The organism is Sphingomonas sp. (genome assembly GCF_035910975.1).
In the GTDB taxonomy this organism is placed as follows: Bacteria; Pseudomonadota; Alphaproteobacteria; order Sphingomonadales; family Sphingomonadaceae; genus Sphingomonas.
Map to the genome: position 1 here is coordinate 1,129,927 of NZ_JAMHWM010000029.1, position 114,139 is coordinate 1,244,065.

General features: G+C 69.1%; 102 protein-coding genes and 1 tRNA gene (2 of these 103 running past the window's edge). 56 read left to right on the plus strand and 47 right to left on the minus strand.

The window, feature by feature from the left end; all coding sequences use genetic code 11:
- Nucleotides 1-18, plus strand: the final stretch of a protein-coding gene (locus VYI76_RS11855; RefSeq protein WP_326524938.1) for an ABC-F family ATP-binding cassette domain-containing protein. It extends 1,761 nt beyond the left edge of the window; the window shows 18 of its 1,779 coding nt (coding positions 1,762-1,779); its start codon lies off the left edge, out of view; its stop codon occupies nt 16-18.
- A gap of 90 nt (nt 19-108) precedes the next feature.
- On the opposite strand, the gene rbfA is transcribed toward VYI76_RS11855, so the two are convergent.
- The 7 genes from rbfA to rimP all read right to left on the minus strand — a co-directional run bounded on the left by rbfA (nt 109) and on the right by rimP (nt 6,700).
- A complete protein-coding gene (rbfA, locus tag VYI76_RS11860; protein WP_326524939.1) occupies nt 109-516 on the minus strand; it encodes a 30S ribosome-binding factor RbfA in 408 nt (135 codons plus the stop codon).
- A 48-nt stretch (nt 517-564) separates the two neighbouring features.
- The gene (locus tag VYI76_RS11865; RefSeq protein WP_326524940.1) at nt 565-816 is read right to left on the minus strand and encodes a hypothetical protein; all 252 of its coding nucleotides are present in this window, start codon (nt 814-816) and stop codon (nt 565-567) included.
- 77 nt (nt 817-893) lie between these two features.
- Nucleotides 894-3,572 carry a translation initiation factor IF-2 gene (gene infB / locus VYI76_RS11870; protein WP_326524941.1) on the minus strand — a complete coding sequence of 893 codons (2,679 nt, stop codon included), beginning with the start codon at nt 3,570-3,572 and terminating at the stop codon, nt 894-896.
- Nucleotides 3,573-3,579: 7 nt separating this feature from the next.
- Nucleotides 3,580-4,308: a DUF448 domain-containing protein gene (locus tag VYI76_RS11875; protein WP_326524942.1), complete on the minus strand. Its 729-nt coding sequence runs from the start codon at nt 4,306-4,308 to the stop codon at nt 3,580-3,582.
- Nucleotides 4,289-4,519: a tautomerase family protein gene (locus tag VYI76_RS11880; RefSeq protein WP_326524943.1), complete on the minus strand. Its 231-nt coding sequence runs from the start codon at nt 4,517-4,519 to the stop codon at nt 4,289-4,291. Before VYI76_RS11880 ends, VYI76_RS11875 begins: the two co-directional genes overlap by 20 nt.
- A gap of 9 nt (nt 4,520-4,528) precedes the next feature.
- The gene (gene nusA / locus VYI76_RS11885; protein ID WP_326524944.1) at nt 4,529-6,154 is read right to left on the minus strand and encodes a transcription termination factor NusA; all 1,626 of its coding nucleotides are present in this window, start codon (nt 6,152-6,154) and stop codon (nt 4,529-4,531) included.
- Nucleotides 6,155-6,157: 3 nt separating this feature from the next.
- The gene (gene rimP / locus VYI76_RS11890) at nt 6,158-6,700 is read right to left on the minus strand and encodes a ribosome maturation protein RimP (protein ID WP_326524945.1); all 543 of its coding nucleotides are present in this window, start codon (nt 6,698-6,700) and stop codon (nt 6,158-6,160) included.
- A 177-nt stretch (nt 6,701-6,877) separates the two neighbouring features.
- On the opposite strand from rimP, the gene VYI76_RS11895 reads away from it, so the two are divergent.
- The 4 genes from VYI76_RS11895 to VYI76_RS11910 are packed head-to-tail and all read left to right on the plus strand — an operon-like array spanning nt 6,878 to nt 11,093.
- Nucleotides 6,878-7,840, plus strand: coding sequence for a fatty acid desaturase family protein (locus tag VYI76_RS11895; protein WP_326524946.1), 963 nt, complete (start codon nt 6,878-6,880; stop codon nt 7,838-7,840).
- Nucleotides 7,837-8,748: a class I SAM-dependent methyltransferase gene (locus tag VYI76_RS11900; RefSeq protein ID WP_326524947.1), complete on the plus strand. Its 912-nt coding sequence runs from the start codon at nt 7,837-7,839 to the stop codon at nt 8,746-8,748. The genes VYI76_RS11895 and VYI76_RS11900 overlap by 4 nt, the downstream gene beginning before the upstream one ends.
- Nucleotides 8,749-8,793: 45 nt before the next feature.
- Nucleotides 8,794-9,933 carry a PQQ-dependent sugar dehydrogenase gene (locus tag VYI76_RS11905; protein ID WP_326525110.1) on the plus strand — a complete coding sequence of 380 codons (1,140 nt, stop codon included), beginning with the start codon at nt 8,794-8,796 and terminating at the stop codon, nt 9,931-9,933.
- Nucleotides 9,930-11,093 (plus strand): PQQ-dependent sugar dehydrogenase, encoded by a 1,164-nt coding sequence (locus VYI76_RS11910; RefSeq protein ID WP_326524948.1) that lies wholly within the window; start codon nt 9,930-9,932, stop codon nt 11,091-11,093. The genes VYI76_RS11905 and VYI76_RS11910 overlap by 4 nt, the downstream gene beginning before the upstream one ends.
- On the opposite strand, the gene VYI76_RS11915 is transcribed toward VYI76_RS11910, so the two are convergent.
- Both VYI76_RS11915 and VYI76_RS11920 read right to left on the minus strand, forming a co-directional pair.
- Nucleotides 11,090-11,470 (minus strand): PaaI family thioesterase, encoded by a 381-nt coding sequence (locus VYI76_RS11915; protein ID WP_326524949.1) that lies wholly within the window; start codon nt 11,468-11,470, stop codon nt 11,090-11,092. The two genes, VYI76_RS11910 and VYI76_RS11915, sit on opposite strands and share 4 nt — an antisense overlap.
- Nucleotides 11,467-11,898, minus strand: a complete 432-nt coding sequence (locus VYI76_RS11920) for a PaaI family thioesterase (protein ID WP_326524950.1) — start codon at nt 11,896-11,898, stop codon at nt 11,467-11,469. The genes VYI76_RS11915 and VYI76_RS11920 overlap by 4 nt, the downstream gene beginning before the upstream one ends.
- A gap of 112 nt (nt 11,899-12,010) precedes the next feature.
- Between VYI76_RS11920 and VYI76_RS11925 the strand changes: the two genes are divergently transcribed.
- From VYI76_RS11925 to VYI76_RS11945, 5 genes are all read left to right on the plus strand, one after another.
- On the plus strand, nt 12,011-12,796 hold the full coding sequence (locus VYI76_RS11925) for a crotonase/enoyl-CoA hydratase family protein (RefSeq protein WP_326524951.1): 786 nt from the start codon (nt 12,011-12,013) through the stop codon (nt 12,794-12,796).
- Between the two features lie 66 nt (nt 12,797-12,862).
- Nucleotides 12,863-14,053: a thiolase family protein gene (locus VYI76_RS11930; RefSeq protein ID WP_326524952.1), complete on the plus strand. Its 1,191-nt coding sequence runs from the start codon at nt 12,863-12,865 to the stop codon at nt 14,051-14,053.
- 391 nt (nt 14,054-14,444) lie between these two features.
- On the plus strand, nt 14,445-15,188 hold the full coding sequence (locus tag VYI76_RS11935; RefSeq protein ID WP_443018931.1) for an ImuA family protein: 744 nt from the start codon (nt 14,445-14,447) through the stop codon (nt 15,186-15,188).
- On the plus strand, nt 15,103-17,214 hold the full coding sequence (locus VYI76_RS11940; protein ID WP_326524953.1) for a DNA polymerase Y family protein: 2,112 nt from the start codon (nt 15,103-15,105) through the stop codon (nt 17,212-17,214). The genes VYI76_RS11935 and VYI76_RS11940 overlap by 86 nt, the downstream gene beginning before the upstream one ends.
- Nucleotides 17,211-20,468 (plus strand): error-prone DNA polymerase, encoded by a 3,258-nt coding sequence (locus VYI76_RS11945; protein ID WP_326524954.1) that lies wholly within the window; start codon nt 17,211-17,213, stop codon nt 20,466-20,468. The genes VYI76_RS11940 and VYI76_RS11945 overlap by 4 nt, the downstream gene beginning before the upstream one ends.
- A 16-nt stretch (nt 20,469-20,484) precedes the next feature.
- On the opposite strand, the gene VYI76_RS11950 is transcribed toward VYI76_RS11945, so the two are convergent.
- The 6 genes from VYI76_RS11950 to dgcN all read right to left on the minus strand — a co-directional run bounded on the left by VYI76_RS11950 (nt 20,485) and on the right by dgcN (nt 29,656).
- Nucleotides 20,485-21,369: a LysR family transcriptional regulator gene (locus VYI76_RS11950; protein ID WP_443018948.1), complete on the minus strand. Its 885-nt coding sequence runs from the start codon at nt 21,367-21,369 to the stop codon at nt 20,485-20,487.
- Between the two features lie 67 nt (nt 21,370-21,436).
- Nucleotides 21,437-23,023, minus strand: coding sequence for an N-acyl-D-amino-acid deacylase family protein (locus VYI76_RS11955; protein ID WP_326524956.1), 1,587 nt, complete (start codon nt 23,021-23,023; stop codon nt 21,437-21,439).
- Nucleotides 23,020-25,881 carry a TonB-dependent receptor plug domain-containing protein gene (locus tag VYI76_RS11960; protein ID WP_326524957.1) on the minus strand — a complete coding sequence of 954 codons (2,862 nt, stop codon included), beginning with the start codon at nt 25,879-25,881 and terminating at the stop codon, nt 23,020-23,022. Before VYI76_RS11960 ends, VYI76_RS11955 begins: the two co-directional genes overlap by 4 nt.
- Nucleotides 25,882-25,970: 89 nt before the next feature.
- Nucleotides 25,971-27,608: an N-acyl-D-amino-acid deacylase family protein gene (locus tag VYI76_RS11965; RefSeq protein ID WP_326524958.1), complete on the minus strand. Its 1,638-nt coding sequence runs from the start codon at nt 27,606-27,608 to the stop codon at nt 25,971-25,973.
- A gap of 57 nt (nt 27,609-27,665) precedes the next feature.
- Complete coding sequence (gene dgcA, locus VYI76_RS11970; RefSeq protein WP_326524959.1) at nt 27,666-28,661, minus strand: N-acetyl-D-Glu racemase DgcA; 996 nt, start codon at nt 28,659-28,661, stop codon at nt 27,666-27,668.
- Nucleotides 28,619-29,656: an N-acetyltransferase DgcN gene (gene dgcN / locus VYI76_RS11975; protein WP_326524960.1), complete on the minus strand. Its 1,038-nt coding sequence runs from the start codon at nt 29,654-29,656 to the stop codon at nt 28,619-28,621. The genes dgcA and dgcN overlap by 43 nt, the downstream gene beginning before the upstream one ends.
- A gap of 203 nt (nt 29,657-29,859) precedes the next feature.
- Between dgcN and VYI76_RS11980 the strand changes: the two genes are divergently transcribed.
- Nucleotides 29,860-30,513: an extensin family protein gene (locus VYI76_RS11980; protein WP_326524961.1), complete on the plus strand. Its 654-nt coding sequence runs from the start codon at nt 29,860-29,862 to the stop codon at nt 30,511-30,513.
- A gap of 25 nt (nt 30,514-30,538) precedes the next feature.
- Nucleotides 30,539-31,417, plus strand: coding sequence for an LOG family protein (locus tag VYI76_RS11985; protein WP_326524962.1), 879 nt, complete (start codon nt 30,539-30,541; stop codon nt 31,415-31,417).
- A 77-nt stretch (nt 31,418-31,494) separates the two neighbouring features.
- On the opposite strand, the gene fghA is transcribed toward VYI76_RS11985, so the two are convergent.
- Entirely contained in the window at nt 31,495-32,340 is an 846-nt protein-coding gene (gene fghA / locus VYI76_RS11990) for an S-formylglutathione hydrolase (protein ID WP_326524963.1), read from the minus strand.
- A gap of 38 nt (nt 32,341-32,378) precedes the next feature.
- Between fghA and VYI76_RS11995 the strand changes: the two genes are divergently transcribed.
- A complete protein-coding gene (locus tag VYI76_RS11995) occupies nt 32,379-33,623 on the plus strand; it encodes a putative DNA modification/repair radical SAM protein (protein WP_326524964.1) in 1,245 nt (414 codons plus the stop codon).
- A 130-nt stretch (nt 33,624-33,753) separates the two neighbouring features.
- Here VYI76_RS11995 and VYI76_RS12000 read toward each other — a convergent pair whose 3' ends face one another.
- From VYI76_RS12000 to VYI76_RS12020, 5 genes are all read right to left on the minus strand, one after another.
- Nucleotides 33,754-35,391 (minus strand): ATP-binding protein, encoded by a 1,638-nt coding sequence (locus VYI76_RS12000; RefSeq protein ID WP_326525112.1) that lies wholly within the window; start codon nt 35,389-35,391, stop codon nt 33,754-33,756.
- Nucleotides 35,392-35,508: 117 nt separating this feature from the next.
- Nucleotides 35,509-36,258, minus strand: a complete 750-nt coding sequence (locus VYI76_RS12005; protein ID WP_326525113.1) for a TIGR02186 family protein — start codon at nt 36,256-36,258, stop codon at nt 35,509-35,511.
- Nucleotides 36,259-36,263: 5 nt separating this feature from the next.
- On the minus strand, nt 36,264-37,178 hold the full coding sequence (locus tag VYI76_RS12010; protein WP_326524965.1) for a sulfite exporter TauE/SafE family protein: 915 nt from the start codon (nt 37,176-37,178) through the stop codon (nt 36,264-36,266).
- A 48-nt stretch (nt 37,179-37,226) separates the two neighbouring features.
- The gene (locus tag VYI76_RS12015) at nt 37,227-38,282 is read right to left on the minus strand and encodes a hypothetical protein (RefSeq protein WP_326524966.1); all 1,056 of its coding nucleotides are present in this window, start codon (nt 38,280-38,282) and stop codon (nt 37,227-37,229) included.
- Nucleotides 38,279-39,685, minus strand: coding sequence for a glycosyl transferase family protein (locus tag VYI76_RS12020; RefSeq protein ID WP_326524967.1), 1,407 nt, complete (start codon nt 39,683-39,685; stop codon nt 38,279-38,281). Before VYI76_RS12020 ends, VYI76_RS12015 begins: the two co-directional genes overlap by 4 nt.
- A 103-nt stretch (nt 39,686-39,788) precedes the next feature.
- On the opposite strand from VYI76_RS12020, the gene VYI76_RS12025 reads away from it, so the two are divergent.
- Together VYI76_RS12025 and pbpC are read left to right on the plus strand one after the other, a co-directional pair.
- Nucleotides 39,789-45,557, plus strand: a complete 5,769-nt coding sequence (locus tag VYI76_RS12025) for an alpha-2-macroglobulin family protein (protein WP_443018949.1) — start codon at nt 39,789-39,791, stop codon at nt 45,555-45,557.
- A gap of 115 nt (nt 45,558-45,672) precedes the next feature.
- On the plus strand, nt 45,673-47,766 hold the full coding sequence (pbpC, locus tag VYI76_RS12030; protein WP_326524969.1) for a penicillin-binding protein 1C: 2,094 nt from the start codon (nt 45,673-45,675) through the stop codon (nt 47,764-47,766).
- A 172-nt stretch (nt 47,767-47,938) separates the two neighbouring features.
- Here the strand turns inward: pbpC and VYI76_RS12035 are convergent, their stop codons facing one another.
- Together VYI76_RS12035 and VYI76_RS12040 are read right to left on the minus strand one after the other, a co-directional pair.
- Nucleotides 47,939-48,454 (minus strand): RcnB family protein, encoded by a 516-nt coding sequence (locus VYI76_RS12035; RefSeq protein WP_326524970.1) that lies wholly within the window; start codon nt 48,452-48,454, stop codon nt 47,939-47,941.
- 115 nt (nt 48,455-48,569) lie between these two features.
- Nucleotides 48,570-49,022: an outer membrane protein assembly factor BamE gene (locus tag VYI76_RS12040; RefSeq protein WP_326524971.1), complete on the minus strand. Its 453-nt coding sequence runs from the start codon at nt 49,020-49,022 to the stop codon at nt 48,570-48,572.
- A 102-nt stretch (nt 49,023-49,124) separates the two neighbouring features.
- Between VYI76_RS12040 and VYI76_RS12045 the strand changes: the two genes are divergently transcribed.
- The 3 genes from VYI76_RS12045 to VYI76_RS12055 are packed head-to-tail and all read left to right on the plus strand — an operon-like array spanning nt 49,125 to nt 50,778.
- Nucleotides 49,125-49,631 carry a ubiquinol-cytochrome C chaperone family protein gene (locus VYI76_RS12045; protein WP_326524972.1) on the plus strand — a complete coding sequence of 169 codons (507 nt, stop codon included), beginning with the start codon at nt 49,125-49,127 and terminating at the stop codon, nt 49,629-49,631.
- Entirely contained in the window at nt 49,628-50,176 is a 549-nt protein-coding gene (locus VYI76_RS12050) for a YceD family protein (RefSeq protein ID WP_326524973.1), read from the plus strand. Before VYI76_RS12045 ends, VYI76_RS12050 begins: the two co-directional genes overlap by 4 nt.
- Nucleotides 50,173-50,778, plus strand: a complete 606-nt coding sequence (locus VYI76_RS12055) for a hypothetical protein (RefSeq protein WP_326524974.1) — start codon at nt 50,173-50,175, stop codon at nt 50,776-50,778. The genes VYI76_RS12050 and VYI76_RS12055 overlap by 4 nt, the downstream gene beginning before the upstream one ends.
- 20 nt (nt 50,779-50,798) lie before the next feature.
- Here VYI76_RS12055 and VYI76_RS12060 read toward each other — a convergent pair whose 3' ends face one another.
- Nucleotides 50,799-51,056, minus strand: coding sequence for a hypothetical protein (locus tag VYI76_RS12060; protein ID WP_326524975.1), 258 nt, complete (start codon nt 51,054-51,056; stop codon nt 50,799-50,801).
- Between the two features lie 111 nt (nt 51,057-51,167).
- Here VYI76_RS12060 and purE point away from each other — a divergent pair, with 111 nt between their 5' ends.
- Nucleotides 51,168-51,644: a 5-(carboxyamino)imidazole ribonucleotide mutase gene (purE, locus tag VYI76_RS12065; RefSeq protein WP_326524976.1), complete on the plus strand. Its 477-nt coding sequence runs from the start codon at nt 51,168-51,170 to the stop codon at nt 51,642-51,644.
- Between the two features lie 107 nt (nt 51,645-51,751).
- On the plus strand, nt 51,752-52,819 hold the full coding sequence (locus tag VYI76_RS12070) for a 5-(carboxyamino)imidazole ribonucleotide synthase (protein WP_326524977.1): 1,068 nt from the start codon (nt 51,752-51,754) through the stop codon (nt 52,817-52,819).
- 30 nt (nt 52,820-52,849) lie between these two features.
- On the opposite strand, the gene VYI76_RS12075 is transcribed toward VYI76_RS12070, so the two are convergent.
- The 3 genes from VYI76_RS12075 to VYI76_RS12085 form a co-directional block, all read right to left on the minus strand.
- Nucleotides 52,850-53,449: a hypothetical protein gene (locus tag VYI76_RS12075; protein WP_326524978.1), complete on the minus strand. Its 600-nt coding sequence runs from the start codon at nt 53,447-53,449 to the stop codon at nt 52,850-52,852.
- Between the two features lie 125 nt (nt 53,450-53,574).
- Nucleotides 53,575-53,877, minus strand: a complete 303-nt coding sequence (locus VYI76_RS12080) for a hypothetical protein (protein ID WP_326524979.1) — start codon at nt 53,875-53,877, stop codon at nt 53,575-53,577.
- A gap of 14 nt (nt 53,878-53,891) precedes the next feature.
- Nucleotides 53,892-56,789: a M16 family metallopeptidase gene (locus VYI76_RS12085; protein WP_326524980.1), complete on the minus strand. Its 2,898-nt coding sequence runs from the start codon at nt 56,787-56,789 to the stop codon at nt 53,892-53,894.
- A gap of 164 nt (nt 56,790-56,953) precedes the next feature.
- Between VYI76_RS12085 and VYI76_RS12090 the strand changes: the two genes are divergently transcribed.
- Both VYI76_RS12090 and clpB read left to right on the plus strand, forming a co-directional pair.
- Nucleotides 56,954-58,582, plus strand: a complete 1,629-nt coding sequence (locus VYI76_RS12090; RefSeq protein ID WP_326524981.1) for a M28 family metallopeptidase — start codon at nt 56,954-56,956, stop codon at nt 58,580-58,582.
- Nucleotides 58,583-58,642: 60 nt separating this feature from the next.
- Nucleotides 58,643-61,222: an ATP-dependent chaperone ClpB gene (clpB, locus tag VYI76_RS12095; RefSeq protein WP_326524982.1), complete on the plus strand. Its 2,580-nt coding sequence runs from the start codon at nt 58,643-58,645 to the stop codon at nt 61,220-61,222.
- Nucleotides 61,223-61,369: 147 nt separating this feature from the next.
- On the opposite strand, the gene VYI76_RS12100 is transcribed toward clpB, so the two are convergent.
- The 4 genes from VYI76_RS12100 to xseA form a co-directional block, all read right to left on the minus strand.
- Nucleotides 61,370-61,723: a hypothetical protein gene (locus tag VYI76_RS12100; protein WP_326524983.1), complete on the minus strand. Its 354-nt coding sequence runs from the start codon at nt 61,721-61,723 to the stop codon at nt 61,370-61,372.
- A 153-nt stretch (nt 61,724-61,876) separates the two neighbouring features.
- Entirely contained in the window at nt 61,877-62,758 is an 882-nt protein-coding gene (locus tag VYI76_RS12105; RefSeq protein ID WP_326524984.1) for a M23 family metallopeptidase, read from the minus strand.
- The gene (locus VYI76_RS12110) at nt 62,755-62,955 is read right to left on the minus strand and encodes a DUF2093 domain-containing protein (protein WP_326524985.1); all 201 of its coding nucleotides are present in this window, start codon (nt 62,953-62,955) and stop codon (nt 62,755-62,757) included. The genes VYI76_RS12105 and VYI76_RS12110 overlap by 4 nt, the downstream gene beginning before the upstream one ends.
- A 20-nt stretch (nt 62,956-62,975) precedes the next feature.
- Nucleotides 62,976-64,358, minus strand: coding sequence for an exodeoxyribonuclease VII large subunit (gene xseA, locus VYI76_RS12115; protein ID WP_326524986.1), 1,383 nt, complete (start codon nt 64,356-64,358; stop codon nt 62,976-62,978).
- Between xseA and purD the strand changes: the two genes are divergently transcribed.
- Complete coding sequence (gene purD, locus VYI76_RS12120; RefSeq protein ID WP_326524987.1) at nt 64,357-65,616, plus strand: phosphoribosylamine--glycine ligase; 1,260 nt, start codon at nt 64,357-64,359, stop codon at nt 65,614-65,616. The two genes, xseA and purD, sit on opposite strands and share 2 nt — an antisense overlap.
- Nucleotides 65,617-65,650: 34 nt before the next feature.
- Here purD and dxs read toward each other — a convergent pair whose 3' ends face one another.
- A complete protein-coding gene (gene dxs, locus VYI76_RS12125; RefSeq protein ID WP_326524988.1) occupies nt 65,651-67,576 on the minus strand; it encodes a 1-deoxy-D-xylulose-5-phosphate synthase in 1,926 nt (641 codons plus the stop codon).
- Between the two features lie 35 nt (nt 67,577-67,611).
- Between dxs and VYI76_RS12130 the strand changes: the two genes are divergently transcribed.
- On the plus strand, nt 67,612-68,157 hold the full coding sequence (locus tag VYI76_RS12130; RefSeq protein WP_326524989.1) for a GNAT family N-acetyltransferase: 546 nt from the start codon (nt 67,612-67,614) through the stop codon (nt 68,155-68,157).
- 9 nt (nt 68,158-68,166) lie between these two features.
- On the opposite strand, the gene VYI76_RS12135 is transcribed toward VYI76_RS12130, so the two are convergent.
- The 3 genes from VYI76_RS12135 to VYI76_RS12145 form a co-directional block, all read right to left on the minus strand.
- Entirely contained in the window at nt 68,167-68,454 is a 288-nt protein-coding gene (locus VYI76_RS12135; protein ID WP_326524990.1) for a type II toxin-antitoxin system RelE/ParE family toxin, read from the minus strand.
- Nucleotides 68,451-68,699 (minus strand): type II toxin-antitoxin system ParD family antitoxin, encoded by a 249-nt coding sequence (locus VYI76_RS12140; protein WP_326524991.1) that lies wholly within the window; start codon nt 68,697-68,699, stop codon nt 68,451-68,453. Before VYI76_RS12140 ends, VYI76_RS12135 begins: the two co-directional genes overlap by 4 nt.
- 100 nt (nt 68,700-68,799) lie before the next feature.
- The gene (locus VYI76_RS12145; RefSeq protein WP_326524992.1) at nt 68,800-69,282 is read right to left on the minus strand and encodes a Fur family transcriptional regulator; all 483 of its coding nucleotides are present in this window, start codon (nt 69,280-69,282) and stop codon (nt 68,800-68,802) included.
- A gap of 142 nt (nt 69,283-69,424) precedes the next feature.
- On the opposite strand from VYI76_RS12145, the gene VYI76_RS12150 reads away from it, so the two are divergent.
- The 4 genes from VYI76_RS12150 (at nt 69,425) to VYI76_RS12165 (ending at nt 72,613) form a co-directional block, all read left to right on the plus strand.
- Nucleotides 69,425-69,979: a hypothetical protein gene (locus VYI76_RS12150; RefSeq protein WP_326524993.1), complete on the plus strand. Its 555-nt coding sequence runs from the start codon at nt 69,425-69,427 to the stop codon at nt 69,977-69,979.
- Complete coding sequence (locus VYI76_RS12155) at nt 69,969-70,706, plus strand: hypothetical protein (RefSeq protein ID WP_326524994.1); 738 nt, start codon at nt 69,969-69,971, stop codon at nt 70,704-70,706. The genes VYI76_RS12150 and VYI76_RS12155 overlap by 11 nt, the downstream gene beginning before the upstream one ends.
- 116 nt (nt 70,707-70,822) lie before the next feature.
- The gene (locus VYI76_RS12160) at nt 70,823-71,551 is read left to right on the plus strand and encodes an SH3 domain-containing protein (RefSeq protein WP_326524995.1); all 729 of its coding nucleotides are present in this window, start codon (nt 70,823-70,825) and stop codon (nt 71,549-71,551) included.
- A gap of 105 nt (nt 71,552-71,656) precedes the next feature.
- Nucleotides 71,657-72,613, plus strand: a complete 957-nt coding sequence (locus VYI76_RS12165; protein WP_326524996.1) for a cytochrome D1 domain-containing protein — start codon at nt 71,657-71,659, stop codon at nt 72,611-72,613.
- A gap of 10 nt (nt 72,614-72,623) precedes the next feature.
- Here the strand turns inward: VYI76_RS12165 and VYI76_RS12170 are convergent, their stop codons facing one another.
- From VYI76_RS12170 to pnuC, 3 genes are read right to left on the minus strand one after another with little or no spacing between them, the layout of a single operon-like run.
- Nucleotides 72,624-73,136: an ATP-binding protein gene (locus VYI76_RS12170; RefSeq protein WP_326524997.1), complete on the minus strand. Its 513-nt coding sequence runs from the start codon at nt 73,134-73,136 to the stop codon at nt 72,624-72,626.
- Nucleotides 73,133-74,143 (minus strand): AAA family ATPase, encoded by a 1,011-nt coding sequence (locus tag VYI76_RS12175; RefSeq protein WP_326524998.1) that lies wholly within the window; start codon nt 74,141-74,143, stop codon nt 73,133-73,135. The genes VYI76_RS12170 and VYI76_RS12175 overlap by 4 nt, the downstream gene beginning before the upstream one ends.
- Nucleotides 74,107-74,676, minus strand: a complete 570-nt coding sequence (gene pnuC / locus VYI76_RS12180) for a nicotinamide riboside transporter PnuC (protein WP_326524999.1) — start codon at nt 74,674-74,676, stop codon at nt 74,107-74,109. Before pnuC ends, VYI76_RS12175 begins: the two co-directional genes overlap by 37 nt.
- 99 nt (nt 74,677-74,775) lie before the next feature.
- Here pnuC and VYI76_RS12185 point away from each other — a divergent pair, with 99 nt between their 5' ends.
- The 8 genes from VYI76_RS12185 (at nt 74,776) to VYI76_RS12220 (ending at nt 81,272) form a co-directional block, all read left to right on the plus strand.
- The gene (locus tag VYI76_RS12185; RefSeq protein WP_326525000.1) at nt 74,776-76,077 is read left to right on the plus strand and encodes an FAD-dependent oxidoreductase; all 1,302 of its coding nucleotides are present in this window, start codon (nt 74,776-74,778) and stop codon (nt 76,075-76,077) included.
- A gap of 95 nt (nt 76,078-76,172) precedes the next feature.
- Nucleotides 76,173-76,249: transfer RNA gene (locus VYI76_RS12190), tRNA-Pro, on the plus strand.
- 121 nt (nt 76,250-76,370) lie between these two features.
- The gene (locus VYI76_RS12195) at nt 76,371-77,714 is read left to right on the plus strand and encodes an APC family permease (RefSeq protein ID WP_326525001.1); all 1,344 of its coding nucleotides are present in this window, start codon (nt 76,371-76,373) and stop codon (nt 77,712-77,714) included.
- Complete coding sequence (locus VYI76_RS12200) at nt 77,711-78,292, plus strand: SAM-dependent methyltransferase (protein ID WP_326525002.1); 582 nt, start codon at nt 77,711-77,713, stop codon at nt 78,290-78,292. The genes VYI76_RS12195 and VYI76_RS12200 overlap by 4 nt, the downstream gene beginning before the upstream one ends.
- Before the next feature lie 65 nt (nt 78,293-78,357).
- The gene (locus VYI76_RS12205; RefSeq protein WP_326525003.1) at nt 78,358-78,708 is read left to right on the plus strand and encodes a hypothetical protein; all 351 of its coding nucleotides are present in this window, start codon (nt 78,358-78,360) and stop codon (nt 78,706-78,708) included.
- Nucleotides 78,705-79,781, plus strand: coding sequence for an alpha/beta fold hydrolase (locus tag VYI76_RS12210; RefSeq protein WP_326525004.1), 1,077 nt, complete (start codon nt 78,705-78,707; stop codon nt 79,779-79,781). The genes VYI76_RS12205 and VYI76_RS12210 overlap by 4 nt, the downstream gene beginning before the upstream one ends.
- On the plus strand, nt 79,778-80,299 hold the full coding sequence (locus VYI76_RS12215; RefSeq protein WP_326525005.1) for a GNAT family N-acetyltransferase: 522 nt from the start codon (nt 79,778-79,780) through the stop codon (nt 80,297-80,299). The genes VYI76_RS12210 and VYI76_RS12215 overlap by 4 nt, the downstream gene beginning before the upstream one ends.
- A gap of 187 nt (nt 80,300-80,486) precedes the next feature.
- Nucleotides 80,487-81,272 carry an esterase/lipase family protein gene (locus tag VYI76_RS12220; RefSeq protein ID WP_326525006.1) on the plus strand — a complete coding sequence of 262 codons (786 nt, stop codon included), beginning with the start codon at nt 80,487-80,489 and terminating at the stop codon, nt 81,270-81,272.
- A 19-nt stretch (nt 81,273-81,291) separates the two neighbouring features.
- Here the strand turns inward: VYI76_RS12220 and VYI76_RS12225 are convergent, their stop codons facing one another.
- From VYI76_RS12225 to VYI76_RS12235, 3 genes are all read right to left on the minus strand, one after another.
- A complete protein-coding gene (locus VYI76_RS12225; protein WP_326525007.1) occupies nt 81,292-82,002 on the minus strand; it encodes a DsbA family protein in 711 nt (236 codons plus the stop codon).
- A complete protein-coding gene (locus VYI76_RS12230) occupies nt 81,999-83,381 on the minus strand; it encodes a M48 family metalloprotease (RefSeq protein WP_326525008.1) in 1,383 nt (460 codons plus the stop codon). Before VYI76_RS12230 ends, VYI76_RS12225 begins: the two co-directional genes overlap by 4 nt.
- 80 nt (nt 83,382-83,461) lie before the next feature.
- Nucleotides 83,462-86,131, minus strand: coding sequence for an Rne/Rng family ribonuclease (locus VYI76_RS12235; protein WP_326525009.1), 2,670 nt, complete (start codon nt 86,129-86,131; stop codon nt 83,462-83,464).
- A gap of 513 nt (nt 86,132-86,644) precedes the next feature.
- Between VYI76_RS12235 and VYI76_RS12240 the strand changes: the two genes are divergently transcribed.
- From VYI76_RS12240 to VYI76_RS12255, 4 genes are all read left to right on the plus strand, one after another.
- A complete protein-coding gene (locus tag VYI76_RS12240) occupies nt 86,645-87,928 on the plus strand; it encodes an N-acetylmuramoyl-L-alanine amidase (protein ID WP_443018933.1) in 1,284 nt (427 codons plus the stop codon).
- A 69-nt stretch (nt 87,929-87,997) separates the two neighbouring features.
- Nucleotides 87,998-90,511: a penicillin-binding protein 1A gene (locus VYI76_RS12245; RefSeq protein WP_326525011.1), complete on the plus strand. Its 2,514-nt coding sequence runs from the start codon at nt 87,998-88,000 to the stop codon at nt 90,509-90,511.
- Between the two features lie 49 nt (nt 90,512-90,560).
- Nucleotides 90,561-91,688, plus strand: coding sequence for a peptide chain release factor 2 (prfB, locus tag VYI76_RS12250; protein WP_326525012.1), 1,128 nt, complete (start codon nt 90,561-90,563; stop codon nt 91,686-91,688).
- Nucleotides 91,685-92,434 carry a class I SAM-dependent methyltransferase gene (locus tag VYI76_RS12255; protein WP_326525013.1) on the plus strand — a complete coding sequence of 250 codons (750 nt, stop codon included), beginning with the start codon at nt 91,685-91,687 and terminating at the stop codon, nt 92,432-92,434. The genes prfB and VYI76_RS12255 overlap by 4 nt, the downstream gene beginning before the upstream one ends.
- A 3-nt stretch (nt 92,435-92,437) precedes the next feature.
- Here the strand turns inward: VYI76_RS12255 and VYI76_RS12260 are convergent, their stop codons facing one another.
- Nucleotides 92,438-92,827: a JAB domain-containing protein gene (locus VYI76_RS12260; RefSeq protein WP_326525014.1), complete on the minus strand. Its 390-nt coding sequence runs from the start codon at nt 92,825-92,827 to the stop codon at nt 92,438-92,440.
- Nucleotides 92,828-92,946: 119 nt separating this feature from the next.
- Here VYI76_RS12260 and thyA point away from each other — a divergent pair, with 119 nt between their 5' ends.
- The 4 genes from thyA to VYI76_RS12280 all read left to right on the plus strand — a co-directional run bounded on the left by thyA (nt 92,947) and on the right by VYI76_RS12280 (nt 95,811).
- Nucleotides 92,947-93,870, plus strand: coding sequence for a thymidylate synthase (thyA, locus tag VYI76_RS12265; RefSeq protein ID WP_326525015.1), 924 nt, complete (start codon nt 92,947-92,949; stop codon nt 93,868-93,870).
- Nucleotides 93,871-93,959: 89 nt separating this feature from the next.
- Nucleotides 93,960-94,205 (plus strand): hypothetical protein, encoded by a 246-nt coding sequence (locus VYI76_RS12270; protein ID WP_326525016.1) that lies wholly within the window; start codon nt 93,960-93,962, stop codon nt 94,203-94,205.
- Between the two features lie 728 nt (nt 94,206-94,933).
- Complete coding sequence (locus tag VYI76_RS12275) at nt 94,934-95,182, plus strand: hypothetical protein (RefSeq protein ID WP_326525017.1); 249 nt, start codon at nt 94,934-94,936, stop codon at nt 95,180-95,182.
- A complete protein-coding gene (locus VYI76_RS12280) occupies nt 95,179-95,811 on the plus strand; it encodes a trimeric intracellular cation channel family protein (RefSeq protein WP_326525018.1) in 633 nt (210 codons plus the stop codon). The genes VYI76_RS12275 and VYI76_RS12280 overlap by 4 nt, the downstream gene beginning before the upstream one ends.
- On the opposite strand, the gene VYI76_RS12285 is transcribed toward VYI76_RS12280, so the two are convergent.
- From VYI76_RS12285 to sppA, 3 genes are read right to left on the minus strand one after another with little or no spacing between them, the layout of a single operon-like run.
- Nucleotides 95,780-96,178, minus strand: coding sequence for a hypothetical protein (locus VYI76_RS12285; RefSeq protein ID WP_326525019.1), 399 nt, complete (start codon nt 96,176-96,178; stop codon nt 95,780-95,782). The genes VYI76_RS12280 and VYI76_RS12285 overlap by 32 nt on opposite strands.
- A 54-nt stretch (nt 96,179-96,232) precedes the next feature.
- The gene (locus VYI76_RS12290; RefSeq protein WP_326525020.1) at nt 96,233-96,796 is read right to left on the minus strand and encodes a GNAT family N-acetyltransferase; all 564 of its coding nucleotides are present in this window, start codon (nt 96,794-96,796) and stop codon (nt 96,233-96,235) included.
- Nucleotides 96,790-98,676: a signal peptide peptidase SppA gene (gene sppA / locus VYI76_RS12295; RefSeq protein ID WP_326525021.1), complete on the minus strand. Its 1,887-nt coding sequence runs from the start codon at nt 98,674-98,676 to the stop codon at nt 96,790-96,792. The genes VYI76_RS12290 and sppA overlap by 7 nt, the downstream gene beginning before the upstream one ends.
- 144 nt (nt 98,677-98,820) lie before the next feature.
- Between sppA and VYI76_RS12300 the strand changes: the two genes are divergently transcribed.
- The 4 genes from VYI76_RS12300 (at nt 98,821) to VYI76_RS12315 (ending at nt 105,331) form a co-directional block, all read left to right on the plus strand.
- Entirely contained in the window at nt 98,821-100,230 is a 1,410-nt protein-coding gene (locus VYI76_RS12300) for an MATE family efflux transporter (protein WP_326525022.1), read from the plus strand.
- Nucleotides 100,231-100,382: 152 nt separating this feature from the next.
- Nucleotides 100,383-100,670: a co-chaperone GroES gene (gene groES, locus VYI76_RS12305; RefSeq protein ID WP_326525023.1), complete on the plus strand. Its 288-nt coding sequence runs from the start codon at nt 100,383-100,385 to the stop codon at nt 100,668-100,670.
- A 62-nt stretch (nt 100,671-100,732) separates the two neighbouring features.
- Nucleotides 100,733-102,376, plus strand: coding sequence for a chaperonin GroEL (gene groL, locus VYI76_RS12310; RefSeq protein WP_326525024.1), 1,644 nt, complete (start codon nt 100,733-100,735; stop codon nt 102,374-102,376).
- 249 nt (nt 102,377-102,625) lie between these two features.
- The gene (locus VYI76_RS12315; protein ID WP_326525025.1) at nt 102,626-105,331 is read left to right on the plus strand and encodes an ATP-dependent DNA helicase; all 2,706 of its coding nucleotides are present in this window, start codon (nt 102,626-102,628) and stop codon (nt 105,329-105,331) included.
- Here VYI76_RS12315 and VYI76_RS12320 read toward each other — a convergent pair.
- On the minus strand, nt 105,282-105,956 hold the full coding sequence (locus VYI76_RS12320; protein ID WP_326525026.1) for an HAD family hydrolase: 675 nt from the start codon (nt 105,954-105,956) through the stop codon (nt 105,282-105,284). The genes VYI76_RS12315 and VYI76_RS12320 overlap by 50 nt on opposite strands.
- A gap of 63 nt (nt 105,957-106,019) precedes the next feature.
- Between VYI76_RS12320 and VYI76_RS12325 the strand changes: the two genes are divergently transcribed.
- From VYI76_RS12325 to VYI76_RS12345, 5 genes are all read left to right on the plus strand, one after another.
- The gene (locus tag VYI76_RS12325; RefSeq protein WP_326525027.1) at nt 106,020-107,114 is read left to right on the plus strand and encodes an ABC transporter permease; all 1,095 of its coding nucleotides are present in this window, start codon (nt 106,020-106,022) and stop codon (nt 107,112-107,114) included.
- The gene (locus tag VYI76_RS12330; RefSeq protein WP_326525028.1) at nt 107,114-107,956 is read left to right on the plus strand and encodes an ABC transporter ATP-binding protein; all 843 of its coding nucleotides are present in this window, start codon (nt 107,114-107,116) and stop codon (nt 107,954-107,956) included. Before VYI76_RS12325 ends, VYI76_RS12330 begins: the two co-directional genes overlap by 1 nt.
- Entirely contained in the window at nt 107,956-108,924 is a 969-nt protein-coding gene (locus tag VYI76_RS12335) for an MlaD family protein (RefSeq protein WP_326525029.1), read from the plus strand. The genes VYI76_RS12330 and VYI76_RS12335 overlap by 1 nt, the downstream gene beginning before the upstream one ends.
- Before the next feature lie 8 nt (nt 108,925-108,932).
- Nucleotides 108,933-109,514 (plus strand): ABC-type transport auxiliary lipoprotein family protein, encoded by a 582-nt coding sequence (locus VYI76_RS12340; protein ID WP_326525030.1) that lies wholly within the window; start codon nt 108,933-108,935, stop codon nt 109,512-109,514.
- 116 nt (nt 109,515-109,630) lie between these two features.
- On the plus strand, nt 109,631-111,322 hold the full coding sequence (locus tag VYI76_RS12345) for a long-chain-fatty-acid--CoA ligase (protein WP_326525031.1): 1,692 nt from the start codon (nt 109,631-109,633) through the stop codon (nt 111,320-111,322).
- On the opposite strand, the gene VYI76_RS12350 is transcribed toward VYI76_RS12345, so the two are convergent.
- Entirely contained in the window at nt 111,319-112,686 is a 1,368-nt protein-coding gene (locus VYI76_RS12350; protein WP_326525032.1) for an NAD-dependent succinate-semialdehyde dehydrogenase, read from the minus strand. The two genes, VYI76_RS12345 and VYI76_RS12350, sit on opposite strands and share 4 nt — an antisense overlap.
- 67 nt (nt 112,687-112,753) lie before the next feature.
- On the opposite strand from VYI76_RS12350, the gene VYI76_RS12355 reads away from it, so the two are divergent.
- The 3 genes in view from VYI76_RS12355 to VYI76_RS12365 are tightly spaced (each overlapping or abutting the next) and all read left to right on the plus strand, a layout consistent with a single transcriptional unit that may run on beyond the window.
- Complete coding sequence (locus VYI76_RS12355) at nt 112,754-112,999, plus strand: exodeoxyribonuclease VII small subunit (RefSeq protein ID WP_326525033.1); 246 nt, start codon at nt 112,754-112,756, stop codon at nt 112,997-112,999.
- Entirely contained in the window at nt 112,996-113,907 is a 912-nt protein-coding gene (locus tag VYI76_RS12360) for a polyprenyl synthetase family protein (RefSeq protein WP_326525034.1), read from the plus strand. The genes VYI76_RS12355 and VYI76_RS12360 overlap by 4 nt, the downstream gene beginning before the upstream one ends.
- On the plus strand, nt 113,904-114,139 hold the 5' portion of the coding sequence (locus tag VYI76_RS12365; RefSeq protein ID WP_326525035.1) for a hypothetical protein. Its footprint extends 148 nt past the window's final position; 236 of the gene's 384 nt are visible here — the first part of the coding sequence; it begins with the start codon at nt 113,904-113,906; its stop codon lies off the right edge, out of view. Before VYI76_RS12360 ends, VYI76_RS12365 begins: the two co-directional genes overlap by 4 nt.

A 114,139-nucleotide genomic window follows, 5' to 3' on the forward strand; every position in this document is an offset into this window, starting at 1 on the left:
GCGGAGGCTTTGAACTGACCGGACCCCGCCATCCGATCGCCCTGAGCTTGTCGAAGGGCTGCCTTTCTTCGCACGACGGGCTACGCGGACGGCAGGGTGAGCGCGAATTTAACGCGCCTTTTCTCCATCCTCGCCCAGATCCCGCGCTACCTGCTCCGAACGCAGGATCGCGTCGATATGGCTGCCCTCATCGAAGCTCTCGTCCGCCAGGAACTTGAGCTTCGCGGCATATTTCATCTTCACACGGGTAGCCACCTCGCGCTGAAGATAGGCGGTGTTGGTGCGCAACGCCTTGAGCACCACATCCTCGTCCTTGCCCAGCAACGGCTTCACGAACACGGTCGCGTGGCGCAGGTCGGGCGACATCCTTACCTCTGTGATGCTCACCATGTGGCTGGCGAGCACATCGTCATGCACGTCGCCGCGCGCGAGGATTTCCGACAGGATATGGCGCACCTGCTCGCCGACGCGCAGCGTTCGGACGGAACGGGTTTCGGGCGAACTGCTGGTAACCATCCAAACAACTACTCGTACAGCCGCCGCGGCGTGCGCGTCTGGCAGGGGTTAGAATGCGCCGCCCGCGAAATAGAAAATCGGCCCGACCAGGATGAGCCCGACCCCCATCCGGCCTTTCAACTCGGCGCCGTTCGCCCGCTTGCGATGACGCTCAGACGCTTCGAACGAGTCAAAGCCGACGGCGCCGCCACTGGATCGATTCTCGAACTCATGCTTGCGCACCGCCTTTCGATCCGAAAGTGCGCTGAAGAACAGCCAGAGTCCGCCCAGAAACATTACCGCGCCAACCGTCGACAGCATGCCAGTCTCCCAAAACTCCCATCAGGGAGAAGTATATCGATTCCTGGCTTTGTTGCAAAAGCGCCTGTCCGGCGCTTCTACAGCGTCCGCTCGCGCAGCTCGACCTCGAACGTTTCCAGATAGTCGCCGGCCCTGATGTCGGTGAAGTTCTGGCTGAACGTCACGCCGCATTCGAGCCCTGCGCGCACTTCGGCGACATCGTCCTTGAAACGGCGCAGCGAGGCGATCTCGCCGGTATAGATGATGACGTCGTCGCGGGTGATGCGCGCCTTGAGCGCCTTGCGGATGACGCCTTCGGTGACGAGCAGGCCCGCCGCCTTGCCGTGCTTGCCCGCCGAGAACACCTCGCGGATTTCGGCGCGGCCGACGACCGTCTCGAACGCTTCCGGCCCGAGTTCGCCCGCCATGCCGGCGCGGATCTCGTCGATCACGTCGTAGATCACGTCATAATATTTCAGCGCGACCTTGTGGCGTTCGGCGATCTGCCGCGCGTTGGCATTGGCGCGGACGTTGAAGCCGATGATCGGCGCGCCGGAAGCTGACGCTACGTTGACATCGCTTTCGGTGATGCCGCCGACGCCCGAATGCAGGATGCGCGCGCGGATATCGTCGGTCGAGATCTTGTTGATCGCGCCGACGATCGCCTCGACCGTCCCCTGCGTATCGGCCTTGACGACCAGCGGATATTCGATCGCCTGCTTGGCCTTCAGCGCCGAGAACATCGATTCCAGGCTGGCCGGTGCGGAGGTCGTGCGCTTCTGCGTCAGCACGCCCTGGCGATATTCGGCGACCTCGCGGGCGCGCGCCTCGTTCTCGACGACCTGCAGCTGGTCGCCCGCCGACGGCGTGCCCGAGATGCCGAGCACCTCGACCGGCATCGACGGGTCGGCCGACTTCATCGGGCGCCCCTTGTCGTCGACGATCGCCCGGACCTTGCCGCTTTCCGCGCCGACGACGAACACGTCGCCGACCTTCAGCGTGCCGCGCGTGACCAGCACGGTGGCGACCGGGCCGCGTCCCTTGTCCAGCTTCGCCTCGACGACGATGCCTTCGGCAGCACGATCGGGGTTGGCCTTCAGCTCCATCAGTTCGGCCTGGAGCTGGATCTTCTCGATCAGCTCGTCGAGACCGGTCTTCTTGAGCGCAGACACCTCGACGTCCTGCGTCTCGCCGCCCATCGCCTCGACCTGTACGTCGTGTTCGAGCAGGCGTTCGCGCACCTTCTGGGCATTGGCCTCGGGCTTGTCGATCTTGTTGATCGCCACGATCATCGGCTTGCCGGCCGCCTTGGTGTGGTTGATCGCCTCGATCGTCTGCGGCATCAGCCCGTCGTCGGCGGCGACCACCAGAACGACGATGTCGGTCACGTCGGCGCCGCGCGCACGCATCGCGGTGAACGCCTCGTGGCCCGGCGTGTCGAGGAAGGTGACCTTGGACTTGTCCTTCAGCGTGACCTGATAGGCACCGATATGCTGGGTGATGCCGCCGGCCTCGCCCTTCACCACGTCGGTGCCGCGCAGCGCGTCGAGCAGCGACGTCTTGCCGTGATCGACGTGGCCCATGATCGTCACGACCGGCGGGCGCGGCTTCAGATCGCCATCGGCGTCGGGCGCGGTATCGAGCGCGAGATCGATATCGCTGTCCGACACGCGGACGATGTTGTGGCCGAATTCGGTCACCAGCAGTTCCGCGGTGTCCTGATCGATCGTCTGCGTCATGGTGACGGGCGAGCCCATCTTGAACAGCGCCTTGACCAGATCGGCCCCACGCTCTGCCATGCGGTTGGCGAGTTCCTGGACGGTGATCGCCTCGGGCACCTGGACGTCGCGGACCTGCTTGGCCTGCGGCTCGCGCGGGCCCCCGAAGTGGCGCTTTTCCTTTTCACGCGCGCGCTTCAATGCGGCGAGCGAGCGGGCGCGGGCGCCGTCCTCGTTGAGCGCGCGGTTGACGGTCAGCTTGCCGCCGCGCCGCTCGTCGGACTTGCGATCGCGCTGCTGCGGACGGGCCGGGGGCGCGTTGCGCGGGGTCGCCTGGCCCGAGGGCAGCTGGCGCGCGGGGCCGCTCGATCCAGAGGACGACGACGACGGCGACGACGCGGCCGGCGCAGGCGTCGGCTCGGGCTTGGGCTGCGGCTTGGGGATTTCCGGGCGCTGAACGGGCGTGAAGCGGCGCGGCGCGGGGCGGCTGGAGTCGAGCGTCAGCTCGATCGGCTGCGGGGCCGGTGCCGGCGCCGGCGCTGGCGCGGGCGGAGAGGCCTCCGCCACCGGGGCCGGAGACGGAGCCGGCGTGGCCTCGGGAGCGGGCGCAGCAGGCTCGGGCGTCGCGACAGGCACGGGGGCGGCGGCCGCCTCGGCCTCCGCCTTCGCCTTTTCGGCGACGCGGCGCTTCTCGTCCTCGGCGGCCTGAACCTTGGCCTGCTCCTCGCGACGGCGCGCATCCTCGAGCGCGCCCATACGCTGCTCGTCGGCCTCGCGCAGAAGGCGGGTCTGGCGCTCCTGCGCGGTCTCTCCGGCCGGCGCACGCGGGGCTGCGGGCGGCGGAGGTGGCGGCGGCGCGGCGACAGGCTCCGGGGCCGGCGCCGGCTCGGCGACTGCACCCTGCGGACCGAGCACGCGGCGGCGCTTCACCTCGACCACCACCGTGTTCGAACGGCCGTGGCTGAAGCTCTGCTTCACCTTGCCGGTCTCGACCGTGCGCTTCAGCCCCAGCGGCGGACGCATCCCGAGTTTCGGCTTGTCGTTGTCGGTGTCGCTCATGCGCTACTCAAAGTCCTGTCTGTGCCGGCCCACGCCCTGGGTCGGCCAAAGTGTCGGGTGCCGATGGCCCCTGCGCGTCTTCGGCGCAAGGTTCAGCGGCACGTTCGGGTCCGATAAAATGCAGCCAGCGGGACAGCGCATCGCTGACCCGCCTGGCCGCCTGAGCGTCCGTCAGTCCGGCGTGTACCACATTTTCGCGGCCCAACGCCAAGGACAATGTGGTGCGCCCGATCGGCAACGCCAACCCCTTGAGGTCGGAGCCCTCCCGATCGGAGCCGACGCGCCATGCCTGGGCGAGCTTTCCGGCGCCGTCCGCGCCCGCATCGGCGGCGTGGAGCAGCAGGTGAAGCTGGCCCTTGCGGGCGGCGGTATCGATGCGTTCCGCGCCGATCACCAGATTGCCGGCCTTCGCCTCCAGCCCCAGCCGATCCAGCGCGTGGCGCTGCAGCTGGTCGGCGATCCGCGTGCCGAGATCATCGGGGATGTCGAGCGGCGCTCCCTTGAACGCCCGCGCCAGCGCGCCTTTCAGCTTGCCCTTGGCCTGGGCGGTTTCGAGTTCCGCGCGCGTCACGCCGATCCACGCGCCGCGCCCCGGCGCCTTGCCGCGCACGTCGGGCAGCACCTGGCCGTCGGGCGACACCGCGAGCCGGACGAGGCCGCCCTGCGGCCCCGCCTCGCGAGTCAGAATGCAGCTGCGCTCGGGGGCGTGTGCGGTATCATTGCGAGGGGACCGCATCAGCGTCTCCCTTCGCAACCGGCGCGCCGCGATCGGCGAGCAACTGCCCGCCGGCGCCATAGTTCTCGAGATTTAGCTCGACGATGTTCACCTGCACCGCAGCTGCGGGCTTACCCAGGCGCGCGACCATGGAGGCGGTCACGTCGGCGACGATCCCGGCCTTCTGTTCGCGCGTGGCTGGCCCCGCGAGACGGATGTCGATGAACGGCATGGCTGTGGCTCAGGCCTCCACTTCACCTTCGGCCGTTGCCGCTTCAGGTTCGTCTTCGAACCAGTGCGCGCGGGCGGCCATGATGATCTCGTTGCCCTGTTCCTCGCTGAGGCCGTATTCGCCCAGCACGCCGCCCTTGTCGCCCTCGCGCTGGGGCGCGTTCTCGGCGCGGCGGCGCGGTTCGTGGCGCTTCTTGGCGATCAGCTCGTCGGTGGCGAGGTCAGCCAGGTCGTCGAGCGTCTTGATGCCCGCCTTGCCCAGCGTCACCAGCATCGCCTCGGTCAGATAGGGCATCTCGGCCAGCGCGTCCTCGACGCCCAGGCCGCGGCGCTCCTCGCGGTTGGCCTGCTCGCGCCGCTCGAGCGCCTCGGCGGCGCGGCTTTGCAGTTCCTGTGCGAGATCCTCGTCGAAGCCCTCGATGCCCGCCAGTTCGTCGAGCTCGACGTAGGCGACTTCCTCCATCTCGCTGAAGCCTTCGGCGACCAGCAGCTGCGCCAGCGTCTCGTCGACGTCCAGCTCGTTCTGGAACATCTCGCTGTTGGTGACGAATTCCTGCTGCCGCTTCTCGCTCGAATCGGTCTCGGTCAGGATGTCGATCGCCTTGCCGGTCAGCTGCGACGCCAGACGGACGTTCTGGCCGCGGCGGCCGATGGCGAGCGACAGCTGGTCGTCGGGCACCACCACCTCGATGCGGTCGTCCTCCTCGTCGATCACGACTCGCGCGACGTTGGCCGGCTGGAGCGCGTTGACGACGAAGGTCGCGGTGTCGGGCGACCAGGGGATGATGTCGATCTTCTCGCCCTGCATTTCCTGCACGACGGCCTGCACGCGGCTGCCCTTCATGCCGACGCAGGCGCCGACCGGATCGATGCCCGAATCATGGCTGATCACGCCGATCTTGGCGCGGCTGCCCGGATCGCGCGCCGCCGCCTTGATCTCGATGATGCCGTCGTAGATTTCGGGCACTTCCTGCGCGAACAGCTTCTTCATGAATTCCGGATGCGCGCGGGACAGGAAGATCTGCGGCCCGCGGTTCTCGCGGCGGACGTTCAGGATGATCGAGCGGACGCGGTCGCCGACGCGGACCAGTTCGCGCGGGATCTGCTGGTCGCGGCGGATGACGCCTTCGGCGCGGCCAAGGTCGACGACGACGTGGCCGAACTCGACGCGCTTGGCGACGCCGATGATGATCTCGCCCTGGCGGTCCTTGAATTCCTCATACTGGCGCTCGCGCTCGGCATCGCGGACCTTCTGGAAGATGATCTGCTTGCTGGCCTGCGCCTGGATGCGGCCGAATTCGATCGGGGGCAGCGGATCGACGATGAAATCGCCGACGCTCGCGTCCTTCTGCAGCTTCTGCGCGCCCTTCAGGTCGATCTGCTTGAAATAGTCATCGACCGCCTCGACCACCTCGACCACCCGCCACAGGCGGAGGTCGCCGGTGTTGGGATCGAGCTTGGCGCGGATATCGTTCTCGCTGCCGTAGCGGTTCTTCGCCGCGCGCTGGATCGCGTCCTCCATCGCCTCGATGACGATGGCCTTGTCGATCAGCTTTTCCTTGGCGACCGAATCGGCGATCGCGATCAGTTCGGCGCGGTTGGCGGTGATCCCGCCAGACGAGGACGCGGAGGCCATGTCTTATCCCTCTACTTCGATGATCTTGTCCGCGCCTGCGGCGGACAGGGGTGCGGTTGCGGCGATCAGCCGGTCGGTGATGACCAGCTTCGCCTCGGAAATCTGCGGCAGGGTGACGGTCATCGGCACATGGCCGCGCACATCGACGGTGACGCGGTCGCCGTCGATCCCGGCCAGCACGCCGTTCAGCTGCTTGCGGCCGTCCACCTTCTCGACCAGCGTCACCCGCGCCTCATGCCCCGCCCAGTCGGCGAAATCCTTCGCGCGGGTCAGCGGGCGGTCGATGCCGGGCGACGACACCTCAAGCCGATAGGCGTGGTCGATCGGGTCGCGCCCCGCCTCTTCCAGCGCGTCGAACACGTCGGAGATGCGGCGCGACAGATCGGCGCAGTCGTCGATCGTCAGCTGGCGCGTGTCGGGGCGTTCGGCCATCACCTGCAGCGTCGGATCGGACTGGCCGCCGAACATCTTCACACGCACCAGGTCGAAGCCCAGAGCCTGCGCCTCGGGTTCGATCAATGCGGTGAGTGCGGCGATATCGGCCAAGCCAGTGTTCCCAAACGACCATGCAGCCTCGCTGCCGGCCCGTTTCGGGACCAGCCTCGGCATGTTTCACGATGTCGAGAAGGCGATGGCCATATAGGCCGAAGCGCGGCCGGGAGCAAGGGCGATCACCGCCCCCGCGGCAACGATCCGTTAACCAGTTCCTTCTAGCCTTTCTTCATGTTCCAGGCACCCATCGTCGCGGCAGGCGCGCCGCCCGTCACCCCGGCCGCGTTCCGCCAGCGCATGCTGGTTGAGACCGGGCAGCGCTATGCGACGTTCCGCAAGACGCTCGCGCCGCGTTACCACCGGGTGCTGATCGATATCGCGCTGGGCTACGCCGCGCTCGCCGGGCTGCTGGTGCTGGTCGGGCAGGCAAGCGGGTTCTGGGGCGGGCTGGCGGCAGCGTGCGCCGGGGCGGTCGGCATTGGTTTCCTCGTCGCCTATCTCCAGCTGTTCATCCACGAGGGCGCGCACTTCAACCTTTCCGCCGACAAGCGCACCAATGATCGCATCGCCGACTGGCTGGTGTGCTGGCAGGTCGGCACGTCGATCGCCGCCTATCGCGCGACCCACAGCGAGCATCACCGCCACCTCGGCCGCGTCGGCGATACCGAGGTGTCGTATCGCCACGCGCTGACCCCGCGCTTCGTTGCGGAAATGCTGTTCGGCGTCCACGCCGTCCGCGTGTTCGCCGCGCGCAAGGACCAGCCGCGCGCCCGTGCCGCCGCGAAATCCTCCACGCCGCTGCTGCGCGGCCTCTACCTCCACACCGCGATCGTCGGCACGCTGCTGGTGCTCGGCTGGTGGCCGGCGGTGCTGGCCTGGCTGGGCGGCATCGCGATCGCCTTCCCCTTCTTCGCGACGGTACGCCAGCTGCTCGAGCATCGCCCCACGCCGGGCATGGTGGACGAGGGTGATTCGGTGACCCGCCTGTTCGGCGACGGCCCGTTCGCGCGAATCTTCGGAGGGGCCGGGTTCAACCGCCACCTGCTCCACCATATCGAACCGCAGGTCAGCTACACGCGGCTCGCCGATCTCGAAGCCTTCCTAAAGACCACCTCGATGGCGGCGGTGCTCGACGCCCGCCGCGCCACCTATCTCGGCACCTTCGCCGAACTGATCCGGGAAACCCGCCGATGACCTGTCTCGCCTGCGGCAGCACCGCCACGCGCCACTGGGCGACCGCGAAGGACGTCGAATATTGCTCGACGCCGGAAAGCTTCGACTATCTGCGCTGCGCCGATTGCGACGCGCTGTCGATCAGCCCGGTGCCGCGCGGACGGCTGGGGGAAATCTACCCCGATACCTATTACAGCTTCTCGCCCGGCAAGCTCAGCGTCGCCGAACGGATCAAGCAGGCGCTCGACCGCCGTACCTTCGCCAAGCTGTTCGGCGGCGTGGCGGGCGACCAACTGTCGGCGCTGGACGTCGGCGGCGGCGCGGGCTGGCTGCTGACCCAGGCGAAGGCGGTCGAGCCGCGCCTGGCGCATACCCAGGTCGTCGACATCGACGGATCGGCGCAGGATGCGGCGCGTACCGCCGGCCATGATTTCTTCCTCGGCCGGATCGAGGATTTCGAGACGGACGCGCGCTTCGACGTGATCCTGATGCTCAACCTGATCGAGCATGTCGACGATCCCGTCGCGGTGCTGGCCAAGGTGCGCGGTCTGCTCAAACCCGGCGGGCGGGTGCTGGTGAAGACGCCGAATCACGACAGCCTCGACGCGCGCCTGTTCCGTGAGCACAGCTGGGGCGGCCTGCACGCACCGCGCCACTGGGTGGTGTTCACCCCCGAATCGTTCCGCAAGGCGGCCGCAAAGGCATCGCTGGCGGTCGAGCGCCTGTCGCTGACGCAGGGCGCGCCCTTCTGGGCGGTCAGCGCGCTCGAATGGTTGTCTCGCAAGGGCGCGGTATCGATCCGCCGCGACCGCCCGATGTGCGACCATCCGCTGTTCGGCCCGCTGCTGGCGATCTTCGGCGGGATCGACCTGATTCGCGGCCGGTTCCAGCGCACCTCGCAGATGTTCGTCGAGTTGCGCGCAACCTGACGCGCGTTAGGACGTTGCCCGGAACATGATTTCCGGGAGATGATGATGCGCCTTGCCGCCCTTGCCGTTGCCACGACGCTGATTGCCGCCTGCACCGACACGCCGGGCAATGCGCAGAACACCCCGCAGTCGCCGCACACGACGACCACCCTTCCCTTCACCGTCACCGAGGTTGCGAAGTTCACCTCGCCCTGGGCGATGACCTTCCTGCCCGACGGGCGGATGCTGGTGACGGAGAAGGCGGGGGAACTGCTGCTCGTCTCCGCCGACGGCAAGACCAGCCGGACGATCGCGACGCTGCCGGTCGATTCGGCGGGACAGGGCGGCCTGCACGACGTGGTGCTCGTGCCGGGCTTCGCGCAGAACCGACAGGTCTATCTGAGCTATTCGGTGGCGGGAGACGGCGGCAAGGGTATCGTGCTGGTCCGCGGCACGCTGACGGGCGATGCCGGCGCCGAGCAGCTGACCGGGGTGACCGAACTGTTCCGCGCGACGCCGTTCGTCGAAGGAAACGGCCATTATTCGGGCCGCATCGCGATCGCGCCCGATGGGCAGCACCTGTTCTTCACCAACGGCGAGCGCCAGAAGTTCGACCCGGCGCAGGATCCCAAGGCGACGCTGGGCAAGGTGCTGCGCCTGACGCTCGACGGCAAGCCGGCGGGCGATCCGGGCCTGACCGCCAGGGGCTTCCATCCCGCGATCTGGTCCTACGGGCATCGCAACCTGTTGGGCATCGCGTTCGATCAGGCCGGCAATTTGTGGGAACAGGAGATGGGGCCCAAGGGCGGCGACGAGGTCAACCTCGTCCTGCCGGGCCGCAACTATGGCTATCCGATCGTGTCGGACGGCGATCATTATGACGGCCGCCCGATCCCCGACCACGCCACCCGCCCCGAATTCGAGAAGCCCAAAGTGGTCTGGAACCCGGTGATCTCGCCGGGCGGGCTGATCGTCTATTCGGGCGACATGTTCCCCGAATGGAAGGGTGACCTGTTCATCGGCGGCCTGTCGAGCCAGGCGCTGGTCCGCGTCGACGTCACCGGCACTGACGCGAAGAAGGGCGACCAATGGCCGATGGGCACCCGCATCCGCGAAGTCGAACAGGGGCCTGACGGCGCGCTGTGGCTGCTGGAGGACGGCCAGCGCGGCGCAGGCGGCAAGCTGATGAAGCTGACCCGCAAATGAGGCGCGCGGGCGTCGTGCTGCTCGCCGCCGCGCTTGCCGCGTGCGGCGGCGACGGCGGCTCCGGCAATGTCGTGACGCCGACGCCCAGCCCGACGCCCGCGCCCGCGCCCTCGCCCACGCCCACTCCGTCGCCGCCGACCACCAGCGTCACCTCGACCACCGTCGCGACCTTCGCCGCGCCCTGGGCGATGGCGTTTCTGCCCGACGGCCGGATGCTGGTGACGGAAAAGGGCGGCACGCTCAATCTCGTCACCGACGCGGGCGGCAAGTCGATCGTGGGCGGCGTGCCAACCGTCGTCAGCGCCGGCCAGGGCGGCCTGCTCGACGTCGCCCTCGACCCGCAGTTCACCGCCAATCGCCGCGTCTATCTGAGCTTCACCGAAAGCGGCAGCGGCGGTACCGGGCTGGCCGTCGCGCGGGGCACGCTCAACACTGCGGCGACGGCGATCGAGGCGGTCAGCGTGATCTGGCGGCAGGCGCCGAAGGTTGCCAACGACACACGCCATTTCGGCGGACGGATGGCATTTTCGCCCGACGGCTTCCTGTTCGTGACGGCGGGGGAGCGCCATCAGGGCGCGCCGGCGCAGGATCTGGCGACCACGCTCGGCAAGATCGTCCGCCTCAATCTCGACGGGACGATGCCGTCGGGCAATCCCTTCGCCGCGACGGCCGGTGCCCGCGCGGAGATATGGACGCTCGGCCACCGCAACCCCTACGGCTTGGTCTTTACCACCGACGGCCGGCTGTTCGAAAGCGAGATGGGGCCTGAGGGCGGCGACGAATTCAACCTGATCACCCGCGGCGCCAACCATGGCTGGCGGACGGTATCCGAGGGCAATGACGGCGAGGTGCTGCCGCGCCATTCCACCCGGCCCGAATTCGCCGCGCCGCTGGTCAGCTGGACGCCGGTGATCGCGCCGGGCGGGATGATCCAGTATACGGGCACGCGCTTCGTCGGCTGGAACGGCGATTTCGTGCTGGCCGGGCTGGTGTCTCAGGGGCTGGTCCGCGTGCGGGTGACGGGCAGCACCGCCGCCGAGGTCGGCCGCATCGCGCTGGGCGCGCGCATCCGCGAAGTCGAACAGGGACCGGACGGCGCGATCTGGGTGCTGGAGGACGCCGCGACCGGCGCCCGGCTGCGCAAGCTGGCGCCGTCCTAAGGGCGCCGCAGAAGCAGGGTCAGCCGTGCCGAGGCGATCGGGCGGTCGCGATCCTCCTGCCACGCGGTCGCATCGACGCTGGCGATGCGTGTGCCCAGCCGGCGGATATCGGCGACGGCGAAGGTCGTCAGTTCGCGCCCCCCGCGCATGAAGTCGATCGTCAGGTTGACCGGCTTGATAGTGACGGTCTCGTCGGCCAGCGCGTGCCGCACACCGGCGATCGCCGCCATCTCCAGCAGCCCGCCGATCGCCCCGCCGTGGAGGAAGCCCGGCCGCCCCAGCACCGATCCGCCGAACGGCATCACCAGCCGCGGGCGCCCATCGTCCTCGCGCTCCAGCGTCAGTCCGAGCAATGTCGCATAGGGGGGCAGGATCATGCCGGGGTCACCATGAAGGTGCCCGCGACATGCGCCAGCGGTTCGGCCGGGTCGCCGTCGTGCGCCGTTCCGCGCACGAACGCGATCGAGTGCGTCAGCCGATAGCATTCTCCTCGCCCGATTACCGTCCGACCCGGAGTCGCCGCGCGAAGGTAGTCGATCCTGAGGTCGAGCGTCGCATGGGGCAGGAAACCACCGCGCTTCAGCCACACCGCCGCGCTGGTCGCCTGATCGAGCAGCGAGACGATCGGCCCGGAGGCGATCACACCGCTCGCCACGTCACCGATCTGGTCGGGTGAATAGGGCAAGGCCAGTTCGACCCAGTCCGCGCCATGAGCACGATAACCGATGCCCAACGCCGCACCGTGATGCTGTGTGTCGATGAACTTGAAGAAATGCTCGGGATCGAAGGGGCCTGCGGGGATCATCGCCGCCGCCTATCGCGCCGGCGCCCGGTTTACAAACCGGCATGTTGTGATGCCGCCCATGCGCCCGACGAAGGGGGTGGGCGATCGACGCGCGGTCGCCTAGGCTGCGGCGATGAGCGACCAGAGAGTGACCATCGCGATCGATGCCGGCGTCGCCGACGTCCGCCTGTCCCGCCCCGACAAGATGAACGCGCTGGACCCGGCGATGTTCGACGCGATCATCGCGACGATCGACCGGCTGGCCGGCGAACCGGGGGTCCGCGCGGTCGTGCTGTCGGGCGAGGGCCGCGCGTTCTGCGCCGGGCTGGACATGGCGAGCATGGCATCGGGCGGATCGGGCATCGACCTGGAAACGCGCACGCACGGCATCGCCAACCGCGTCCAGCAGGTCGCCTGGGGCTGGCGCGAACTGCCGATGCCGGTGGTCGCCGCGATCCACGGCATCGCGTTCGGTGGAGGCCTGCAGATCGCCAGCGGGGCCGATGTGGTGATCGCGCATCCCGCGACGCGCCTGTCGGTGATGGAAATGAAATGGGGCATCGTCCCCGACATGGCCGGGTTCGCGCTGTGGCGCGGCCGCGTGCGTGACGACCAGTTGCGCGAGCTGACCTATACCGCGCGCGAGTTCGACGGAGCGGAAGGGGTCGCACTGGGCTTCGCCGCGCGCACCGCCGACGATCCGCATGCCGCCGCGATGGACCTCGCCCGCGCCATCGCCAGCCGCAATCCAGAGGCGGTTCGGGCGGCCAAGCGGCTGGCGAACCTCGCGCTCGAATCCGACGCCGGAACGATCCTGGTGGGAGAAAGCGACGAACAGGCGAAACTGCTGCGATCGCCCAACCAGATCGAGGCGGTACGCGCCAATATCGAGCGGCGGATGCCCGACTTCGCCGACTGATTGCGCTTGCGGGCGGCGCGGCGCCGCGCCACATCCGGCCCGGACATCACCGGAGTAAGATTCCCCATGCGCGAAGCCGCCATCGTCGCTACTGCCCGCACCGGCATCGGCAAAGCCTATCGCGGTTACTTCAACGCGACCGAGGCGCCCGCGCTGGCCGGCTTCGCGATGAACGGCGCGATCGACCGCGCGGGGATCGACCCGACGCGGATCGACGACATCTTCTGGGGCGTCGGCAGCCAGTGGGGCGAACAGGGCGGCAACGCCGGCCGGATGGCGGTGTTCGCGGGCGGGCTGCCGCAGAGCGTGCCGGCCTTCACCCTCGACCGCAAGTGCGGCTCGGGCCTTACCGCGGTGGCGCTCGCGGCGCGCTCGATCATCGCCGGAGACATCGACGTGGCGCTGGCCGGGGGCATGGAATCGATCAGCCATACGGTGACGAAGGGCGCGCCGCGCACCAGCGTGTCGTCGGTGATAGACAAGGTGCCGCACGCGACGATGGCGATGATCGAGACCGCCGAGGTGGTCGCCGAACGCTATGGTATCAGTCGCGAGGCGCAGGATCGCTATGCCGCGGAAAGCCAGCAGCGCGCCACTGCGGCGATCGCGCGCACGGGCGAGGAGATCGTGCCGGTCACCGTCGACAAGGCGCTGTTCGACCGCGAGGGCAACCCGGCGGGTACCGAGAGCGTCACCGTCACCACCGACGAAGGCATCCGCGCCGGCACCACCTATGAAGCTCTGGCGGGCCTGAAGACCGTATGGTCCGGCGGCACGCTGGTGCCCGAGGGGCATCACATCACGGCGGGCAACGCCAGCCAGCTGTCCGACGGCGCCGCCGCGCAGATCCTGATGGACCGCGCCACCGCCCAGGCCGAGGGCAAGGAAATCCTGGGCATCTATCGCGGTTTCCAGGCGGCGGGCTGCGCGCCCGAGGAAATGGGCATCGGGCCCGTTTTCGCCATTCCGAAGCTGCTCGATCGCGCCGGGCTGTCGGTCGCCGACATCGGCCTGTGGGAACTGAACGAGGCGTTCGCGTCGCAATGCCTCTATTGCCGCGATCACCTGGGCATCGATCCTGAGAAGTATAACGTGAACGGCGGCGCGATCGCGGTCGGCCACCCCTTCGGCATGACCGGCAGCCGCCTGGTCGGCGCCGCCCTGCTCGAGGGGCGGCGGCGCGGGGTGCGCTATGTGGTGGTCAGCATGTGCACGGCGGGCGGCATGGGCGCGGCGGGGCTGTTCGAGCTGGTCTGAAGCGCGGCCCCGCCCGCGCTGGTCGCGAAAGCGACAGACCGGCGCGGCCGGCGGCGCCGAAGCGCCGTCCGACAACACGGCTTCGCCGTGTCGCGCCAGCCGCATACCTTCACCCCGCCAGAGCCCGCGCCGCGCTCGCCTCCTTCACGATATGCAGCGCCCGGGACTCGCCGCTTGCACGGCGGGAATTCGCCGGTCGGACAGTGCGAGCTGGGTCGGCCTGTCACGCACGATGGTGGGCGACAGACGCATCCCGCATCGGCGCGTCGCCGTCGGATGGATTGCCGTGATCGAATGCCTTCCCCACCGCGTTGCCGGTTGGCGCCTCGACACCGATTGACTCGCGATGGTCAAAGAGAACAAAATAAGAACTCAATGGTTTCCCGAGTCGATGTCCACGCCCCTTGCCCAGCTCCGCGAGACGATCGCCGCCATCGAGGCGCGGGGCGGCGCGGCGCATGCGATGCTGCCGTTCGGAATCGACGCGATCGACCGGAGACTCGCCGGCGGCGGCTTGCGTATCGATGCGCTGCACGAAGCGGCGGCGGCCGGGTCGGGCTGGGGCGAGGATGCCGCCGCTACCCTGTTCCTCGCCGGGCTCGCCGCGCGACGGCCGGGGCCGGTGCTGTGGGTGGTGCGCCGCCGCGACCTGTTCGCGCCCGGCCTCCATCAGGCGGGGCTGGCGCCCGAACGGCTGATCCATGCCGAGGCGCGCGACGATGCCGAACTGCTGGCGATCATGGAGGATGCCTTGCGCCACCGCGGCCTTGCCGCCGTGGTGGGCGAGGCGAATGCGGCGGGACTGGTCGCCACCCGCCGGCTGCAACTCGCGGCCGAGGGCGGCCCGGCGCTCGCGCTGCTGCTGCGCCGCCCGGCGAAGCTGGGGCAGGACCCACTCGCCACACCGTCCGCCGCCGCGACCCGCTGGCGGATCGCGTCCGCCGCGTCCGCTCCGCTGCCGGTCGCCGGGATCGGCCGCCCGCGCTGGCACGCCGAACTCGTCCGCCAGCGCGGCGGCGATCCCTTCGCCATCATCCTAGAGGCCGCCGATGAAACGGGTCGCTGCGCTCTGGCTGCCCGACTGGTCGATCGACCGGCTGCTGCGCGCCGAGCCGACGCTCGCGCCGCCGCCTGAACCGGTCGCGGCTGACATCGTCCCGCTCCACGCGCTGGCGGCGGCGGAACGCGCGAAACAGTGCGACGCCCCGCGCGACAGCGGCTGGCGCCCCGGCGCGCGCTGGGCGAAGGCGCCAGCGCCCAGGGACCAGACCCGCCGCGACATCGAGATGCAGGTCGCCGCCCTCCCCGCGCACCAGCGTCCGCCGATGCGGATGCTCGGCCGGTCGAGCGAGGCGGCCGACCACCCGTTCAAGGACCATCCGTTCAGGGCGATGCCCAGCGACGAAGTGGTACGGCCGATGCGTGAGATGGCGCGGCGCACCGAGGCGGCCGAGCGTCCGTTCCGCCGCCTGCCTGCCGACGACGGCGCGCCGGCACGCAGCCTGAAGGCGCCGGTGCCGGCGGGGCGCTATCCCGGCGACGGCTCGCATCCCGACGAGCACATGCGGCACGGATCGAACGCCCCGCACAGCGCGCCGCCGGGCGTCGCCGCCTCGCTGAAAGCAAGTCGATCGATCCCCATGCTGCCGCGATCGGCACCGGCCGCCGATGCGCAACCGATCGTCATGGTCCACAAGACCGGCAGCCGGGTGGAGGTGGCCGCGGCCTCCGCCGCCGCCCGCGCGCTGGGCATCGCTCAGGGCATGGCGCTGACCCAGGCGCGCGCTTCGGTGCCCCGGATCGTCGTGCGCGATGCCGATCCGGCCGGGGATGCCCTCCACCTCCAGGCGCTCGCCATGCTGCTCGCCCGGCGCTGGACCCCGACCGTGGCGATCTCGGGCAGCGATGGCTTGCTGCTCGACCTCACCGGCGTCGCCCACCTCCATGGCGGCGAGGTGCGGTTCGCACGGCGGCTGGTGCGGTTGCTGGAGCGCGCCGGTTTCGCCGCCCGTGTGGCGATCGCCGACACCGCCGGCGCGGCCTGGGCGCTGGCACGCGCGGCGGAGGGCGCGGTCGCCCTCTGCCCGCCCGGCGGCCACCGCGCCGCGCTCGTCCCGCTGCCGGTCGCGCTGCTCAGGATCGACGACGCCCCCGTCGCGCTGCTGCACCGGCTGGGGGTGGAGAGCATCGGCGCGCTCGCCGCCCTGCCCCGCGCGCCCACCGCCCGGCGCTTCGGCGCCGCGACGATGCTGCGGCTCGATCAGGCGCTGGGCGCCGCGCCCGAACCGCTCGCCCCGGTGATCCCTCCGCAGGACGTCACCGTCACCCAGCGCTTCGCCGAGCCGATCGCGACCCCCGAGGCGCTGGCGCACTGGATCGCCGCGCTGGTCCCCCGGCTGACCGGCGAACTGGCCGCCGCCGGCCTTGGCGCGCGCAGGCTGCTGCTGGCCGCCGACCGCGTCGACAATGTCGCGCAGGTGATGCGGATCGGCCTGTCGCGGCCAAATCGCGATCCGGCGCACATCCTGCGGCTGATCGTCCGGCGGATCGAGGAGATCGAGCCCGGCTATGGCATCGACGCGCTGCACCTCCACGTCCGCCGCGCCGATCCGCTCGGCCCCCAGCCCTTCGATCGCGATCTGGAGGATGCAGCGCCCGGGCTGGGCGAACTGATCGACACGATCGCCAATCGCGGCGCGCGCAGCTGGCGTTACCGGGCGGTCGAAAGCGACGTGCCCGAACGCTCGGTCGGGACGGTGCCCGCGCTCGATCCGCCGGCGCGCGGCGGCCTGGCCCTGAAGCGCGACGACGTGCGCACACTCGACAGGCGCGCCGCGGACCACCCGTGGCACCCGCGCTGGCCGCGCCCCGCCCGCCTGCTCGCACGGCCCGAGCCGGTCGACGGCGTGCTGGCCGAACTGCCCGACCAGCCGCCCCGGCGCTTCACCTGGCGCGGAACCTCGCACACCATCGTCCGCGCCGACGGACCCGAACGGATCGCCGGCGAATGGTGGAAGCACAGCACCGAACGCGGCGCGGTGCGTGATTATTTCCAGGTGGAGGACGAACACGGCCGGCGTTTCTGGCTGTTCCGCCGCGGCGACGGCGAACGGGCGGAAACCGGCGACCAGCGCTGGTACATCCACGGCTGCTTCGGATGACCTGGTCCGAACTCCAGGTGACGACGCACTACAGTTTCCTGCGCGGCGCATCGAGCCCGGAGGAACTGATGATCCGGGCGAGCGCGATGGGCATGCCGGCGCTGGGCATCACCGATCGCAACTCGGTCGCCGGCGTGGTCCGCGCGCTCTACGCCAGCGAACAGCTTCGCAAACAGGGCCACCACGCCCCCCGCCCCGTCCACGGCTGCCGGCTCGATCTGGTCGACGGCACGTCACTGCTGGTGTGGCCCGAGGATCGTGCCGCGTGGAGCCGCCTCACCCGCCTGCTCAGCATCGGCAAGGGCCGGGCGGACGCGCAGCGCGGCGAGAAGGGCAAATGCTTCCTCCACTGGGACGATGTCGCCACGCATGCGGCCGGGCTGGTCGCCGCGCTGGTGCCCAGGGCGCTGCCCGACGCTGTTGTGCTGGGCTGGATGGCCGATCTGTTCGCGGATCGTGGCCATGTCTGCCTGACCCACTGGCGCCGTCCGGGCGAGGCGCTGCGCCTGCACGAGATGGCGCGCGCGGCGGAGCGCTTCGGCCTGACCCCGCTGGCGACCGGCGACGTGCTATACCATGCGCCCGAGCGGCAGATGCTGCAGGACGTCGTCACTGCGATCCGCGAGAAGACGACGATCGACGACCTGGGTTATGCCCGCGAACGCAACGCCGGCCGCCACCTGACGCCGCCCGAAGAGATGGTGCGCCTGTTCCGCCACCACCCGCAAGCGCTGACGGCGGCGGAGGCGATCGTCGAGCGGTGCCGGTTCGACCTGCGCAGCCTGGGCCACCAGTATCCCGAAGAGATGCTGATGATCGCCCGCACCCCGCAGCAGGCGCTGGAGAAGCTCGCATGGCGCGCTCTCAACGCGATGTACGCCCCGAGCCCGCCACCTGATGCGTATCGCGCGCAACTCAAACGGGAATTGCGGCTGGTGGCGGGCTGGAGCTTCGCGCCGTTTTTCCTCACCGTCTATGCGATCGTCCAGTTCGCCCGCAGCCAGCATATCCTGTGCCAGGGGCGCGGATCGGCGGCCAATTCGGTGATCTGCTTCGTGCTGGGCATCACCTCGATCGACCCGATCGAACACCAGCTGCTGTTCGAACGCTTCCTGTCCGACGACCGCCAGGAGCCGCCCGACATCGACGTCGATTTCGAGCATGAGCGGCGCGAGGAGGTGATCCAGTGGATCTACAGCACCTATGGCCTTGAGCACGCCGCGCTGACCGCCGTCGTCAGCCGGTTCCGTACGCGCGGCGCGATCCGCGAGGTCGGCAAGGTACTGGGTTTGCCGGAGGACATGACGGCGGGGCTGGCCGGACAGGTATGGGGCTGGTCGAACGACGGCGTGCCCGACCGCCACGTCGAGGCGCTCAATCTCGACCGGACCGAGCCGCGCCTCGCCCTCGCGCTCGAGCTCGCCAGGGACCTGGTCGGCACCCCGCGCCACCTGTCGCAGCATCCCGGCGGCTTCGTGCTGACGCGCGACAAGCTTTACGATCTGGTGCCGATCGAGCCCGCCGCGATGATCGACCGCCAGGTGATCGAGTGGGAGAAGCTCGACATCGAGGAACTCGGCTTCATGAAGGTCGATATCCTGGGGCTCGGGATGCTGGGCTGCATGCGCCGCGCCTTCGATCTGCTCGCCGAGCATCGCGGCCTGAACCTCACTCTCGCCAGCAGGACATTGCAGGAGGAGGACGAGGCCACTTTCGAGATGATGCGCAAGGCCGACACGCTGGGCGTGTTCCAGATCGAGAGTCGCGCGCAGATGTCGATGCTGCCGCGAATGAGACCGCGCGATTTCTACGACATCGCCATCCAGGTCGCGATCGTGCGGCCGGGGCCGATCCAGGGCAACATGGTGCACCCCTATCTGAAACGCCGCGAGCAGTTGCGTGCCAACCCCCGGATCGAGTTCGACTATCCCAGCCCGAAGCTGAAGCAGGTCCTGGAAAAGACGCTGGGCGTGCCGCTGTTCCAGGAACAGGCGATGCAGGTCGCGATCCTGGGCGCAGGCTTCAAGCCGCACGAGGCCGACGGGCTGCGCCGCGCGATGGCGACGTTCAAGATGACCGGCGGGGTCGGCGAATATCGCGACCGGCTGGTGAACGGCATGCTCGCCAACGGCATCACCGAGGAATTCGCGCATCGCCTGGTCAAGCAGATCGAGGGCTTCGGCAGTTATGGCTTCCCGGAAAGCCACGCGGCCAGCTTCGCCAAGATCGCCTATGCCTCGTCATGGATGAAATGCCATCATCCCGATATCTTCTGTGCCGCCCTGCTCAATTCGCAGCCGATGGGCTTCTACGCGTCCGCGCAGATCGTCCGCGATGCGCGCGAGCATGGCGTCGATATCCGCCCGCCCTGCGTGCTGCGAAGCGAATGGGACACGATCGTCGCGGGCGATCACCTGCGCCTGGGCCTCAGGATCACATCGGGGCTGTCGAGCGCGGACGCGGGCCGCATCCTGATTGCGCGCGGGGAACGCCCATTCACCTCGGTCGGCGATGTCTGGCGCCGGTCGGGGGTGAAGGCGGCGGCGCTGGAGAAGCTGGCGCAGGCCGACGCCTTCGTCGGGCTGGGGATCGACCGGCGGCAGGCGCTGTGGGCGGTGCGCGGCCTGGGCGAGCGTCCGCCACCCCTGCTGGCGTTGCTGGAAACGTGCGAGCCCGATCCGGTGCTGACCCCGCTCACCGCCGGGCGTGAGGTGGTGGAGGATTATCGCGCGACCCAGCTGTCCCTGCGCGCCCACCCCCTGCACTTCCTGCGCGGCGAACTGGACCGGCGCGGCATGGTGACGTGCGCCGCGCTGAGAGAAATCCGCGACGGCAGGCGCGTCGAACTCGCCGGCATCGTCCTCGTCCGCCAGCGGCCGGGCAGCGCCAAGGGGGTGCTGTTCCTGACGCTGGAGGACGAAACCGGCGTCGCCAACGCCATCCTGTGGCCCGACCGGTTCGAAGCGAACCGGCGCACCGTCATGTCCTCCGCGATGCTCGGCATCACCGGTCGCGTCCAGACCGAAGGCAGCGTGATCCATGTCATCGTCGATCGCCTGACCGACCTGACCCCGCTGCTGCGCCGGGTCGGCGACATCGACCTGCCGTGCCTGACCGCGCCGGGCGACGGCGCCACCCATCCCGGCGCGCCCGATCGCGGCGATCCAGGCTGGCGATCGAAGGGACGGATCGACTATCACTGGGCGCCGCGGGACGACGGATCGATCCCGATCCGCAGCCACGACTTCCATTGAACTCGCCGCCGGGCGTTCAGGCGTCGCCGATCGTCTGTGACACCGCCTTGAGGAAATCGGTCGCCAGCGCGGTCGGCGGGCGATCGAGCAGGAACATCGCGTGCACGTCGAACGTGAGGCGCGGCTCCAGCGGGCGCATCGCGAGGCCGGGCGCGAGCGAGGCGCGGGCGGTGAAGCTGTCCACCACCGTCACCCCCAGCCCGGCACGGACGAGCGCCGTCGCGATGTAGAAGGTGCGCGCCGACACGCTGTCGTCGAACTCGATGCCCAGCCGTTCCTGTTCGTGGACCAGCAACTGGCCGATCGGTCCGCTGGCGGCGACGCTGATGAAACGGTGGCCGGCGAGCGCTTCCAGCCCCAGCCGGGCAGGGGCGTCGGGGATATCGACCTCGCGGTACAGCACCGCCAGTTCGCCGCGGCCCAGCCGCCGGCTGCCGACCGGCGCGTTGTGCGGTACTTCATAGGCGATCGCGATGTCGGTCGCGCGCTCGTAGAGCTTGCGCACCAGATCATCGTGGTGGACGGTCTGCAGGTCGAACTTGACGTTGTCGCGGCCGGGCAGGAACCGCGCGACCGCCTCCGGCAAGGCACCGAGCGCAAGCGACGGAAGCGCCGACACGCGCAGGATCGACCCTGCCCCCCGCCGCAGGTTGCGCGCACCCTGGCGCAGCGCGTGGACCCGGTCCTGGATCTGGCTCACCTCGCCGAACAGCGCGTGCGCGTCGTCGGTCGGGATCAGCCGCCCCCCGGCGCGTTCGAACAACGGGAAGCCGAGCAGCGATTCGGCATGGCGCAGCGTCTTCGACACCGACGGCTGCGATACGTTGAGCGCCCGCGCCGCGCCGCTGACCGACCCGTTCGAATAGACCGCGTGGAAGATCTCGATATGCCGCAGGTTCATGAGCGGCATCGTCGCGCGGTACGAGTCCGGCGGCAAGCCCCGATCCGGCCGCCGGACGCGCCGTTCGTCACGGCGTGCGCAGCAATATCCGGCCGTGGCGCTCGGCAACCGGCTTGCCGTCCGCGATCGCCGCGCGGCCGTTGACGAAGACATGCTCCATCCCGACGGCATAGGCATGCGGCTGCTCATAGGTCGCCGTGTCCCGCACCTTCGCCGAATCGAACACGATTACATCAGCGAACGCCCCCGGCCGCAGCATGCCGCGATCGGGTATCGCGAAGACCTGCGCGGTCAGCCCGGTCGCCGCGTGGATCGCCTGCGCCATCGGGATCACCGGCTTGTCGAGCACATAGTTGCGCAGCTTGCGCGGGAAGGCGCCATAGGCGCGGGGGTGTTCGGACGTCTTGCCGAATTCCGGCAGGCCGCCGTCGGTCGATGTCATCGTCCACGGCTGGCGCATGAACGCCTCGACGTCGCCCTCGCTCATGTTGAACGATATGGTCGGCGCGCCGCCGCGCCTCAGCATGTCGATCGCGGCGTCGAGCGGGTCGAGCTTCATCGCCGCCGCGATCGCATCCAGCCGCTTGCCCTCCAGCGACGGATCGGGCGCGAAGCGGCGGATCATCAGCGCGCCCGCGCCGCCGCGCCTGACGAGGTTCGGCACCATCTCCGCGCGGATCCTCGCCCGCTGGGCGGTGTCCTCCAGCCGCTTCGCCAGCGCGCTCGCGCCGCCTTCCTGTGCCCAGCCGGGCACCAGCGCCGCCATCAGGCTCGAACCCGACGCCGCATAGGGATATTGATCCGCCCAGATCGACAGCCCCTCGGCCCGCGCTGCTTCGATCCGCGCGATCACATCGGCCGACTTGCCCCACACCTGCGGCCCCAGCACCTTGATATGGGTGACGACGCCGGGAATCTTCGCGGCGCGCGATACCGCGATCACCTCGTCCACCGCCGCGACGACGCCGATGTCGTAATTGCCCTCATCGCGGATGTGGCTGATGTAGACGGCATGGGGGAAACGGGCCGCGGCCTTCGCCAGCCCGACGATCTCCGCCGTATCCGAATATTTGGCCGGGATGTAGAACGGGCCGTCGGACAGCCCCCAGGCGCCGGCGCGCATCGCCGTCGTCACCAGCCCTTCCATTCGGGCCTGTTCGCCCGCCGTCGCCTTGCGGTTGGCGTTGCCCATCACCGCCTCGCGCACCGCATTGTGGCCGATCAGCGGGATGACGTTGACGCCGGGAATGTTGGTCCTGAGGTCGGCGATCTGTTGCGTCAGGTCGGCCGGGCCGCCGCCGTCGGGGTTGATGAGCAGCGTGGTGATGCCCTGATGGAGCATCGGCAGCGCCGCCGCCAGCTTCGCCGTCTGGATGTTGGGCGCGGCATGCGAGTGCGGATCGATGAAGCCGGGCGCGACGATCCGCCCCTTCGCGTCGATCGTCGTCCGCGCCGTCACGCCGGCCGGCACCGTGCCGACCAGCGCGATGCGATCCCCCTTGATCGCGACGTCGGCGACGCGGCCAGGGGTGTCGCTGCCGTCATAGACGGTGCCGCCGCGGATGACGACGTCATAGTCCTGCGCGAAGGCGGGGGTGACGGTCGCGAGCAGCGCCGCGACCGGAAGGACGAACGCCTTCACCCCGCCCCTCACATCTTGATCCGCACGCCGAAGCGGTACGTCCGCCCGAGCAGGTCGTAGATCGACTGGTTGGTCGCCGGCGTCGCATAGGCGCTGCCAGCCGGCCCGGGGGCCACGACCGACGGATCGCGATCGAGCAGGTTGTTGACGCTCAGGAACAGCTGCGCCGTGCTGCCGCTGCCGAATGCCACGTCCTGGGTGATCGAGGTGTCGAGGTAGAAGGCGCCCTTGATGCTGTTGTCGTTGATCGTACGGTTGAACGCCGTGGATGTCGGGCAGCCGGTGGTGCATTCGATGAAGCTGTTGTCGTAGACACCGTCGCTGACCCCGCGGCCGATCAGGGTGAAGCTGGTCCCGCCGTTCGTATAGGTGCCCTGCACGCGGTACAGGAACTTCGGCGAAGTGCCGGCATCAGAGCCGTTCTGCCCGACGCGATCGACCGGCGTGTCGATGCCGTTGTTGAAGTAATTTTCGAGGTACCGGGTCGCCATCCCGCGCAGCGTCAGATTGCCGCTGCCGATCCGCGTGCGGTAGGATGCCTCGATATCGATGCCCCGCGCCTTCTGCTCGGCGAAGTTGAACGGGCTTTCGAACACCTGCAGGTTGTTGTTGAACGCGTTCGGCCCACGGACGATCGCGGTGCAGAACGCGGTCACGCCGGCGTTGCAGCGTTCGACGATGGTCTGCGCGGCGACCGAGCCGATCGCGCTCTCGATCTTGATTTGGTAGTAATCGACCGACAGCGCGAGACCCGGAAAGAAGCGCGGCTGCAATACCGCGCCGACGCCCCATTGATCCGCCCTTTCGGGCTGGAGCAGCGCGTTGCCGCGTGTCGTGCCAGCAAACGTCACGGTCACCGGCTGACCGGCCGCGTCACGGTCGATCAGCGTGTTGATCCGCGTCGAACCCGCCGTGTACAGCTCGCCGAGGTTGGGCGCCCGGATATCGCGCGATCGGGTCGCGCGCAGGCGCAGGTCGGGGATCGGCTCGAACGTCGCGCCGGCTTTCCACGTGGTGACATAACCCGAAGTGGAATAGTCGGTCCCGCGCACCGCACCGTTGAGGTCGAGGCCCTTCACCACCGGCACCGCGAGTTCGATATAGCCTTCGGTCACGTGATACGCCCCGAAGCTGGGCAGGAAGTTGCCGACGAACCAGCCGGTCTGGAACTCGGTTGGCACCACGCCCGACACCGCCTCGCGCCGATGTTCGCCGCCCACCGCGACGCTGACCGCGCCGGCCGGCAGGCGGAAGGCGTCGAACGACAGGTTGGCGGCATAGACGTCCTGTTCGAACTTCTGCTGGCGGAACGGGTTGCCCAGGATATAGTTGAGCGCTGCCTGGGAATTAACGTCGATGCCCAGCCGGTTGAACGGCACGCAGCCGTTTGTCGGCGCGGTCAGCGTCGAACGGCAGACGATCGTGCCTGCGGCCACGCCGATCGCGTTGCCTGCGGGCGCGAACACCGCATCCTGCGCCAGCGCGAGGCGGGCGTTGTTGGTGATGTCGCGCGCCATCTCGCGCGTGCGGCTGACGCCCTTCTGGTAATAGACGTCCCAGCGCGCCGTGCCGGCCAGCATCTCGAAGCTGCCGTTGGCGCCGACGACATAGCGTTGCAGTTCGCGCGCGGTGTCGTTCTTGCGGATCGGCAGGTCGGCGTTGGTGGTGCCCAGCGTGAACTGCGCGACCCCCAGCGTCGCCAGCTGGTTGCGCACCGCCGTCGGGATGAAGGCGTTGTCCGACCGGATCGTGACGTTGTTCTGGTTGAGCTGCACGCCCAGCCAGCCGAGGTTGTCGGACTTGGCATAGGATGCCTGGCCGAACAGCGTCACCCCTTCGAGCACCTCGAAGCTGAGGCGTCCGAACGCGCTCCTGCGGTTCTCCTCCGGGTCGAGCGACTGGAAGTCGTTGACCTGTGTCGCCTGCCAGTCGCCGCCGATCTGCCACGGATCGCGGTTGGTGCCGAAATTATACTGGCTGACCGCGCCGCCGACGCCGAACTGCGTGCCGCGCAGCGCCGTGTTCAGGATGATACCGCCGCGCGTGGCCTGGCTGAGACCCGCGCCCGACACGATCAGGCGTTCGGGCTGGCCATTGCCCGTAACCACACCGTTCACCAGCGTTGTCGCATAGGCCGGATTGGTGATGTGGTACCAGCCGCGGTCGTTCCAGTCGCGCGGAACGCCGTGAAGCCCTTCCTTCACCGACAGTTCGCCGCTCAACAGGATGTGGCCGCGCCCGTTCGCGAAGCCGGTGCCGGCGCTCAGGTTGACGCGGTAGCTTGCCGCATCGCCATAGGTGGTGATGCCGTATTCGGCCGAGCCCTTGATGCCGCTGAAGGTCTTGTCGAGGATGAAGTTGACCACGCCCGAAACCGCGTCGGAGCCGTAGGCGGCGGATGCGCCGCCGGTGACGATCTCGACGCTCTTGATGAGCCCCTGCGGGAAGGTGTTGATATCGACCAGGCCGCCCAGCGTCGATCCGACCGAACGCTGGCCGTCGAGCAGCACCAGTGTGCGGGCCGAACCCAGCGCCCGCAGGTTCAGCGCATTGACGCCCGCTGTGCCGGCCGAGATGTTCAGGTTCGAGGTGGCCGGTGTCACGCTGCCGACCAGCGACGGGATGTCGTTGACGTAATCGGCGATATTGGCCGAACCCGCCGCTTCGATATCCGCGGTGTTGAGCACCGTCAGCGGGGTCGGCGCCTGGTATCCGTCGCGCTGGATGCGGCTGCCGGTGACGGTGACCTCACCCTGGGTGGTTTCGGCATCGGGCGCGGCCGGCGGCACATCCTGCGCCATCGCGGTACCACTCGACAGCAAGGCGACGGCAAGCGCCGCGGGTGAGGCGATCCAAAGTGATCTGGTCATGTTGTTTTCCCCTTTTTTTGCTTTGATTGTCCCGGATGCCGATCATGCCAGTCGTTGCCGGCGGCATCCTCTCCCTGAAAAATCCGGTGTCAGCCGCACGTCCCCGGCTTTGGCCGGCGCGGCAGCGGGCGGCCACCCGCCGCCCCGGTCGGCTCGCCGTTCTCGATCGCCACCTGTCCGTTGACCACGACCGTGCGCATGCCCGTCGAAAAGCGCGTCGGGTGCGCATAATCCGCGCGGGGCGCGAACCGCTGCGGATCGAAGGCGACGACATCGGCGAAGGCGCCGGCCTTCAACTGCCCGCGCCCGTCCAGCGCGAACAGACGCGCGGGCACCGCGGTGCTGCGATCGATGAAGCCCCGCAGGTCGATGACCTTCTTGTCCTTCACATAGGTCGCGTACTTGCGCGCATAGGAGGCGTAGTAGCGCGGGTGGCCGCGCGAGGCGTCCGAACTCGTCACCACCCAGGGCTGGCGCATGAACGCGGCGATGTCCGCCTCGCTCTGGTTGAACGATGCGACGCCGGTTTCGCGCTGTTTCAGGATCGCGATGGCGGCATCGATCGGATCGACCCCGCGCTCCTTCGCGATCGCCTCCAGCGTCTTGCCCTCGGCACCCGTCGGACCCGAGGTGATGAGCAGCGACGCCGGCCCGCCGCGCCGGCGCAAATTGTCGGCGATCTCCGGTCGCATCCGCTTCATCGTCGCCGCATCGTCGAGCCGTTTGAGCAGCGCTGCGCGCCCGCCGTCCTGCGCCCAGCGCGGGATCAGCGCGGCGGACAGGCCGGTGCCCGACGCCGACCAGGGATATTGATCGGCATGGACGGTCTGCCCCGCCTTCTGCGCGGCCTCGACCATCGCGATGATCGCGCCCGCCTGGCCGTGGACATCGACGCCAAGCGCCTTGATGTGACCGATGTGGACCGGGATGCCGGTATCGCGCCCGATCGCCAGTGCTTCCTCGACCGCGGCCTTCAGGCCGATCGTATAGCTCGATTCGTCACGCAGGTGGCTGTCGTAGATGCCACCCTTCGCCGCCGCCGCCCGTGCCAGCGCAACCACCTCGTCGCGCTTCGCAAAGCTCTGCGGTGCGTAGAACAGCCCGGTCGACAGGCCCATCGCACCCTGGCACATCGCGTCGGAGACCAGGCCGGTCATCTTCGCCAGTTCGGCCGGGGTGGGCATGCGGTCGGCCGGGCCGATCACCTGGCTGCGCACCGCGCCCAGCCCGACGTAGCTGGCGAAGTTGATGCCGTAATCGCGGTTCGACTGGCCGAAACCCTCGTCGCCCGCGCCGGCTCCGCTCGCCATGCCGAAAGTGCGGCGGATGTCGGGATCGCCGCCGCCGTCGACACCGATGAAGGCGGTCGTCACCCCCTGCGTCAGGAACGGCAGCACCAGCCGTGCCGCGGGATCGCCCGATGCCAGCGCGTCGCCGACATGGGTGTGGGTGTCGATGAAGCCCGGCGCGACGATCAGGCCGGTCGCGTCGATCACCCGCTTCGCGCCACCGGGCGCCTTGGGGCCGACATAGACGATGCGGTCGCCACGAATGGCGACGTCGCCCCGGAACGGCGCCGCGCCGCCGGGATATATGGTGCCGCCACGAATGACGACGTCGGCCGCACCGTCCTGGGCCCCGCCCGGCGTCGCCAGCAAAGCGGCGGCGGCGAGCGCCGTCCCGATCGCGCCCGTCGCCAGCATTCCCAGCCTCTTTGCTCGCATCATCGTCTGCGACTCCCTAGCGTTGCATTGCGTTGCGGTGCGATCGATCGGCGACGCGGCTCATGACGCCGTGTCGCCCCAGAAACCGGGGGCGGGCGGCGTCAGCACGCCGCGCACGCCCTGAACGCCGCCGGGCCGGTCGGCGGCGAGCCACAACGGCCCGTCGAGATCGACGAAGGCGGATCGCGCGGCCACCACCAGCGCCGGTGCGATCGACAGCGAGGTGGAGATCATGCTGCCCGTCATCACCCCCAGCCCGGCGGCGGCGGCGGCATCGGCCAGCGCCAGCGCCGCGGTCAGCCCCCCTGTCTTGTCGAGCTTGATGTTCACGACCTGATATTTGCTCGCGAGCGCGGTCACGTCTCCGGCGACATGCGCCGATTCATCGGCGGCGATCGGCACCAGCGGGCTCAGCCCCTCCAGCGCATCGTCCTCGCCCGCCGGAAGTGGCTGTTCGAGCAGGTCGATGCGCAGTTCGGCGAGCAGCGGCTGCAACCGCTCGACCTCGCCGATCGTCCAGCTTTCGTTGGGGTCGACGATCACCCGAGGATCGGGCGCGGCGTCGCGCACCGCGCGGATTTGCGCCTCCGGATCGCTGCGATCGACCTTGATCTTGATGAGCGGCACGTCGGCCAGTGCGCGCGCCGCCGCCGCCATCGCCGGTACGGTATCAAGGCTGACGGTCATCGCCGTCGGGGTCGCCGCGACCGCCGCCCGCCCGAGCAGCCCGGCGACGCTGCGCCCGGCGAGCTTCGCTTCCAGATCCCACAGCGCGCAATCCACCGCATTGCGCGCCGCGCCCGCCGGCATCAGCGCCTGAAGCTCGTCGCGCGTCACCCCCCGCTCGATCGCATCGCGCACCGCTTCAATCTCGGCCAGCGCACCCTCGATCGATTCGCCATAGCGCGGATAGGGCGCGCCTTCGCCACGGCCCGTCACGCCGTCCGCGCCAATCTCCACCGTCACCACGTCGGCGACGGTCCGCACCCCCCGCGAAATGCGGAAGGGGACAGCTAGAGCGAAGCTGTCGCTGCGCGCGGCGAGGGTTCGAAGCATTCGGTGATCCGGTCAATGATCGGGTCGACGCCCATGGCAAACGGGTCGGTGCACGGCAGGCCGAGCGCGTCGGCGGTTTCGGCGCACAGCCTTTCCGCGGCGGCGCGCGGCATCTTGGAGGTGTTGAGCGCGACGCCCACCGCCTGCACGTGCGGGCTGGTCAGCCGCGCGACGCGCAGGTTCGCCTCCAGCGTCTCTGCCAGGCCGGGCATCGGATAGTGGGGCAGACCGCGCATGTGCGGACGCACCGGATCGTGGCACAGCACCAGCGCGTCCGCCTGTGATCCATGGAGCAGCCCGGTCGAAACACCGGCGAACGACGGGTGGAACAGCGATCCCTGACCCTCGATCAGGTCCCAGCCGCCATCGTGCCGCTCCGGCGACAGTTGCTCGATCGCGCCCGAGATGAAGTCGGCGATCACCGCGTCAAGCGGCACGCCGCCCCCGGCGATCAATATGCCGGTCTGGCCGGTAGCGCGGAAATCGGCCTTCAGGCCCCGCGCGCGCATTCCCTGTTCCAGGCACAGGGTGGCGTACATCTTGCCGACCGAACAATCGGTGCCGATGGTCAGCAGCCGGCGGCCGGCGCGGGGTTTGCCGTTGCCGACCGGAATGTCCGGGCGCGGATCGCGCACGTCGTGGAGGGTGCGGCCATGCTCCCGCGCGGCGGCGACCAGCACGGGTTCGTCGCGCAGCCGGCTATGCAGGCCAGATGCCACGTCGAGCCCCGATGCGATCGCATCGGCGGCGTCGCGCACCAGATCCTCGCCCATCGTGCCGCCAGCGTTGGCGATGCCCAGCACCAGCGTCTTGGCGCCCGCCGCGACCGCCTGGTCGAAGCCCATGCGCGGCAGGTCGAGCGTGAACGGACAATCGTCGTGGCGGAACTCGCCGACGCAATCGTCACGGCGGAACACGGCCATCCCGCGCGAGGTCTTGATACCAACCTCGTCCTGCGAATGGCCCAGGTAAAGAAGATAGGGACCGGCGATCATCGACACACCTTCGGTTCGTCTCGCCACGGTTATGGCGCAACATTACTCGCGCGGCGCGTTCGATTACGCCGGCCCGGCATAACCGCGGGCTATGCCCGGATATATTCGCCCGACTCGCCTCGTCGGCCGCACCTGCTCAGGTCGTCGCATCGCCCCACAACGTGGATTGCGCCCGACGCCCACGCCCCGCAGGATCAGCCGCGATGCGCATCCTCCCACCGCTGTTCCTGCTACCCCTGCTGTCGGCCTGCGGCGGCGGGCGCAGCGAGTTGCCCGAACGGCCGCGCGGATCGACCCCGATCACCATCAACCAGCCGCCGAGCCGCGAGACCCAGGCCTGTTTCGCCGACCTGCAGCGGGATGCCGTGCGCTTCTCCCCCCTGCCCGACCGCGATTTCGGCGGCGGCTGCACGCTGAACGGCACGGTCCAGCTGATCGATTACGGCGTGCCAACCACCAACCTCAAGGCGATGGCCTGCCCGCTCGCGCGGACGTTCGTCGGCTGGGTGCGCAACGGCGTCGTGCCGGCAGGGCGCGAGATACTGGGCAGCGAGGTCGTCCGGGTCGAGAGCATGGGCAGCTACGCCTGCCGCAACCGCGTCGGCACGTCGGCAGTGCGGCTGAGCGAGCACGCGACCGGCAACGCGGTCGATGTGTCGGCCTTCGTGCTGGCCGACGGCCGGCGCATCACGATCGAACAGGACTGGCGGAGCGCCGATCCGGCGGTGCGCGAGTTCCTCCAGACCATCCGGCGCTCGGCGTGCCGGCGGTTCCGCACGGTACTGTCACCCGACTATAACGCGGCCCATCACAACCATCTCCATTTCGACCATGGCGGCGCCGCATTGTGCCGGTGACGATTCCCCGGTAATCCCCACGAAAATGACAGACACGACAAAAGTCCCCGCGCGCGTATTTCCCCGCGCCAAGCAAGACGCCGAGACCGCAGCGCACGGCGTCCATACCCCGCAGACCACGCACCCCGCGTATCGCCTCGCCTTCCAGGACATGGATTTCCTGCTGCGTGAGGATCTGCGGCCGGTGCGCTTCCAGCTTGAACTGCTCAAGCCGGAACTGATCCTCGACGAGGCGCGGATCGCATCCACCTTCGTCTTCTATGGATCGGCACGCATTCCCGAACCGGACAGTGCGCGCGCCCTGCTCGACGCGGCGCCGGCCGACGGCCCGGCGCGAAAGATCGCCGAAAGGCTGTTCGAAAAGTCGAAATATTACGACGTCGCGCGCGAACTGGCGCGCATGGTCAGCAATTTCCCGGTCGACGAGGCGGGGATGCGCCATTTCGTCGTCTGTTCCGGCGGCGGGCCGTCGATCATGGAGGCCGCCAATCGCGGCGCCGCCGATGTCGGCGCCGATTCGATCGCGCTCAACATCGTCCTGCCGCACGAACAGGCCCCCAACCCCTATGTCACGCCGGGACTGTCCCTCCAGTTCCACTATTTCGCGCTGCGCAAGATGCACTTCCTGCTACGCGCGCGCGCGCTGGCCGCATTTCCGGGCGGATTCGGCACGTTCGACGAACTGTTCGAGCTGCTCACCCTGATCCAGACGGGCAAGATCAAGCCGGTGCCGATCCTGCTCTACGGCCGCGAATTCTGGGAACGCGTCGTCAACTTCCCCGCCCTGGTCGAAGAAGGCGTGATCTCCGAGAAGGATCTGTCGCTGTTCAGCTATTGCGAGACGGCCGAGGAAGGCTGGGCCTGCGTGCGGCGGCATTACGCCGAGCATGACCCCACGATCTAAGCGGGCGGCCGGCGATTAGCGGCGGCAGATCACGGATTCGCCACGCCGGGCAGCGGGATGCCCGGCGTGGCGCGATCTCAAGCGTTCAATCGCTCCGCATGCCAGGCGACATGATCGGCCATGAAGGTCGAGATGAAATTATAGCTATGATCATAACCCGGCTGCATCCGGAGTGTCAGCCCGATGCCGGCACGGTCGCAGGCGGCGCGTAACAGTTCGGGCTTGAGCTGCTCGGCCAGGAACGAATCCGCCTCTCCCTGATCGACCAGCAGCGCATCGATCCGCGCGCCGTCGTCGATCAGCGCACAGGCGTCGTAGCGGCGCCACGCGGCCTTGTCGTCGTCGCCCAGATAGCCGCCCAGCGCCTTGTGCCCCCACGGGCAGTCGATCGGCGAGGCGATCGGCGCGAAGGCCGACACGCTGCGGAACCGATCCGGATTGCGCAAGCCGATGGTCAGCGCGCCGTGCCCGCCCATCGAATGGCCGAAGATCGACTGGCGCGTCAGGTCGGCGGCCGGGAATTCGGCGGCGATCAGCGCGGGCAGCTCATCCTCGACATAGGATTTCATCCGGAAGTTCGCCGACCAGGGCTCCTGCGTCGCATCGACATAGAAACCCGCGCCCTGCCCGAAATCCCATCCCTCATCGTCGGGAACGCCCTCGCCGCGCGGCGAGGTGTCCGGCGCGATCAGGATCACGCCATCCTTCGCGCAAGCGGCACGATACTCGCCCTTGTCCATCACATTGGCGTGGGTGCAGGTCAGGCCCGAGAGATACCAGAGCACCGGCAGCCGCGCGCCATCCTCATGTGGCGGCACATAGACGGCGAAGGTCATATCGATGCCGGTCACGGCCGAGGCGTGGCGATACACTCCCTGCACGCCCCCGAACGTCTTGCTTTCGCTGACTTTCTCTACCTTCACGCTAGACACCCCACTGACAGGAACGTAAGTGGAACGCGATGACCCAGCTCGACGTCCGGGAAAAGCTCGCGATCCTCGCCGACGCCGCGAAATATGATGCCTCGTGCGCGTCGTCCGGCACCTCTAAACGCACATCGGCGGGTGGCAAGGGCATCGGATCGACCGAGGGGATGGGCATCTGCCACGCCTATGCCCCGGACGGGCGCTGCATCAGCCTGCTCAAGATCCTGCTGACCAACAGCTGCATCTTCGACTGCCATTACTGCATCAACCGCAAGAGCTCGAACGTGCGCCGCGCGCGCTTCACGGCGCAGGAGGTGGTGGCGCTGACCCTCAGCTTCTACCGGCGCAACTATATCGAGGGGCTGTTCCTGTCGTCCGGCATCATCGCCTCATCCAATTATACGATGGAACAGATCGTGGAGGTAGCGCGATCGTTGCGCGAGGATCATGATTTCCGCGGCTATATCCACCTGAAGACGATCCCCGATGCCGATCCCGAACTGATCCACCAGGCCGGGCTCCATGCCGACCGCCTGTCGATCAATGTAGAGTTGCCCACGGTCGGCGGTCTGAAGCGGCTGGCGCCCGAAAAGGATGCCGGCCGGATCGAGGGAGCGATGGACGGCATGAAGGCGGCGATCGTCGATACCGCCGACGCGCGCAGGAAGTACCGCTCCGCCCCCCGCTTCGCCCCCGCCGGCCAATCGACCCAGATGATCGTCGGCGCCGATGCCGCGACCGACCGCGATATCGTCGGCAAGGCGGCGATGCTCTACGATCGCTTTGCCTTGCGCCGCGTCTATTATTCGGCGTTCAGCCCGATTCCGGAGGCGTCGGCGGTGCTGCCGCTCAGGCGCCCGCCGCTGATGCGCGAACATCGCCTGTACCAGTCAGACTGGCTGATGCGCTTCTACGATTACCAGCCGGGCGAGGTTGCCGACGCCGCCGACCCCGCAACAGGCATGCTGCCGCTCGACATCGACCCCAAGCTGGCATGGGCATTGAAGCATCGCGACCGGTTTCCGGTCGACGTCAACCGCGCCCCGCGCGAGATGCTGCTGCGCGTGCCGGGGCTGGGCACCAAGGCGGTCGGATCGATCCTGACCACGCGACGCTGGCGGCGGCTGCGACTGGAGGATGTCGCGCGACTGACCGTGTCGATCGCCAAAATTCGGCCGTTCCTGATCGCCGAGGGCTGGCGCCCGACGCTGATCGACGGCCGCGCCGACCTGAAGCCGCTGGTCGCGTCGAAGCGCGAACAGATGGAATTGTTCGGTTAGGGCCTGATCCAGCCGCCCTGAATCGGGCCCGTTCTTCGGCGGAGGCCGGAGCGCTGGCGATCACGGGCATCGACGGCCAAGGTTCCGGCCTTCACCGGAACACGCTGTTTCAAACCGGTCGGATCAGACCCTAGCGGCCCTGCGCGCGCCAGCGGCGCACGGTGCGCGCGATGATCTGGTCCTCGCCGCCGGTCTCGCGCCACAGCTGGGAGAACAGCGGGTCGCCCGAGGCCGGGCGCTTGTCCTCGACCAGATCGTCGAACAGCACGCGGATCGGCGTCGCGACGCCTTCGCCGCAGACGATGCATTCGCGGTTCCTGAGCGCGGGGATCGAATCGAGGAAACCGCGCGCGCCCTCGGGCATCGCCGCGCGGACATAGGCCTGGTCGCGATCGTTGTTCAGGCGCATCGAGATGATCGTGCCGCACTGCGACAGCACGCCTTCGGCGAGATCGGACGGACGCTGGGTGATGAGACCCAGCGACACGCCGTACTTGCGGCCTTCCTTGGCGATGCGGCTCAGGATCTTGCCGACCGACGACGAGTCGGCGTTGCGTTCGTTCGGGACGTAGCGGTGCGCTTCCTCGCAGACGAGCAGGATCGGGCGCTGCGGTTCGTTGCGCGACCAGATCGCATAGTCGAACACCATCCGGCTGAGCACCGCGACGACGACCGACGTGATCTCGTTCGGCACGCCCGACACGTCGATGATCGAGATCGGCTTGCCATCGGCGGGCAGGCGGAAGATGCGGCCGAGGAACTGCGCCATCGTGTCGGCGACCAGCATGCCGGAGAACATGAAGGTGTAGCGCGGATCGCCCTTCACCTCGTCGATCTTGGTCTTCAGGCGCAGATAGGGCGCGGTGTCACCAGCCCGGTCGAGCTTGCCCATCTCCAGCTGGATCAGATTGACCAGGTCGCTGAGCAGGTACGGGATCGGCGAATCCACCGTCAGCTTCCCGAAATCCTGCGCCAGCCGGTTCTTCATCTTGGCCGCCAGCAGGCATTTGGCCAGCACATCGGCGTCGAACTGACGGTCCGAGCCCGAGGAGGTCAGGAACACCTCGCAATGTTCCTCGAAGTTCATCAGCCAGTACGGCATCTGCAGATTGCCGACGTCGAAGATCGCGCCGGTCGTCTTGAACGCCGCCGAATATTCGCCGTGCGGATCGATCATGACGATGTGGCCCTGCGGCGCGAGCTCGCAGATGCGGTGGAGGATCAGCGCGGCGCTGGTCGACTTGCCGGTGCCGGTCGATCCCAGCAGCGCGAAATGCTTGCCGAGCATCGCGTCGACATACAGCGCGGCGCGGATGTCCTTGGTGGGATAGACGTTGCCGATCTCCACATGCGCGCGATCGTCGGCTGCGTACATCTGCTTGAGGTCGGCGGTAGCGACCGGAAATACCGGGGTGCCGGGAGCCGGAAAGCGGGTGACGCCGCGACGGAAGCGATACAGCTTGCCGGTCAGCTTTTCCTGATCGCCCTCGCCGAGGAAATCGACCTGGGCGACGACCGCGCCGGCATGGGTTTCCGACATCCTGAGCGAGCGGACGTTGGCGACCAGCCAGGTCGCGCCGACGCGCATCTTGATCTGGCTGCCGACCTGGCCGGATGAGGCGACGGTCGGATCGGGATCACCGGCGATCGCATCGAGACAAGCCAGTTCGAGCAGCACGGTGCTCGACGATCCCGAGACTTCGAACACCGCGCCGATGCCCGCCGCCGCGGGCGCGGGGGATGCCCCACCGCCGCTTCCGGCCGGCATAGCGGCGTCGAAACCGCGTCGATCCAGTGCTTCCGCCATCTTCAGGCCCCTCGTTTGACGGACCGGTCTGGCCGATGAGCCCTTAAGATTGCGTTTGCCTTGCTTGCTCGCGCAGGGTCAGAAACGGCGCGCGATCGCGCCCGCGCCCCATCCGAACGCCACCGACAGCGCAACCGCGACGAGGCCGTAGGCGAAGGACGAGCGCTCCGCCGCACGCGCCACGAACCGTTCGAAGCCGGACTTGCGGATATCGATATCGCGCACCGCCGCGGCCAGCACGCGCCCGTCCTGGATCAGGAAGGTCTCCGCCGTGAAGCGCCCGACCGGCACGCGCGCGGGAATGGCGAGCCGCGCGCGATAGAGGACGCCGTCGGTGATCTCGACCGCGCCCGCGTCCTCGTAATAGAGTCCGTTGCGCTTGCGGAGATCGACCAGTCCGGCATCGAACCGGGCCTGATCGTCGGCCACGGCGCCACTCGCTGGCGAAAGCTGGAGGCTGGGCAGCCCCAGTTCGTAGATCGCCCTGGTGCGTTCATCGACGATATCGGCGATCGGCCGCGACGAGGCGATCGCGTAGAAGCCCGGCGCCGAGCGATAGCGCATGCGTTCGGCATTGACCCAGATGCCGGCGACCTTTTCCTTCTCTCGCACCAGGATCGATTCGGCGGGGCCCTTGACGACCACCACCACGTCGGTGCGCCGGTCGGTGTCGGGCGCGGCCCCGCGCGGATACAGAATCGCGCCGAACAGCAGCAGGTCCGCGCCGGTGAAGGAATAGGCGATCTCGATATCGCGCTGCGACACGTCGGGCACCAGCACGGGCTTGGCCGCGCCGATCAGCAGCGGGGCGACGAGCAGGGCGAGCATCGCCCTCACGACGCCTCCACCGTGAATATCTCGTCGGGGCGCCACGCCAGCCCCAGCAGCATGCGCACCGCGACCAGCAGCACGACGATGGCGAGCGCGAGCCGCAGATATTCGGGCTTCATCCGCTGTGCTAACCGCGCGCCCACCTGTGCGCCGGCGACCGAGCCGATCAGCAACAGGCCGGCGAGCACGATGTCGACCGCCTTGGTGGTCAGCGCGTGCGTCATCGTCGCGGCGGCGGTGACGAACAGGATCTGGAACAGCGACGTGCCGACGACCACCTGGGTGGACATGCCGAGCAGGAACAGCATCGCGGGCACCAGGATGAAGCCGCCGCCGACGCCGAGCAGCACCGTCAGCACGCCGACCGCGAAGCCCAGCAGCAACGGCGCCAGCGGCGAGATGTAGAGGCCCGACGCATAGAAGCGCCAGCGCAGCGGGAGCGCGGCGACGAGCGGGTGGTGCCGACGCTTGCTGGCCTTGGGCGGGCGCCCCGCGCGCATCGCCCCGATCGATTGCAGCGCCTCGCGCAGCATCAGCGTGCCGATCGACCCCAGCAGAACGACGTAGAGCACCGCGATGACCGTATCGATCTGCCCGCTCTTCTGCAGCACCCGGAACAGCCCGGCCCCGGCGACCGATCCGATCACCCCACCGGCGACCAGCACCATCCCCATCCTGATATCGACGCCGCCGCGGCGCAGGTGCGCGGACACCCCCGACACGCTCGCACCGGTCACCTGGCTGGCGGCCGAGGCGGCGGCGACGGTCGGCGGGATGCCGTAGAAGATCAGCAGCGGCGTCGTCAGAAATCCGCCGCCGACACCGAACATGCCGCTGAGCAGCCCCACCCCGCCGCCGAGCAGGATGATGACGAGCGCGTTCACCGACAGGTTGGCGATCGGCAGGTAGATATCCACGGCCGCTGCCGATAGCGGCTTTGGCGGCGATGTGCGACCGCTGTCGGGCTAAAAATCGCTGCCAAGGGTAAGCGCCGGCCCCGATCCCGGGCGCGCGCCGCCACCGACGCGCTGGCGCCAGTCGACCGCCAGCCGCATCGTCCGCCCCGCCACCGGCAGCCGGGCGCCGACGCTGGGTCCGATATCGAGCCGGGCGACTCCGCGCTGCGCCCCGCCCCACACGCCGCCGCCCGCGTCGATCGCGATGTCTCCGAACCGCGCGACCGGACGGGCGACGCGGGCGCTGCCATCGACGTAACGCTCGATCCCGTCGCGCAGGATCGCGCCGGCCTGCCCATAGCCCTCCAGCCGGAGCCCGGCGGGGAGCGGCAGTTCCGACACGCCGCCGCTGATGCCGAGCGCCGGCCCGCCCCGGCCACCGTCGAGCGCAAGGCGCTGTTCGGCGACCAGCCGGATCGGCACGGCGGCGGGTCGCCACGCGACCCCGACCGACAGTTCGCGCCCTGCTCCTGCCGCGGGAGCCGCGATGCGCGCGGTGGCGGCGACGCCTCCGCGCAGGGCGTAATCGACCCGCACGCCGCCCTGTGTCCCGCCGAGCTGCGGCGCGAGCGCGGACGCGCCGAGCCCGGTGCCGCCGCGCGCGATTATCCAGCTGCTGACCGAGAAGCGGGACGGCGCGCGCGAATGGAGCGCAGGCGCGATCACGATGGAAGGCCGAGCAGCGGCCGCAGGCGCGGGAATGTCGAGCGACGGCGTCATCGCCAGTAGCGCGAGTTGCACCGGCGCCGCGCCGGGTGGGATAGCGCCCGCCGGTTCCGCCACCGACCGGATATTCGGCAGCGCTCCCGCCGGGCGGACGCGAGCCAGCATCGCCGGGACGGCCCGATACTCACCGCCGTTCGCGGGACGGGCGGACAACGCCGGTGCAACCTCCGGCCGCGCGATCGGGACGGCGGCGATCGCCGCGATCGGCAGCGGCATCACCTCGCGCACCGCCTCCGGCAGCGACCCGGTCGCCTGCCAGACGATCGCCACCCGGATCGCCACCCAGCCGCCGGCAACCGCGCCCAGGAACCACAGCGGCCGGCCGCTTTCCACGATCATGGCGGGGTGGCCGGCCTGGGAAACTGATGCGCGGTCTTGTCCCATCGCGCCGGGGCGCCGCGCAGCATCGCGACGTAGCGGAACAGCGCCCGGCGCGCCGCGATCATCGCCACGATGTTGCCGACCATCATGCGCGGGATCGACAGCCATGCCTCCGTCGCGCCGTAGCGCCGCGCGACGAAGGCGGCGCGAAACACGAGTCGCCACAGCAGGAAGAAACCGTTGATCGCCAGGATCACCGCCAGCCACCCCTCGATCGCGGGCGGCCGACCGAGCATCCTTCCCGCCAGCCACAGCAGCAGCGAGGCATAGGCGGCGGCGAGCACCAGCATGGCGAGCGGGGCGCGCCGGTCGCGCATCCGCATCCACAGCTCGCCGATCCCCGCGCGATGCCCCCAGCCGGTGCGATCCCAGCCGGCGAGCGCGATGCCCAGCATCCAGCGCGTCTTCTGGCGAACCGCCGTGTCGAGCGCGGCCGGAAAATAGGCATGGACGCCCACCGGCCGCGCACCCGGCCGTTCCGCGATCTCAGCAAGGGCGGTGCGGCCACCCATCGCGGCAATGGTCAGGCCAAGCTCGTAATCCTCGGTGAGGCTTGCCGGATCGAACGGCGTCCCCCCGCGCCCCCTGGCGATGCGATCGAGCATCGTCCGCGATACCGCGCAGCCGACGCCGGCCAGCGGCAGGCTGGCGCCGATCGTGCTCCTGACCGCCAGAGTCTTGCCGTGCGCCTCGGCGAACTCGTCCAGATAGGTGCCGCCGACCATGTGTGCGCCCGGGCGCGGCAGCGGAAGGACCGGAAGCTGCGCGGCATCGGCGGTCCGCAGGTGATGGGCGAGGACGATCAGTTCGCCTTCGTGAACGACGTCTTCCGCATCATGGAGCAGGATCGCCTCGAAGCGCACGCCAAGCAAAACCTCCTCCCGCTGCATCGCGCGCCACAGGCCGTTCAGGCAATCGGCCTTGGTGGTCGGCCCGGCGCGGTCACCGACGATCAGGCGGACGCGCGCATCGCGTTGGGCGACCTGCGCCACCGCATCGATCGTCGCCGGATCGTTGGGATAGGTTCCGACGAAAACCGCGAGGTCCGGCGCACCGAGACGTGCGCCGAGGGTCGACAGCATCGGACCGATCACGTCCGCCTCGTCCCACGCCGGCACGAAGATCGCGAACCGCATGTCGGCCGGCGGCAGATCGCCCAGCGACAGCCGCGTCTGGCCGCGACGGCGGGCCTGGATACGGCGCCACAGATAGATGCAATCGACCAGCAGTTCGTCGACCCCGCCGATCAGCAGCCCGACCGCGGCGAACAGCATCAGTTCATGCGTGGCCCCGGCAAGCAGCCCGGCCGGCGATATCCAGTCCAGATCGATTGCCCCCGATTCGGATCGCGCATCATCCATATCGGATCGGAGCTCGGCAAGTCCCGGCAATCGCGGCCGAAATCGCGTGCTGGACTTGCCCGCGGCGGCGCTCCACCTTCGCGGCGAAATTCGTGCCTGGGGAATGCCTGTGAAGCTCGCCGCCCGTCTTGCGCTGCTCGCCGCCGCTCTGCTGCCGTTCGCCGCGCATGGCGATGCCTCGCCCAAGGTCACGCTGGCGACGCCCGGCGTCGGTAATGGCGCGATCGAACGGTTTACCCTGCGCTTCTCCGCGCCGATGGTGCCGCTCGGCGATCCGCGCGCCGCCGCGCCTGCCAAGGTGACCTGCCCGGTCGGCGGCGAGGGCCGCTGGGTCGATCCATCGACCTGGGTCTATGATTTCGCCACCGGCCTGCCGGGCGGGGCCAGTTGCCGGTTCGAGCTGAACGAGACGCTGAAGAGCAGCGCCGGCTATGCGGTGTCCGGCACGCGCGGTTTCACTGTCGATGCCGGAGGCCCGGTGGCGCGCGCGGTGATGGCGGGCACCGACGGATCGAGCGAGATCGAGGAGGACCAAGTCTTCCTGGTCGCCGCTAACATGCCGGCCAGCCGCCAGTCGGTGGGCGCAAACGCCTATTGCGCGGTCGATGGCCTGGGCGAGAAGGTGCCGGTCGAGGTGCTCGATGCCGACGTGCCGGGCAAGCTTTTGTCCGAACTGGGCAGCGACAACTGGCCGGTGCGCAGCTTCCTCGAGAATGCCGGGCTCGCGGCCGATCTGCCGGAAAAGGCGGAAGACAGGGCGCGGGCGCTGGCGAGCGTGGTCGCACTGAAATGTCGCCGTCCGTTGCCGCCCGGCCGCGACATCGCGCTGGTATGGGGCGCGAACATCGCCGGCGCCGGCGGCCGCACGGCGGGCACCGACCAGCGGTTCGACTATAGCGTGCGCAAGCCCTTCACCGCACGCTTCGAATGTAGCCGCGTCAACCCGCAGGCCGGGTGCAGCCCGGTACAGGAAGCGTGGGTCCGCTTCACCGCGCCGATCCCGCGTGAGGCCGCAGCAGCGATCCGCATCGAGACGGCCGGGGGCCAGGTGCTGAAGGCCGGCTTCACCGACGACGACAAGTCGAAGGTGATGGTCAGCGACATCCGTTTCACCGCGCCGCTGCCGGAGGCGACCCCGGCGAAGCTGATCCTGCCCGATGCGATCAAGGACGAGAGCGGCCGCGCGCTGTCCAATGCCGAACGTTTCCCGCTCGACCTGCGGTTCGACGCCGCGCCGCCGCTGGTGAAGTTCGCCGCCCCCTTCGGCATCCTCGAAGCGAAGGAAGGCGGCGTGCTGCCGCTGACCGTCCGCGCGGTCGAGCCTCAACTCGCCGGGCGCACCACGTCGGTCTCCGGCCAGAGCCTGCGGGTCGATGCGTCGGACGGCGAGATCGCAAAGTGGCTGCGCACGATCGACGACGCCGACGATTACGACGTCGACGAGAAAGAGGTGAATGGCGAGACGATCCGCACCAACAATACCGGATCGCGCGCCATCCTGCCCGCCGGAAAGGGCGCGCCGCTAAGCATCGACCTGCCCGGCAAGGGCAAGCAGTTCGAAGTGGTCGGCGTGCCGCTGGAGAAGCCCGGCTTCTACGTCGTCGAGCTAGCCTCGCCGACGCTCGGCCGCGCGCTGCTCGGCCGCGACGCGCCGCGCTATGTCGCGGCCGGCGCGCTCGTCACCAACATGAGCGTGCACTTCAAATGGGGGCGCGAGGGCTCGCTCGCCTGGGTGACCGCGCTCGACACCGGCAAGCCGGTGGGCGGCGCCGACGTGCGGGTGACCGACAGCTGCACCGGCGCGCTGCTGGCGCGCGGCACCACCGACGCGAGCGGCCGGCTGGCGGTGTCGAAGGGACTGCCCGAGCCCGAGACCTGGGGCAGCTGCGAGAAGCCGGGCGACACGCCCGGACCGCACCCGCTGATGATCTCGGCCCGCAAGGCCGGCGACTTCGCCTTCGACCTGACGAGCTGGGGCGAGGGCATCCGCCCGTTCGACTTCGACCTGCCCTATGGCTGGGAGAGCAAGACCGAGATCGTCCACACCATCTTCGATCGCGCGCTCGCCCGCGCCGGCGAGACGGTGAACATGAAGCATATCGTGCGGCGCCCCGTTGCCGGCGGATTCGCGATCAGCCCCGCCTTCACCGGCACGCTGAAGCTGTCGCACCGCGGATCCGACACGGTGTTCGACCTGCCGCTGAGGATCGACGCCAGCGGCACCGGCGAAACCAGCTGGACCGCGCCGCAGGGCGCACCGATGGGCGATTACGACCTGCGCATCGTGACGGGCACGGGCGCGGACGAGAAGACCATCTACACCGACCAGTCGATCAAGCTCGACGAATACCGCCTGCCGACGATGAAGGCGACGGTGACCGGGCCGAAGGAAGCCGCGGTCAAGCCCAAGACGCTGCCGCTCGACCTGTTCGTCGGCTACCTGTCGGGCGGGGGCGCGTCGAACCTGCCGGTGGACCTGCGCATCGGATATTTCCCGCGCAGTTCCACGCCCAGAAACTGGGACGCCTACACCTTCGGCGGCGATGCCGTGGCGGAAGGCGTGAAGCCGATGAACGGCAATGGAGAGGAAGAGGTCGCCCCGCTGCCCCCCACGCAATCGCTGCCGGTGACGCTGGGCGGCGACGGCGGTGGCCGATCGACCATCGAGGTGCCGGCGATCGACGCCAATACCCAGATGCTGGTCGAAATGGATTATCAGGACGCCAATGGCGAAGTGCTGACCGCCTCGCGCAGCGTGCCGCTCTGGGCCTCCGCAGTGCAGCTCGGGGTCAAGGGCGACGGCTGGCTGATGAAACAGGACGATCTGCGCCTGAAATTCGTCGCGCTCGACACCGACGGCAAGCCGATCAAGGGGCAGAAGGTCTCGGTCGCGCTCTACAGCCGCGAGATCCTGACCGCGCGGCGGCGGCTGATCGGCGGCTTCTATGCCTACGACAATCGCATGAAGACGACGAAGCTCGGCGCGCGTTGTTCGGCCAGCACCGACGCGCTGGGCCTCGCCGAATGCCAGCTCGATCCCGGCGTGTCGGGCGAGGTCTATGCCGTCGCCACTACCGAGGACGTCGACGGCAATGTCGCCCGCGCGGTGAAATCGGTGTGGCTTGCCGGCGACGACGACTGGTGGTTCGGCGGCGACAACGGCGACCGGATGGACCTGGTCGCCGAACAGCAGGAGTACAAGGCCGGCGAGGCCGCGCGCTTCCAGGTGCGAATGCCGTTCCGGTCGGCCACCGCGCTGGTGACCGTGGAGCGCGAAGGCGTCATCTCAAGCTTCGTCACCGAACTGTCGGGCAAGGATCCCGTCGTCGAGGTGCCGATGCCCGGCGCCTATGCCCCCGATGTGTTCGTCAGCGTTCTGGTGGTGCGCGGGCGCGTCGGCGGGTGGCGGCTGTGGCTTGCCGACCTCGCGCGCAATTGGGGCCTGCCGTGGCTGAACCGCGAGGGCGCGGCGCCGACCGCAACGGTCGATCTCGCCAAGCCCGCCTATCGGATCGGCATGGCGCACGTGAAGGTCGGCTGGGAAACGCACCGCCTCAATGTGGCGATGAAGGCCGATCGCGAGCGATACGCCGCACGCGAGACCGCCAACATCGCGCTCGCCGTGCAGACGCCCGACGGCAAGCCCGCCGCGTCGGCCGATGTCGCCTTCGTCGCCGTGGACGAGGCGCTGCTGCAACTCGCGCCCAATGAATCGTGGAAGCTGCTCGACGCGATGATGGGCGAACGGCGCTCGGCCGTGCTTACATCGACCGCGCAGATGCAGATCGTCGGCAAGCGCCATTACGGCCGCAAGACCGCCGCGCCCGGCGGCGGCGGTGGCGGCGACCTCTCCGGCCTCAACCGCGAGAACTTCCAGCCGGTGCTGCTGTGGCGCGGCAAGGTGCCGCTCGATGCGCAGGGTCGCGCGACCGTGCCGGTCCAGCTCAACGACGCGCTGTCGTCGTTCCGCATGGTCGCGATCGCCACCGCCGGCCCGGCCATGTTCGGCACCGGCGAGACGAGCCTGCGCACCTCGCAGGACCTGCAGCTGTTCGCCGGCGTCCCCCCGCTGGTCCGCACCGGCGACTGGTATGCCGCCGGCTTCACGCTGCGCAATGGCAGCGATCGGCCGATGACGGTGACGGCGAACGTCGAGGTCACCCCGCGCGTTGCGCAGGGGCGTCCGCTGACCGTGACGATCCCGGCCGGCGGCGCGATGCCGATCGCGTGGAACCTGACCGCGCCGGGCCAGCAGGGGCAACTCCGCTGGAAGGTGACGGCACGATCGAGCGACGGCAAGGCGGTCGATGTGCTGACGGCCGTGCAGGACGTCGCGCCCGCCGTCCCGGTCGAGACATGGGCGGCGGTGCTGACCCGCGTCGGCGATGCCACGACCGTGCCGATCCAGCGGCCCGCCGGTGCGCTGCCCGGCTATGGCAGCGTCGATATCGCGCTGGCCGACACGCTCGCGCCGCCGCTCGCCGGGGTGCGGGACTATATGGCGGCCTATCCCTACGGCTGTTTCGAACAGCGGCTGTCGCGCGCGGTCGCGTTGGGCGATGCCGGCATGTGGCAGACCCTGGCCGGCGAAATGCCGGCGCACGTCGATGAGACCGGCCTGCTGCGGTATTTCCCCAGCGGATCGCTGCGCGGGTCGGAGGCGCTGACATCCTATGTCCTGTCGGTCACCAGCGAGGCTGGCCTGCCGCTGCCCGAGGGTCCGCGCGGCCGCATGATCGAGGCGCTGAAGGCGGTGCTCGACGGTCGCCTGCGCCACGAGGATTACGGCGACGTGCGGTTGCAGAAGATCGCCGCCTTCGCCGCGCTGGCCCGCGCCGGGGCCGCACAGCCGGGAATGCTCGGCCAACTCGGCATCGCGCCGAACGAGATGCCGACCGCCAGCCTCGCCGACTATCTGGTCGCGCTGGGCAAGGTGCCCGGCATCGCCAATGCGCCGGCATTGCGCCAGCAGGCGGAAGGCGTGCTGCGTACCCGCCTGGCCTATGAAGGTACGCGGCTGGACCTGACCGACAGCGCGAATGCATCCTGGTGGCTGATGTCGTCCGCCGATGAGGCGGCGATCAAGGCCGTGATCGCCGTCACCGGGCGGCCCGGCTGGGAGGACGATGCGCCACGCATGATGGCGGGCGCGGGCTTCCGGCAGGCGCGCGGCCATTGGGACACGACCACCGCCAACGCCTGGGGCACGATCGCCGCGCGGCGCTTCGGCGAGGTCTATCCGGCCAGCGCGATCGCCGGGATCACCACCGCGTCGCTGGGGCCGGCCAGCCGGACGGCGAACTGGCCGCTTGCACCGCAATCGCGCCTGTTGTCGCTGCCCCTGCCCGCTGCCCAGACGCCGCTCAGGCTGGCGCAGGCTGGCGGTGCGGGACCGTGGGCAACGGTATTGGTCCGCGCCGCCGTGCCGCTCAGCCAGCCGCTCGCGGCGGGATATCGCATGACCAAGCGGGTCGAGGCGGTGCAGGCCAAGACGAAAGGCGTCTACACGCGCGGCGACGTGCTGCGCGTGACGATCGACGTCGAGGCGGCCGCAGAGCGTAACTGGGTGGTGGTCAGCGATCCGCTGCCCGCGGGCGCCACGGTGATCGGCGGCATGGCGAACCAGTCGCAACTGCTGGCCGACCAGGCGACCGAGGGCGACGGCGTGCAGCCGAGCTATATCGAGCGCGGGCGTGACGCGTGGCGAGCCTATTTCGCCTGGGTGCCGCGTGGGCGCTTCACCGTCAGCTACGTCGTGCGGCTGAACGGCGCGGGCCGGCTGCAACTGCCGCCCAGCCGGGTCGAGGCGATGTATTCACCCGCGATCCGCGCGGCGGTGCCCAATGCGACGATGGTGGTGGCGCAGCGGTGACGAGTTCCGTGACCGTTCGCCCTGAGCCTGTCGAAGGGCTGCCCTTTTCTTCGTGCCGCAGGCCTCGCGGCTAGGAAGAAAGGCAGTGCTTCGAGAGGTTCAGGGCAAACGGGGGATGTGGGTAGCGCTCGGCGCGATCCTGACGGTGGCGCTACTCGCCGCCTTCGCTGACTGGATCACCCGCCCGCCGCCGCTGCCCGGTTACGCCGCCGTACGCGAAGCGTGGAAGCCATCGGAGGCCTGGCTCTACGATCGTCACGGTCGGCTGATCGACAGCGCCCGCGTCGATTTCGCCCGCCGCCGCCTCGCCTGGACGCCGCTCGATGACATCGCCCGGCCGGTGCGCGACACACTGGTCGTCGCCGAGGACCGCCGTTTCGAGAACCATTCGGGCGTCGATACGCTCGCGCTGGCCGGGTCGCTGCGCGATCGCGTCCGGGGCCAGCGCGCGCGCGGCGCCAGCACGCTGACGATGCAGCTCGCCGGCTATCTGGCGCCGTCGCTCGCCGCGCCAGGCGCGCGCGGCCCCCTCGACAAGCTGCGCCAGATGCGCGCCGCCTGGGCGCTGGAGCGCGCATGGTCAAAGGACGAGATACTGGAAGGCTATCTGAACCTCGCCGGCTTTCGCGGCGAGGCGCAGGGGATCGGCGCCGCCGCGCTCGGGCTGTTCGGCAAGACGCCCGCCGCGCTTTCCGCCGACGATGCCGCGCTGCTCGTCGCGCTGCTGCCAAATCCGCAGGCACGGGCGGATCAGGTCGCGCGGCGTGCCTGCCGGCTGGCACGGGCGGAGGCCTGTTCGCGTTTCGCCGGTGCCGCCGCGTCGATGCTTGGCCCGACGCGCAGCCTCGCGCTCGACCCCGGCCTCGCCCCGCATCTCTCCGCCCGTATGCTGACCACGCCCGGCCTGCGCGTGACCTCGACGCTCGATGCCCGTATCCAGCGCCTTGCCGCGACCGCGCTCGCCCGCCAGCTGATCGGGCTGGGCGGCACCCGCGCACGCGATGGCGCGGTGGTGGTGATCGACAACGCCAGCGGCGATGTGCTCGCCTATGTCGGCGGCGTCGGCGGTGCGTCGACCGCGCCTCAGGTCGACGGGGCCAATTCCTATCGCCAAGCCGGATCGACGCTGAAGCCGTTCCTTTATGCTCAAGCGATCGAGCGCGGCTATCTGACCCCCGCCTCGATCCTCGACGATTCGCCGGTCCAGCTCGACACCGCGTCGGGCCTGTACGTGCCGCAGAACTACGACCGCGCGTTCAAGGGGCCGGTGTCGGCGCGCACCGCGCTGGCGGGCTCGCTCAACGTGCCGGCGGTGCGGACCTTGCTGCTCACCGGGGTGGACGCGTTCCGTGACCGGTTGTGGGACACCGGCTATCGCGGCCTCGTCGAGGACGGGCAATATTACGGGTTCAGCCTGGCGCTGGGATCGGCCGAGGTGACGCTGCTGGAACAGGCCGCCGCCTATCGCGCGCTGGCGAACGGCGGGCGATGGTCGCCGCTGCGGCTGAGCGCCGATGCGCCGCGCGAAGCGTCGCGCAAGGTCACCAGCCCGCAGGCGGCATGGCTGGTCGGCGACATGCTCGCCGACCCCGCCGCCCGCGCCGCCAGCTTCGGGCTCGATTCGGCGCTGCGCCTCCCCTTCTGGGCGGCGGTGAAGACCGGCACGTCCAAGGGCATGCGCGACAATTGGTGCGTCGGCTACACCCCGCGCTTCACCGTCGCGGTGTGGGTCGGCAATCTGGAGGGCGATCCGATGCGCGCGGTATCGGGCACCAGCGGCGCGGCGCCCGTGTGGCGCGACGTGATGCTGGCGCTGGGCGACGGCGGCACGCCGGCCCGGCCAGAAGGGATCGAGACCCGCCCGATCAGCTTCGCCGGCGCGATCGAGCAGCCGCGCCGCGAATATTTCCTGGCCGGCACGGGGCAGGCGGTGCTGACCGCCGCGCCACCAGCCGCGCGCCGCCCGCGCATCACCAGCCCTGTCTCCGGCAGCGTCTACGCGCTCGATCCGGACATCCCGCCCGCCCGCCAGCGTCTGGCGATCGGCGTGTCGGGGGAGGTCGCCGGGCATCGGTTGTGGCTCGACCGTCGCGATCTGGGCGCCGCCGATGCCGGGCCGCTGATACTCGCCGGGCCGGGGCCACATCTGATCCGGCTGACCGATCCGGCGGGGCGGACGATCGACCAGGTCCGCTTCACCATGCGCTGATCGGGGGCGCTGATCGACCGGGCCTGACACAAATGTAACGCCCGCGCGAACCATTTCCGGGTTCGTGCGTTGCGCGCCTTGGTCCTACCCCCTTTCGGGACCGGTGCGTTTTGCGGAAACGCACACGGCCGCGTCGACGCTTACCTGCGACGCGGCCGCTTGCGTTCCGACCCTACCAGTAGAAGTTGCGGATCACCCGGACGACGGTGCCGCGCCGGGTATCGACCAGCAACGCGTCGTCATAGTGCCGCACCCACTGCTGATAACGCGCGGCGGGGGCCAGTCGGTAGCGCCACGGATCGGCGATCCAGTGACGCTGGGCGTAGTAGGGCGCGCCGATCCGCACGCCCGCGCGGAAGCTCTGGTAGCGGAACGGGGCGTTCCAGCTGCCGCGCGAATAAGTGCCCCGGTTGCGATCGCGCCAGCCGCGCCAGTCGTCGTTGCCCCAGCGGCGATCACGCTCGTTGACCGAATGACGCTGGTCGGCGCGGGCGTCGCGCAGGTCGCGGCGTGCCTCGCGAACATCGCGGCGATCACCGCGAGCGTGGGCGCGATCAAGGTCTCGGCGGGCGTCGCGCACCTCGCGGGCATCGCGACGCACCTCGCGCTGAGACTGGGCGGCGGCGGGCACCGCCATGGCCGGCATCGCGACGGCGGCGATCAGGCCGGTGATGATGAACTTGCGCATCTCGTACCTCCATGTCGGCGGCCGGGCCTGGCAGGCCGGCCGGTATCGACGGAGCTACGCGTCGCGCGCTGAACGCGGCGGGAACGGGATCGTCAGCGAAACGAAAGCTGCGGGACTATGGCCCGCCCGGCGCCCCGGCGCCCGGCGCGCCGACGGTGCCGATATTGCCGAACAGATCCTCGAAGAAGCCGCGCTCGCGGCCAAGCGTCGGCGTCTTCTTGCTCGACGGGCTGATCGAAGCGACCTGTTCGAGGCCCAGCCGGTCTATCGCGGCAACGTTGCCGGCCTGGTCGAAGCGGATGCGCAGCGTCGTCTGCGTCACCGGCTTGGGCTGGTTGAACGCCAGGTTGCGCGTGTCCCGCGCGACATAATACCAGTCGCCGCTATTGAACTGGCCGGCGATGGTCGGGCGGCCGAGCACCTGTTCCACGCTCGCGCGGTTATCGACGCCCGGCTGGATCGAGTTGATGAGGTCGGCGTCGAGGATATAGCCCTGATGCCCGCGCAGCGGCGTGCAGGCCGACGCGGCAACGCCGGCGAGGAGCAGAAGGGCGGCGGGACGGAACATGATACTCTCCGGCAACAAGGCGGCGCGGCGTTGCAACCGCGCGCGTTCGCCTCAATATGCGCGCAAACGCCCCGCGACAAGCGCGGGTATCGGGAGCATGACTTGGGACTGATCGATCGCCTGTTCGGGCGCAAGGACGACGCGGCGGCGCTGTACGCGGGAATCGTGGAGCGCGCACGCCGGCCGCACTGGTATGAGGACGGCGACGTCGCCGACACGATCGACGGCCGGTTCGACATGATCGCCGCCGTCCTGACGCTGACGCTGCTGAGGATCGAGCGCGATCCCGCTGGCGACCGGCTGGGCGTCGCGCTGGCCGAACGATTCGTCGACGACATGGACCCGCAACTGCGCGAGATAGGCATCGGCGATATCGTGGTCGGCAAGCATATCGGACGGATGATGTCGATGCTGGGCGGGCGGCTGGGCGCATACCGCGACGGGCTGGCGGCGGGGTCCATCGACGAGGCGCTGGTGCGCAACCTCTATCGCGACGCCCATCCGGGCGAACCAGCGCTGGCGCATGTGCGCGACGCGCTGCTGCGGTTCGACACGGCGCTGGCGACAACCCCGCTCGACGCGTTGGCGAAAGGCGAGTTGCCGGCATGACCGGCGCGGTCGAATTCTCACGCCCGCGCCGGCTCGACACGATCGGCGAGGGCGCGGTCGCGGTCGCGATCGCGGCGGACGAGGGCGAGCGGATGGCGCTCGCCGCGCGCTTCGGCCTGACCGCGCTCGACCGGTTGACCGCGGACTACACCCTGCGCCGCGACGCGACCGGGATCATCGCGAGCGGCACGCTGTCGGCTGCGGTAGTCCAGCCGTGCATCGCGACGGGCGATCCGGTGCCGGCGACGATCGACGAACCGTTCGACATCCGTTTCCTGCCCGAGGCGGCCGACGACGCGCTGGCCGACGAGGTCGAGCTCGACGGCGGCGATCTCGACACGATGTTCTATTCGGGCAGCGCGATCGACCTGGGCGAGGCGGCGGCGGAGACGCTGGCGCTGGCGCTCGATCCCTATCCGCGATCGTCTCGTGCCGAGGCAGCGTTACGCGAGGCAGGCGTGCAGACCGAGGACGCGACGAAGCCCGCCGGGGCCTTCGCCGGGCTGAAGGACATGCTGGGCGGGAAGGACCGAGCGGACCGATGATCGCCGCAATCCTGATCGCCATCCTCGCCGTCTGCCTGATCGTCGCGCTGTCGGCGCGGCCGCGGCGCACGCTCATCGCGCTGCCGGTGGCTCTGGCGACGGTCGCGCTGCTGGTCGAGGGCGCGGGGTTCCAGCCGCGCGGGGCGGTCGTCGCAGGGCTCATCGTCGCGCTGGTCGTGGCGACCGTCACCCGCCGCCTGCCCAAGGCCCCGCCCCCGCCGCCGGAGACGATCGCCGCCGACCGCGCGTGGGACCGGCTGTACCGGGCCGGCGGGCTGCTGACGCGCGGGCGAATCACCGCGATCCGTCGGCGGCGCGACCTGCTGGTGTCGCGCGGCGACATGGTCGATCATTTCTCCAGCTTCGGCGAACTGCGGCTGAAACTAGAACGCCGCGTGCCCGAACTGATCGACAATTACCTCGACGAAGCCTCGACCGCGCCGCGCCTGCGGCGACAGGTGCTGATGTACGAGCTGCTGGGCGAGGTGGAAGGGCTGGTGCGCCGCGCCGAAACGGTCGATCCGGCCGCGATCGCCCGGGGTAACCGCCGCACCGCGCTGCGCAAGCACCTGCGGTCCGGGGACGAGGACAGCCTTCCCTAGGGTCCTGACCCTAGCCCGTCTTATTTCCGCGTCCTCGCCGGCCGCTTCCCGCTCCGCCGCCAGCCGAGCAGCATGCCGGCGATCAGCGCGCCGCCCAGGCCGACCGCCGCACCGATCCTCCCGAGCGGCAAGGCGCGCAGCCGATCGATGACGCTGTCGGTATCCTCGACCACGACCGGCAGGTTGGCAGTTTCATCCGCAGCCGGCTCGGGGTGCGGCGGTTCGGCGATCGGATAGGGCGAGCGGTTGGCTTCGGGGATCGGCGGGCTGTGGGTCATGGCGTTCGGCATCTCCATCGGTACGGCCACGCAACGCATGGCTCGCACGTTCGGGTTCCGCCTTTCGCAAAGCCGATTGGTTTGCCGCCGTAACTGCGCTAGGCGCGCGCCATGACACGCGTCGGCATCATCATGGGATCGACTTCCGACTGGGAGACGATGCGCCACGCCGCCGAGATGCTCGATACGCTGGGCGTCGCTCATGAAACGCGCGTCGTGTCCGCCCACCGCACGCCCGACCGGCTGTACGACTATGCCACGTCGGCGGCGTCCCGCGGGCTGAAGGTGATCGTCGCGGGCGCTGGCGGCGCGGCGCATCTGCCCGGCATGGCGGCGGCGATGACCCACCTGCCCGTGCTGGGCGTGCCTGTCGAGAGCAAGGCGCTGAAGGGCATGGACAGCCTGCTGTCGATCGCGCAGATGCCCGGCGGGATCCCCGTCGGCACGCTGGCGATCGGCAAGGCGGGCGCGATCAACGCGGGCCTGCTGGCGGCGGCGATCCTGGCGACGGCCGATCCCGCGCTGGAGGAACGGCTGGTCGTCTGGCGCGCCGCGCAGACCGAGGGCGTGGCGGAGACGCCGGAATAGGGCGGAGGCCCCAGGTCCCGTTCGGGCTGAGCCTGTCGAAGCCCTGCCCTTCTTCGTGACGAGAAATACAGCGCTTCGACAAGCTCAGCGCGAACGGAGTCGAGACCATGACCGCCCTCCCCCCCGGATCGACGATCGGCATCCTCGGCTCGGGCCAGCTCGGACGGATGCTGGCGGTCGCCGCCGCGCAGCTCGGCTATCGCACCCACATCTACGCGCCGGAAACGGGGCCGGCCAACGACGTGTCGCCACTGATGACGCGGGCGCGCTACGACGATGCCGCAGCGCTCGCCGCCTTCGCGCGCAGCGTCGACGTCGTCACCTATGAATTCGAGAATGTCGCCTTCGCGCCGATCGCCGCGCTGGCACCCATCGTGCCGGTACGCCCGCCCGCGATCAGCCTGGCGACGGCCCAGGACCGCGCGAGCGAGAAACGCTTCGTCGAGGGGCTGGGCGGCCGCCCGGCGCCGTGGCGCGAGGTGACGTCGCTGGCCGACCTCGACGCCGCGATCGCCGCGATCGGCTGTCCCGCGATCCTCAAGACCTCCCGCTTCGGCTATGACGGGCACGGCCAGGCGCGCATCGCCTGCCCCGATCAGGCGCCGGCGGCATGGGAACGGATCGGCGCGGCGCCGGCGGTGCTCGAGGGGTTCGTGGCATTCGACCATGAATTCTCGATCGTGCTGGCGCGTGGGGTAGACGGCACCATCGTCAGCTACGCGCCGCCGCATAATGTCCATGTCGACGGCATCCTGGCGACCTCGACCGTGCCCGCCCCGGCGGAAGTCGCCGCGCAGTGGACCGAGGCCGCCGCGCTCGCCGGCCGCGTCGCCGCCGCGCTCGACCATGTCGGCATCCTGACGCTGGAGTTCTTCGTCGGCGCGGACGGCCCGGTGTTCAACGAAATGGCGCCGCGCGTCCACAATTCGGGCCACTGGACGATCGAGGGCGCGGTGACGTCGCAGTTCGAGAACCACATCCGCGCGATCTGCGGCCTGCCGCTGGGATCGACCGACATCGTCGGCCACGGCGCGGAAATGGAAAACCTGATCGGCGCCGACTGGGAACGCTGGCCGCAGGTGCTGGCCGAACACGACGCCCATCTGCACCTCTACGGCAAGCACGAGGCCCGCGCCGGACGGAAGATGGGGCATGTCACGCGGGTGAAAAGGTAGAGACGGCGGCGATTGGGTGGGAGTGGATATTTAGACCAGCCTCCGGCGTAAGCGTGAGGTGATCTCGCGAGTAAGGTCGGGATCGGCCTGAAACCGAATTAGGGCAGATCTCGCCTCCGGCCTTTTTGACCTCATCAGGTTTCTAACCAGAAATAGGCGGCTTGATCCAAGCGAGGTATCCGACAGCAAATCAATTAGGCTGCCCAAGTCTTTGGGTCGCGCCAAATCCGATATAGCCGCCATGGCGCCTTGAACTGCGCGATCTTCCAAAACATGGGATTTGATAAGACCCAAGAGCCTATCCCATATGATCGGCCTCGCTGTCTTGTGCCCAAACGCGCGCCCGATCCATTCCAAAAGCCATGGCGTGTACGGTTTTGTTATGTGTTCGAGCAAAACACGGTAAATCCGTTCGTTCAAATTTTGCATCTGCAACAAGTGGTGGACCGAATCTACGGTAACACCAGCCGCGGATAAATCATTCAATAATGGCTGCTGCTCTTTCCTCCGCTGTTCGGCGATCTCGGCAAATTCACGATCTTTCGCCTCGTGCACAGCCTGATACTCAGGGTCGGTAGCGAGTTGCGCGAGCAACTCCCCAGCGGTCATGCCTCCACGCTTGTTCTTCATGCCACCAATGCCTCCGGCTGGCCCAGCGTTTGCCAATTGGAGCTAAGCCCGACAAGGTGCCACAACGAAAAGAGCGCGCCGCTCGCACGACGCGCCCTTCTCTCAAACCATGCTCTTCAGCCCGGTCAGCCCAGCCGCGTCCCCGTCATCGGGAAGCTGCCGAAAGCGCCCGCCGTCACCTGGCCGGTCATCGCGTCGCCGTCGACGGTCGCCTGCGCGGTCAGCGTCATCGGCATCGGAATGGTGATGTCGAGGCTCCACGACAGCGTGTCGCCGTCGACCTTGCCGTTCTTGATCTCCGTCGTGCCCATCGCGCCGGAATATTGCCCGGTGAAGGCGTCGCCCGACGAAGTGATCGTCAGCGTCGCCTTCTGGTCGCCCATCGGCGACTTGACGAGGGTATCCCAGCTGCCGTCGATATTCGCCATCGCGTCTCTCTCCCTTACTTCGCCGCCGGTGCCGGTGCCGCCGCGGGGGTCGCGGCGGGCGCCGCCGGCGCTCCGCCCACCACCTCGACAGGGATACCCAGCGAGTCAAGCTGCGGCTTCACCACTGCGGCGTCGCCGACGACGATCCACGTCAGCTTCGACGGGTCGATCGCCGCGCGCGCGGCGCCGTCGATCGCCTGCGGCGTCATCGCGCGATAGCGCGCTGGCAGCTTGACGTAATAATCGTCCGGCCGCCCGAAGCGCTCGATCGACATCAGCCCGCCCATCAGGTCGCCGGCGGTCTCGAAGCTGCCCGGCAGCGACAGGACAGAATTGCGGATCGCGCGGTCCGCTTCGTCGGCAGTGGCGCCCTTGTCGCCCAGGAAAGCGACGATATCGGCCTTGGCGGCGGCGATCGACGGGCCGGTCTTGTCGGCCTGTACCGGCGCGATCACCAGCATCGGCATGCGGTCCTTCACCGTCTGCATCGATGTGCCGGCGTAATAGGCCCAACCCTTGGTCTCGCGCAGGTCCATGATGAGGCGCGACGTGGCCGACCCGCCCAGCACGTCGTTGGCGATGCTCAGCAACAGGGGATTGTCGGTACCCTTGGTCGGCAGCACCTTGCCCGCGATGATCATCGACTGCGGCGACTGCGGCTTGTCGATCAGCAGGATGCGTTCCTTCGATTCGGGAATCGCGGCGGTGAAATTCTTGGTACCCTTGGGCGTCGTTGGCACCGCCCAGGTGCCGAAACGGCTTTCGAGCAGCGGCTTCATCTCGGCGAGCGTGGTGTCGCCGACGACGAAGATCGTCCCGTTGTCCGGCCGGATCCACTTGCCGTGGAACGCGACCAGATCGTCGCGGGTAACGGCTTTCACACCCTGCGGGGTGCCCGAACCCGTGAACGGCACGCCGTAGGGATGCTGCGCGCCGTAGATCGCCGGCGGCAGCATACGCAGCGCGATGTTCTGCGGCTGGGTCATCTCGGTCGCGATGCGGGTGACGAGCGTGCCGCGCAGCCGCTCGACCTCGGTCGGAGCGAAGGCGGGGTTGCGGACGATATCGGCGAACAGATCGAGCGAGGCGGCGAGGTTGGGCTTCAGCGCCGACAGCGACACGGTGGTGGCGTCCATGCCCCCGGACGCGCCGATCGAAGCACCCAGCCGCTCCTCCTCCTCGGCGATCTGCGTTGCGCTGCGCGTCGTCGTGCCTTCATCGAGCAGCGACGTCATCAGCGCGTGGGTGCCCAGCTTCGCCTTGTCGTCGGCGGAGTTGCCGGCATCGAACGACAGCGCGACGCGCACCACCGGCAGCGTCGAGCGCCGCGCGAACACCACCTTCATCCCGTTTTTGAGCGTGGTGCGCTCGATCGCGGGGAACTGGAGCGCGGCGACCTGGCCGATCTCCGGCTGGACACGCGACGGCGCGGCGCTGGCGGCCGCCTGCGCGGGGGCAGGCGCGGTCGCCGCCTTGGGCACCTCGACCGCGGCGACGTCGTTGCCGGCCAGCGCCTGATCGGCGGCGGACCGCTCGCCGGGCGCGAGCGTCAGCTTGAACACCGGCCGCCCCAGCCACTTGCGGGCGACCGCACCGACGCTCGCCGGAGTGGCCGACGCGATCGTCTGCAGGTCGCGCTTATACTCTCCCGGATCGTTCGAATAGACCGCGCCCTCGGCCAGCGCGACGGCCTTGCCGCCGAACCCGCCGACCTGCTCCAGGCCCTTCACGCGGCCGGCGAGGCGCGTGGTCGCCGCGCGCTGCACCTCGTCGGCGGTCGGGCCGTCCTTCAGGAACTGGGCGATGATCTCGTCCATCCGCTTGCCCGCGACGGCGGCGTCGACACCGGGCCGCACGCGCGCGCTGATCTCGACGAACGACAGGTTTTCCTGCTGCTGGACGCCGGCGGACACGCCGACCGCCAGCTTCTCCTTGCGGACCAGCGCGTCGTACAGGCGCGAGCTGCCCAGCCCGCCCAATATGTCCATCGCCAGCGTCAGCGTGTTGCTTTCCTGGTCCACCGCGCCCGGCGCGGTCCATTCGCGCTTCAGCTGGGTGGTGGCGACGCGGTCGTGCATCACCTTTTCGACCGGAGCCGGCAGCGTCGGGATCGGGACGTTGGGGCGCACCGTGTCCGGCCCGCGCTTGATGTCGCCGAAATATTTCGCGACCTTGGTCCGGGCGGTGGCGAGGTCGATGTCGCCGGCCAGCACCAGCACGGCGTTGTTGGGGCCGTAATGGTCACGGAACCAGGTCTTCACATCCTCCAGGCTCGCCGAATTGAGATCGGCCATCGAGCCGATCGTCGAATGGCGATAGGGGTGGCCTTCGGGCAGCAGCGCGGCGAGTTCGGCATAATCGACGAGGCCGCCGGGCTCGTTCTCGCCCATGCGCTTCTCGTTCTGCACGACGCCGCGCTGGGTATCGAGCTTGGCCTGGGTGACGGCGCCCAGCAGGTGGCCCATGCGGTCGCTTTCGAGGAACAGCATGCGATCGAGCGCGCCGGTCGGCACCGTCTGGAAATAATTGGTACGGTCGAACCAGGTCGTGCCGTTCCAGTCGGTGGCGCCCATTTCCTCGAGCCGGCCGAAGAACGGGCCGTCGGCGTTTTCAGACCCGTAGAACATCAGATGTTCGAACAGGTGGGCGAAGCCGGTCTTGCCCTTGGGCTCGTTCTTGGAACCGATGTGATACCAGATCGCGACGCCGACGACCGGCGCCTTGCGATCGGTGTGGACGATCACGCGCAGCCCGTTGGGCAGGGTGAAGGTCTCGTACGGAATGTTCACCTGCGCGACGAGCTGGCCGAGCGAGGCGGGCCTCGCGGCTGCCGGGGCGGCGGTCTGTGCCGAGACGGCGGCGGGTACGGCGATGGCGGCGAGCGAAACGGCCGCGAGGAAAGTCTTGCGCATCTATCTAGGGTCCGCATCTGGGAGGGAACGGGATGATCGGCCATTAGCGGGCGGGTGCCGTCCACGGCAAGAAAGCGCGGTGCAGTTCGTGGCGGCCATCTTGCGTCCGACAGGTTCCTGATCGAAACCTGTCGCCATCAACTCCGTTCGCGAAGGCCCGTTTCATGCGCACCACCCTGTTCGCCCTGCTGCTCGCCACCGCCGCCGCGCCCGCGCTCGCCCAGTCCGCGCCCGAACCCGCCTTCAGCGCCGATCGGGTGCGTGCACACGTCACCTTCCTGGCCGACGACCTGCTGGAGGGGCGGAATGCGGGCGAGCGCGGCTATGACATCGCCGCGAAGTACGTCGCGACCCAGTTCGACGCGCTGGGCCTGAAGCCGGGCACGCCCGACGGCTGGTATCAGGTGGTGCCGTTCGTGAAGACCCAGTTGAAGGCCGGGGCCCCCGCGACGATCACGATCGGCAGCAAGCGGTTCGACAACGGAGTCGACATCGTGATGGGGTCGAGCGCGAAATATCCCGATCAGAACGTCACCGCGGAGGTCGTCTTCGTCGGCTGGGGCATCGATTCGCCGGAGAACGGCTTCAACGACTATGCCGGGCTCGACGTGAAGGGGAAGGTCGTCGCCTATCTCTCCGGCACCCCGCTGGGCGGCAATAGCGAGATCAACGCGCATCTCGCCTCGCGGCGCGGCCGGATGGCGCAGGATCATGGCGCGATCGGCACGATCAGCGTGATGACCCCCGCGTTCGAGAAGCAGATTTCCTGGGATCGCCTGCGCGCCTATGGCGGTGAGGCGCAACTGCGCTGGATCGACAAGGCGGGAGAACCGCATTCGATCGCGCCGAAGCTTCTGGTCGGCGGAACGCTCGGTCCCGTGGCACGCGAGGCGCTGTTCGCCGGTGCCAGGACGCCGCTGGGCCGCGTTATCCAGCAGGCCGAGAAGCCGGGCGGTCGCCCCAAGGGCTTCGCGCTGCCCGCCAAGGTGACGTTCGAACGCCACAGCGTGCTGGAGAAGATGACCAGTCCGAACGTCGTCGCGATACTGCCCGGCAGCGATCCGGCGCTGGCGGGCGAATATGTCGTGCTGATGGCGCACCTCGACCATGACGGGTTCAACGAAAAGGCCGAGGGGCCGGACAAGATCATGAACGGTGCGATGGACAATGCCGCCGGCACCGCGACGATGCTGGAAGTCGCGCGCGCCTTTGCCGAAAGCGGCACCCGGCCGAAGCGATCGATCCTGTTCGCCGCCGTTACCGCCGAGGAGGACGGGCTGCTGGGGTCCGAATATCTCGCCAGGAACCCGGTGACGGCGGGCGGCAAGGTTGTCGGCGTCGTCAACCTCGACATGCCGATCCTGACCTATGACTTCACCGATGTGATCGCGTTCGGCGGCGAACATTCGACGCTGGGCCAGACCGCCGCGGCCGCGGTCGCCAGGGCCGGCGTCACCCTGTCACCCGATCCTATCCCGGAGGAAGGGCTGTTCACCCGATCGGATCACTACAGCTTCGTCACCGAAGGCGTGCCGTCGATCTTCCTCGCCACCGGCTATGCGGGTCCGGGCAAGGCGGCGAACGAGGACTTCCTGAAGAACCACTATCACCAGGTCAGCGACGAGGTGAAGCTGCCGATCGACTGGCAGGCGGGCGCCAAGTTCGCGCGGATCAACTATCTGATCGCCCGCGAGATCGCCGACGCAGCCCAGGCGCCGCGCTGGTATTCGAACAACTTCTTCGGCGACACCTTCGCAAAGGGTCAGCCCAAGGCGACGAAACCCGGCAAATGACCCCTTGTGTTGCTGAAAAGCCACACCATCTTCGCGCGGTACGACTGACCAGGGGATAGCATGAACCTCGAGAAATTCACCGATCGCGCGAAGGGCTTCCTGCAATCGGCGCAGACCGTCGCGATCCGCATGTCGCACCAGCAGATCGCGCCCGAGCATATGCTGAAGGCGCTGCTGGAGGACGAACAGGGCATGGCTGCCGGCCTGATCGGCGCGGCGGGCGGCGACGCGAAGAAGGCGGTGGCCGAAACCGATCTCGCGCTGGCGAAGGTGCCGGTGGTGTCGGGCGGCGGCGCGCAATCGACGCCGGGGCTGAACAACGATGCCGTCCGCGTGCTCGATACCGCCGAGCAGATCGCGCAGAAGGCGGGGGACAGCTATGTCACCGTCGAACGGCTGCTGGTCGCGCTGGCGCTCGGCCTCAACACCGCCGCCGGCAAGGCACTGCAGACGGCGGGCGCTTCGGCCGAAAAGCTCAACGCCGCGATCAACCAGATGCGCGGCGGCCGCACCGCCGACACCGCGGGCGCCGAGGACCGCTATGACGCTCTGAAGAAATTCGCGCGCGACCTGACCCAGGCGGCCCGCGACGGCAAGCTCGATCCCGTGATCGGCCGCGACGAGGAAATCCGCCGCACCATCCAGATCCTCGCGCGGCGGACCAAGAACAACCCCGTCCTCATCGGCGAGCCGGGCGTCGGCAAGACCGCGATCGCGGAAGGGTTGGCGCTGCGCATCGCCAACGGCGACGTGCCGGACACGCTGAAGGACCGCCGCCTGATGGCGCTCGACATGGGCAGCCTGATCGCGGGCGCCAAATATCGCGGCGAGTTCGAGGAACGGCTGAAGGGCGTGCTCGACGAAGTGCGCGCGGCGGACGGCGAGGTCGTGCTGTTCATCGACGAGATGCACACGCTGGTCGGCGCGGGGAAGACCGATGGCGCGATGGATGCGTCGAACCTGCTCAAGCCCGCGCTGGCGCGCGGCGAGCTTCACTGCATCGGCGCCACCACGCTCGACGAGTATCGCAAGTACGTCGAGAAGGACCCCGCGCTCCAGCGGCGCTTCCAGCCGGTCTATGCCGACGAGCCGACCGTGCCCGACACCATCTCGATCCTTCGCGGCCTGAAGGAGAAATACGAGCTGCACCACGGCGTCAGGATCACCGACGGCGCGATCGTCGCCGCGGCGACGCTGTCGAACCGCTACATCACCGACCGCTTCCTGCCCGACAAGGCGATCGACCTGATGGACGAGGCGGCGAGCCGCATCCGCATGGAGGTCGAATCGAAACCCGAGGAGATCGAGAACCTCGACCGCCGCATCATCCAGCTCAAGATCGAGCGCGAGGCGCTGAAGCGCGAGAGCGATGCGGCGTCGCGCGACCGGCTGACCGTTCTCGAAGGCGAACTTGCCAACCTTGAGCAGCAATCGGCCGAACTGACGACGCGCTGGCAGGCGGAAAAGGACAAGATCGCCGGCGAGGCGCGGCTGAAGGAGCAGCTTGAGGCGGCCAGGCTGGAGCTCGAGCAGGCGCAGCGCGCGGGCGACCTCGCGAAGATGTCGGAGCTGAGCTACGGCACCCTGCCCGCGCTCCAGAAGCAGCTCGACGACGCACAGGCGCAGGCCGGCGCGGCGATGCTGCGCGAGGAAGTCACCGCCGACGACATCGCCGGCGTCGTCGCGCGCTGGACCGGCATCCCGGTCGAGCGGATGATGTCGGGCGAGCGCGAGAAGCTGCTCGACATGGAGACGACGATCGGCCGGCGCGTGATCGGTCAGGCCGACGCGGTACGTGCGGTCGCCACCGCTGTACGCCGCTCGCGCGCCGGGTTGCAGGACCCAAACCGGCCGCTCGGCAGCTTCCTGTTCCTGGGGCCGACCGGCGTCGGCAAGACCGAACTGACCAAGGCGCTGGCCGAATTCCTGTTCGATGACCCGACCGCGATGGTCCGCGTCGACATGAGCGAGTTCATGGAGAAGCACGCCGTCGCCCGCCTGATCGGCGCGCCGCCGGGTTATGTCGGCTATGAGGAAGGCGGCGTGCTGACCGAGGCGGTGCGCCGCCGCCCCTATCAGGTCGTGCTGTTCGACGAGGTGGAGAAGGCACACCCCGACGTGTTCAACGTCCTGCTCCAGGTGCTCGACGACGGCCGCCTGACCGATGGTCAGGGCCGAACGGTCGATTTCAGCAACACGCTCATCATCCTGACCAGCAATCTGGGCAGCCAGTATCTGGCCGGGCTGGGCGACGGCGAGGATGTCGCGTCGGTCGAGCCACAAGTGATGGAGGTGGTGCGCGCCCACTTCCGCCCCGAATTCCTCAACCGGCTCGACGAGATCATCCTGTTCCACCGGCTGGCGGCCGAGCATATGGCGCCGATCGTCGATATCCAGGTCGCCCGGCTGGGCAAGCTGCTGGCCGATCGCAAGGTGACGGTCGCGCTGACCGATGCCGCCAAGGCGTGGCTGGGCCGTGTCGGATATGATCCCGTGTACGGCGCGCGACCGCTGAAACGCGCGGTCCAGCGCTACCTTCAGGATCCGCTTGCCGACCTGATCCTGAAGGGCGAGGTGAAGGACGGGTCGGTCGTGCAGGTCGACGAGGGCGACGGAAAACTGAACCTGAGCGTCACGTGATGCCGCCGGGGGCCGGCAGCGGCGATCCATATCGGAGGCAGGCGCGGCACGCGCCACCGCCTCCGGCATGAAAAGGGGGCGGCACGAACCGTGTCGCTTCCCATTTGAGATGCCTTGCGCTGCCGTGAGGTCAAGTCCTTGCGACCCTCACCGAAGCGCAGGCCGATCGTGAACCGCACGTAGCGCGGCGTCTGGCAGCCGAGCGGCAGGCCGCAATCCGTGTTCGGGCTGCCGTCCGCATTCTCGCCGAACTCGTTGTAATCGAGCTTTGAACGGAAGTTGACATCGACCTGCGTGCGCTGAATCGAACAACATGTTCGCACCGACGCGGAAACCGTCGAACACCTCCGCCGTGCCGAACAGCTCGAAGGCGTGGGCGCGCTGGTTGGCGGGCGCACCATTGGCGCCGTCGAGCAGGCCGGGCCGGTCAAGGTCCTGCGTCAGGCGGGCGTCGTCCTGACCGTCGCCGAACTTGACGGCGCCTTCGTAATTGCCACGCAACCTGGCGCAGGAGCAGTTGCCGCCCAGGCCCCAACCAGTCCCCGTACGCCTTGTTGAAGGCGAACTGTGGGCTGTTTTACTTGCGGACAACCGCCGAACAGCATCGGCCGCGGCGCGGACGATACCGGGTTAACCATCAACCGGGGCGATGTTTCAGGGCATCGGTCCAACGAGCAATAGCGGATCGATCCGCGCATCGTTCCATTTCATGCCCCAGTGCATGTGCGGGCCCGTCGCGCGGCCGGTCGCGCCGATCGCGCCGATCACCTGCCCCTGCCGGACGCGGTCACCGACCCGCACGTCGATCCGCGACAGGTGGAGGAAGGCGCTGTTCAGCCCCATCCCGTGATCGAGCATCAGCAGCCGTCCCTCCAGCGTGAAGTCAGCCGGCGCCGCCAGCGTGACCACGCCGTCGGCGGGCGCGACGATCGGCGTACCGGTCGGCCGCGCGACATCGACGCCCGAATGATAGGCGCCAGGCTCGCCGGCATAGACGCGCTGCGCCCCGAACAGGCCGGAAATGCGGCCGGTGGCGGGCCATACGAAGCGCTGGCGCCAGCCCTGGCTGTCCGACGCGACCGTGCGAGCGGCGGCGATCTGGGCGAGTTCGCCCGGGCGGCGTCGCTGGAACTCGGCCGAAGGCTGCGACACGCGCGGCAGCGTCGGCAGCCGCTCGATCCGCCAGTCGCGCGGAGCGACCGCCAGCGTCTCGCGCGCCTCGCCTCCGCCCGCCAGCGTGGCGCTCAGTGTCGCTACCGGCGCGGCATCGCGATCGAAGGCGATGAGGAAGCGACCATCGGCCGCCAGCGCGACCGGCTTGCCGTCGAGCGACAGCCGGACGCTATGCGACGGCGCGGTTCCCAACACCGCCCCGCCCTGGATCATCGCACCCTCGAACGCGAAGCCGGCGCGCGCCGGGGCCTGTGTGGCGCGCTCGGGCGGCGGCTGGACCCGCGCTGGCGGGATTTCCGCTACCTGTGGAACCGCCGCGCAGCCGCCCAGCACGGCGAGCGCCGCCACCCGCGCAGCCCTCATCGCGGGGCGAGCGCCTCGCTGGCGAGCTGCGCGCTGGCATAGGGTTCCTGCGTGGCGACGCTCCAGTAGCGCAATTCCTCGATCGGGATGCGCGCACCCGAACGGCCGCAGACGACATGATCGCCCGCCGCGAGCACGCGAAAGCCGTTGGCCATGTAATGGACCTTGGCCGGCCGGTCGGATTTGGACATCAGCATCGTCGCGTCTCTCGATTGGGTTACAGCAGCGTCGGCTGCTCGGGCTTGGTTGGGTTATGAGGCTTCGCGCCCGGCCGCTCAAGCCGGACGTCGACGGCGCCGTCGCGGAAATGGAGCGTCAGGCCGCTCGCCGCGCGCGCTGCGACGGCGTCGGAGACGACCGCCCCGCCCGGCCGCGCGGCGACCCAGGCATAGCCGCGCTCCAGCGGCTTTTCGGGATCGACGCTGACCAGCAGCCGGCCGAGATCGGCCAGCCGGTCGCGCGCCCGCGCCAGCCGCGCGTCGAGGATCGCCGGCCGGAGCGCGCCCGCCGTGCGATCGAGCTCGCGGCGTGCCGTGCCCACCCGGCGTTCGAGCGCGAGGCCGAGCCGCTGGGCGAGATCGTCGGCACGCTGGCGCTGCGGCCCCAGGATCGCGTCGCGTTTGGGCATGATCCGGGCCAGCGCCGCCAGCCGCTCCCCGCCCCGTTCATGATAGCGACGTGCGCAGCGTTCTGCGCGCAAGGCATGGCTGGCGATCGTGTGCCGCAGGTCGGACAGCACCGGCACCGCGATCTCCGCCGCTGCCGTGGGTGTCGGCGCGCGCAGGTCGGCGGCGTGATCGCACAGGCTTGTGTCGGTCTCGTGGCCCACCGCCGAGATAATCGGGATCGAGCAGTCGGCGACGGCGCGCACCACGACTTCCTCGTTGAACGCCCACAGATCCTCGATCGATCCGCCGCCACGCGCGACGATGACGAGGTCCGGACGCGGCACCGGCCCGCCGGACGTGATCGCGTCGAAGCCGCGCACCGCCGCCGCCACCTCCTCCGCCGCGCCGACGCCCTGCACCTTCACCGGCCAGACCAGCACATGCGTCGGGCAGCGGTCCTCAAGCCGATGGATGATGTCGCGGATCACCGCACCGGTCGGCGAGGTGACGACGCCGATCACGCGCGGCAGGTACGGCAGCGCCTGTTTGCGCGACGGATCGAACAGCCCCTCCGCGCCCAGCTTGGCCTTGAGCTTTTCGAGCAGCGCCATCAGCGCGCCCTCGCCGGCCAGTTCCATCCGGTCGATGACGATCTGGTATTTCGAGCGGCCGGGATAGGTGGTCAGCTTGCCGGTGGCGATTACCTCGACGCCGTCGGCCGGACTGAACGGCAGCGCCGCCGCCGCGCCGCGCCAGATGACGCCGTCGATCACGGCCGCATCGTCCTTCAGCGCCAGGTAGCAATGGCCCGACGCGGCGCGCTTCCACCCCGAAATCTCGCCGCGCAGGCGGACGTGGCCGAACTCGCCCTCCACCACGCGCTTCAGCCTGGCCGACAGTTCGCTGACCGACATGTCGGGCGCGTTGCTGCCCGGCCGCTCCTCGGCTACCAGCCCGGCCGGGTAAGCGTCGTCGGGGAAGGGGTCGGCCATGAATGTCCTGTTGCTTGGGTCGGGCGGCCGCGAACATGCGCTCGCGTGGAAGCTGGCGCAATCGCCGCGCCTGACACGTCTGTTCGCCGCGCCGGGCAATCCCGGCATAGCGGCGCACGCGACCCTCGTCGACCTGTCGCCCGACGATCACCGCGCCGTCATCGACTTCTGCCGGCGCGAGCATATCGGCTTTGTCGTGATCGGGCCGGAGGCGCCGCTGGTCGCTGGTCTTGCCGACAATCTGCGCGCGGTTGGCGTCGGCGTGTTCGGCCCCGGCAAGGTCGCCGCCCAGCTCGAAGGGTCGAAGGGGTTCACCAAGGATCTCTGCGCGCGGGAGAATATCCCGACCGCGCGCTACGAACGCGTCCACGCGCTCGACGGCGCGCGCGCGGCGGTGGGCGAATTCGGCCTGCCGGTGGTCATCAAGGCGGACGGGCTGGCGGCCGGCAAGGGCGTGACCATCGCCACCACGGCGGAGGAGGCCGACGCCGCGCTGGTCGCCTTGTTCGACGCGAACGGGGCCGAAGCGGTGATCGAGGAATTCCTGGAGGGCGAGGAAGCCAGCCTGTTCGTGCTGACCGACGGCACCCACCTGCTCCCCTTCGGCAGCGCGCAGGATCACAAGCGGGTGGGCGACGGCGATACCGGCCCGAACACCGGCGGAATGGGCGCCTATTCTCCCGCGCGCGTCCTGACGCCCGAACTGGAGCAACGCGCGATCGACGAGATCGTCCGCCCGACCGTTCAGGCGATGGCGCGGATCGGCCACCCGTTCCAGGGCGTGCTCTATGCCGGGCTTATGCTGACGGCGGACGGCCCGAGCCTGATCGAGTATAATGCGCGGTTCGGCGATCCGGAATGCGAGGTGCTGATGCCGCGGCTCGACGGCGATCTGCTCGAAATCCTGATGGCGACCGATGCCGGCACGCTGGATGCGGTCAGCGCCGCGTGGCGTGAAGAGACCGCGCTGACGGTGGTGATGGCTGCGAGCGGCTATCCGGGCACGCCCGATCGGGGCGGCGCGATCGGCGGCATCGGCACGGCCGAGGCTGGGGGAGCGATCGTGTTCCACGCCGGCACCGCCGATCGCGACGGAGCGCTGGTAGCGAACGGCGGGCGCGTGCTGGCCGTCACCGCGACCGGCGCGACGGTGGCCGAGGCGCAGGCCGCCGCCTATCGCGCGGTCGACAGCATCGATTTCCCGACCGGCTTCGCACGGCGGGATATCGGCTGGCGCGAGGTCGCGCGCGAAGGCTGACGCTCTTCAACCACGCCAGCCTGACGATCCGCCGTCAGGCGCTGACCGCGCCGGTCACCGCATCGCTGTTGTGGCGCAGCGCCTTCAGCACGGTATCGACGATATGCTCGGCATTCAGCCGCGCCTCATCATATTGTGCGTCGGGCTTGTCCTGGTCCTGGAAGACGTCGGGCAAGCGCATCGTGCGGAGTTTCAGCCCGGCATCGATCAGTCCGCTGTCGCTGGCGAAGGTCAGCACATGAGCGCCGAGGCCACCGACCGCCGCCTCCTCGATCGTCACCGCGACCTCATGCGTGGTCAGCAGGCGGCGGATCATCTCCTCGTCGAGCGGCTTGGCGAAGCGCAGGTCCGCGACCGTCGTCGACAGCCCCCGCGCCTCCAGCGCGTCGGCAGCCTTCAGCGCCTCGGCCAGACGGGTGCCGAGCGACAGGATCGCGACCTTCTTGCCCTCGCGGACGATGCGGCCCTTGCCGATCGCCAGCCGTTCGGGCGTTTCGGGCAGCGCGACGCCGGTGCCGTTGCCGCGCGGATAGCGCACCGCGATCGGCCCGCTGTCGTGGAGCACCGCGGTGTGAGTCATGTGGACCAGCTCGGCCTCGTCGGCGGCGGCCATGACGACAAAATTGGGCAAGGTCGCCAGATAGGTTATGTCGAAGCTGCCCGCATGCGTCGCGCCGTCGGCCCCGACAAGACCGGCGCGGTCGATCGCGAACCGTACCGGTAAATTCTGGATCGCGACGTCATGGACCACCTGGTCATAGGCGCGCTGCAGGAAGGTCGAATAGATCGCACAGAACGGCCGCATCCCCTGCGCGGCGAGGCCGGCGGCAAAGGTTACGGCATGTTGTTCCGCGATGCCGACGTCGAACGCGCGGTCGGGATAGGCCTTGGCGAAACGATCGACGCCGGTGCCGGACGGCATCGCAGCGGTGATCGCGACGATGCGCGGATCGCTCGCCGCCTCGCGCACCAGCGCGTCGCCGAACACATTCTGGTAGCTTGGCGGCCCCGGAGGCGCCTTGGCCTGCGCGCCGGTGATGACATCGAACTTCTGGACGCCGTGGTATTTGTCCGCCGAATCCTCGGCCGGGGCGTACCCCTTGCCCTTCTTGGTCACGACATGGACCAGCACCGGCCCTTCCTTCGCGTCGCGGACATTCTCCAGCACCGGGATCAGGTGATCGAGGTTATGTCCGTCGATCGGCCCGACATAATAGAAGCCCAGCTCTTCGAACAACGTGCCGCCGGTCACCATGCCGCGGGTGAATTCCTCGGCCTTGCGCGCGGTCTTGTGCACGCGGCGCGACAGCTTGGCGGTCAGCTTCGACGCCAGGCTGCGCAGGCCGAGATACTCGCTCGACGACACCATCCGCGCGAGATAGGCGGAAAGCCCGCCGACCGGTGGCGCGATCGACATGTCGTTGTCGTTCAGGATCACGACCAGCCGGTTCCCCGCGGCCTCCGCATTGTTCATCGCCTCATACGCCATGCCGGCGGACATCGATCCGTCGCCGATCACCGCGATCGCCTTGCCGTCGGCGCCGGTCAGCTTGTTGGCGATGGCGAAGCCCAGCGCCGCCGAGATGGAAGTGGAGGAATGCGCCGCGCCGAACGGGTCGTATTCGCTCTCGCTGCGCTTGGTGAAGCCCGACAGCCCGCCGCCCTGGCGCAACGTGCGGATACGGTCGCGCCGGCCGGTCAGGATTTTGTGCGGATAGCATTGATGGCCGACGTCCCACACCAGCTTGTCGGCCGGCGTGTCGAAAACATAATGGATCGCGGTCGTAAGCTCGACCACGCCGAGCCCGGAGCCCAGGTGCCCGCCGGTCTGCCCCACGGCGGAGATCGTCTCGGCGCGCAGTTCGTCGGCGAGCTGGCGCAGCTGCCTGGGATCGAGTCGGCGCAGGTCGTCGGGGGTGTTCACCGTATCAAGAAGCGGCGTATCGGGTCGGTCTGACATTACCCCCGTGTACCCGCGTCGAAAGGACGTGTCGATTGATACCGCTTAACCATAGACTTGCGGTCGAATCCGACCTGCCGGCGCTGCGCGACCTGATGGCGCTGGCGATCGATACGCTGCAATCGGACTTCCTGTCGCCAGCGCAGGTCGCGGCGAGCCGGGCGGTGATGGGACTCGACACGCAACTGGTCGCCGACCGCACCTATTTCATCGTCGAGGGCGAAGGGAGGATCGCCGGCTGCGGCGGCTGGAGCCGGCGCGCGACGCTCTATGGCGGAGATGACTCGGCGGGCCGCGAACCGCGCCTGCTCGATCCGGCGACCGAGGCGGCGCGGGTACGCGCGATGTACACCCACCCGGATTTCGCGCGCCGCGGCGTCGGGCGCCTGATCCTGTCGCTATGCGAGGGTGCGGCGCGAGCGGAGGGGTTCGGCGCGGTCGAACTGATGGGCACGATGGCGGGCGAACCGCTGTACCGCGCGTGCGGCTATGTGGAGGTCGAACGGCTGGTGGATATGGTGGACGGCGTGGCCGTGCCGCTGGTGCGGATGCGGAAGGCGCTGGCCGCCCTGCCGCTCTGATCGTCCCGGTCACAGGTGGCGCTGAATATCCCGACTGACATGCAGGACGCGTACGATCATCAGAAGATCGCCGAGATCGCGGAAATAGATCATGTGCGAGCCGGTCGAGAGCTTCAGATAACCGGGGCGCACATCGACTGGCCGGCCGCGCCGCTCACCCGCCGCGGCGGCGACGCAAGCATCGCGGATCGCGTCGGTGTAGCGATCGGCCTGGTCGGCACCCCAATGTTCCGCGCTGTAATCCCAGATATCCTCGATGTCCTCGGCGGCAGCCGGTGTGAGGACAAGCGCCTTCACCGCGCGGCGGCTTCCGCCCGCTTGCGCGCCTTGAACGCGTCGAAATCGAACGGAGCCGGCTCGCCCGATGCCTCTCCGGCGATCAGCGCGTCCTGAAGCGCGCGAACCTTTGCCTCATTTTCCTCTAGCAGCCGCAGGCCCGCCCGCACGACCTCGCTCGCCGAGCCGAAACGTCCGGCCCGGACCTGATCGTCAATGAAACCGCTCAGATGGTCGCCGATCGTGACCGAGGTGTTGCGCACCATATTTGATTGGTCCCTCGAATACCGACCACTATACCAATAATTAGCGCGAACTGTTCGGGCAAGCGCCGCCGGCCGGACGCGCCTTTAACCTCGCCGCAGCTTACGCCGCGCCCTCAGCCGGCGCGTCGCATTCCCCGCACTTCCCCCGCACCTCGATCACCGGCCGCACCGGCTGGAAGCCCGCGCCCTTCGCCGCCGAGCGCACCGACCGCGTGATCGCGTCGTCGTCGATGTGGGTGGTCTGGCCGCAGCTGTCGCACACCAGGAAGATGCAGTCGTGCAGGCAGTCGGGATGCGCGTTCGCCACATAGGCGTTGGCGCTTTCCACCCGCCGCGCCAAATTCGCGCCGACGAACAGGTCGAGGATACGGTACACGCTGTTCGCCGCCACCCGCCTGCCCTGCGCCTTCGATACCGCGTCGGCGATGTCGTAGGCGGAGGCCGGCTTGTCGAACCCCGCCAGCGCGTCGAACACCTGCGCGCGCATCGCGGTCCACTGCTCGCCGGCCTTGACCAGGGTAGCCTCTGCGGCGTGCGCCAGATCGGCGCCATGATGTTCGTGATGATGGTGGTGGTGGGCCATGACGATCGAATGTAGGCCCGCCGGGAGCCCGCGGCAAGAAGAGCCGCTGGTGCAGCCTATGCTTGTCGCCCTATGGATTTCGCCGCGCCGCCGGGCTAGCGTCGCGCCGTTTTCACGAGGCATTGGGACTGGGGATTCGGCGATGCGCAGAGCGACGACTTCAGCCGTGCTGTTGGCCCTGCTCGCCTGGACGGCGGGCGGCGTTTCCGGCGCGGCAGCCACACCGCCACCGCCCAAGAAGGCCGCCGCAAAGCCCGCCGTCTGCGCCGACGGCAAGCCCCGCAAGCGCGGTGGCTTCGGCAGACTGCTCGGCAGCGTCGCCGGCGGGGTCGCGTCCAGCGCGGTCGGGCGCGCGGGCGGGCGGATCGTCGCCGGGCTGGCCGGCAGCACGATCAACCTTGCGCTCACCGACGCGCTGTCCTGCAAGCTCGAACCCGCCGAGCGCGAGCGCGCGGCGAAGGCGACCAACGATGTGCTGGAAAAGCCGGTCGGCACCACCGCCGCCTGGTCGAGCGACACGCGCGCCGACGTGTCGGGATCCTCGACCCTCACCGCGCAGAATCGCCTCGCCGACGGATCAATGTGCAAGAACGTGCGCGACGTCGCCACCGTCAACGGCGAGGAAATGGTCATATCGAAGCGCATGTGCAAGGCGCCGGGTGGGACGGGCTATGTGATGCAGTCGAGTGCGGTCTGAATTCCCGTTGATCGCCGCGATGCTCGCCGTCGCCGCGATGCCGGGCACGGCGCGGGCGCAGGCGATGCATTCCACCTGCCCGCAGATCACGGTCGGCGCCGCCCAGGTCGGCGGCGAGGCGCCGATGACCTTTACCCGGCGCGCGATCGACGGCCGCACCATCCTGGTCGCCGAGGGCGGGGTCGTCGCGCAGACGCCCGCCGCGCTGTCGGCCGCGCTGGCACAGCCGGGGACGATCGACGAGATCTGGCTGCGCTCGCCCGGCGGCCATGCGATGGCCGGAAACCAGGCGGCCGAGGTGATCCGCAAATCGGGCATCCCGGTGCGCATCCCGACAGGCTGGTGGTGCATCAGCGCGTGCAACTTCCTGTTCTTCGGCGGCGCGATTCGCATGATCGACGCCGGCGGCCAGTTCGGCGTGCACATGGCGACCGTGGTCAACGACAACCGCTTCGTCGATCGCACGGTGGCGGCGTCGCGCAAGAAAAGTCCCGACGCGCTGATGGCGCGGATCGCGGAGAACGAGCAGCAGACGGCGATGCTGACCGCGTCCGACATCGACGTGGTGCTGCGCATGGGCATCTCGCGCAAGCTGCTGTCGGAGGTGATGTACACCCAGCGCGCCGACACCTGGCGCGACGGCCGCCCCGGCCGCGAGAGGCCGCCCGTGTTCCGCTGCCTCAGCCAGGCGGAAATGCGCCGCTACAACGTCATCAACGTCGATTGAGCCACGCCCGCCATCACCCGACAGGCTTTGTAAGATTCTGACGGGCGTTGTAAATTTCGCTCAGCCGCCCGTACGCCTAGCCCTTCCCCGTCAATTCCGACGACAGGGGATGGGTCATGGCGAAGTTTTTTGGAAAGGCCGTCCTGGCGGCGGGCGTAGCTCTGTGCTGGACGGCTAGCCCGGCGGCGGCGCAGAAGGGCGCGGAACCGGTGCTGGCAAAGTGCGAGCAGAGCCTGGGCTCGATCGCGATCGTCGACGGCGATACCCAGGGCTGGACCAAATACGGCCTGTCGAGCCCGCGTGACCTGATCGCCGCGATGGCGGCGCAGAGCGGCTGCTTCACCCTGCACAACGCCGCCAGCGGCAAGCCCGCCGATTTCCTGATGAACGCCATCGCCGGCGACAAGGAGGAAGTCGATCAGGGCATGAACATCGCGCGGACCGCGCTGGTCGAAGGCGCGGTGCGCTCCGGCGCGCTCGGCGCGGTCGCCGGCCGTGTGCCGGTGGTCGGCGGCATGCTGGGCGGGATGCTCGGCGGCTTCGGCGGCAAGAAGAAGACGGTCGCCGCCGGCCTGCGCATCATCAGCCCGGCGACCGGTCAGACGCTGGTCACCGGATCTGGCCAGACCAGCAAGACCTCGGTCTCGATCGGCGGCTTCGGCGGCTACGGCGGCAATCCCTGGGCCGATGCGGCGCGCGCGCAGATGGGCGCGATGGGGTATGGCGACTTCGCCAACGGCGGCTATGCGACGTCGAAGGACGGCAAGATGCTGACCTCCGCCTTCGTCGAGGCGTTCAACGGTGTGGTGGCCCAGGGCGGCGCGCTCGCCTCGATGAAGCGCTGACCTCTACCTCCCGTGCAGTTCACAGGCGCCGTCCGGCATCCCGCCGGGCGGCGCTTTGCTTTGCGCGGCATCGGGTCCAGGCTGGGGCCGAAGGAGACATCCCCCATGCGCCTCGCCCCCAAATCGCTCGTCGCCGCCCTCCTGCTCGCCCTGCCCGTCCCGGTCGCCGCGCAAACGCTGATCGTCGGCAACAAGGGCGAGGACACCGTCAGCTTCATCGACCTCAAGAGCGGCAAGGAACGCGCCCGCGTGCCGACCGGCCGCATGCCGCATGAAATCGCCGTCTCGCCCGACGGCCGGCAGGCGGCGGTGGTCGCCTATGGCGGCACGACGATCGACGTGTTCGACGTGAAATCCGCGACGAAGCTGCGCACCATCGACATCGCGCCCAACGCGCGCCCGCATGGCCTCGTCTGGCTGAGCGACGGCCGGCTGGTGGCGAGCGCGGAGGGCAGTAGCTCGATCGCCGTGATCGCCCCCGACGGGACCGTGACGGGCATAAAGACCGACCAGCAAAGCTCGCACATGGTCGAGGTCTCGCCCGATCGCGCCCGCGCCTATGTCGCCAACATCCGGTCCGGCACGGTCAGCGTCATCGACCTGACCGCCGCGAAGAAGCTGGCCGACATCGCGGTCGGCGGCCAATCGGAAGCGATCGCGCTGACGAAGGACGGCCGGCGGCTGTTCGTCGGCGATCTCGCGGCGCCGCGCGTTAGCGTGTTCGACACCGCCAGCCTGAAGAAGCTGGGCGAGGTGGCGATCGATCCCGTCGCGATCCGCCTCGCCGCCAGCCCGGACGGCAGATGGATCGTCAGCAGCAACATCGCCAGCGGATCGCTGTCGGTTATCGACGCCCGGACGCTCAAGGTCGCGCGGACGATCACCGTGGGCGGCTCGAAGGAAACCGGCCAGGTGACGATCCTGTTCTCGCGCGACGGCAAGCGGCTCTACGCGGCGGAAACCGCGCACGATCGTGTCGCGGAAATCGACATGGCGACCGGCAAGGTGCTGCGCCGCATCGCCGTCGGCAAAAACGGCGACGGGCTGGCGATCGCGTCCTAGGGTCAGGACCCTAAAAGCCCGCCTCGACCGCTGCCAGCGCGGCGCGGAAACGGTCCTCGCCCTGCCCGGAAACCGGCGCCCAGCGCACGCCGCGGCGTTCCAGTTCGGCCTTCGACAGATCGAAGAAGCGCTGTCGCAACTCGCGCGTGCCGAACATCCGCGTGCCGTCCTCGATCCACGGCAGGTCGATGTCGAACAGCAGGTAGAGGTCGGCTGTCGCATCCCAGGCGTCGAACCATGGGTCGCGCGTGCCGAACAACATGTCGGCCCACACCGCCGACATCAGCGGATCGGTATCGAGGATTACCGGATCGCCTCCGCGCGCGATCGCGTCGCGGGTGCGCTGGTCATGCCCCTGCGCGATGGCGACGAGATCGGCCATCGTGAAATCGATTCCATTCGCCTCGGCATAGGTGCGGCCATATTCCTCGACCAGCGCGCCGCCCAGCCGCGCGGCGAGGCGCGGCGCGAGCGTGGATTTCCCGGTGCTTTCGGGTCCGTGGAGGCAGATGGTGCGGGTCATGACGTTCCGATGGCGAAATGGGCGTCGATCGCGGCGATCGCCCGCGAAAGGCGATCGTCGAACGGGCCGGCGATGGCCGCCCATGCCACGCCGCGCCTTGACAGTTCGTTGCGGCAGATGTCGGCGAAGCGCCGCCTGACCACATGATCGCCGAAAAGCCGCGTCCCGTCGTCGATCCAGGGCACGTCGCCCTCCAGCATCAGATAGAGATCGGCGGGCATCCCGCCCGCCTCGAGCCGCGGATCGCGCCGGCCGTGCAGCATCTGCCCCCAAACGATCGTCATCAGCCGATCGGTATCTAGGATCAGCAGCCGGTCGCAGTCGCCGCGCATCGACATGGCCATAGCGTCCTGTGTGCGGGCGATGTCGATCAGATCATCCGGCGACGGCGCATTGCCATGCTCCGCACACCAGCTCCGGCCATATTCGGGAACATGAAGCGTGCGGTAATGTGCCGCCAGCGCGGCGGAAAGCATCGACTTGCCGGTGCTCTCCGGGCCGTGCAGGCAAACGGTCCGGGCAAAATGCGCGCGCACCGGGCGCGGCAGGCTGGGCCAGTGCGCCCACGGATCGGCGCGCGCCGCGGTCCCCGAAACCGGCCACGCCAGCCGTTCGGGATCGACCGGGTGGAACTTCGCGCCAAGCTCGGTGGCCAGCCGGTGCCCATAGGCTTCCGACGCGAAGACCCGATCGATCGGATCGGGATGCGCGTCGCGCACGATCCCGCGCCAGATCGCCCAGAAGTCGGGATGGTCCTCGGGTGCCTGCGGCACCACCGCGCCGTGGCCGACGACGCGTGCGTCCGGCACCAGCGCGCGCATCCACGCCAGCCGCTGTTCGCCCGGAATGGGATCGTCGGGCAACCAGCAGACCAGGATGGTCAGTTCGTCGACCAGTGCGCGCGCCGCTTCGCACAGCAGCAGGTGGCCGTTGTGCGGCGGCAGGAACTTGCCCAGCAGGAAACCGCGCGTCATCCCGCCCTCTGCGCCGCCTCGACCCGGCGCCATGTCGCCAGCCCGACGGCCGCGAGCACGAGGAAGCCGGCATAGAGCGCCGCCGTCGGCAGCAGCCCCTTTGTGGCGTAGAGACCGATCGCGACCACATCGACCGCGATCCACACCACCCAGTTTTCCAGATAGCGCCGCGCGAGCATCAGTTGCGCCGCCACGCTCGGCGCCGCGACCAGCGCGTCCCAGTAGGGCAGCGATGCGTCGGTGAAGCGGTGCATCGCCCAGCCCAGCGCCGCCGCCCCCGCCAGCATCGCGCCGCCCCATCTCAACCGGCCACGCGTATCGAGCCGCTCGACCACGATGTCGCCCATCGCGCCGGACGCCCGCGCCCAGGCGATCCAGCCATATGCCTGCGCGCCGATGAAGAAGAGCTGCAATGCCGCGTCGCTGTAGAGCTTCACGTCCCAGAAGATCAGCGCGTAGAGCGCGACCATCGCGATGCCGACCGGATAGTTCCAGATGCTGCGACGGATGATGAGCGCGATGTTGGCGACGCCCAGCGCGACGGCGATCATCTCCAGTTGGTTCATCGCGCGGCCCGCTATCAGGCCGGCGCGCCAAGCACCAGCGCCTTGCCCTCCTCGCTTCAGCCGCTAGCATCACCGCAAAACCGCAGGAGAGAAGCCCCAATGCGCCATATCGCGGTGATCGGTTCGGGCCCGGCCGGCTATTACACGGCCGAGGCGGCGCAGAAGATGTTCGGCGACGCGGTGCGCGTCGACATCATCGATCGGCTGCCGGTGCCGTTCGGGCTGATCCGCACCGGCGTGGCGCCCGATCACCAGTCGATCAAGGCGGTCAGCCGCCGGTACGAGGCGACTGCGCTGACCGAGAGCGTCCGCTTCGTCGGCAACGTCAGTGTCGGCCGCGACGTGGCGATCGCGGAACTGCTCGAACTCTACGATGCGGTGGTGCTGGCCACAGGGGCGCCCGCCGACCGGCCGATCGGCATCCCCGGCGACGACCTGCCCGGCGTGGTCGGCTCGGCCGCCTTCGTCGGCTGGTACAACGGCCATCCCGATCACGCCGCGCTCGCCCCCGCGCTCGACGGCGGCGGCGCGGTGGTGATCGGTAACGGCAATGTCGCGCTCGATGTTGCGCGCATCCTCGCCAAGACCGAGGATGAGTTGGGTGGATCGGACATCGTCGGCCACGCGCTCGACCGGCTGAAGGGCGGCCATGCCGGCGACATCACGATCCTGGGCCGGCGCGGGCCGCATCAGATCGCGATGACGCCGAAGGAACTGGGCGAACTCGGCCACCTCGCCCGCGCACGGCCGGTCGTGGATGCCGCCGACCTGCCCCCGGTCGAGGACGACGCCGCCCTCGATCCCGGCCAGCGCAAGTCTGTGACGCACCTGCGCGACTTCGCCGGCCGCGACGATACCGGCGACGCACCGATCCGCATCGTCTTCGATTTCTTCGCCCGCCCCGTCGCGATCGAGGGAGAAGGCCGCGCCGAGCGCGTGATCGTCGAACGCACCGCGATCGGCGCCGACGGATCGGCACGCGGCACCGGTGAGACCTATGCCGTGCCGGCCACCCTCGTCGTAAGCTGCATCGGCTATCGCACGCCGCCGATCGAGGGCGTCCCCTATGACGAGGCGGCCGGGCGCTTCGCCAACGACGAGGGCCGGATCGCGCCGGGCCTCTACGCGGTCGGCTGGGCGCGGCGCGGGCCCACCGGCACGATCGGCACCAACCGCCCCGACGGCTTCGCGATCGTCGACAAGATCGCCGAGGACAGCGCCGGCGGCAGCGACAAGCCGGGCCGGCCTGGGCTGGACGCACTCCTGGCCGAACGCGGCGTCGATGTCGTCACCTTCCGCGACTGGCAACGGATCGACGCCGCCGAGGTGGCCCGCGCCCGCACCGGCGCCCCGCGCGAGAAATTCGTCGCGGTCGACGACATGCTCGATGCGCGCGGCTGATCGTCCGGACCGCGTCGAACAGCCCTTGCGCGCTCACCCCCCCCTCGGTATAGGCCGCGCCTCGCCACGCCGGGCTTGTCCCGGACGGCGCCGGTCGGGGAATAGCTCAGCCTGGTAGAGCACTGCCTTCGGGAGGCAGGGGCCGGAGGTTCGAATCCTCTTTCCCCGACCAATTTTCCCGCATTTTCATAATCATTTACGTCGGAGTATAGCCGTTGCGCGCGCGTAACGGTGAACCCTTTCGCCGTTGGCGCGTTGCCCAAGGCACCCCAAGCTAGCGGAGCAGTGCGCCGATGGATCGCCGGCACGACGACCCATATCCCCGCCAGACGCTGCGGCTGCGCGACGGCGTCGCGATCGTCGTCGGGATCGTGCTGGGCGCGGGCATCTTCCGTACGCCTTCGCTGGTGGCGCAGGGCAGCGCGAGCGGCGAGATCATGCTGCTGCTATGGGTCTCCGGGGCCGCGATCGCGCTGATCGGAGCGCTTTGTTACGCCGAACTCGCCGCCGCCTATCCCGATGCGGGCGGCGACTATCACTTCCTCGGCCGCGCGTTCGGATCGCGGCTCGCTTTCCTCTACGGCTGGGCGCGACTCGCGGTGATCCAGACCGGGTCGATCGCGGTGCTCGCCTATGTGTTCGGCGACTATATCGCGGTGATCGTGCCGCTGGGCCCGCAGGGGCCGGCGATCTGGGCGGCGATCGCGGTCGTCGCGGTAACCGCAGTCAACTGGGCGGGCGTGCAGGCGGGCGCGGGCGCGCAGCGCTGGCTGACGCTGGTCGAGGTCGCCGGGCTGGCGATGGTGATCGTCGCGGGCCTGTTCCTGGCGCCCGGCGTCGATGCGGCCGCGCTGCCCGCGCCCGATCCGACGCTGTCGATCGGGCTGGCGATGGTGTTCGTGCTGCTCACCTTCGGCGGGTGGAACGAAGCGGCCTATGTCTCGGCCGAACTGCGCGGCGGCGGACGCAGGGTGGTGCCGGTGCTGTTCATCAGTCTCGGCATCCTGACCGCGCTCTACCTGCTCGCCAACCTCGCCTATCTGCGCGCGCTCGGGCTGGGCGGCATCGGCCGGTCGCAGGCGGTGGCGGCCGACGTCATGGGCGCCGCCTTCGGACCGTCCGGCGCGGGCCTGATCGCCGTCGCCGTCGCGATCGCCGCGCTGACATCCGCCAACGCCACCGCGATCACCGGCGCGCGTGGCGCCTATGCACTGGGCCGCGACATACCCGCGCTGGGGCGGCTCGGCGCCTGGCACGCCGCCAGCGGATCGCCGCGCAACGCGCTTGCGGTACAAGGTCTCGCGGCGCTCGCGCTGGTCGGCGCCGGGGTGTTCGCGCGCGACGGATTCCAGCTCGCGGTGGAATATACCGCCCCGGTCTTCTGGGGCTTCTTCCTCTTGAGCGGCATCGCGCTGTTCGTGCTGCGCCGGCGCGATCCCGCGCGCGAGCGGCCGTTCCGCGTGCCGCTCTATCCCGTCGTCCCCCTGCTGTTCTGCGCCGCCAACGCGTATCTGCTCTGGTCGAGCCTCGCCTATACCGGCTGGGGCGCGCTGGTCGGCGTCGGCGTGGTCGCGGCCGGCGCGCTGCTGCTCCCCTTCCTCACCCCCCGCCCCCCGCAACCGGAGATCGAGCCATGAAGACCCTGAAGCTGTTCGGCACGCTGGCGCTGATGACGTCGGCAATGGCCTGCGCGCAGGCCCAGCCCGCGCAGGAGATCGCACCGACGGCGGCGCCAACCTCCGCCGCCTCACGCACGCCCGACGTGATCTATGTCCCGACGCCGCAGCCGGTGGTCCACGCGATGCTCGAGATGGCTGGCGTGAAGAAAGGCGACGTGCTCTACGACCTGGGCAGCGGCGACGGCCGCATCCCGGTGACCGCGGCCAAGCGCTACGGTATCCGCGCGACCGGCATCGACATCGATCCAGAGCGTATCGCCGAGGCGAACGCGAACGTGAAGTCGAACGGCGTCGGCAGTCTCGTCACGATCAGGCAGGCCGATCTGTTCACCAGCGATTTCAGCGACGCCAGCGTCGTGACGCTCTACCTGCTGCCGTCGCTCAACGTGAAGCTGAAGCCCAAGCTGCTCGCCGAGCTGAAACCCGGCACGAGGATCGTCAGCCACGCCTTCGACATGGGGGACTGGATGCCCGAACAGACCCGCGAGGTGGAAGGCAACACCATCTACATGTGGACGATCCCCGCGCGGCCGTAGCGTCAACATAGCGTCAACATTGCCGCGCTTGACGGGTGCGGCAAAACCCGCGCAACATCGCGTCCATGACGTCCGATCCCGCAAGCTTCTTCCGCGACATGCTGGGCCAGTGGGAGACGATGGCCAACCAGTTCGGCGGCCAGGCGATGCGCACGCCAGAGGCCGCGCGTGCGATGGGGGCGGCGACCACCGCCACCGCGCAGGTGCAGGAAGCGACGCGCGAGGCGATGGGCCGCGCGCTCGCCGCCTACAACATGCCGAGCCGCGAGGAGGTGTCGGGCCTGTCCGAGCGACTCGCCGGTGTCGAGGACCGGCTGGCGCGGATCGAGGGGCTGCTGGTCAGGCTCGCCGGTGACGATGCGCCCGCGCGGCCCAAACCGGCGCGGACCAGGACGCCGGGCAAGGACAAGGCTTGAGCCAGACGGCGACCGCCGATGATCCGGTCGCGGCCGCTTCCCGCGAGTTCGAGCGCGCGATGGCGCGCAACATAAAGGGGCTGGGCTATTTCGCCTCGTCCGCCCCGGTACTTGGCGCCACCCCGAAGGACGTGTTGATCCGTCGCGGCACGATGCAGCTGTATCACTATCGCGCGACGAGCGACGAGGTGTACCGCACGCCCCTGCTGCTCGTGATGGCGACCACCAACCGCGGCTATATCTTCGACATGGTGCCGGGGCAGAGCCTGGTCGAGTTCCTGCTGAACGCCGGGTACGACGTGTTCATGCTCGACTGGGACGTGCCACGCACCGACGAACGACGGCTGGGCATGGCGGATTATGTGCTCGATTTCCTGCCCGCCGCCGTCGCGCGGGTGCTGGAGGAAACCGGCGAGGATGACCTGACGGTCGTCGGCTATTGCTTCGGCGGGGTGCTGTCGCTGCTCTACACGGCGCTCCATGCCGACGGGCCGGCGCGCAACCTCGTCTGCTTCACCACGCCGGTCGATTTCCACGCGATGGAGATGTTCCAGGCCTGGGCCGACCGCCGCTTCTTCGACGTCGACCGGCTGGTCGACGCGTTCGGGCAATGCCCCGCCGACATGCTCTATTCGGCGTTCGACATGCTGCGCCCCGGCGCGCGGCTGGCAGGCAACATTCGGCTCTACGACAATCTATGGAACGACGAATATGTGAAGGGCTATCGCATGTTCGATCGCTGGGCCGCCGACATGCTGCCGCTGGCCGGCGAATATTTCCGAGAGATGACCAAGCAGCTGATGTGGGACAATCGCCTGATGACGGGCACGATGGAAGTCGCCGGGCGGCCGGTCGATCTGGGCGCGATCACCCTGCCCTTCCTGCATGTCGTCGCGGAACACGACCATATCGTGCCGCAAGCCGTATCCGCGCCGCTGATCGGCAAGATCGGATCTGCGGACAAGGAGGAGATCGTGCTCAAGGGCGGGCACGTCAGCCTGGTCGCCGGCGCCAACGCGCAGAAGCGGCTGTGGCCCCGCCTCGACCAGTGGCTTCAGGGGCGGTCGCTGTGATCCGCGCCTTCGCCCCCGATGATCGCTCGGCGATGCTGGCGTTCGCGCAGGGCCTGCCCGAACACGACCTGCTGTTCCTCGGCCGCGACCTGCGCCACCCACGGGTGATCGAGGCGTGGGCAGCGGCAGTCGCCGAGGGGGATATCGACAGCCTGTTGTTCGAGGAGGACGGCCGTATCCTCGGCTCGGCCGCGCTGGTGCGCGATCCTCTCGGCTGGTCGGGCCATGTCGGCGAAGTGCGCGTGCTGGTGGCGAGCGACACGCGCGGGCGCGGCGTGGGCCGTGCGCTGCTTTCCGAAATCATCCGGCTGGCGGAAGCCCGCGGGCTGCGCAAGCTGGCCGCGAAGATGACGCCCGACCAGTCGTCCGCGATCGAACTGTTCGAAACCCACGGCTTTCGCGGCGAGGCTATGCTGCGCGACCAGGCGATCGACCGGCGCGGGCAGCTTCACGACATCGCCATCCTCAGCCTCGACATGATGCGGATGGCCGAACGTCAGGCGGCGTTCGGGGAATGAGCGTTTCAAACATTTCGTTCGGGCTGAGTTTGTCGAAGCCCTGCCTTTCTTCGAGCGACAGGTACGCGGTGCGAAAGAAGGACAGCCCTTCGACAAGCTCAGGGCGAACGGGTTGAGGTGAGGGAAAGAACAGCGGCTGTGAACCGTTATGTCGCGGCGCAGCAATCGGAAGGATACAGATTTGGCGATGACAGATGGCGATACGGTGCCTGCACCGTCTAAGTTCCTGGCGCTGACCGAGCTGCCGCGCGCGCTGTTCGAGCTGTCGACGCTGCCGTGGGCGCTGCCCGCGCTGATGGCGGGTCCGCGCGGCGACGGCCATCCGGTGCTGGTACTGCCCGGCTTCATCACCAGCGACGTGTCGACCGGCATCCTGCGCCGCTTCCTGACCGCCAAGGGCTATGACGCGCACAGCTGGAACCTCGGCCGCAACCTGGGGCCGAAGGCGATCGGGCGCGAGGGCGAGAAGCTGATCGCGCGGCTGGAGGAAATCCACGCCGCCACCGGCCAGAAGGTCAGCCTGGTCGGCTGGAGCCTGGGCGGCGTGATGGCGCGGCTGCTCGCCAACTGGCGGCCCGATCTGGTGCGGCAGGTCATCACGCTCGGCTCCCCCTTCGGCGGCGACCCGAAGGCATCGAACGTGTGGCGCACCTATGAAGCGCTGACCGGCGACCGTATCGAGGGCGAGACGACCACCCGCCTGCGCGCGCAGAGCGCGGTCGCCCCGCCGGTGCCGACCACCGCGATCTTCACCAAGGCCGACGGCATCGTCGCGTGGCAGAATTGCCGCGAGGGCGAATGCGACACGACCGACAATATCGAGGTCTATGGCAGTCATTGCGGGCTGGGCGTCAACCCTGCCGTGCTCCACGCCGTCGCCGATCGCCTCGCGCTGGCGGAAGGGGAATTCGTGCCCTTCGAACGCAAGGGGCTGGGCCGCGTCGTCTATCCGTCGAGCGGCCACCGCCACTGACGGGCCGCTCGGCCGGACGTCAGCCCTTGGCGCGCGCGGCCTTCACCGCCTCGCGCAGCTGATCCTCGCCGATCGCGCCGGAAATGACGCGGTCGCCGATCACCCAGGCGGGCGTGCCGGTGATCCCTACCGCGCCGGCGGTGCGCAGGTTCCTGTCAAGCTCTGCCGCCACCTGCGGCGATCCCACAGCGGCGCGGGCGGCGGCGATGTCCAGTCCGGCCTTGGCGGCCGCCTCGGCGATCGTCGCGTCACTGGGCCGCCCGGCGGCGAACAATGCGTTGTGGAACGCCAGGAACTTGCCCTGCTGCCCCGCCGCCAGCGCCCAGGCGGCGGCCGTGCGGCTTTCCGCCGACAGGATCGGCAGCTCGCGATAGACCATCCGCACGCCCTTGTCCGACGCGATCAGCCGCTCGATCTCGGGCAGGCTGGCGCGGCAATAGCCGCAGGCATAGTCCATGTAGGTGACGACGGTAACGTCGCCCTGCGGGTTGCCCGCGATCATGCCGGGCCACGGATCGAAGATCGCGGCACGGTGCTGCGCGACCAACTTGCCCGTCTCGCGCTCCTGTAGCCGCGTCATCGCCTCGGGGATCACCTCGGGGTTCGCCAGCAGGTAGCCGCGCACGTCGCCCGTCGCCGGACGCAGCATCTGCAGGCCGAACGCCGCCGCGCCGCCCAGCGCCCCCGCCGCCAGCAGCAGCAGGGCGAAAATCCAGGGTCGGATCGTCACCGCCGCCGCTCCCGCCGTCGTTCGTCTTCCCAGGCGGTTTGCGAGACCATCAAAATATCCTGTGCGCGGATCCAGTCCGATGTGCCCTTGGGCAGGCCCGCCAGCGCCGCCCGCGACGACGCGAGCGCCGTGCGCGTATCGCCGGTCAGATTGGCGCGTTCGGCGGTGGCGAGCGCGGTGCGCGGCACATCGCCCTTGCGTTCGTAGACGGTGCCAAGCTGGATCCAGGCCCAGGGATTCTCGGCATCGCGCTGCACCGCCAGCCGCAGCACCTTCTCCGCCTCCGGCAGGTTGGCCGGATCGTCGGTCGCGACCAGCGCGTGGCCGAATGTGGTGGCGATCAGCGGCGCGTCGCGCGACGCCCTGGTCGCTTCGCGCAGCGGGGCTAGCGCGCCGTTGGGGTCACCACCCTCCATGACGATCTGGCCCTGGAGTTCGAGGATATAGGGATCGTGCGGCAGCGCCTTGACCAGCGCCGCCGTCTCCGCCTTCGCCTGATCCGGGTAACCCGACAGATGATAGGCATAGGCGCGCGCGTAATGCGCCGGCACCGACCGGTCGCTGAGCGGATATTTGACGAGTGTCTGGCGCGGATCGTTGACATAGCCGCGCAGCTTCGCCTGCACCCGCTTGAACCGCGCCTCGATGCCCGGATCGGACGGCGTGTTCCAGTTGGGCGCGCCGCGCGTCACCTGATCCAGCGCCGCCATCCGCTCGCCCGACAGCGGGTGGGTGCGGTCGTAGCTCCCCTCGCTCTGGGTGATGGCATAGCGATATTCCTGGTTCTGCAGCTTCTTGAAGAAGGTCAGCAGCCCGCGCCCGGTGATACCGGCAGTCGCCAGGTAGCGCGCGCCGGCGGCATCCGCGCTCGATTCCTGCACGCGGGTGAAGGCCAGGAACTTGCCCATCGCGGCGCGCTGCCCGGCGGCCAGGATGCCCGCGCCGGCATCCCCCGCGCCGGCCGCGATCGCCGCGACGCCCAGCACCAGGCTGAGCAGCGAGACGCCCATCGCGCCCTTGAAGCCTGCGTCCTGCAGGACGATGTGGCCGTTGGCGATATGGCCGACCTCGTGCGCGATGACGCCCTGCACCTCGTTTGCGGTGTCGGCGGCATCGATCAGCCCGGTGTGGAGATAGACGGTCTGCCCGCCCGCCACAAAGGCGTTGATGCTGGGATCGCGCAGCAGCACGATGCGGACGTTGCGCGGGGACAGGCCGGCGGCGGTGATGATGTCCGCCGACATGTCATGGAAAAGTTGTTCCGTCTCGGCGTCGCGCAGCATCGACTGGGCGTGCGCCGGCTGGACGGCGAGCATCGCGGCCACCACCAGTGCGGCCAGCGCCCGGCGCATCGCCTCTATCATCCGCTTACCCGCCATTGCCAGCGCTCCGTGCCGCCGCGCGGCTGAACCTCGCCTGAAGCCGTCCCGCCGCACGGGCGGCGGGACGGCTTCCGGGATCAGGCACCGAAGGTCCGCTGCCACCATCCGCGGCGCGGCGTACCGGTGCCATCGTCGAGTTCGGCATCATCGGCGCCTATATCGGCAGCAGCGTCAGCCGAGTCGCCTTCCGCAGTGACGCCGGTTTCGGCTTCGGCCGGGGCAGCCACCGCCTTCTTGCGCGTCGTCCGGCGGCGCTTGGGCGCTTCCTCGACCGGTGCTTCAGGGGCTTCGGCGGCGGGCTCCGCTTCCGGGGCGGCCTCGACGACGGGCACGGACGCTTCGGCAGCGACGGCCTTGCGGCGCGTGCGCTTCGGCTTGGCCGGCGCTTCTTCGGCGACGGGCTCGGGGGCGACCTCGACCGGAGGCTCGACGGCAACGGCCGGAGCCTCGGCATCAGCCTTGCGGCGGCGGGTGCGCTTGGGCTTGACCGGCGCCTCGGGCTCGACGGCAACCTCGTCCGGCGCTTCGCTCACCGGCTCGGCTTCGACCTCGCCGGCATCGACCGCGACCTCATCGGCGGCCTCGCCGTCGATGTCCCGCGCGCTATCGCCACGACGACCGCCGCGACGGCCGCGTCGGCGGCGCTTGCGACCCTCGCCATTGCCTTCCTCTCCGGCTTCGACCTCGACGGCCGGCGCGTCCTCGGGCGCGGCGGCGGCATCCTCGGCGTCCTCGCCCTCGGCGGTGGCATCGGCATCGGCGTCGGTATCGCCACGCTCACCCTCGTCGCCACTCCGGCCACGACGGCCGCGACGGCGGCGGCGGCGGCGGCCACGGCCCTCGCCCTCATCCTCGGCGCGTTCGCGACGCGGAGCGCGGGCCTCGCGCGGCTCGTCTTCGCCCTCGTCCTCGTCCTCCTCGACCTCGTCATCCTCGTCCTCGGGCAGATCGTCGTCGAAGTCCTGCATCGGCGCATCGAAGCGCGGCGCGTGCGCCGGCGGCGGGCCGCTCGCCTCGACCGACATGCGCGCGCCCTCGACCTCGCCGTCGGACATCACCTCGACGGTGACGCCATAGCGGTCCTCGATCTCGGCGAGTTCGGCGCGCTTCCTGTTGAGCAGGTAGAAGGCCGCTTCCTGGCTGGCGCGCAGCGTGATGACGGAACCACGCCCGCGCGCCGCCTCGTCCTCGATCATGCGCAGCGCGGAAAGACCCGCCGACGACGCGGTGCGGACGAGGCCGGTGCCCTCGCAATGCGGGCACTGGCGGGTCGACGCCTCAAGCACGCCGGTGCGCAGGCGCTGGCGGCTCATCTCCATCAGGCCGAACGAGCTGATGCGGCCGACCTGGATGCGCGCGCGATCGTCCTTCAGCGCCTCCTTCATCGCCTTCTCGACCTTACGGACGTTCGATCCGTGATCCATGTCGATGAAGTCGATGACGACCAGCCCCGCCATGTCGCGCAGGCGCAACTGGCGCGCGATCTCCTGCGCGGCTTCCAGGTTGGTCGCGGTCGCGGTCTGCTCGATATTATGCTCGCGGGTCGATCGGCCGGAGTTGATGTCGATCGAAACCAGCGCCTCGGTCGGGTTGATGACCAGATAGCCGCCCGACTTGAGCTGGACGACCGGGTGGTACATCGCCGAAAGCTGATCCTCGACGTGCGCGCGCTGGAACAGCGGCACCGGGTCGCTGTAATGCTTCACCCGCCGCGCGTGGCTGGGCATCAGCAGCTTCATATATTCCTTGGCCTGGCGATACCCTTCCTCGCCCTCGACGATCACCTCGTCGATATCCTTGTTGTAGATGTCGCGGATCGCCCGCTTCATCAGGTCGCTGTCGCCATAGACCAGCGCCGGCGCGGCCGATGCCAGCGTCGTTTCGCGGATGCCGTCCCACAGGCGGGCGAGATAGTCGAAGTCCCGCTTGATCTCGGTCTTGGTGCGCTGAAGGCCCGCGGTCCGGACGATGCAACCCATCGACGGCGGCAGCTTCAGCTCCGCCATGATCGTCTTCAGCCGCTTGCGATCGCCGGCATTGTTGATCTTGCGGCTGATCCCGCCGCCGTGCGCGGTATTCGGCATCAGCACGCAGTAGCGGCCGGCGAGGCTGAGGTAGGTGGTCAGCGCCGCGCCCTTGTTGCCGCGCTCTTCCTTGACGACCTGGACCAGCAGCACCTGGCGACGACGGATGACGTCCTGGATCTTGTAGCGGCGGCGCAGATTCATCCTGCGCTCGCGAAGCTGATCGACCGCGCTGTCGTTGGCGTGGCCTCGGCGACGGCGGCGACGCGGAGCGCCATCGCCCTCGCCGTCCTCGTCGCCATCCGCATCGCTCTCGGCGGATTCGCCGTCCTCGTCCTCGTCCAGATCATCGTCGGGCGCCTGCTCGACGTCGCCGCCCTCGTCACCGTGGAACTCGTCCTCGGCCTCGGCGCGCAGCGCGGCTTCCTCGGCGGCGTGCTCGGCCTCCTCGCGCAGCAGCGCGTCGCGATCCTCCTTGGGGATCTGATAGTAATCGGGGTGGATTTCGCTGAACGCCAGGAATCCGTGGCGATTCCCGCCGTAATCGACGAACGCCGCCTGCAGCGACGGCTCGACGCGCGTCACCTTGGCGAGATAGATATTGCCCTTGAGCTGCTTGCGCTCGGCGGACTCGAAATCAAATTCCTCGATTCGATTCCCTTTGACGACGGCCACCCGGGTTTCTTCCCGGTGGCGGGCGTCGATCAGCATACGCATGGTCATGAAAAAGTCTCCGGGCGCGCGCCGCTCCGTAGGGAGGGCGTGGCGCGCGCGATTGTGAAGCCCGCGATGCCGGCCGGGGCCGATGCGTCGCGGATGAAAAAGCGATGGTTACGAATGCGTCTGCTGTCAGTGCATGCACGGAGCCTTGGTCCAGTGCGCCGCTCGCGCCCACGCGACCGCCGGGGGCGGTTCGGTGGAGGCGGAGCGGGATATGCCTCATGACAGCGTCAACCTGAGTTAGCGCGCGGCCGGTCGGCCGCGGACGATCTTCGACGGGGTCGGAAGGCGTGCGCACGGCATGCCCCCTTGTCGCCGACTTGGGGTGCCTAGCATCGTCCTGCCACCCCGGCAACCGCCGCGGCTTCGACGATCCGTTCTGAAGCCCGTCCGGCAAGTCCTTGCAGGATTGCCGGCAAATATATGCCGAACGGCAAATTAACCGCATAGCGCAACCGTGTTTTGGCAAGCCGGCGGCTAGCGGACGGGGCTACACCAAAGGGAACTGCCTCGTTCATGTCTTTTGTCTGGACCGCTCCCGCGGCGACGCGGCATAGGTCGTTCGTGCTCACGCTCCTCGCCCTCGTCGCCGGCCTGTTCGCGGGCGTGCCGAGCTGGGCGGGCGCGATCCGCGACATCAGCATCAGTGGCGATCGGGTCGTCCTGCGCTTCGACGATCGCGTGGCGGAGGCGAGCGCCTTCGTCCTGGCGGGGCCGCAACGGATCGCGATCGACGTGGCGGGCGCGCGGCCCGGGGCGCGCGCCGACGCAGCCGGGCCGGTGGCCGGAGTGCGCCAGGGCTGGCAGGATGGCGGCGCGCGCGTCGTGCTCGACCTCGCGAAACCGGCGATCGTCACCGAAGGCAATTTCGCAGCCGACGGCCGCACCCTGACGCTCCAGTTGCGCACCGTCGATGACGCGCGCTTCGCCCGCGCGGCGGTGGCGCGGCGCCTGAGTTTTCTCGCCCCGCCCGGCCTCGCCGACGCGCGCCCGCGCAGCCACAGCGTGGCGATGGCGGTGCCCGCCGCGACGCGCTCGTTGCCCCTGCCGCGCGTCGAGGGCGCCGCCGGCCGGCCGCTCGTAGTGATCGACGCCGGCCACGGCGGGCATGATCCGGGCGCGATCTCGCCCGACGGCAAGCTTCAGGAAAAGGATCTGACGCTTAAGGTCGCCAAGGCGATCCGCGACGAACTGGTCGCCTCGGGCCGCGCGCGCGTCGCTCTGACCCGCGAGGACGACCGCTACCTCGTCCACCGCGAGCGGTTCGAGGTCGCGCGGCGGATGGGCGCGGTGCTGTTCATCTCGATCCACTGCGACAGCGCGGGCAATCCCGACGCGACCGGCGCGACCGTTTATACTCTGAGCGAGATCGCGTCGGACAAGGAAGCCGCCCGCCTGGCCGCGCGCGAGAACAAGTCCGATCTGCTCGCCGGAATCGATCTGGGCGGGGCGACGCCCGACATCTCGTCGATCCTGATCGACCTGACGCAGCGCGAGACGATGAACACATCGGCCAGCTTCGCCCGCGTGCTGGGCCGCGAGGCCAGACCGCTGATCCCCACCAAGGCGAGCTTCCACCGCATGGCATCGCTGCTGGTGCTCAAGGCGCCCGATGTGCCGTCCATCCTGTTCGAGACGGGCTATATCTCCAACCAGCGCGACGCCGATTTCCTCAACTCGCGCGACGGCCGGCAGAAGGTGGCGGAAACGGTGCGCCGCGCGGTGGAAGTCCATTTTGCCACGCGCCTCGCCTCGCGCGGCGGCGGTGGACCCGGCCAGGATATCACCGCCGAGCAGTGATGCGCGTCGGCGGCGCGACCCGCCGCAACCATCTTCCCCCTCGCGCGCAACCTGCTAAACCCGCGCGCAATGGCCGATACCGACACGACCGACCTGAGGCTGCGCCTGCAGCGCGAGCCCGGAACGGAGCCCGGGCGGCTGCGCCGGGCGTGGGCGAAACGCTGGGTGCGCATCCTCGCCTGTCTGGCCGGCGCGGGCCTCGCCGGCATCCTGATCCTGTGGTTCATGGTCGCGCGCGACCTGCCGTCGATCGAGAAGCTCCGCGCCTATGAACCGCCGCTGCCCACCACGGTGCGCGACGGCGCCGGCATGCCGATCCACAGCTATGCCCGGCTGCGCCGCGTCCAGCTGAGTTACGACGAATATCCCGACCTGCTGGTCAAGGCGTTCCTCGCCGCCGAGGACCGGACCTTCTTCGAACATTCGGGCGTCGATTACCCCGGTATCGTCGCCGCGTTCATCACCAACCTGAAGAGCGACAAGCGCCCGATCGGCGCCTCGACCATCACCCAGCAGGTCGCCAAGAACCTGCTGGTCGGCAACGAGGTCAGCTATATCCGCAAGGCCCGCGAAGCCCTGCTCGCCTACAAGATCGAGGATGCGCTGACCAAGCAGCAGATCCTCGAGCTGTATCTCAACCAGATCGAGCTCGGCCGCAACGCGGCGGGCGTGGAGGCTGCGGCGCACGCCTATTTCGACAAGGACCTGCGCCAGCTGACCCTGCCGCAATTCGCCTATCTGGCGATTCTGCCCAAGGGGCCGTCGAACTATACGCCGGAACGCGGCTATGACCGGGCGATCGGTCGGCGCAACTGGGTGCTGGGCGAGATGCTGCGCAACGGCTTCATCTCCCAGGCGCAGCGCGATGCCGCCGTCGCCGCGCCGCTCGGCACCGCGCCGCGCCAGACGCCGAAGTTCGAACGCGCCGGCGGCTATTTCGTCGAGGAAGTGCGTCGCCAGCTGCTCGGCCGCTTCGGCGAAACCGACAAGGATGGGCCGTACAGCGTCTATTCGGGTGGCCTGTGGGTGCGCACGTCCTATGATCCGCGACTCCAGGTCTATGCGCAGGACGCGCTGCGCGCCGGCCTGTTGCGCTACGACGCCGGGCGCGGCTGGTCGGGCGCGATCCGCAATGTGGAGATCGATGGCGATCGATGGCAGCAGGCGCTCGTCAACACCAACATCGGGCTCGATTACCAGGACTGGCAGGCGGCAATCGTGATTTCGCGCGACGAGGGCGCGGCACGGGTCGGCTTCGCCGACGGCGACACCGGCACGCTGCCGCGCGGCAACGCCCAGATGCCGGTACGCGGACAGGGCGGCACCGCCTTCGCCGCGCTCAAGGCGGGCGACATCATCGCGGTCGCCCCGGCGGGCGGCAGCCAGTGGACGCTGCGCAGCATCCCGCGCGTATCGGGCGGCTTCGTGGTAGAAGAACCGGCCACCGGCCGCGTGCTGGCGATGCAGGGCGGGTTCGACAGCCGGCTCGGCTCGTTCAACCGCGCGACGCAGGCACGGCGCCAGCCGGGGTCGACGATCAAGCCCATCGTCTATTCCGCCGCGCTGGCGAACGGCATGTCGCCCGCCTCGATCATCGTGGATGACAGTTTCTGCGTCGATCAGGGCTCGCGGCTGGGCAAGAAATGCTTCCGCAACTTCGGCGGCGCGCGCGGCGCCGGCCCGCGCACGATGCGCTGGGGAATCGAACAATCGCGCAACCTGATGACGGTGCGCACAGCCGCGACCGTTGGCATGAGCAACGTTACCGACATGATCCAGAAGATGGGCGTGTCGACCGAACGCTATCCGCCCTATCTGTCCTACGCGCTGGGCGCGGGCGAGACGACCGTGCTGCGCATGACCAACGCCTATTCGATCCTGGTCAACAACGGTCGCGCGCTCAATCCGACGCTGGTCGATTACGTCCAGAACCGCCGGGGCCAGGTGATCTGGCCTCAGAACTGGCGGGCATGCGAACGCTGCAATGCGGCCGACTGGGATGGCAAGGCGATGCCTCGCCCGACGATCCGCTGGCGCCAGGCGGTCGACGCGATGACCGCATACCAGATGGTCCACATCACCGAAGGCGTGATCCAGCGCGGCACCGCCACCGTGCTGCGCGACCTGGGCCGCCCGATCATGGGCAAGACCGGCACCACCAACGGCCCCACCGACGTGTGGTTCGTCGGCGGCATCCCCCAGATGGTCGCGGGCATCTACGTCGGGTTCGACACGCCGGCGAACCTCGGCGGGCACATTCAGGGCGGCACCTTCGCCGCGCCGATCTTCAAGGCGTTCGCGCAGAAGGCGTTCGAGGGGCTGGAGGTGCTGCCGTTCCGTGCGCCGGCCGGCATCCGCATGGTCCGCATCGATCGCACGAGCGGCCAGCCGGCCTATGGCACCTTCCCGACATCGTCCGATCCCAAGGCGGGCGTCATCTGGGAAGCGTTCAAGCCGCAGAGCGAGCCACGCCGCACCCGCCGCGCGACCGACGACCTGCCCAAGGCCCAGGCGACGCAGGCGGCGCCGGCCGAACGGCCGCGCGACAGCGATTTCTTGCAGCGTGAGGGCGGAATCTACTAGGGCGAGTACCCACGTAACGGGGCAACCCTTCAGTTTCTCGGAGTTTACCATGCGCGCCGAAGCGCAGGCTCATGTCATTACGATCAACGACGCGCTCGCGCTGCTGCGCCGTTTCCTGAACTGGGACGAGGCGCTGCGCCGGCTCGACGAGCTCAACGCGCGCGTCGAGGATCAGGCGCTGTGGAACGATCCCAAGGCCGCGCAGGAAGTGATGCGCGAGCGTCGCCGCCTCGACGAGGCGATCAGCGCCACGCGCAGCATCGAGAGCGAGCTGAACGACACCGTCGAGCTGATCGAAATGGCCGAGGCGGAGGGCGACGCCGAGATGGAGAGCGAGGCGGTCGCCAGCCTCGCCACCCTCGCGACGCGCGCCGAATCGGACAAGGTCAAGGCGCTGCTGGCCGGCGAGGCCGACGCCAACGACACCTATATCGAGATCAATTCGGGCGCCGGCGGTACGGAAAGCCAGGACTGGGCCGAGATGCTGCAGCGCATGTACACGCGCTGGGCCGAACGCCGCGGCATGAAGGTCGAGCTGATCGACTATCACGCCGGCGAACAGGCGGGGATCAAGTCCGCGACGCTGCTGGTGAAGGGCGAGAACGCCTATGGCTATGCCAAGACGGAAAGCGGCGTGCATCGGCTGGTACGCATCAGCCCCTATGATTCGTCGGCGCGGCGCCACACCAGCTTCTCGTCGGTATGGGTCTATCCGGTGATCGACGACAATATCGAGGTGGAGGTCAACGACAGCGACCTGCGCATCGACACCTATCGCGCGTCAGGCGCCGGCGGCCAGCACATCAACACCACCGATTCGGCGGTGCGCATCACCCACCTGCCGACCGGCATCGTGGTGCAGTGCCAGAACCAGCGATCGCAGCACAAGAACAAGGCGGAGGCGTTCAACCAGCTCCGCGCCCGCCTCTACGAACGCGAGCTCGCCGAGCGCGAGGCGGTTGCCAACGCGACCAACGCGACCAAGACCGACATCGGCTGGGGCCACCAGATCCGCAGCTATGTGCTCCAGCCCTATCAGCTGGTGAAGGATCTGCGCACCGGCGTCACCTCCACTGCGCCGTCGGACGTGCTCGACGGCGATCTCGATCCCTTCATGGCCGCCGCGCTGTCGCAGCGCGTGACCGGCGAAGCGGTCGAGGTGGAGGACGTCGATTGAGGCCAGCCGCGGTCCTGACGCTTGGTCTCGCGCTGCTGGCGGCAGGATGCGACGGCGCGCCCGTCGGCATCGCCAACAAACAGGCGGCGGAGCCTCGCTTCCCCGCCGCCGACCGGCCGGTCGCGAAGATCGTCAGCGCCCGCTGGTCGACCGAGGAAGCCCGCGACCGGCTGAACGAGGCCGAGACGGTGATGGACCGCGCCCGCATCGAACCGGGCATGACGGTCGCCGATATCGGCGCCGGCGAAGGCTATTATACCATCCGGCTGGCGAGCCGCGTCGGCGCGAAGGGCCGCGTGCTGGGGCAGGACATCATCCCGGAGGTGCGCGACGCGCTGGCGCAGCGCGTCAACCGCGAGCAGCTCGACAACGTCAGCGTGCGCCTGGGCGAGCCGGACGACCCCGAGCTTCCCGAAAACAGCTTCGACCGCGTGCTGATGGTCCACATGTACCACGAGATCGAGCAGCCCTATAAGTTCCTGTGGAACATGCGGCCCGCGCTGAAGCCGGACGGGCTGGTGATCGTTGTCGACGCCAATCGGTCGACCCAGAATCACGGCACCCCGCCCGCCCTGCTCGAATGCGAGTTCGCCGCGGTCGGCTATGTCCGTGTCGAGCAGCAGACGATGCCGTCGGCGGGCGGCTATCTGGCGATGTTCCGCCCCCAGGGGCCACGCCCCGCGCCGGAGGCGATCAAGCCGTGCCACACCGCCAACACGGCGGCGGGCGCCGCGCCACCCGAATAGTCCCTACAACAGGCCCTTCGCGCGCAGGCTGGTGATTCCGGCGCGCGTCACCACCAGATGATCGAGCAGCCGGATGCCGATGGGTTCGAGCGCGCGCGCCAGCCGCCGGGCATGCGCCAGGTCGTGCGCGCTCGGCCGGGCGTCATCGCTCGGATGGTTGTGCGCGACGACGATACCGCTCGCGCCGAAGCCCAGCGCGTCGATCACCAGCCTCCGGGGTGCGAGATCCACCCAGTCGCGCCCGCCGCGCACCAGCCGCAGGCCGAGCACCCGCCGGTCCCGCGCCAGATAGGCGATCCCGGCCACCTCGCCGTCCGCCAGCGCCAGCCGGCCGAACAGCCTGTGCGCGCACGACAGCCGCTCGATCCGCGGCTCGCCCCCTCCGTCCCCCATCGGTCATGGTCTGGCCGAACCGCCCGGCGGCGGGCCAGCCCAATCGGGTCGGTTTCGGCGCCGTTTCGGACACAATGCAACGCGGTTGTGCGCGCGGCGCGGCGCGGTAGAGATAACGCATGGCCGATCATTACGAAGATCAGTATCTCGACCTGCTGCGCCGCGTCTGGGACCAGGGCGACGAGCGCCACGACCGCACCGGCGTGGGCACCCGATCCCTGTTCGGGCCGACAATGCGCTTCGACCTGTCGGACGGCCGCGTCCCGCTGCTCACCACCAAGCGCGTCGCGTGGAAGACCGCCGCGCGCGAGATGCTGTGGTTCCTGTCCGGCGCGACCAACATCCGCGAACTGGTCGCGCAGAAAGTGCATATCTGGACCGACTGGCCGCTGGACGCCTACCGCCGCGAAACCGGCGAGCAGATCGATCGCGATACGTTCGAGGCGCGCATCCTGGCCGACGACGATTTCGCCGCGCGCTGGGGCGAGCTGGGGCCGGTCTACGGCAAGCAATGGGTCGCCTGGGACACCTACGAACCCGCCGGCGATGGCCTGTTCCGCCGCGGCACGCCGGTGAACCAGATCGCCGAACTGGTCGACGGCATCCGCCGCAATCCCGCCTCGCGCCGGTTGCTGTTCACCGGCTGGAACGTCGCCGAACTGAACGGCATGGCGCTGCCGCCGTGCCACATGACCTATCAGTTCCACGTCGCCGGCGGGAAATTGTCGGGCATGTTGTGGCAGCGCTCGTGCGACCTGGGGCTCGGCTTCGCCTTCAACGCCTTCTCCGCCGCGCTGCTGATCCGCATGCTCGCCCAGCAATGCGATCTCGACGCGGGCGAACTGGTGTGGAGCTGCGGCGACGCGCACGTCTATCTCAACCACGCGCATCTGGTCGCCGAACAACTGGCCCGCACCCCGCGCGGCGAGCCCCGGCTGGAAATCGCACGCCGCCCGGACAGCATCTTCGACTACCGCATCGAGGATTTCGCGGTGACCGGATACGATCCCCACGCGCACATCGCGGCGCCGGTGGCGGTGTAGCACGCGACGCGGGCGGGCGCGTTCGTCGCACACCGATTGACTCCGCCGGCATTGGATTCGACTGTTCCCGCATCTCTAGGGGAAGAACCATGTTCAGCCTGATGCTTCTCGCGATGCTAGCGGCCGGCGATCCGACCGCTGCCGTTCCGGCGCCGGCCAAGCCCGCCAAGGAAGACAAGATCATCTGCCGCTATATCGAGACCACCGGATCGCGCGTGGCCGGCGAGCGCGTCTGCATGGCCAAGTCACAATGGACCCGCGCCGCGCAGGCGACCAGCGAAGGCCTGGGCCGGGCGATCGACAGCTTTTCCGCGCAGGGCGTGAAGGTTCCCTGACCGGCGACGGACTGGCGGCTCGCTGATCTCCGCCGACCGCTATCTGGCCCGCGGCGTCGAGGCGCTCGTCCATAACCGTCATGCTGAACTTGTTTCAGCACCCACCGCACAAAGGGCAGCCGAAGTGCCGTTGGAGGCCTGGCCCCTGAAACGAGCCCGGAGTTCCGACGCGAGATTGGCTGGCTTCAGCTGCGGAAATGGCACGGCCGACACGCGCCACGCCGTCAGACGGCCCGACTGCGCCGGCCCGCTGCCCGCCGTGGCGAGTCCGCGATTTGCTCGCGCAATCGCAAGGCGCCCGCAAAATGAAAGAGGCCGCCGGATGGTCTTTCGACCACCCGACGACCTCCGACATGGTCAGCGGCCGGAGAGCTCCAGCCCGGGAGACCATGCGGGCCTCTGCCTCGATCGACGGGCGGCGTTGATTGGGGGAGGATACCCCCCGCGCCCTGACGGATGGACAATGTCCATCCGCGCGATCGAATTAGAAGCGCGTCTCCCGAACGAACTGAACCGACCCCATCGCTGAACCATGAGACATCGGATCACCTCCTTTCGCTTGTTGAGCACGACGCACCGGACATCCGGCACATCGGGAATGTGAATCGTCCGGCGCGCGCTTTCAAGTCTTGTAATGTGCGGGGAAGTCGTCAGAATCCTTCGGCTCGCGATCGCGGTCGAAATCTCCGGCCTTGCCCGCCGCCCGCACAGCCCCTAGCGCCGCGCCCATGTCCGCCCGCCGCTCGCTCCGTCGCCTTCACGTCTGGCTCGGCTTTCTGGTCGGCCTGCCGATGGTCTTCTGGACGGTCAGCGGCCTGTGGATGGTGGCGCGCCCGATAGAGGAGGTGCGCGGCACCGCATTGCGCACCGCCCCCGCCGAACTCGTCCTGCCGACAGCGATCGTCCCCCCGCCCGCCGCCGCACCGCTGCGCGCGCTGGTGCTGTTGCCACTGTCGTCGCGCCGGCGCCTCCCGTGACCGCGTCCGCGCTCGCCCAACTCGGCCCGGCGCTGCCGTGGCTCGACCTGTTCGGCATCGCCGTGTTCGCGACATCAGGCGCGCTCGCCGCGACGAAGGCGAGCCAGACCTTCGTCACCGCGGCCTTCTTCGCGCTGATAACCGGCGTCGGCGGCGGATCGGTGCGCGACCTGCTGATCGGCGCACCCGTCTTCTGGACGCATGATCCGCTGGTCGGCGTGGTGTGCCTGGGCGCAGCGCTGCTGATCTGGCTTACGCCGCAGAGATGGTGGCACGGACAGGCGCTCGACTGGTTCGACGCGGTCGGGCTCGCCGCCTATGCGGTGTTTGGCGCCGCCAAGTCGATGGCGCTGGGCATCCCGCCGGTTCCGGCGGCGATGATGGGGGTGGTGACGGCCTGCGTCGGCGGCATCATCCGCGACGTACTGGCGGGCGAGCCTTCGATCCTGATGCGGCCCGAACTCTATGTCACTGCCGCGGCACTCGCCTCGGGGCTCTACGTGCTGCTGACGTTCGCCGGGCTGTCGATCTGGCCCGCCGCCGCGATCGCCGCCGGGGCAGGCTTCATGCTCCGCGCGGCGGCGATCGGCTGGAAACTCAGGCTGCCCGCGTATCGGGGGCGTCGCTAGGGGCGAGCAGCCACGCCAGCGCTTCCTTGCGGGTGGCGTATATGCCTATGTCGGCCCGCGCCTCGCGCAGCCGCGCCGCCTGAAGCCGGGCGAGGGCGGACGGCGTGCAATAGGCAACGCGACGCGCCCATAGATGGCGGATCGATGGATCGATCCACGCCGCCTGTATCACGTCCACCGTCGTCCCGGGCGAGACCTTCAGACCGGTGATATCGTAGAGGGTGACGTGCTGGCCATAAGGCGGACCAAACGTGCGCGCGGCCACGCGCACCTCATCGGTCAGTGCCTGGGCCAGGTCCGGCGTGATGAAGCCCGTCACCCGAACGTCCAGCAGCAGTTTTTCCCGATCGACGCGAATCTCGTACATCACACCACCTTAGGCAGAAAGCCCTGCCAAAACCTTGCCCCGCACGGACAAAACTCAACCGCGCACGACCCCGGTCTCGGCGAAGGGGCGCAATTCCGGCGGCGGCACGCGCGGTTCGTTCAACTGGCATTGCCAGAAGCCGACGTCGATCCAGCGCCCCTGTTTGAAACCGATTTCGCGGTACACGCCGGCGCGGCGGAAACCGACGGACTCATGGGTCTTGATCGACTGGTCGTTGGGCAGCGAGATCACCCCGATCGCCTGCGCGAAGCCCTGCGCACGCAGCGTGTCGACCAGCGCCTCATACAGCAGCCGCCCGACACCCTGCCCCTGCACCGCACCCGCGACATAGACCGAGGTTTCGACGGTCCAGCGATAGGCCGGACGATCACGAAACCGCGACGCATAGGCATAGGCCAGGATGCCGCTGTCCGCCTCATCACCCGCCGTCGCGACGATCCACGGATACAGCCCGTCCGACGCCGCCATCCGGGTGCGGATCGCCCGCGCGTCGGGTGCGTCGGTCTCGAAGCTGACGGTGCCGCCCAGCACATAGGGAGCGTAGATGGCGGCGATCGCCGCGGCATCCTCCGGCCGAGCGGGGCGGATCGCTACCATCCCAGCCGCACCCGGATCAAATCCGCCAGCGTGCGGTCGGCGGCGGAAGGCGCGGCGGGCGACAGCGCGGCGCATTCCAGGCAGCGCGCCTGCATCGTCGGCGCCGCCACCAGCCGACGCATGTCCCCCAGCGCCTGGGCGAACAGCGCGCGGCGATCCGCGGCGATCCGCGCGATCGGATCGCGCGCCTGCTCGCCGCCGGTCTCCTCGCTGTCGCGTGTCCACGCCTCGGCCAGCTTCGACGTCCAGCTCGGTTCCTTTTCCAGATAGACGGCATGAACCTTGGCCGGATCGAGCTTCGCGCGGCGCGCCGCCTCGGCGATCGCATCCTCGATCCCGCCGAACCGGTCGACCAGCCCCAACTGGCGCGCGGTGCCGCCGTCCCACACCCGGCCCTGGCCGACTTCGTCGACCCTCGCCGGCGTCATCTTGCGCGCGCCCGCCACCAGGGTGACGAAGCGGCGGTATCCCTGTTCGATGCTCGACTGGATCACCGCGTCGAGTTCGGGGGTGAAGCCGCGATAGACGTCGGGCTGGCCGCTGAGCGGCGTGGTCCGCACACCGTCCGCCGTCACCCCGATCTTCGCCAGCGCATTCTCGAAACTGGGCAGGATGCCGAAGATGCCGATCGATCCGGTGATCGTGTTCGGTTCGGCGAAGATCGTGTCGCCCGCCGTCGCCACCCAATAGCCGCCGGACGCCGCGAGCCCGCCCATCGACACGACCACCGGCAGGCCCTTGGCCTTGGCCCGCAACACCGCCTGGCGGATCTCCTCCGACGCCAGCGCCGACCCGCCCGGCGAATCGACACGCACGACCAGCGCCTTCAGATTGCCCTTGGCCAGCCCTTCGCGCACCAGCCTGGCGATCGTCTCGCCCGCGGCGATGCCCGGTCCTGCCTTGCCGTCGACGATCTCGCCGGCCACGGTCACCACGCCGATCGCGTCGCCGCCCTTCGGCGCGGGGTTCGCCGCCACCCAGTTGCGCAGCGTGATCGCGCGGAAGCTGCCCGCCTCCTTGCCGGTCCCGGCGCCCGCCAGTTCGGTGACGCGGGCGTTGAACGCCTCGCGATCGCCCAGCTTGTCGACGATCCCCAGCTTCAGGTTCATCGCCGCCATGTCGCCGCCCGCCGCGACCACCAGCTTGTCGGGCCGGGCGACCAGATCGGCGATCTGCGCCTTGGGCCGCGCCTTGGCGACATTGCCCTTCCACTGTTCGAACAGCGCGCCGTACAGCGCCTGGTTGGCGGCACGCGCCGGCTCGGACTGGCCGGTCAGCAGATAGGGTTCGACCGCCGACTTGTACTGGCCGACCTTGTAGACGTGGACGTTGACGCCCAGCTTGTCGATCAACCCCTTGTAGTAGAGCTGCGACCCGCCCGGCCCCGTGAACAGCGCGCCACCCATCGGGTTCATCCACACTTCGGATGCGTTGGCCGCGATCAGATAGCTCGAATCCATATAGCCGGTGGCATAGGCCAGCACCGGCTTGCCCGATGCGCGCACGCGGCCGACCGCCTCGGCCACGTCGGCGACCACCGCCGGATAGCCGCCGGCGAAGCGATCGAGATCGAGCACCACCGCCTTCACGCGCGCGTCACCGCGTGCCGCATCCAGCGCGCGTATCACGTCGCGCAGCCGCTGTTCCCGCATCACCTCGCCACCGATCCCGCCGACGCCGGCGAACGGATCGACCTCGGCCGGCTGCTCCACGACCCGGCCGTTCAGGTCGACCACCAGCGCCCCGTCGCCGATCGCCTTGGCCCCAGGCCGCGCGTTGAGCGCGGCGAACAGCGCCCCGAAGAACAGCAGCATGAAGGCCAGGACCAGAAAGTCCTTGATCCCGACCAGCAGCCTCCAGGCCCCCCGAACCAGCTTCACCTTGGCGTTTCCCCGCATCGCAATGACGCCAATTGCCTAGCCGAGCCACCCGGGCAGGGCAACGGGCCGTACCAGGCGCGCAAGGCCGGGCATGACCCGCCGCGATTGCGGTGCGCTTCCCCACGTTCTAGGGCGCGCGCCACCATGGACGTCCTGCCGCCCGCCGCCGCGCTGACCGCGACGCGCCCCGCCACCGCGCGCGGCGAGCTGGGCGCGCTCGTCCGGCTTGCGGGACCGCTGGTGGCGGCGAACCTGCTGCAGATGGCGGTCTATGCGGTGGACGTGGTGTTCGTCGCCCGGCTCGGCGCGCGCGAACTGGCCTCGGCCACGCTGGGCGTGTTCCTGTTCAGCCTGCTCGGCTGGGGGCTGGTCGGGCTGACCAGCGCCTGTGCGCCGATCATCGCCGCCGAACTGGGCCGCCGCAAGCATGCGGTGCGCGAGGTTCGGCGCTCGTTCCGCATGGCGATGTGGCTTGGCGTCGTCGCCTGCCTGCCCGTCATCCTGATCCTCGCGCATGGCGAGACGGCGCTGTTGCTGGCCGGCCAGGACCCGGACGTCGCGCGCCGCACCGGGGCGTTCCTCGATATCCTGCTGTTCGCGACCATCCCCTTCGTCCTGTCGGGCGTGATGCGCACCACCGCCGCCGCGCTCGGACGGCCCGGCTGGGCGATGGCGGTGACGGCGGCCGGCGTCGCCATCGCGATCGTCGCCAACTGGGCGCTGGTGTTCGGCCACCTCGGCTTTCCCGCGCTTGGCCTCGAAGGGGCGGCGATCGCCAGCCTGGTTACGACCATCATCATGGCGGTGGCGTTCGCAGCGATCCTGGTGTTCGACAGCAAGCTGCGGCGCTACCGCCTGTTCGGTCGCTGGTGGCGGGGCGAATGGTCGCGGCTGGGCGAAATCGTGAAGCTCGGCGTGCCGATCGCGCTGACCATGACGTTCGAAGGCGCGCTGTTCGGCGGCGCCGCGTTCCTGATGGGCCTTATCGGCGTGAACGAAGTCGCCGCCCACGCCGTCGCGCTCAACATCGCCGCCGTCGCGTTCCAGGTGCCGTTCGGCATCGCCCAGGCCGCGACGATCCGCGTCGGGCTGGCCTATGGCGCGGGCGATGCCGAATGGGCGGGACGCGCGGGCAATGTCGCGCTGGCGTTGGGCATCGGCTTCATGGCGCTGACGGCGGTGGCGATCTGGCTGGCCCCGCGGCTGTTCGTCGGCGCCTATCTCGATCTCGACGATCCGGCCAACGCCGTCGTGATCGCGCTCGCCGTCAAGTTCCTCGCGATCGCCGCCGCCTTCCAGCTGCTCGACGGCGCGCAGGCGGTAGCGGCAGGCGTGCTGCGGGGATTGCAGGACACGCGCATCCCCATGGTCATCGCGCTCGTCAGCTACTGGGGCGTCGGCTTCGGTACCGCGATCCTGTTCGCCTTCCAGCTTGGTTGGGAAGGCGTCGGCGTTTGGCTCGGCCTCGCCGCCGGGCTGCTCGCCGCGTCGATCCTCCTCGGCTGGCGCTGGGGGGTACGCGAACGGCTCGGCCTCGTTCCGCGCACGACCTGACGCGCCCTTGCCTCCGTGCGTCACGCACGCGTCAAAAATTTGTTCCATCGCCCGTTGACGGCGCCTGGCCCGCTCCACATATCCGCCCGGCTGGCACTCGATTCCATCGAGTGCCAACATGCATTCACTCCGCTTGAGTAAAGGGAAAGCGCATGAACTTTCGTCCGCTGCACGACCGCGTGCTCGTCCGCCGCGTCGAAGCCGAGGAAAAGACCTCGGGCGGGATCATCATCCCCGACACCGCCAAGGAAAAGCCGCAGGAAGGCGAGGTCGTCTCGGCCGGCGCCGGCGCCAAGAACGACAAGGGCGAGGTTTCGCCGCTCGACGTGAAGGCCGGCGACCGCATCCTGTTCGGCAAATGGTCGGGCACCGAGGTCAAGGTCAACGGCGAAGACCTGCTCATCATGAAGGAATCGGACATCCTCGGCATCATCGGCTGAGCGACGTCGATACCTCCACAAGTCTCAACTTTCTCAACTTACGCATTTGAAAGGGTAGCCACATGGCAGCCAAGGACGTGAAATTCTCGCGTGACGCACGCGAGCGGATCCTGAAGGGCGTCGACATCCTGGCCGACGCGGTCAAGGTCACGCTGGGGCCGAAGGGCCGCAACGTCGTGATCGACAAGAGCTTCGGCGCGCCGCGCATCACCAAGGACGGCGTCACCGTCGCCAAGGAGATCGAACTGAAGGACAAGTTCGAGAACATGGGCGCCCAGATGGTGCGCGAAGTGGCCTCGAAGACCAACGACATCGCCGGTGACGGCACGACGACCGCGACCGTTCTGGCGCAGGCGATCGTGCGCGAGGGCATGAAGTCGGTCGCCGCCGGCATGAACCCGATGGACCTGAAGCGCGGCATCGACCTGGCGGTCGCCAAGGTCGTCGAGGACGTCAAGGCACGCTCGAAGCCCGTCTCGGGCTCGAATGAAGTCGCGCAGGTCGGCATCATCTCGGCCAACGGCGACAAGGAAGTCGGCGAGAAGATCGCGGAAGCGATGGAGAAGGTCGGCAAGGAAGGCGTCATCACCGTCGAGGAGGCCAAGGGCCTCGAATTCGAGCTGGACGTCGTCGAGGGCATGCAGTTCGACCGCGGCTATCTGTCGCCGTACTTCATCACCAACCCGGAAAAGATGTCGGTCGAGCTCGCCGATCCGTACATCCTGATCCACGAGAAGAAGCTGTCGTCGCTCCAGGCGATGCTGCCGATCCTCGAGGCCGTGGTGCAGTCGGGCCGTCCGCTGCTCATCATCGCCGAGGACATCGAGGGTGAGGCGCTCGCCACGCTCGTCGTCAACAAGCTGCGCGGCGGCCTGAAGGTCGCGGCCGTCAAGGCGCCGGGCTTCGGCGATCGCCGCAAGGCGATGCTGGAAGACATCGCCGTCCTGACCAAGGGCGAGGTGATCTCGGAAGATCTGGGCATCAAGCTGGAAACCGTCACGCTCGGCATGCTCGGCACCGCCAAGCGCGTCACGATCGACAAGGACAACACCACCATCGTCGATGGCGCAGGTGAAGCCGATGCGATCAAGGGCCGCACCGACGCGATCCGCCAGCAGATCGAGATCACGACCAGCGACTATGACCGCGAGAAACTCCAGGAGCGTCTGGCGAAGCTGGCCGGCGGCGTCGCCGTCATCAAGGTCGGCGGTGCATCGGAAGTCGAGGTGAAGGAGCGCAAGGATCGCGTCGACGACGCGCTGCATGCGACCCGCGCGGCGGTCGAAGAAGGCATCGTCCCCGGCGGCGGCACGGCGCTGCTCTACGCGACCAAGGCGCTCGACGGCGTCGAGGGTGCGAACGAAGACCAGACGCGCGGCGTGGACATCGTCCGCAAGTCGCTGACCGCCCTCGTCCGCCAGATCGCGCAGAACGCCGGCCATGACGGTGCCGTCGTCTCGGGCAAGCTGCTCGACGGCAACGATACCTCGCTGGGCTTCAACGCGGCGACCGACACCTATGAGAACCTGGTCGCGGCCGGCGTGATCGACCCGACCAAGGTGGTCCGCACCGCGCTGCAGAACGCAGCCTCGGTCGCCGGCCTGCTCATCACGACCGAAGCGGCCGTGAGCGAGTTGCCGGAAGACAAGCCGGCGATGCCGATGGGCGGCGGCGGCATGGGCGGCATGGGCGGCATGGATTTCTGATTTTCGACCGGGGCGGCGGTGCCGCCCCGGACAGAAAATCGGAACGGCCAGCCGGCGACGCAGCCCGCCGGTCTGACGTCCAGCAGCGGCTTTGCCGCTGCCAGCCTGCGCCGGGTGACTTCATCGTCACCCGTCCGATACAAAGAACAGCAAGGGGCCGACGGAGCGATCCGCCGGCCCCTTCGCCTTTCCCGCCGCCCGCCGCAAACCCGTTCCCCAATCGTTCCCGCCCCGCTAAGCAGGGCGCCGATGCTTCCCCACCCCGCCCTCCACGCCAGCCACGGCGGCATCTGGATCGCCGATGCGGACGGCACCCGCGCCCTGTCGCGGGGCGAGGCGGTGCGGGCGGCGGCCGACACCCCGCTGATCCTGCTCGGCGCTCCGATGATCGGGCAGCGGCTCGGCTTCCCCGACCTGTCCGGCCTCGACCTGCTCGAACTGTTCGCCTTCGTCCATCCGGCGCGCTTCGCGGTGCCGACGCCGAAGGGCCTCGCCGCCGCGCTCGGTCTCCCCGCCCCGTCCACCGACGCCGCGGTGGCGCCGTTCCTCCGCGACGCCGCCGCCGTGCTGCTCGACACACTGGCAACCGACTGGCCCGAGCGCGAGGGGGCGTGGACCGCCGCGCAGAGCCTGCTGCGCCTGCGCTGGCCCTGGGCGCCGGCCGTCACCGCGCGGCTCCCCAAGCCGCAGCAGGCGGAGCGCTGGCTGTTTTCGAAGCTGCCCGAATGGGAGGAGGCGCCGCCGCGCCCCGCCCCCCGCACCGTCGCGCTCGACGACGCGCAGGTGGCCGATCGCCTTGCCCGACTGACCGGCGACGCCGCCGAAAGGCGCGACGGCCAGCGCGCCTTCGCCGCTGCCGCCGCCCGCGCCTTCGCCCCGCGCCAGACCCGCGACACACCCAATCTGGTGCTGGCCGAAGGCGGCACGGGAATCGGCAAGACGCTGGGCTATCTCGCCCCGGCCTCGCTGTGGGCCGAGCAGGCCGGTGGCGCTGTATGGGTATCGACCTTCACCAAGGCGCTGCAGCGGCAACTGGGGCACGAGACCGCCCGCCTCTACCCCGCCCCCGCCGAGCGCCGCGCCCGCGTTGTGACGCGCAAGGGGCGCGAGAACTATCTCTGCCTGCTCAACCTGGAGGACGCACTGCAGGGCGGGTTCCAAGGGCGGGCGGCGATCCTCGCCCATCTCGTCGCCCGCTGGGCGGCGTATAGCGCCGACGGCGACATGGTCGGCGGCGACCTGCCGGGCTGGCTGCCCACCCTCTTCCGCCGCAACGGATCGACCGCACTGACCGACCGGCGCGGCGAGTGCATCTACGCCGGCTGCCCGCATTACCGGAAATGCTTCATCGAGCGTGCCGCCCGCGCCTCCGCCCAGGCGAGCATCGTCATCGCCAACCACGCGCTGGTGATGGTCAACGCCGCACGCGGCCGCGAGACGGCGACGCGCCCGACCCGCTATGTCTTTGACGAAGGCCACCACCTGTTCGAGGCCGCCGATTCGATGTTCGGCGTCGCGCTGTCGGGCAGCGAGGCGATCGAGATCCGCCGCTGGGTGACCGGGCCGGAAGGAACGTCGCGGGGGCGCCGGCGCGGCCTTTCCGCCCGCCTTTCCGATGTCGCCAGCTACGACGAGGAAGGCGGCCGCGCGATCGCCGATGCCGTGGAGGCGGCGCGCGCCCTGCCATCCGACGGCTGGCTCCAGCGGCTGAACGAGGGCGATCCGTTCGGCCCGGTCGAGGCGCTGCTCGCCGCCGTGCGCGGCCTTGTCTATGCCCGCGCGGCCAAGGACGAGGATGCCGGCTATGCGCTGGAGACCGAACTTGCCGAGCCCGATCCCGCGCTGGTCGAGGCCGCCGGCCCGGCGGGGGCGGCGCTCGACGCGTTGGTCCGCCCGCTCGTCACGCTGGGGCGACGACTGGAGGCGGTGCTGGCGGAAGGGCCGGACTGGATGGACGGCCCGGCGCGGGCGCGGATCGAGGGGGCGATCGCCTCGCTCGGCTGGCGGACGGAGACGGTCGGCGCATGGCTCGCGCTGATCGCGCGAATCGGCGGCCCGGCCGATCCCGATTTCGTCGATTGGCTGGCGGTCGACCGTGCCGAGGGCCGCGAATGGGACGTCGGCCTGCACCGCCGCTGGCTCGACCCTTCGCGCCCGTTCGCGGAAACCGTGCTCAAGCCCGCACACGGCGCACTCGTCACCTCCGCGACGCTGCGCGCCGGCGGCGACTGGGACGTGGCGGAGGCGCGCAGCGGCGCGATCCACCTCGGCCAGGCGCCCGTCCATTTCGACGCGGCAAGCCCATTCGATTATGCCGCCAATTCGCGCGTGCTGATCGTCACCGATGTGAAGCGCGGTGACCTTGCCGGCCTTGCCAACGCCTATGCCCGGCTGATCGTCGCAGCCGGCGGCGGTACGCTCGGCCTGTTCACCGCGATCCGTCGACTACGCGGGGTCCACGCCCGCATCGCCGACGCCCTGGCGCGCGAGGGGTTGCCGCTCGCCGCGCAGCATGTCGATCCGATCGATACCGGCACGCTGGTCGATATCTTCCGCGACGACGCACGCGCCTCGCTGCTCGGCACCGACGCGCTGCGCGACGGGGTGGACGTGCCCGGCCATTCGCTGCGGCTGGTGGTGATGGAGGGCGTGCCCTGGCCCAAGCCCAGCGTGCTCCACGCCGCGCGGCGGCTGGCCGGCGGCGGCAGCGCCTATGACGATCGCATCGTCCGCGCACGCCTCGCGCAGGCGTTCGGCCGCCTGATCCGGCGCGCCGACGATTCGGGTGCGTTCGTTCTGCTCAGCGCCGCGATGCCGTCCCGCCTGCTCGGCGCGTTCCCGCCCGGCACCCCGATCGAACGGCTGACCCTCGACGAGGCGATCGCCCGCGTCGCGGCGATTCCGGTCAGCGCCAGTCGAGCACCGACCAGTTCCGCGCCTGCGCCATCATCCTGAGCGGGCCGTGCGCGTTGACCGCGAACGGTTCGTCGGCCCATGCCAGCACCGGCGCGTCCGACACATGATCGCTGTAGAAACGGATGCGGCAATCCTGCCGGTCCAGCCCCTGCCCCGCCATCCACGCCTCGATCATGCGCAGCTTGGCCGGGCCGTAGCAGTTTTCTCCGGCGATCCGCGGCGTCAGCGCGCCGGCCGGGTCGTGCTCGCTCTCCGTCGCGATCACGTCATCGAAGCCGAGCCGTTCGGCGATGGCTCGGGCGTAGAAGGCGTAGGACGCCGTCGCCATCACCAGCCGATACCCCGCCGCGCGGTCCGCGGCGATCCGCGCGCGCGCCTGATCCAGCACCCCGGTCGCCACGACGTGATCGGCGAACGCGGCGCTCAGTTCGGCCACGCGCTCCGCCGCCACGCTGCCGCCGAGCAGCCATTTCTGCGTCGTCTGCTTTAATTCGGCACGGTCGATCAGCTTGGCGAGATAGGCGAGACCGGCGATCGCCGCCCATGGCGCGAGGGCCATCCGCCACCGTGCCCGGCCCCGCATCGCGAAGGCCAGGAACGGCGTCCACGTCGGCGTCCGGGTGATCGTCTTGTCCATGTCGTAGATGGCGAGCGCAATCGTCATGGGAACTCTTTAGGCAGTCCCGCAGTTGCCGCGCCAGCGGATTTGGGGGATGAGCGCAACGTAATGGCGACGGCGGCGGACTTTTCTGAAAGCGACGGGACGCTGCGGTTCAGCGGCAGTCTGGCGCTCGCCGACCTGGGCGACCTGCCCGACCGGCTCGATGCCGCCCGGCCGGCGCGCGTCATCGACCTGTCGGGAATCGACCGGATCGACACCGTCGGCGCCTGGGTGGTGCATCGCTACGCCGCGCGACACGGTGCCGCGATCGAAGGGCTTTCGGACGATGGCCAACACCTGCTCGACCAAGTCGAGCGCGCCGACACGCCGATCGCCTCGCCCCGCCATCCGCCGTCTGCCTTTCTACGCGTGCTCGGCGAGATCGGCGAGGCGACCACCATCGCCTGGCGCACGATGGTGGGTCTGCTCGGTTTCTTCGGCGCGACCGTGCTCGCCTTCTGGTCACTGATCCGCAATCCCTCACGCTTCCGCTTCAACGCAGTCGTCACCCGTTTCGAGGTCGTCGGCGTCTCAGCGCTCGGCATCATCGGCCTGATGAGCTTCCTGATCGGCATCGTCATCGCCCAGCAGGGCGCGGTCCAGCTTCGCCAGTTCGGCGCGGAAGTGTTCACGATCAACCTGATCGGCCGCATCACCCTTCGCGAACTGGGCGTACTGATGACCGCGATCATGGTCGCCGGGCGTTCGGGCAGCGCGTTCGCCGCCCAGCTCGGCACGATGAAGCTGACCGAGGAGATCGACGCGATGCGCACCATCGGCGTGTCGCCGATGGAGGCGCTGGTGGTGCCGCGCACGCTGGCCGCGATCATCCTGATGCCGCTGCTCGGCTTCTACGCCTCGCTGATCGCGATCATCGGTGGCGGCCTCTTGTGCTGGATCAGCCTCGACATACCCCCGATCACCTTCGTTCAGCGCATCCGCGAGGTCGTACCGATCACCGACCTCTACGTCGGCCTCGTCAAGGCGCCGGTCTTCGGCGCGATCATCGCCATCGCCGGCTGCTTCCAGGGGATGCAGGTGGAGGGCGACGCCGAACAGGTCGGCATGCGCACCACCGCGGCCGTCGTCCAGGCTATCTTCCTCGTCATCGTGCTCGACGCTTTCTTCGCGGTGTTCTTCACCTGGGTGGGGTGGAACTGATGGCGCAGAGGCCCAGCATGACGCGCAACGACCGCGAGGGGCCGATCATCACGGTCGAGGGGCTGAAGAACAGCTTCGGTACGCAGGTCGTCCACGAGAACCTAGACCTTCAGGTGCGGCGCGGCGAAATCCTGGGCGTGGTCGGCGGATCGGGCACCGGCAAATCCGTCCTGATGCGCTCGATCATCGGCCTGCAGACTCCCGACGCCGGCACGATCCGCGTGTTCGGCGACGCCGACACCGACGAGGAAGGCGAGGACGCGATCGCCGTGCGCAAGCGCTGGGGCGTGCTGTTCCAGGGCGGCGCGCTGTTCTCGACACTGACGGTCGCGGAAAACATCCAGGTCCCCTTGCGTGAATTCTATCCCCGGATGGATCCGGTGCTGATGGCGGAGATCGCCGCCTACAAGGTGATGATGACTGGCCTGCCGGCGGACGCGGGCCCGAAATACCCCTCCGAGCTGTCGGGCGGCATGAAGAAGCGCGCCGGGCTCGCCCGCGCGCTCGCGCTCGATCCCGAACTGCTGTTCCTCGACGAGCCGACCGCCGGGCTCGACCCGATCGGCGCCGCCGCGTTCGACGAGCTGACCAGATCGCTCCAGCGCACGATGGGGCTGACCGTATTCCTCATCACCCATGATCTCGACACGCTCTATGCGATCTGTGATCGCGTCGCGGTGCTGGCGGACAAGCGCGTGATCGCGGTCGGCACGATCCCGGAACTGCTTCGGCTCGACCATCCGTGGATCCAGGACTATTTCAACGGCCCGCGCGGCCGTGCCGCGACTGCGGCCGTGAAGCGCCATGAAGGCGCCACCAATTCAACGCAGGTGACAGGCTGATGGAAACCCGATCGAACCACGTCCTGGTGGGCGGCGTCGTGCTGATCCTGCTGCTCGTCCTCGCGCTTTTCACCGTCTGGCTGTCGCGTTGGGGGGTGACCGAGGACAAGGAATTCGACATCTTCTTCAAACAGGCGGTCGATGGCCTCGCCAAAGGCTCGCCGGTCGCCTTCTCGGGCGTCCCCTCTGGGCAGGTGAAGGACATTGCGCTCTACAAGCCGGATCCGCAGTTCGTCCGCGTCCGTATCAGCGTGAAGAGCGAGACGCCGGTACTCCAGGGCACCACCGCGACGATCCAGGGCATCGGATTCACCGGCGTGAGCCAGATCCAGCTCGACGGCGCGGTCAAGGGCGCCCCGCCGCTGGTTTGCCCGGAGACCAATCCGCAGGCGACCTGTCCGTTCGGCGTGCCGACCATCCCGCCCAAACAGGGCGGTCTCGGCGCGTTGCTCAATTCCGCGCCGAAGCTGCTCGAACGCATCTCGACGCTCACCGAGCGCCTCACCGAACTGCTCAGTGATCGCAACCAGAATTCGATCGCCGCGATCCTCGCCAACACCAACCGGCTGACCGACGCGCTGGCCGATCGCGGGCCGGAAATCGCCGCGACGCTGGCGGAAACGCGCGTCACCCTGCAGAAGGCCGGCGTCGCCGCGCAGCAGATCGGCGATCTCGCCCAGACCACCAACGGCGTTCTCGCGGACGACGTCAAGCCGGCGATGGCCAACCTCAACAAGGCGATCGGATCGGCGCAGAAGAGCATGGAATCGCTCGATGCGATCATCACCGATGCCAAGCCGGGCGTGCAGGGCTTCAGCCGCCAGACCCTGCCCGAGGTCAACCAGCTGGTCCACGACCTGCGGGTGATGGCGACATCGCTGTCGTCGGTCGCCGAAAAGATCGACCAGCGCGGCGCCGGATCGCTGATCGGATCGCCCAAGCTCCCCGATTACGAGCCCCGCAAATGAGGTTCCCCATGAAAGCCACCGCCGTTGCCCCCGCGCTGCTCGCCCTCACGCTCGGCGGCTGCCTCAGTTTCGGCGACAAGCCGCCGGCTTCGCTGCTCACGCTCACCTCGGCGCAGCCGGTCGCGGTGGGCCAGACGCAGACCGCGACCGGCGGCACGGTGACGATCGCGGTTCCGGCGATCCCGCAGGAGATCGCGACGCTACGCGTGCCGGTGCGCGCGGGCGACACCAGCGTCGCCTACGTCAAGGACACCCGCTGGGTTGAGCCGCCCAACCGCCTGTTCGCCCGGCTGGTATCCGACGCCGTCACGACGCGCACGGGCCGCGTCGTCGTCGGCACCCGCCTGATGGGCGAGCCCGGCATCAGCCTGGCCGGCGACCTGCGCAGCTTCGGTGTGGACGCGCCGACATCGAGCGCCGTCGTCACCTTCGACGCCGCCCTGCTGCGCGGCCTGGGCCAGCCCATGGAGAAGCGCCGGTTCGAGGCCCGCGTCCCCCTCGCCACGATCGACGCGTTGAGCGTCGGCCCTGCCCTCAACCAGGCAGCCAACCAGGTGGCGGGGGAAGTCGCCGACTGGATCGGGCGCTGACTCGCATCGTCGGAACCAGACTCCGGGGCGCGTCTTCCCGCACGAGGCGGCAGGCTTCTTCTTGGTGCGGCCCGTCCGGCTTGCCCGAGGACGGGGACCAACTTACACCTGTGTAAATGACCGACCCCGAAGCCGCCTGGCGAAGCCGTTACCAGCATCCCGGCACCTGGGACAGAAGCTTTCCGCCCGAGACGATGGTCGCGCTGTTCGAGGCGAGCGCCGCGCGCGCGCCGGACGCGCCGCTGCTCGACTTCCTCGGCCGGCGCTACAGCTATGGCGAGACGCTGGACGGGGCGAACCGCGTCGCACGCGGGCTGAGCGCACTGGGGTACGGCCCCGGCGACCGCATCGGCCTGTTCCTGCCCAACGTGCCGCATTATGTCGCGGCCTATTACGGCATCCTCAAGCTGGGAGCGACGGCCGTCAATTTCTCGCCGCTCTACACGGCCGATGAACTGGCGCATCAGGTCGAGGATTCGGGCACCCGCCTGTTGTTCACCCTGTCGGCCACCGCGTTGCTGCCGACCGCGCTCAAGGTGCTGGAGCGCAGCGCGCTGGAGCGGCTGGTGGTGGGATCGGTCGCCGGCGCGCTGCCCGCCACCAAATCGGTGCTGTACCGGCTGTTCAAGCGCGGCGAGGTCGCGGCGCGGCCCGACGATCCGCGCATCTCCGCCTTTTCGACGCTGATCGCCAACGACGGCGCGTTCCCACGGCCCGCGATCGACCCCGAGACCGACGTCGCGCTGATCCAGTATACCGGTGGCACGACGGGCGTGCCCAAGGGTGCGATGCTGACGCACCAGAACCTGTCGGCCAACGCCCGGCAGATCGCCGCGCTCAACCCCGAGCCCGACGCGGTAGACACGATCCTGGGTGTGTTGCCGTTCTTCCACGTCTTCGCCAACACCTGCGTGCTCAACCGCACCGTGCTGACCGGCGGGCAGATCGTGATGCTGCCGCGCTTCGACGCCGGCCAGGTGCTGGCGGCGATCGACCGCACCCGCCCCAGCGCCTTGCCCGGCGTCCCGACGATGTACCAGGCGCTGCTCGATCATCCGAAACACGCCGGCACCGATTTCTCGTTGCTGCGCTACTGCATCTCGGGCGGCGCGCCGCTCTCCGTCGAGCTGAAGGCCCGGTTCGAGGGCGAGACGGGCGCGACGGTGATCGAGGGGTACGGTCTGTCGGAAAGCTCCGGCGTCGTCTCGTGCAATCCCTATGCGGGGCCGCAGAAGGCCGGCACGATCGGCCAGCCGATCGCCGCCACGCACGTAAAACTGGTCGATAAGGAAGACCCCACCCGCCCGCCCCCGCCGGGAGAGCCAGGCGAGATCGTCGTCGCCGGTCCTCAGATCATGAAGGGCTATTGGCGCCGCCCCGACGCCGATGCCGAGGTGTTCGTGACCGACGCGGGCGGCACCCGCTGGCTGCGCACCGGCGATGTCGGCACGATCGACGAGGACGGCTTCATCCGCATCGTCGACCGGCTGAAGGACATGATCGCGGTCGGCGGCTTCAAGGTGTTCCCGAGCCAGATCGAGGCGGTGCTGCACCAGCACCCGGCGGTCAAGGAGGCTCTGGTGATCGGCCTGCCCGACGCCTATCGCGGCGAACATCCGCGCGCCTATGTGACGCTGATGGACGATGCGGAGGCGACCGGCGAGGAGATCGCCGAATGGCTCAACCCGCAACTGGGCAAGCACGAGCGCGTCGACCAGGTGGTGGTGCGCCTGGCGCTGCCTAAGACGATGATCGGCAAGCTGAGCCGCAAGGATCTGCTGGCGGAGGTGATGGCGGAGGGCGTCTAACCCCCCGGCACCATCACGGCCTTCAGGTTCATGAATTCGTGGAGGCCCCAAGGGCCGAGTTCGCGGCCGTGGCCCGAGCGTTTCACGCCGCCGAACGGCGCTTCGGGGGTGGAGGCGAGCATCGCGTTCAGCGCGATCATTCCGGCGTCGATATCGCGGACGAAGCGCGCCTGCTCGTCCGCGTCGGCGGTCCAGACACTCGATCCGAGACCAAACGGCGCGGCGTTGGCGAGCGATATCGCCTCGTCGATGTCGCGCGCCCGAAAGACCATCGCGACGGGGCCGAAAATCTCCTGCTTCGCGAAGTCGCCATCCGCCGGCACCTCGACCAGAACGCCGGGCGTCATCCACGCGCCGGGGCGGTCGATCCTCTCTCCCCCGAACAGCAGCGTCGCGCCTTCGGCCTGTGCCTGCGCCACCTGATCGAGCACGGTGTCGCGCTGGGCGATGCTGGACAGCGGTCCCATCGCAGTGGCGGCGTCCATCGGATCGCCGACGACGAGCGACCGCATGCCTTCCGCGAAATGATCGAGGAAGGCGTCATACACGTCCGCATGGACGATCATCCGCTTTGCGCAGATGCACGACTGGCCCGCGTTCTGCGTCCGCGCGGTCACCGCGACGCGCGCGGCCCGCGCCACGTCGGCGGACGGCATGACGATGAACGGGTCCGATCCGCCGAGTTCGAGCACGACCTTCTTCAGGTTACGCCCGGCCGCCTCGGCGACCTTGATGCCCGCCCCCTCGCTGCCGGTCAGCGTCACCGCAACGACGCGATCATCGGCGATCAACCGATCGACCCGGCCCGACGGGATCGCCAGGTTCTGGAACAGCCCCTCTGGCGCCCCGGCCCGGTGCACCACCGCTTCCAGCAACGCGGCACAGCCTTGCGTCAGCGAGGCGTGCTTCAGCAGCGCGACGTTGCCGGCCATGATCGTCGGCGCGAGGAAGCGGACGACCTGCCAATAGGGGAAGTTCCACGGCATCACCGCCAGCACCGGGCCCAGCGGCTGCCAGCGCGCGATCGCCCGGCCGGTCGCAGTCGCCACTTCCGTATCGGCGAGCAGCACGGGGCCATGTTCGGCGTAGTAGCGGAAACCGCTCACGCATTTTTCTACCTCGGCGATCGCCGATTTCAGCGTCTTGCCCATTTCCCGCGTCGCCATTTCGGCCAAACCGCGCTTGTCGGCCTCCACCGCGTCGGCGATCCGCGCGAGCAGCGCGGTACGATCGTCAAGGGACGACAGGCGCCAGTCGCGATATCCGCGTGCGGCGCGATCCAGCCGCGCCTCCACCTCGTCGTCGCTCAGCGCGAGATGGGTGGCGAAGGTCTCGCCGGTGGCGGGATTGATGCTTTCGAACATGGTGTCCCCAACGTCGCGCGATCGGGCGAGGTTGCAAAGCCGCCCGCCCCTGCCGCATAGGCGCATCATGGCAGAGGACAGCGCAATCGCCGAGCTTTCGTTCGAGGCGGCCCTGAAGGAGCTCGAACGCATCGTCGGGCGGCTCGAAAGCGGCGAGGCGCAACTCGACGAGGCGATCGCGCTGTACGAACGCGGCGACGCGCTGCGCCGGCAGTGCGCGGCCCGGCTCGACGCGGCGCAGGCGCGGATCGAGGCGATCCGTACCGATGCGCAAGGGTCGGCGGTCGGCACCGCCCCCTTCGCGGCCGGATGAGCGCGCCGGTGGCGACCGCCTCGATCGGGCTAGAAACGGCGATGCGCGAGGTCGCGGGCGAAGTCGATCGCCAGTTCGACCTGCTGCTCGCCGTCCCCGACGATCCCCGCGCCGAACTGTACAAGGCGATGCGCCACGCCGCGATCGGCGGCGGCAAGCGACTCCGCCCGCTGCTGACCTTCGCGACCGCCGATCTGTTCGCGGTCGATCGCCAGTGCACCGCGCGCGTCGCGACCGCGATCGAAGCGATCCACGTCTATTCGCTGGTCCATGACGATCTGCCCGCGATGGACGATGACGACATGCGGCGCGGCAAGCCGACCGTCCACAAATTATACGGCGAATCGACCGCGATCCTGGCCGGCGACTGCCTCCACGCGCTCGCCTTCGAATGGCTGGCGGACGAGGGCGCGCATCCCGATCCGTTCGTCCGCGTCGAGCTGATCGCCTGCCTGGCGGCCTCCGCCGGACCGGCGGGCATGGCCGGCGGCCAGATGATGGACCTGGAGGCGGAGAAGGCCAGCTTCGACCTCGCCACCGTCACCCGGCTGCAGGCGATGAAGACCGGCGCTCTGATCGCCTGCGCGGTGGAGGCCGGCGCGATCCTGGGCCGCGTGCAGCCCGACGGACGCCGGGCGCTGCGCGGCTATGCCCGCGATATCGGCCTCGCCTTTCAGATCGCCGACGACCTGCTCGACGCCGAGGGCGACGAGGCGGTGGCCGGCAAGGCGCTGCGCAAGGACGCGGCGGCGGGCAAGGAGACATTCCTGTCGCTGCTGGGCGTGACCCGCGCCCGCGAACAGGCAGCGATGCTGGTCGACCAGGCGATCGAGCATCTGCGCGCTTACGGCCCCGAGGCCGACGTGCTGCGCGCGGTAGCGCGGTACATCACGGAACGGGACCATTGACGATCAAGGTGATCGCCTTCTGGGGCATCACGCTGGTCGGCTTGTGCATTGTCTTCCTTGGCGGCGTCCTGGTCTGGGCGGAAGCGGAGCGCCGCGATTGGGTCGTGACGAAAGCTGTCGAACAGGGCGCCTGCGAAGGAATGACAGGCACCAACCTCCAGACATCGGCAGGGCCACGGTCAAGCCGTGAACTCCGAACGGGTTCGAGGGCCTGCCTCGATCAGGTGAGGCA

Coding starts and splice junctions, on each gene's coding strand:
- rbfA (WP_326524939.1), bottom strand. CDS start 516: ATGGTTACCAGCAGTTCGCCCGAAACCCGTTCCGTCCGAACGCTGCGC.
- VYI76_RS11865 (WP_326524940.1), bottom strand. CDS start 816: ATGCTGTCGACGGTTGGCGCGGTAATGTTTCTGGGCGGACTCTGGCTG.
- infB (WP_326524941.1), bottom strand. CDS start 3,572: ATGAGCGACACCGACAACGACAAGCCGAAACTCGGGATGCGTCCGCCG.
- VYI76_RS11875 (WP_326524942.1), bottom strand. CDS start 4,308: ATGCGGTCCCCTCGCAATGATACCGCACACGCCCCCGAGCGCAGCTGC.
- VYI76_RS11880 (WP_326524943.1), bottom strand. CDS start 4,519: ATGCCGTTCATCGACATCCGTCTCGCGGGGCCAGCCACGCGCGAACAG.
- nusA (WP_326524944.1), bottom strand. CDS start 6,154: ATGGCCTCCGCGTCCTCGTCTGGCGGGATCACCGCCAACCGCGCCGAA.
- VYI76_RS11895 (WP_326524946.1), top strand. CDS start 6,878: ATGTTCCAGGCACCCATCGTCGCGGCAGGCGCGCCGCCCGTCACCCCG.
- VYI76_RS11900 (WP_326524947.1), top strand. CDS start 7,837: ATGACCTGTCTCGCCTGCGGCAGCACCGCCACGCGCCACTGGGCGACC.
- VYI76_RS11905 (WP_326525110.1), top strand. CDS start 8,794: ATGCGCCTTGCCGCCCTTGCCGTTGCCACGACGCTGATTGCCGCCTGC.
- VYI76_RS11910 (WP_326524948.1), top strand. CDS start 9,930: ATGAGGCGCGCGGGCGTCGTGCTGCTCGCCGCCGCGCTTGCCGCGTGC.
- VYI76_RS11915 (WP_326524949.1), bottom strand. CDS start 11,470: ATGATCCTGCCCCCCTATGCGACATTGCTCGGACTGACGCTGGAGCGC.
- VYI76_RS11920 (WP_326524950.1), bottom strand. CDS start 11,898: ATGATCCCCGCAGGCCCCTTCGATCCCGAGCATTTCTTCAAGTTCATC.
- VYI76_RS11925 (WP_326524951.1), top strand. CDS start 12,011: ATGAGCGACCAGAGAGTGACCATCGCGATCGATGCCGGCGTCGCCGAC.
- VYI76_RS11930 (WP_326524952.1), top strand. CDS start 12,863: ATGCGCGAAGCCGCCATCGTCGCTACTGCCCGCACCGGCATCGGCAAA.
- VYI76_RS11935 (WP_443018931.1), top strand. CDS start 14,445: ATGTCCACGCCCCTTGCCCAGCTCCGCGAGACGATCGCCGCCATCGAG.
- VYI76_RS11940 (WP_326524953.1), top strand. CDS start 15,103: ATGAAACGGGTCGCTGCGCTCTGGCTGCCCGACTGGTCGATCGACCGG.
- VYI76_RS11945 (WP_326524954.1), top strand. CDS start 17,211: ATGACCTGGTCCGAACTCCAGGTGACGACGCACTACAGTTTCCTGCGC.
- VYI76_RS11950 (WP_443018948.1), bottom strand. CDS start 21,369: ATGAACCTGCGGCATATCGAGATCTTCCACGCGGTCTATTCGAACGGG.
- VYI76_RS11960 (WP_326524957.1), bottom strand. CDS start 25,881: ATGACCAGATCACTTTGGATCGCCTCACCCGCGGCGCTTGCCGTCGCC.
- VYI76_RS11965 (WP_326524958.1), bottom strand. CDS start 27,608: ATGATGCGAGCAAAGAGGCTGGGAATGCTGGCGACGGGCGCGATCGGG.
- dgcA (WP_326524959.1), bottom strand. CDS start 28,661: ATGCTTCGAACCCTCGCCGCGCGCAGCGACAGCTTCGCTCTAGCTGTC.
- dgcN (WP_326524960.1), bottom strand. CDS start 29,656: ATGATCGCCGGTCCCTATCTTCTTTACCTGGGCCATTCGCAGGACGAG.
- VYI76_RS11980 (WP_326524961.1), top strand. CDS start 29,860: ATGCGCATCCTCCCACCGCTGTTCCTGCTACCCCTGCTGTCGGCCTGC.
- VYI76_RS11985 (WP_326524962.1), top strand. CDS start 30,539: ATGACAGACACGACAAAAGTCCCCGCGCGCGTATTTCCCCGCGCCAAG.
- VYI76_RS11995 (WP_326524964.1), top strand. CDS start 32,379: ATGACCCAGCTCGACGTCCGGGAAAAGCTCGCGATCCTCGCCGACGCC.
- VYI76_RS12000 (WP_326525112.1), bottom strand. CDS start 35,391: ATGCCGGCCGGAAGCGGCGGTGGGGCATCCCCCGCGCCCGCGGCGGCG.
- VYI76_RS12005 (WP_326525113.1), bottom strand. CDS start 36,258: ATGCTCGCCCTGCTCGTCGCCCCGCTGCTGATCGGCGCGGCCAAGCCC.
- VYI76_RS12015 (WP_326524966.1), bottom strand. CDS start 38,282: ATGATCGTGGAAAGCGGCCGGCCGCTGTGGTTCCTGGGCGCGGTTGCC.
- VYI76_RS12020 (WP_326524967.1), bottom strand. CDS start 39,685: ATGGATGATGCGCGATCCGAATCGGGGGCAATCGATCTGGACTGGATA.
- VYI76_RS12025 (WP_443018949.1), top strand. CDS start 39,789: ATGCCTGTGAAGCTCGCCGCCCGTCTTGCGCTGCTCGCCGCCGCTCTG.
- pbpC (WP_326524969.1), top strand. CDS start 45,673: ATGTGGGTAGCGCTCGGCGCGATCCTGACGGTGGCGCTACTCGCCGCC.
- VYI76_RS12035 (WP_326524970.1), bottom strand. CDS start 48,454: ATGCGCAAGTTCATCATCACCGGCCTGATCGCCGCCGTCGCGATGCCG.
- VYI76_RS12040 (WP_326524971.1), bottom strand. CDS start 49,022: ATGTTCCGTCCCGCCGCCCTTCTGCTCCTCGCCGGCGTTGCCGCGTCG.
- VYI76_RS12050 (WP_326524973.1), top strand. CDS start 49,628: ATGACCGGCGCGGTCGAATTCTCACGCCCGCGCCGGCTCGACACGATC.
- VYI76_RS12055 (WP_326524974.1), top strand. CDS start 50,173: ATGATCGCCGCAATCCTGATCGCCATCCTCGCCGTCTGCCTGATCGTC.
- VYI76_RS12060 (WP_326524975.1), bottom strand. CDS start 51,056: ATGACCCACAGCCCGCCGATCCCCGAAGCCAACCGCTCGCCCTATCCG.
- purE (WP_326524976.1), top strand. CDS start 51,168: ATGACACGCGTCGGCATCATCATGGGATCGACTTCCGACTGGGAGACG.
- VYI76_RS12070 (WP_326524977.1), top strand. CDS start 51,752: ATGACCGCCCTCCCCCCCGGATCGACGATCGGCATCCTCGGCTCGGGC.
- VYI76_RS12075 (WP_326524978.1), bottom strand. CDS start 53,449: ATGAAGAACAAGCGTGGAGGCATGACCGCTGGGGAGTTGCTCGCGCAA.
- VYI76_RS12080 (WP_326524979.1), bottom strand. CDS start 53,877: ATGGCGAATATCGACGGCAGCTGGGATACCCTCGTCAAGTCGCCGATG.
- VYI76_RS12085 (WP_326524980.1), bottom strand. CDS start 56,789: ATGCGCAAGACTTTCCTCGCGGCCGTTTCGCTCGCCGCCATCGCCGTA.
- VYI76_RS12090 (WP_326524981.1), top strand. CDS start 56,954: ATGCGCACCACCCTGTTCGCCCTGCTGCTCGCCACCGCCGCCGCGCCC.
- clpB (WP_326524982.1), top strand. CDS start 58,643: ATGAACCTCGAGAAATTCACCGATCGCGCGAAGGGCTTCCTGCAATCG.
- VYI76_RS12105 (WP_326524984.1), bottom strand. CDS start 62,758: ATGAGGGCTGCGCGGGTGGCGGCGCTCGCCGTGCTGGGCGGCTGCGCG.
- VYI76_RS12110 (WP_326524985.1), bottom strand. CDS start 62,955: ATGCTGATGTCCAAATCCGACCGGCCGGCCAAGGTCCATTACATGGCC.
- purD (WP_326524987.1), top strand. CDS start 64,357: ATGAATGTCCTGTTGCTTGGGTCGGGCGGCCGCGAACATGCGCTCGCG.
- xseA (WP_326524986.1), bottom strand. CDS start 64,358: ATGGCCGACCCCTTCCCCGACGACGCTTACCCGGCCGGGCTGGTAGCC.
- dxs (WP_326524988.1), bottom strand. CDS start 67,576: ATGTCAGACCGACCCGATACGCCGCTTCTTGATACGGTGAACACCCCC.
- VYI76_RS12140 (WP_326524991.1), bottom strand. CDS start 68,699: ATGGTGCGCAACACCTCGGTCACGATCGGCGACCATCTGAGCGGTTTC.
- VYI76_RS12145 (WP_326524992.1), bottom strand. CDS start 69,282: ATGGCCCACCACCACCATCATCACGAACATCATGGCGCCGATCTGGCG.
- VYI76_RS12150 (WP_326524993.1), top strand. CDS start 69,425: ATGCGCAGAGCGACGACTTCAGCCGTGCTGTTGGCCCTGCTCGCCTGG.
- VYI76_RS12160 (WP_326524995.1), top strand. CDS start 70,823: ATGGCGAAGTTTTTTGGAAAGGCCGTCCTGGCGGCGGGCGTAGCTCTG.
- VYI76_RS12165 (WP_326524996.1), top strand. CDS start 71,657: ATGCGCCTCGCCCCCAAATCGCTCGTCGCCGCCCTCCTGCTCGCCCTG.
- VYI76_RS12170 (WP_326524997.1), bottom strand. CDS start 73,136: ATGACCCGCACCATCTGCCTCCACGGACCCGAAAGCACCGGGAAATCC.
- VYI76_RS12175 (WP_326524998.1), bottom strand. CDS start 74,143: ATGGCGCCGGGTCGAGGCGGCGCAGAGGGCGGGATGACGCGCGGTTTC.
- pnuC (WP_326524999.1), bottom strand. CDS start 74,676: ATGAACCAACTGGAGATGATCGCCGTCGCGCTGGGCGTCGCCAACATC.
- VYI76_RS12185 (WP_326525000.1), top strand. CDS start 74,776: ATGCGCCATATCGCGGTGATCGGTTCGGGCCCGGCCGGCTATTACACG.
- VYI76_RS12195 (WP_326525001.1), top strand. CDS start 76,371: ATGGATCGCCGGCACGACGACCCATATCCCCGCCAGACGCTGCGGCTG.
- VYI76_RS12200 (WP_326525002.1), top strand. CDS start 77,711: ATGAAGACCCTGAAGCTGTTCGGCACGCTGGCGCTGATGACGTCGGCA.
- VYI76_RS12205 (WP_326525003.1), top strand. CDS start 78,358: ATGACGTCCGATCCCGCAAGCTTCTTCCGCGACATGCTGGGCCAGTGG.
- VYI76_RS12220 (WP_326525006.1), top strand. CDS start 80,487: ATGACAGATGGCGATACGGTGCCTGCACCGTCTAAGTTCCTGGCGCTG.
- VYI76_RS12230 (WP_326525008.1), bottom strand. CDS start 83,381: ATGGCGGGTAAGCGGATGATAGAGGCGATGCGCCGGGCGCTGGCCGCA.
- VYI76_RS12235 (WP_326525009.1), bottom strand. CDS start 86,131: ATGACCATGCGTATGCTGATCGACGCCCGCCACCGGGAAGAAACCCGG.
- VYI76_RS12240 (WP_443018933.1), top strand. CDS start 86,645: ATGTCTTTTGTCTGGACCGCTCCCGCGGCGACGCGGCATAGGTCGTTC.
- VYI76_RS12245 (WP_326525011.1), top strand. CDS start 87,998: ATGGCCGATACCGACACGACCGACCTGAGGCTGCGCCTGCAGCGCGAG.
- prfB (WP_326525012.1), top strand. CDS start 90,561: ATGCGCGCCGAAGCGCAGGCTCATGTCATTACGATCAACGACGCGCTC.
- VYI76_RS12260 (WP_326525014.1), bottom strand. CDS start 92,827: ATGGGGGACGGAGGGGGCGAGCCGCGGATCGAGCGGCTGTCGTGCGCG.
- thyA (WP_326525015.1), top strand. CDS start 92,947: ATGGCCGATCATTACGAAGATCAGTATCTCGACCTGCTGCGCCGCGTC.
- VYI76_RS12270 (WP_326525016.1), top strand. CDS start 93,960: ATGTTCAGCCTGATGCTTCTCGCGATGCTAGCGGCCGGCGATCCGACC.
- VYI76_RS12275 (WP_326525017.1), top strand. CDS start 94,934: ATGTCCGCCCGCCGCTCGCTCCGTCGCCTTCACGTCTGGCTCGGCTTT.
- VYI76_RS12285 (WP_326525019.1), bottom strand. CDS start 96,178: ATGTACGAGATTCGCGTCGATCGGGAAAAACTGCTGCTGGACGTTCGG.
- VYI76_RS12290 (WP_326525020.1), bottom strand. CDS start 96,796: ATGGTAGCGATCCGCCCCGCTCGGCCGGAGGATGCCGCGGCGATCGCC.
- VYI76_RS12300 (WP_326525022.1), top strand. CDS start 98,821: ATGGACGTCCTGCCGCCCGCCGCCGCGCTGACCGCGACGCGCCCCGCC.
- groES (WP_326525023.1), top strand. CDS start 100,383: ATGAACTTTCGTCCGCTGCACGACCGCGTGCTCGTCCGCCGCGTCGAA.
- groL (WP_326525024.1), top strand. CDS start 100,733: ATGGCAGCCAAGGACGTGAAATTCTCGCGTGACGCACGCGAGCGGATC.
- VYI76_RS12315 (WP_326525025.1), top strand. CDS start 102,626: ATGCTTCCCCACCCCGCCCTCCACGCCAGCCACGGCGGCATCTGGATC.
- VYI76_RS12320 (WP_326525026.1), bottom strand. CDS start 105,956: ATGACGATTGCGCTCGCCATCTACGACATGGACAAGACGATCACCCGG.
- VYI76_RS12325 (WP_326525027.1), top strand. CDS start 106,020: ATGGCGACGGCGGCGGACTTTTCTGAAAGCGACGGGACGCTGCGGTTC.
- VYI76_RS12330 (WP_326525028.1), top strand. CDS start 107,114: ATGGCGCAGAGGCCCAGCATGACGCGCAACGACCGCGAGGGGCCGATC.
- VYI76_RS12335 (WP_326525029.1), top strand. CDS start 107,956: ATGGAAACCCGATCGAACCACGTCCTGGTGGGCGGCGTCGTGCTGATC.
- VYI76_RS12340 (WP_326525030.1), top strand. CDS start 108,933: ATGAAAGCCACCGCCGTTGCCCCCGCGCTGCTCGCCCTCACGCTCGGC.
- VYI76_RS12345 (WP_326525031.1), top strand. CDS start 109,631: ATGACCGACCCCGAAGCCGCCTGGCGAAGCCGTTACCAGCATCCCGGC.
- VYI76_RS12350 (WP_326525032.1), bottom strand. CDS start 112,686: ATGTTCGAAAGCATCAATCCCGCCACCGGCGAGACCTTCGCCACCCAT.
- VYI76_RS12355 (WP_326525033.1), top strand. CDS start 112,754: ATGGCAGAGGACAGCGCAATCGCCGAGCTTTCGTTCGAGGCGGCCCTG.
- VYI76_RS12360 (WP_326525034.1), top strand. CDS start 112,996: ATGAGCGCGCCGGTGGCGACCGCCTCGATCGGGCTAGAAACGGCGATG.